Annotated in this window: 102 protein-coding genes and 9 pseudogenes (2 of these 111 cut by a window edge); 61 read left to right on the plus strand and 50 right to left on the minus strand. The window is 70.6% G+C overall.

What is annotated here, in order from left to right; all coding sequences use genetic code 11:
* On the plus strand, window positions 1–847 hold the 3' portion of the coding sequence (gene prcB / locus QQY66_RS46420; RefSeq protein ID WP_301986526.1) for a proteasome subunit beta. The gene continues 8 nt to the left of window position 1, outside the view; only the last 847 of its 855 coding nucleotides appear in the window; its start codon lies beyond the left edge, outside the window; the stop codon is at window positions 845–847.
* 143 nt (window positions 848–990) lie between these two features.
* Complete coding sequence (locus QQY66_RS46425; RefSeq protein WP_301986527.1) at window positions 991–2,148, plus strand: HoxN/HupN/NixA family nickel/cobalt transporter; 1,158 nt, start codon at window positions 991–993, stop codon at window positions 2,146–2,148.
* 55 nt (window positions 2,149–2,203) lie between these two features.
* On the opposite strand, the gene QQY66_RS46430 is transcribed toward QQY66_RS46425, so the two are convergent.
* The 3 genes from QQY66_RS46430 to sthA all read right to left on the minus strand — a co-directional run bounded on the left by QQY66_RS46430 (window position 2,204) and on the right by sthA (window position 6,355).
* On the minus strand, window positions 2,204–3,163 hold the full coding sequence (locus QQY66_RS46430; RefSeq protein WP_301986529.1) for a hypothetical protein: 960 nt from the start codon (window positions 3,161–3,163) through the stop codon (window positions 2,204–2,206).
* 11 nt (window positions 3,164–3,174) lie between these two features.
* A complete protein-coding gene (locus QQY66_RS46435) occupies window positions 3,175–4,647 on the minus strand; it encodes an APC family permease (protein WP_301986531.1) in 1,473 nt (490 codons plus the stop codon).
* Window positions 4,648–4,951: 304 nt separating this feature from the next.
* Complete coding sequence (gene sthA / locus QQY66_RS46440) at window positions 4,952–6,355, minus strand: Si-specific NAD(P)(+) transhydrogenase (RefSeq protein ID WP_301986533.1); 1,404 nt, start codon at window positions 6,353–6,355, stop codon at window positions 4,952–4,954.
* Between the two features lie 146 nt (window positions 6,356–6,501).
* On the opposite strand from sthA, the gene QQY66_RS46445 reads away from it, so the two are divergent.
* Window positions 6,502–7,623 (plus strand): sulfite oxidase, encoded by a 1,122-nt coding sequence (locus QQY66_RS46445; protein WP_301986534.1) that lies wholly within the window; start codon window positions 6,502–6,504, stop codon window positions 7,621–7,623.
* Between the two features lie 110 nt (window positions 7,624–7,733).
* Here the strand turns inward: QQY66_RS46445 and QQY66_RS46450 are convergent, their stop codons facing one another.
* Together QQY66_RS46450 and QQY66_RS46455 are read right to left on the minus strand one after the other, a co-directional pair.
* Entirely contained in the window at window positions 7,734–7,937 is a 204-nt protein-coding gene (locus QQY66_RS46450) for a hypothetical protein (RefSeq protein WP_301986536.1), read from the minus strand.
* 158 nt (window positions 7,938–8,095) lie between these two features.
* Window positions 8,096–9,286: a beta-1,3-glucanase family protein gene (locus QQY66_RS46455; RefSeq protein WP_301986537.1), complete on the minus strand. Its 1,191-nt coding sequence runs from the start codon at window positions 9,284–9,286 to the stop codon at window positions 8,096–8,098.
* Window positions 9,287–9,623: 337 nt separating this feature from the next.
* On the opposite strand from QQY66_RS46455, the gene QQY66_RS46460 reads away from it, so the two are divergent.
* Window positions 9,624–10,511 (plus strand): GNAT family N-acetyltransferase, encoded by an 888-nt coding sequence (locus tag QQY66_RS46460; protein WP_301986538.1) that lies wholly within the window; start codon window positions 9,624–9,626, stop codon window positions 10,509–10,511.
* 114 nt (window positions 10,512–10,625) lie between these two features.
* Here QQY66_RS46460 and QQY66_RS46465 read toward each other — a convergent pair whose 3' ends face one another.
* The gene (locus QQY66_RS46465) at window positions 10,626–11,510 is read right to left on the minus strand and encodes a Gfo/Idh/MocA family protein (RefSeq protein WP_301986540.1); all 885 of its coding nucleotides are present in this window, start codon (window positions 11,508–11,510) and stop codon (window positions 10,626–10,628) included.
* Window positions 11,511–11,724: 214 nt separating this feature from the next.
* On the opposite strand from QQY66_RS46465, the gene QQY66_RS46470 reads away from it, so the two are divergent.
* Window positions 11,725–12,582: an aldo/keto reductase gene (locus tag QQY66_RS46470; RefSeq protein ID WP_301986541.1), complete on the plus strand. Its 858-nt coding sequence runs from the start codon at window positions 11,725–11,727 to the stop codon at window positions 12,580–12,582.
* A gap of 183 nt (window positions 12,583–12,765) precedes the next feature.
* On the plus strand, window positions 12,766–13,584 hold the full coding sequence (locus QQY66_RS46475) for an SAM-dependent methyltransferase (protein ID WP_301986542.1): 819 nt from the start codon (window positions 12,766–12,768) through the stop codon (window positions 13,582–13,584).
* Between the two features lie 21 nt (window positions 13,585–13,605).
* Here the strand turns inward: QQY66_RS46475 and QQY66_RS46480 are convergent, their stop codons facing one another.
* Both QQY66_RS46480 and QQY66_RS46485 read right to left on the minus strand, forming a co-directional pair.
* Window positions 13,606–14,526: a helix-turn-helix transcriptional regulator gene (locus QQY66_RS46480; RefSeq protein WP_301986544.1), complete on the minus strand. Its 921-nt coding sequence runs from the start codon at window positions 14,524–14,526 to the stop codon at window positions 13,606–13,608.
* Window positions 14,527–14,621: 95 nt separating this feature from the next.
* Window positions 14,622–14,852, minus strand: coding sequence for a DUF397 domain-containing protein (locus QQY66_RS46485; protein ID WP_301986545.1), 231 nt, complete (start codon window positions 14,850–14,852; stop codon window positions 14,622–14,624).
* Between the two features lie 280 nt (window positions 14,853–15,132).
* Between QQY66_RS46485 and QQY66_RS46490 the strand changes: the two genes are divergently transcribed.
* Window positions 15,133–15,591 (plus strand): hypothetical protein, encoded by a 459-nt coding sequence (locus tag QQY66_RS46490; RefSeq protein ID WP_301987723.1) that lies wholly within the window; start codon window positions 15,133–15,135, stop codon window positions 15,589–15,591.
* A gap of 30 nt (window positions 15,592–15,621) precedes the next feature.
* A pseudogene (locus tag QQY66_RS46495) lies at window positions 15,622–15,981 on the plus strand (ATP-binding cassette domain-containing protein); the annotation flags it as partial.
* Between the two features lie 12 nt (window positions 15,982–15,993).
* Here QQY66_RS46495 and QQY66_RS46500 read toward each other — a convergent pair.
* Together QQY66_RS46500 and QQY66_RS46505 are read right to left on the minus strand one after the other, a co-directional pair.
* A complete protein-coding gene (locus tag QQY66_RS46500; RefSeq protein ID WP_301986546.1) occupies window positions 15,994–16,350 on the minus strand; it encodes a hypothetical protein in 357 nt (118 codons plus the stop codon).
* A gap of 196 nt (window positions 16,351–16,546) precedes the next feature.
* Entirely contained in the window at window positions 16,547–17,512 is a 966-nt protein-coding gene (locus QQY66_RS46505) for a GlxA family transcriptional regulator (RefSeq protein WP_301986547.1), read from the minus strand.
* Window positions 17,513–17,688: 176 nt separating this feature from the next.
* Here QQY66_RS46505 and QQY66_RS46510 point away from each other — a divergent pair, with 176 nt between their 5' ends.
* Both QQY66_RS46510 and QQY66_RS46515 read left to right on the plus strand, forming a co-directional pair.
* Complete coding sequence (locus tag QQY66_RS46510; protein WP_301986548.1) at window positions 17,689–18,159, plus strand: hypothetical protein; 471 nt, start codon at window positions 17,689–17,691, stop codon at window positions 18,157–18,159.
* A 101-nt stretch (window positions 18,160–18,260) separates the two neighbouring features.
* On the plus strand, window positions 18,261–18,479 hold the full coding sequence (locus tag QQY66_RS46515) for a hypothetical protein (RefSeq protein WP_301986549.1): 219 nt from the start codon (window positions 18,261–18,263) through the stop codon (window positions 18,477–18,479).
* Between the two features lie 19 nt (window positions 18,480–18,498).
* On the opposite strand, the gene tgmB is transcribed toward QQY66_RS46515, so the two are convergent.
* From tgmB to QQY66_RS46530, 3 genes are all read right to left on the minus strand, one after another.
* Window positions 18,499–19,476 (minus strand): ATP-grasp ribosomal peptide maturase, encoded by a 978-nt coding sequence (gene tgmB, locus QQY66_RS46520; RefSeq protein WP_301986550.1) that lies wholly within the window; start codon window positions 19,474–19,476, stop codon window positions 18,499–18,501.
* A 16-nt stretch (window positions 19,477–19,492) separates the two neighbouring features.
* A complete protein-coding gene (gene tgmA / locus QQY66_RS46525) occupies window positions 19,493–19,684 on the minus strand; it encodes a putative ATP-grasp-modified RiPP (RefSeq protein ID WP_301986551.1) in 192 nt (63 codons plus the stop codon).
* 177 nt (window positions 19,685–19,861) lie between these two features.
* Window positions 19,862–20,158 carry a DUF1232 domain-containing protein gene (locus tag QQY66_RS46530; RefSeq protein ID WP_301986552.1) on the minus strand — a complete coding sequence of 99 codons (297 nt, stop codon included), beginning with the start codon at window positions 20,156–20,158 and terminating at the stop codon, window positions 19,862–19,864.
* Window positions 20,159–20,358: 200 nt separating this feature from the next.
* Between QQY66_RS46530 and QQY66_RS46535 the strand changes: the two genes are divergently transcribed.
* Window positions 20,359–21,390: a hypothetical protein gene (locus QQY66_RS46535; protein ID WP_301986553.1), complete on the plus strand. Its 1,032-nt coding sequence runs from the start codon at window positions 20,359–20,361 to the stop codon at window positions 21,388–21,390.
* A 12-nt stretch (window positions 21,391–21,402) separates the two neighbouring features.
* On the opposite strand, the gene QQY66_RS46540 is transcribed toward QQY66_RS46535, so the two are convergent.
* Complete coding sequence (locus tag QQY66_RS46540; protein ID WP_301986554.1) at window positions 21,403–22,509, minus strand: hypothetical protein; 1,107 nt, start codon at window positions 22,507–22,509, stop codon at window positions 21,403–21,405.
* A 410-nt stretch (window positions 22,510–22,919) separates the two neighbouring features.
* On the opposite strand from QQY66_RS46540, the gene QQY66_RS46545 reads away from it, so the two are divergent.
* Both QQY66_RS46545 and QQY66_RS46550 read left to right on the plus strand, forming a co-directional pair.
* On the plus strand, window positions 22,920–23,042 hold the full coding sequence (locus QQY66_RS46545) for a hypothetical protein (RefSeq protein WP_301986555.1): 123 nt from the start codon (window positions 22,920–22,922) through the stop codon (window positions 23,040–23,042).
* A gap of 131 nt (window positions 23,043–23,173) precedes the next feature.
* Window positions 23,174–23,746 (plus strand): DM13 domain-containing protein, encoded by a 573-nt coding sequence (locus QQY66_RS46550; RefSeq protein ID WP_301986556.1) that lies wholly within the window; start codon window positions 23,174–23,176, stop codon window positions 23,744–23,746.
* 454 nt (window positions 23,747–24,200) lie between these two features.
* On the opposite strand, the gene QQY66_RS46555 is transcribed toward QQY66_RS46550, so the two are convergent.
* The 4 genes and pseudogenes from QQY66_RS46555 to QQY66_RS46570 form a co-directional block, all read right to left on the minus strand.
* Window positions 24,201–25,565 carry an FAD-dependent oxidoreductase gene (locus tag QQY66_RS46555; RefSeq protein WP_301986557.1) on the minus strand — a complete coding sequence of 455 codons (1,365 nt, stop codon included), beginning with the start codon at window positions 25,563–25,565 and terminating at the stop codon, window positions 24,201–24,203.
* A gap of 106 nt (window positions 25,566–25,671) precedes the next feature.
* Window positions 25,672–25,940: pseudogene (locus QQY66_RS46560) on the minus strand (chitosanase); the annotation flags it as partial.
* Window positions 25,941–26,175: 235 nt separating this feature from the next.
* Window positions 26,176–28,917: a SpoIIE family protein phosphatase gene (locus QQY66_RS46565; protein WP_301986558.1), complete on the minus strand. Its 2,742-nt coding sequence runs from the start codon at window positions 28,915–28,917 to the stop codon at window positions 26,176–26,178.
* 76 nt (window positions 28,918–28,993) lie between these two features.
* Complete coding sequence (locus QQY66_RS46570; RefSeq protein WP_301986559.1) at window positions 28,994–31,483, minus strand: SpoIIE family protein phosphatase; 2,490 nt, start codon at window positions 31,481–31,483, stop codon at window positions 28,994–28,996.
* 172 nt (window positions 31,484–31,655) lie between these two features.
* Between QQY66_RS46570 and QQY66_RS46575 the strand changes: the two genes are divergently transcribed.
* The 7 genes and pseudogenes from QQY66_RS46575 to QQY66_RS46605 all read left to right on the plus strand — a co-directional run.
* Window positions 31,656–32,900, plus strand: coding sequence for a PP2C family protein-serine/threonine phosphatase (locus QQY66_RS46575; protein ID WP_301986560.1), 1,245 nt, complete (start codon window positions 31,656–31,658; stop codon window positions 32,898–32,900).
* Window positions 32,901–33,041: 141 nt separating this feature from the next.
* A complete protein-coding gene (locus tag QQY66_RS46580; protein ID WP_301986561.1) occupies window positions 33,042–34,430 on the plus strand; it encodes an MBL fold metallo-hydrolase in 1,389 nt (462 codons plus the stop codon).
* On the plus strand, window positions 34,427–34,795 hold the full coding sequence (locus QQY66_RS46585; protein WP_301986562.1) for a rhodanese-like domain-containing protein: 369 nt from the start codon (window positions 34,427–34,429) through the stop codon (window positions 34,793–34,795). The genes QQY66_RS46580 and QQY66_RS46585 overlap by 4 nt, the downstream gene beginning before the upstream one ends.
* Window positions 34,792–35,754 carry a sulfite exporter TauE/SafE family protein gene (locus QQY66_RS46590; protein ID WP_301986563.1) on the plus strand — a complete coding sequence of 321 codons (963 nt, stop codon included), beginning with the start codon at window positions 34,792–34,794 and terminating at the stop codon, window positions 35,752–35,754. Before QQY66_RS46585 ends, QQY66_RS46590 begins: the two co-directional genes overlap by 4 nt.
* A gap of 62 nt (window positions 35,755–35,816) precedes the next feature.
* The gene (locus QQY66_RS46595) at window positions 35,817–36,404 is read left to right on the plus strand and encodes a rhodanese-like domain-containing protein (RefSeq protein ID WP_301986565.1); all 588 of its coding nucleotides are present in this window, start codon (window positions 35,817–35,819) and stop codon (window positions 36,402–36,404) included.
* A 172-nt stretch (window positions 36,405–36,576) separates the two neighbouring features.
* Entirely contained in the window at window positions 36,577–38,055 is a 1,479-nt protein-coding gene (locus QQY66_RS46600) for an MFS transporter (RefSeq protein WP_301987724.1), read from the plus strand.
* Between the two features lie 255 nt (window positions 38,056–38,310).
* Window positions 38,311–38,436, plus strand: a pseudogene (locus QQY66_RS46605) (flavodoxin family protein); the annotation flags it as partial.
* 89 nt (window positions 38,437–38,525) lie between these two features.
* Here the strand turns inward: QQY66_RS46605 and QQY66_RS46610 are convergent.
* From QQY66_RS46610 to QQY66_RS46635, 6 genes are all read right to left on the minus strand, one after another.
* Window positions 38,526–39,275, minus strand: coding sequence for a carbonic anhydrase (locus QQY66_RS46610; RefSeq protein ID WP_301986566.1), 750 nt, complete (start codon window positions 39,273–39,275; stop codon window positions 38,526–38,528).
* 184 nt (window positions 39,276–39,459) lie between these two features.
* Window positions 39,460–39,834: a peptidase M23 gene (locus QQY66_RS46615; protein WP_301986567.1), complete on the minus strand. Its 375-nt coding sequence runs from the start codon at window positions 39,832–39,834 to the stop codon at window positions 39,460–39,462.
* Between the two features lie 50 nt (window positions 39,835–39,884).
* Entirely contained in the window at window positions 39,885–40,271 is a 387-nt protein-coding gene (locus QQY66_RS46620) for a hypothetical protein (protein WP_301986568.1), read from the minus strand.
* Window positions 40,272–40,297: 26 nt separating this feature from the next.
* Entirely contained in the window at window positions 40,298–40,696 is a 399-nt protein-coding gene (locus QQY66_RS46625) for an SH3 domain-containing protein (protein ID WP_301986569.1), read from the minus strand.
* 90 nt (window positions 40,697–40,786) lie between these two features.
* Window positions 40,787–41,239: a hypothetical protein gene (locus tag QQY66_RS46630; RefSeq protein WP_301986570.1), complete on the minus strand. Its 453-nt coding sequence runs from the start codon at window positions 41,237–41,239 to the stop codon at window positions 40,787–40,789.
* A gap of 181 nt (window positions 41,240–41,420) precedes the next feature.
* Window positions 41,421–42,572 (minus strand): S1 family peptidase, encoded by a 1,152-nt coding sequence (locus tag QQY66_RS46635; protein WP_301986571.1) that lies wholly within the window; start codon window positions 42,570–42,572, stop codon window positions 41,421–41,423.
* Between the two features lie 245 nt (window positions 42,573–42,817).
* Here QQY66_RS46635 and QQY66_RS46640 point away from each other — a divergent pair, with 245 nt between their 5' ends.
* Window positions 42,818–43,456: a bifunctional 2-polyprenyl-6-hydroxyphenol methylase/3-demethylubiquinol 3-O-methyltransferase UbiG gene (locus QQY66_RS46640; RefSeq protein WP_301986572.1), complete on the plus strand. Its 639-nt coding sequence runs from the start codon at window positions 42,818–42,820 to the stop codon at window positions 43,454–43,456.
* Between the two features lie 5 nt (window positions 43,457–43,461).
* On the opposite strand, the pseudogene QQY66_RS46645 reads toward QQY66_RS46640, so the two are convergent.
* The 3 genes and pseudogenes from QQY66_RS46645 to mgrA form a co-directional block, all read right to left on the minus strand.
* Window positions 43,462–44,143: pseudogene (locus QQY66_RS46645) on the minus strand (class I SAM-dependent methyltransferase).
* Entirely contained in the window at window positions 44,124–44,516 is a 393-nt protein-coding gene (locus tag QQY66_RS46650) for an SDR family NAD(P)-dependent oxidoreductase (RefSeq protein ID WP_367667047.1), read from the minus strand. Before QQY66_RS46650 ends, QQY66_RS46645 begins: the two are co-directional and overlap by 20 nt.
* 116 nt (window positions 44,517–44,632) lie before the next feature.
* Window positions 44,633–45,676, minus strand: a complete 1,044-nt coding sequence (gene mgrA, locus QQY66_RS46655; protein WP_301987725.1) for an L-glyceraldehyde 3-phosphate reductase — start codon at window positions 45,674–45,676, stop codon at window positions 44,633–44,635.
* A gap of 362 nt (window positions 45,677–46,038) precedes the next feature.
* Here mgrA and QQY66_RS46660 point away from each other — a divergent pair, with 362 nt between their 5' ends.
* On the plus strand, window positions 46,039–48,018 hold the full coding sequence (locus QQY66_RS46660; RefSeq protein WP_301987726.1) for a DUF1996 domain-containing protein: 1,980 nt from the start codon (window positions 46,039–46,041) through the stop codon (window positions 48,016–48,018).
* 100 nt (window positions 48,019–48,118) lie between these two features.
* On the opposite strand, the gene QQY66_RS46665 is transcribed toward QQY66_RS46660, so the two are convergent.
* Window positions 48,119–49,045: a GNAT family N-acetyltransferase gene (locus QQY66_RS46665; RefSeq protein ID WP_301986573.1), complete on the minus strand. Its 927-nt coding sequence runs from the start codon at window positions 49,043–49,045 to the stop codon at window positions 48,119–48,121.
* A gap of 469 nt (window positions 49,046–49,514) precedes the next feature.
* Window positions 49,515–49,796 carry a hypothetical protein gene (locus tag QQY66_RS50705; RefSeq protein WP_367667048.1) on the minus strand — a complete coding sequence of 94 codons (282 nt, stop codon included), beginning with the start codon at window positions 49,794–49,796 and terminating at the stop codon, window positions 49,515–49,517.
* Here QQY66_RS50705 and QQY66_RS46670 point away from each other — a divergent pair.
* Together QQY66_RS46670 and QQY66_RS46675 are read left to right on the plus strand one after the other, a co-directional pair.
* Window positions 49,795–50,895: a hypothetical protein gene (locus QQY66_RS46670; protein WP_367667049.1), complete on the plus strand. Its 1,101-nt coding sequence runs from the start codon at window positions 49,795–49,797 to the stop codon at window positions 50,893–50,895. The genes QQY66_RS50705 and QQY66_RS46670 overlap by 2 nt on opposite strands.
* A 186-nt stretch (window positions 50,896–51,081) precedes the next feature.
* Window positions 51,082–51,225: a hypothetical protein gene (locus tag QQY66_RS46675; protein ID WP_301986574.1), complete on the plus strand. Its 144-nt coding sequence runs from the start codon at window positions 51,082–51,084 to the stop codon at window positions 51,223–51,225.
* Between the two features lie 88 nt (window positions 51,226–51,313).
* Here the strand turns inward: QQY66_RS46675 and QQY66_RS46680 are convergent, their stop codons facing one another.
* Both QQY66_RS46680 and QQY66_RS46685 read right to left on the minus strand, forming a co-directional pair.
* On the minus strand, window positions 51,314–52,591 hold the full coding sequence (locus tag QQY66_RS46680; RefSeq protein WP_301986575.1) for a hypothetical protein: 1,278 nt from the start codon (window positions 52,589–52,591) through the stop codon (window positions 51,314–51,316).
* A gap of 55 nt (window positions 52,592–52,646) precedes the next feature.
* Window positions 52,647–53,990: a family 43 glycosylhydrolase gene (locus QQY66_RS46685; protein WP_301986577.1), complete on the minus strand. Its 1,344-nt coding sequence runs from the start codon at window positions 53,988–53,990 to the stop codon at window positions 52,647–52,649.
* Window positions 53,991–54,284: 294 nt separating this feature from the next.
* Between QQY66_RS46685 and QQY66_RS46690 the strand changes: the two genes are divergently transcribed.
* From QQY66_RS46690 to QQY66_RS46745, 12 genes and pseudogenes are all read left to right on the plus strand, one after another.
* Window positions 54,285–55,526: an ROK family transcriptional regulator gene (locus QQY66_RS46690; protein ID WP_301986579.1), complete on the plus strand. Its 1,242-nt coding sequence runs from the start codon at window positions 54,285–54,287 to the stop codon at window positions 55,524–55,526.
* Between the two features lie 19 nt (window positions 55,527–55,545).
* Window positions 55,546–56,358, plus strand: a complete 813-nt coding sequence (locus tag QQY66_RS46695) for an ABC transporter permease (protein WP_301986580.1) — start codon at window positions 55,546–55,548, stop codon at window positions 56,356–56,358.
* Window positions 56,355–57,134 (plus strand): ABC transporter ATP-binding protein, encoded by a 780-nt coding sequence (locus QQY66_RS46700; protein ID WP_301986581.1) that lies wholly within the window; start codon window positions 56,355–56,357, stop codon window positions 57,132–57,134. Before QQY66_RS46695 ends, QQY66_RS46700 begins: the two co-directional genes overlap by 4 nt.
* A 68-nt stretch (window positions 57,135–57,202) precedes the next feature.
* The gene (locus tag QQY66_RS46705) at window positions 57,203–58,189 is read left to right on the plus strand and encodes an aliphatic sulfonate ABC transporter substrate-binding protein (RefSeq protein ID WP_301986582.1); all 987 of its coding nucleotides are present in this window, start codon (window positions 57,203–57,205) and stop codon (window positions 58,187–58,189) included.
* 87 nt (window positions 58,190–58,276) lie between these two features.
* On the plus strand, window positions 58,277–59,788 hold the full coding sequence (locus tag QQY66_RS46710) for a sulfatase-like hydrolase/transferase (protein ID WP_301987727.1): 1,512 nt from the start codon (window positions 58,277–58,279) through the stop codon (window positions 59,786–59,788).
* Window positions 59,785–60,342: an SUMF1/EgtB/PvdO family nonheme iron enzyme gene (locus QQY66_RS46715; RefSeq protein ID WP_301986583.1), complete on the plus strand. Its 558-nt coding sequence runs from the start codon at window positions 59,785–59,787 to the stop codon at window positions 60,340–60,342. Before QQY66_RS46710 ends, QQY66_RS46715 begins: the two co-directional genes overlap by 4 nt.
* A gap of 6 nt (window positions 60,343–60,348) precedes the next feature.
* Entirely contained in the window at window positions 60,349–63,015 is a 2,667-nt protein-coding gene (locus QQY66_RS46720; RefSeq protein WP_301986584.1) for a LuxR C-terminal-related transcriptional regulator, read from the plus strand.
* A gap of 147 nt (window positions 63,016–63,162) precedes the next feature.
* The gene (locus tag QQY66_RS46725; protein ID WP_301987728.1) at window positions 63,163–63,360 is read left to right on the plus strand and encodes a hypothetical protein; all 198 of its coding nucleotides are present in this window, start codon (window positions 63,163–63,165) and stop codon (window positions 63,358–63,360) included.
* Window positions 63,361–63,575: 215 nt separating this feature from the next.
* Window positions 63,576–64,237, plus strand: a pseudogene (locus QQY66_RS46730) (HdeD family acid-resistance protein).
* 241 nt (window positions 64,238–64,478) lie between these two features.
* The gene (locus QQY66_RS46735) at window positions 64,479–64,931 is read left to right on the plus strand and encodes an SHOCT domain-containing protein (protein WP_301986586.1); all 453 of its coding nucleotides are present in this window, start codon (window positions 64,479–64,481) and stop codon (window positions 64,929–64,931) included.
* 34 nt (window positions 64,932–64,965) lie between these two features.
* Window positions 64,966–65,412, plus strand: a complete 447-nt coding sequence (locus QQY66_RS46740; RefSeq protein ID WP_301986588.1) for a hypothetical protein — start codon at window positions 64,966–64,968, stop codon at window positions 65,410–65,412.
* Window positions 65,413–65,440: 28 nt separating this feature from the next.
* Complete coding sequence (locus QQY66_RS46745; RefSeq protein ID WP_301986589.1) at window positions 65,441–67,273, plus strand: serine/threonine-protein kinase; 1,833 nt, start codon at window positions 65,441–65,443, stop codon at window positions 67,271–67,273.
* A 151-nt stretch (window positions 67,274–67,424) separates the two neighbouring features.
* On the opposite strand, the gene QQY66_RS46750 is transcribed toward QQY66_RS46745, so the two are convergent.
* Complete coding sequence (locus tag QQY66_RS46750) at window positions 67,425–67,775, minus strand: DoxX family protein (protein ID WP_301986590.1); 351 nt, start codon at window positions 67,773–67,775, stop codon at window positions 67,425–67,427.
* 102 nt (window positions 67,776–67,877) lie between these two features.
* On the opposite strand from QQY66_RS46750, the gene QQY66_RS46755 reads away from it, so the two are divergent.
* From QQY66_RS46755 to QQY66_RS46775, 5 genes are all read left to right on the plus strand, one after another.
* Entirely contained in the window at window positions 67,878–68,774 is an 897-nt protein-coding gene (locus QQY66_RS46755) for a LysR family transcriptional regulator (RefSeq protein ID WP_301986592.1), read from the plus strand.
* 227 nt (window positions 68,775–69,001) lie between these two features.
* Window positions 69,002–70,429: an alkaline phosphatase family protein gene (locus QQY66_RS46760; protein ID WP_301986593.1), complete on the plus strand. Its 1,428-nt coding sequence runs from the start codon at window positions 69,002–69,004 to the stop codon at window positions 70,427–70,429.
* Window positions 70,430–70,538: 109 nt separating this feature from the next.
* On the plus strand, window positions 70,539–70,901 hold the full coding sequence (locus QQY66_RS46765; RefSeq protein ID WP_301986594.1) for a helix-turn-helix transcriptional regulator: 363 nt from the start codon (window positions 70,539–70,541) through the stop codon (window positions 70,899–70,901).
* Window positions 70,894–71,526: an SRPBCC family protein gene (locus QQY66_RS46770; RefSeq protein WP_301986596.1), complete on the plus strand. Its 633-nt coding sequence runs from the start codon at window positions 70,894–70,896 to the stop codon at window positions 71,524–71,526. Before QQY66_RS46765 ends, QQY66_RS46770 begins: the two co-directional genes overlap by 8 nt.
* 68 nt (window positions 71,527–71,594) lie before the next feature.
* Window positions 71,595–71,897, plus strand: coding sequence for an endo-1,4-beta-xylanase (locus QQY66_RS46775; RefSeq protein WP_301986598.1), 303 nt, complete (start codon window positions 71,595–71,597; stop codon window positions 71,895–71,897).
* A 49-nt stretch (window positions 71,898–71,946) separates the two neighbouring features.
* On the opposite strand, the gene QQY66_RS46780 is transcribed toward QQY66_RS46775, so the two are convergent.
* Complete coding sequence (locus QQY66_RS46780; RefSeq protein ID WP_301986600.1) at window positions 71,947–72,591, minus strand: lipoprotein; 645 nt, start codon at window positions 72,589–72,591, stop codon at window positions 71,947–71,949.
* Window positions 72,592–72,774: 183 nt separating this feature from the next.
* Window positions 72,775–72,870: pseudogene (locus QQY66_RS46785) on the minus strand (DUF6010 family protein); the annotation flags it as partial.
* Between the two features lie 205 nt (window positions 72,871–73,075).
* Between QQY66_RS46785 and QQY66_RS46790 the strand changes: the two are divergent.
* Both QQY66_RS46790 and QQY66_RS46795 read left to right on the plus strand, forming a co-directional pair.
* Complete coding sequence (locus QQY66_RS46790) at window positions 73,076–73,654, plus strand: TetR/AcrR family transcriptional regulator (protein ID WP_301986602.1); 579 nt, start codon at window positions 73,076–73,078, stop codon at window positions 73,652–73,654.
* Between the two features lie 16 nt (window positions 73,655–73,670).
* Complete coding sequence (locus QQY66_RS46795; protein ID WP_301986603.1) at window positions 73,671–74,855, plus strand: GDSL-type esterase/lipase family protein; 1,185 nt, start codon at window positions 73,671–73,673, stop codon at window positions 74,853–74,855.
* Window positions 74,856–75,185: 330 nt separating this feature from the next.
* Here the strand turns inward: QQY66_RS46795 and QQY66_RS46800 are convergent, their stop codons facing one another.
* The 3 genes from QQY66_RS46800 to QQY66_RS46810 all read right to left on the minus strand — a co-directional run bounded on the left by QQY66_RS46800 (window position 75,186) and on the right by QQY66_RS46810 (window position 80,122).
* Window positions 75,186–76,529, minus strand: coding sequence for a hypothetical protein (locus QQY66_RS46800; RefSeq protein ID WP_301986604.1), 1,344 nt, complete (start codon window positions 76,527–76,529; stop codon window positions 75,186–75,188).
* The gene (locus QQY66_RS46805) at window positions 76,526–77,242 is read right to left on the minus strand and encodes a hypothetical protein (RefSeq protein ID WP_301986606.1); all 717 of its coding nucleotides are present in this window, start codon (window positions 77,240–77,242) and stop codon (window positions 76,526–76,528) included. Before QQY66_RS46805 ends, QQY66_RS46800 begins: the two co-directional genes overlap by 4 nt.
* Before the next feature lie 321 nt (window positions 77,243–77,563).
* Window positions 77,564–80,122, minus strand: a complete 2,559-nt coding sequence (locus QQY66_RS46810; protein WP_301987729.1) for a DUF4157 domain-containing protein — start codon at window positions 80,120–80,122, stop codon at window positions 77,564–77,566.
* Between the two features lie 467 nt (window positions 80,123–80,589).
* Here QQY66_RS46810 and QQY66_RS46815 point away from each other — a divergent pair.
* From QQY66_RS46815 to QQY66_RS46830, 4 genes and pseudogenes are all read left to right on the plus strand, one after another.
* A pseudogene (locus QQY66_RS46815) lies at window positions 80,590–80,796 on the plus strand (hypothetical protein); the annotation flags it as partial.
* A 58-nt stretch (window positions 80,797–80,854) separates the two neighbouring features.
* Window positions 80,855–82,543, plus strand: a complete 1,689-nt coding sequence (locus QQY66_RS46820) for a hypothetical protein (protein ID WP_301986607.1) — start codon at window positions 80,855–80,857, stop codon at window positions 82,541–82,543.
* Window positions 82,544–82,643: 100 nt separating this feature from the next.
* A complete protein-coding gene (locus QQY66_RS46825) occupies window positions 82,644–84,473 on the plus strand; it encodes an NAD(P)/FAD-dependent oxidoreductase (RefSeq protein WP_301986608.1) in 1,830 nt (609 codons plus the stop codon).
* A complete protein-coding gene (locus tag QQY66_RS46830) occupies window positions 84,470–86,098 on the plus strand; it encodes a hypothetical protein (RefSeq protein WP_301986609.1) in 1,629 nt (542 codons plus the stop codon). Before QQY66_RS46825 ends, QQY66_RS46830 begins: the two co-directional genes overlap by 4 nt.
* Window positions 86,099–86,105: 7 nt before the next feature.
* Here QQY66_RS46830 and QQY66_RS46835 read toward each other — a convergent pair whose 3' ends face one another.
* The 5 genes from QQY66_RS46835 to QQY66_RS46855 all read right to left on the minus strand — a co-directional run bounded on the left by QQY66_RS46835 (window position 86,106) and on the right by QQY66_RS46855 (window position 90,502).
* Window positions 86,106–86,321 (minus strand): DUF4177 domain-containing protein, encoded by a 216-nt coding sequence (locus QQY66_RS46835; RefSeq protein ID WP_301986610.1) that lies wholly within the window; start codon window positions 86,319–86,321, stop codon window positions 86,106–86,108.
* Between the two features lie 110 nt (window positions 86,322–86,431).
* Window positions 86,432–87,187 (minus strand): pentapeptide repeat-containing protein, encoded by a 756-nt coding sequence (locus QQY66_RS46840; RefSeq protein WP_301986611.1) that lies wholly within the window; start codon window positions 87,185–87,187, stop codon window positions 86,432–86,434.
* A gap of 101 nt (window positions 87,188–87,288) precedes the next feature.
* Complete coding sequence (locus tag QQY66_RS46845) at window positions 87,289–87,774, minus strand: Fur family transcriptional regulator (protein ID WP_301986613.1); 486 nt, start codon at window positions 87,772–87,774, stop codon at window positions 87,289–87,291.
* A gap of 163 nt (window positions 87,775–87,937) precedes the next feature.
* A complete protein-coding gene (locus tag QQY66_RS46850; protein ID WP_301986614.1) occupies window positions 87,938–90,175 on the minus strand; it encodes a cation-translocating P-type ATPase in 2,238 nt (745 codons plus the stop codon).
* A gap of 12 nt (window positions 90,176–90,187) precedes the next feature.
* A complete protein-coding gene (locus tag QQY66_RS46855) occupies window positions 90,188–90,502 on the minus strand; it encodes a DUF1490 family protein (protein ID WP_301986615.1) in 315 nt (104 codons plus the stop codon).
* A gap of 252 nt (window positions 90,503–90,754) precedes the next feature.
* On the opposite strand from QQY66_RS46855, the gene QQY66_RS46860 reads away from it, so the two are divergent.
* The 3 genes from QQY66_RS46860 to QQY66_RS46870 all read left to right on the plus strand — a co-directional run bounded on the left by QQY66_RS46860 (window position 90,755) and on the right by QQY66_RS46870 (window position 93,452).
* Window positions 90,755–91,696 (plus strand): zinc ABC transporter substrate-binding protein, encoded by a 942-nt coding sequence (locus tag QQY66_RS46860; RefSeq protein ID WP_301986617.1) that lies wholly within the window; start codon window positions 90,755–90,757, stop codon window positions 91,694–91,696.
* A gap of 71 nt (window positions 91,697–91,767) precedes the next feature.
* Window positions 91,768–92,574, plus strand: coding sequence for a metal ABC transporter ATP-binding protein (locus QQY66_RS46865; RefSeq protein WP_301987730.1), 807 nt, complete (start codon window positions 91,768–91,770; stop codon window positions 92,572–92,574).
* A complete protein-coding gene (locus QQY66_RS46870; protein WP_301986618.1) occupies window positions 92,571–93,452 on the plus strand; it encodes a metal ABC transporter permease in 882 nt (293 codons plus the stop codon). Before QQY66_RS46865 ends, QQY66_RS46870 begins: the two co-directional genes overlap by 4 nt.
* A 44-nt stretch (window positions 93,453–93,496) precedes the next feature.
* On the opposite strand, the gene QQY66_RS46875 is transcribed toward QQY66_RS46870, so the two are convergent.
* Complete coding sequence (locus tag QQY66_RS46875; RefSeq protein WP_301986619.1) at window positions 93,497–94,090, minus strand: TetR/AcrR family transcriptional regulator; 594 nt, start codon at window positions 94,088–94,090, stop codon at window positions 93,497–93,499.
* A 113-nt stretch (window positions 94,091–94,203) separates the two neighbouring features.
* Between QQY66_RS46875 and QQY66_RS46880 the strand changes: the two genes are divergently transcribed.
* The 4 genes and pseudogenes from QQY66_RS46880 to QQY66_RS46895 all read left to right on the plus strand — a co-directional run bounded on the left by QQY66_RS46880 (window position 94,204) and on the right by QQY66_RS46895 (window position 100,237).
* Entirely contained in the window at window positions 94,204–95,223 is a 1,020-nt protein-coding gene (locus tag QQY66_RS46880) for an aldo/keto reductase (protein WP_301986620.1), read from the plus strand.
* A gap of 50 nt (window positions 95,224–95,273) precedes the next feature.
* A pseudogene (locus tag QQY66_RS46885) lies at window positions 95,274–95,596 on the plus strand (Tn3 family transposase); the annotation flags it as partial.
* A gap of 474 nt (window positions 95,597–96,070) precedes the next feature.
* On the plus strand, window positions 96,071–97,114 hold the full coding sequence (locus QQY66_RS46890) for a TolB family protein (protein ID WP_367667050.1): 1,044 nt from the start codon (window positions 96,071–96,073) through the stop codon (window positions 97,112–97,114).
* 267 nt (window positions 97,115–97,381) lie between these two features.
* Window positions 97,382–100,237 carry a BTAD domain-containing putative transcriptional regulator gene (locus QQY66_RS46895; RefSeq protein WP_301986624.1) on the plus strand — a complete coding sequence of 952 codons (2,856 nt, stop codon included), beginning with the start codon at window positions 97,382–97,384 and terminating at the stop codon, window positions 100,235–100,237.
* A gap of 11 nt (window positions 100,238–100,248) precedes the next feature.
* Here the strand turns inward: QQY66_RS46895 and QQY66_RS46900 are convergent, their stop codons facing one another.
* Both QQY66_RS46900 and QQY66_RS46905 read right to left on the minus strand, forming a co-directional pair.
* Window positions 100,249–100,749 (minus strand): cysteine dioxygenase family protein, encoded by a 501-nt coding sequence (locus tag QQY66_RS46900; protein ID WP_301986625.1) that lies wholly within the window; start codon window positions 100,747–100,749, stop codon window positions 100,249–100,251.
* Window positions 100,750–100,783: 34 nt separating this feature from the next.
* Complete coding sequence (locus tag QQY66_RS46905) at window positions 100,784–101,674, minus strand: amidohydrolase (RefSeq protein ID WP_301986626.1); 891 nt, start codon at window positions 101,672–101,674, stop codon at window positions 100,784–100,786.
* Window positions 101,675–101,819: 145 nt separating this feature from the next.
* Here QQY66_RS46905 and QQY66_RS46910 point away from each other — a divergent pair, with 145 nt between their 5' ends.
* Complete coding sequence (locus QQY66_RS46910; protein ID WP_301986628.1) at window positions 101,820–102,824, plus strand: LacI family DNA-binding transcriptional regulator; 1,005 nt, start codon at window positions 101,820–101,822, stop codon at window positions 102,822–102,824.
* Between the two features lie 135 nt (window positions 102,825–102,959).
* Window positions 102,960–104,359 (plus strand): annotated as a pseudogene (gene lpdA / locus QQY66_RS46915) (dihydrolipoyl dehydrogenase).
* 243 nt (window positions 104,360–104,602) lie between these two features.
* Here the strand turns inward: lpdA and QQY66_RS46920 are convergent.
* From QQY66_RS46920 to QQY66_RS46935, 4 genes are all read right to left on the minus strand, one after another.
* On the minus strand, window positions 104,603–105,937 hold the full coding sequence (locus tag QQY66_RS46920) for an FG-GAP and VCBS repeat-containing protein (protein WP_301986629.1): 1,335 nt from the start codon (window positions 105,935–105,937) through the stop codon (window positions 104,603–104,605).
* A 112-nt stretch (window positions 105,938–106,049) separates the two neighbouring features.
* A complete protein-coding gene (locus tag QQY66_RS46925) occupies window positions 106,050–107,105 on the minus strand; it encodes a hypothetical protein (protein ID WP_301986630.1) in 1,056 nt (351 codons plus the stop codon).
* A 259-nt stretch (window positions 107,106–107,364) separates the two neighbouring features.
* A complete protein-coding gene (locus QQY66_RS46930; RefSeq protein WP_301986631.1) occupies window positions 107,365–108,003 on the minus strand; it encodes a hypothetical protein in 639 nt (212 codons plus the stop codon).
* Window positions 108,004–108,312: 309 nt separating this feature from the next.
* Complete coding sequence (locus tag QQY66_RS46935) at window positions 108,313–108,720, minus strand: VOC family protein (protein WP_301986632.1); 408 nt, start codon at window positions 108,718–108,720, stop codon at window positions 108,313–108,315.
* 97 nt (window positions 108,721–108,817) lie between these two features.
* Between QQY66_RS46935 and QQY66_RS46940 the strand changes: the two genes are divergently transcribed.
* The 4 genes from QQY66_RS46940 (at window position 108,818) to QQY66_RS46955 (ending at window position 112,169) form a co-directional block, all read left to right on the plus strand.
* Window positions 108,818–109,804, plus strand: coding sequence for a threonine/serine dehydratase (locus QQY66_RS46940; RefSeq protein ID WP_301986633.1), 987 nt, complete (start codon window positions 108,818–108,820; stop codon window positions 109,802–109,804).
* A gap of 123 nt (window positions 109,805–109,927) precedes the next feature.
* Window positions 109,928–110,593, plus strand: a complete 666-nt coding sequence (locus tag QQY66_RS46945) for a maleylpyruvate isomerase family mycothiol-dependent enzyme (RefSeq protein ID WP_301986634.1) — start codon at window positions 109,928–109,930, stop codon at window positions 110,591–110,593.
* Window positions 110,594–110,651: 58 nt separating this feature from the next.
* Window positions 110,652–111,119, plus strand: a complete 468-nt coding sequence (locus QQY66_RS46950; RefSeq protein ID WP_301986635.1) for an SRPBCC family protein — start codon at window positions 110,652–110,654, stop codon at window positions 111,117–111,119.
* A 303-nt stretch (window positions 111,120–111,422) separates the two neighbouring features.
* Complete coding sequence (locus QQY66_RS46955) at window positions 111,423–112,169, plus strand: hypothetical protein (RefSeq protein ID WP_301986637.1); 747 nt, start codon at window positions 111,423–111,425, stop codon at window positions 112,167–112,169.
* Window positions 112,170–112,175: 6 nt separating this feature from the next.
* Here QQY66_RS46955 and QQY66_RS46960 read toward each other — a convergent pair whose 3' ends face one another.
* Window positions 112,176–112,478 (minus strand): hypothetical protein, encoded by a 303-nt coding sequence (locus tag QQY66_RS46960; protein WP_301986639.1) that lies wholly within the window; start codon window positions 112,476–112,478, stop codon window positions 112,176–112,178.
* Between the two features lie 220 nt (window positions 112,479–112,698).
* Between QQY66_RS46960 and arsM the strand changes: the two genes are divergently transcribed.
* Window positions 112,699–113,081: the beginning of an arsenite methyltransferase gene (arsM, locus tag QQY66_RS46965; protein ID WP_301986641.1), read on the plus strand. Its footprint extends 442 nt past the window's final position; 383 of the gene's 825 nt are visible here — the first part of the coding sequence; the start codon lies at window positions 112,699–112,701; its stop codon lies off the right edge, out of view.

The raw sequence follows: 113,081 nt of genomic DNA on the forward strand, positions 1-113,081 counted from the left end.
CGAGGAGACCGTTGGCCGGCTGGGGGAGGAGTTCTTCACTCCGGGAGGCTCGTCCTTCACGGCGTTTGTGGCGGCGCACCGCCCCGAGTTGCTGAGCACCCGCAGCCCGCTCCCGGACGGCCTGCGGGCCGACCCCGACCGCGTTCCGCACGGCACCACGGTCCTCGCCCTCACCTTCCGCGACGGCGTGCTCATCGCGGGAGACCGCAGGGCTACCATGGGCAACCTCATCGCCCAGCGCGACCTGGAGAAGGTGCACCCCGCCGACGACTCCACGGCCGTCGCCTTCGCCGGCACGGTCGGCCTCGCGCTGGACATGGTGAAGCTGTACCAGGTCGAGCTGGCGCACTTCGAGAAGATCGAGGGCACGGCGATGAGCCTCAACGCGAAGGCGCGCCGCCTCGCGAGCATGATCCGCGACAACCTCGGCCAGGCCATGCAGGGCCTCGCCGTCGTCCCGCTCCTCATCGGCTACGACCCGTCCGCCCCCGAGGGAGAGCGGGGCCGCATCTTCGGCTTCGACGTCGCCGGCGGCCTGTACGAGAAGACCGACTTCCACGCCGAGGGGTCCGGATCCCCGTACGCCCGCGGCGCGTTGAAGAAGCTCTTCCACAAGGGCATGTCCCGCCGCGACGCGGCCCTGGCCGCACTCCAGGCGCTGTACGACGCCGCGGACGACGACTCCGCGACCGGCGGCCCCGACATCAACCGCCGGATCTTCCCCATCGTCTCGGTCATCACCGAAGAGGGTTTCGAGCGGCTGCCGGAACCGGAGACGGAGGAACTGAGCCGCGAGATGCTGCAGCAGCGCCGACGGAGCCCGGACGGACCGACCGCGATGGTCTGACGACGGACCGCCGCGGTTGCTGACATCGGCCTTTCCCGGACCATGGTGAAGACCAGCCACGGGCTTTACTGCACATCGATTGCAAGTACCGCAGGATGGCGGAAGGCTGCACAGTGCGGCCGTTCACCGACAGAAAGCCCCTGATGACGGCCGCCCCTGACTCCGCTCCACACCTCCCCGCCACGCCTTCCGCGAACGGCTCGGCCTGGCACCGCGTCCGCACTTCCATGACGCGGCAGGAGTGGATCAGGGTCGGGGGCATGGCGGCCTTCATCCTGGCCCTGCATGTGATCGGCTGGTTCACCCTCGTCGCTTTGGTCGCGCCCGAGCACTACAGCATCGGCGAGAGGTCCTTCGGCATCGGGATCGGCGTGACCGCGTACACGCTCGGCATGCGGCACGCCTTCGACGCCGACCACATCGCGGCCATCGACAACACGACCCGCAAGCTGATGGGCGACGGGCAGCGCCCGCTGTCCGTGGGGTTCTGGTTCTCGCTGGGCCACTCCAGCGTCGTCTTCGCGCTGGCCTTCCTGCTCTCCCTCGGCGTGAAGACCCTCGCCGGACCGGTCCGCGACGACGACTCCCACCTCCATGAGGTGACCGGCCTGATCGGTACGGCCGTCTCCGGGGCGTTCCTCTACGTGATCGCCGCGCTCAACCTGGTCGTGCTGGCCGGCATCTGGAAGGTGTTCCGCCGGATGCGCTCGGGCCACTTCGACGAAGCCGCGCTGGAGGAGCAGCTCGACAACCGCGGTTTCATGAACCGCCTCCTGGGCCGCGTCATGAAGTCCATCACCAAGCCGTGGCAGCTGTACCCGCTGGGCCTGCTCTTCGGCCTGGGCTTCGACACCGCGACGGAGGTCGCCCTGCTCGTCCTGGCCGGTTCGGGCGCCGCGTCCGGGCTGCCCTGGTACGCCATCCTGTGCCTGCCCGTCCTCTTCGCCGCCGGGATGTCCCTGCTCGACACGATCGACGGCACTTTCATGAACTTCGCCTACGGCTGGGCCTTCTCCCAGCCCGTCCGCAAGGTCTACTACAACCTCACCATCACCGGCCTGTCCGTAGCCGTCGCCCTCCTCATCGGCACCGTCGAACTCCTCGGCCTCCTCGCCGACAACCTCCACCTCCACGGCCCCTTCTGGACCTGGATCAGCACCCTCGACCTCAACACCCTCGGCTTCGCCATCGTCGGCCTCTTCATCGCCACCTGGATCATCGCCCTGCTGGTGTGGAGATTCGCCCGCATCGAGGAGAAGTGGACGGCGGACCTGGCCCGGGAAAAGGCAAGTACGCCTTGACAGTTGACGAAGGGGAACGCACTGCTACCGACCGGCGCGGACGCGGGGCTCGATGTCACGCGCGCAGACCCAGCTCTGCCCGCCACTTGAGGATCTGCTGCTCGGGATCCCCGGTGTAGGACCAGGGCGTGCGGGTGGCGCGTCGGCCGAGCAGCCGCAGCAGTGGGGCGGCGAGGTCCTGGAGGCCCGCGAGGCAGGCCGCGTGTGCCAGGTAGTGGAGGTCGCGGAGCTCGCCGGGGGCCACCGCGCGGTCTCCGCGGCCCATGATCCAGCGCTGCCAGGTGCGGCGTACGTCGCTGACGGCGCCGTCGTGGTTCCAGTGCTGGCTGAGCATCACGGCGGCGTGCCGGCCCTTCGCGGCGTCGAGGGCGTAGCGGAACTCCTCGACCCGGGCGTACTGCACCAGCACCGGCAACGCGACACCGTGCGGTGCCGCGCCGGCCGCGTCGCGGGCGAAGTCGTACATGAGGCCGTGCGTGCCGTGCCAGCGGGACGAGTAGTAGTGCAGCACCTGGAGGTGGCCCTCCACGCTGTACGGGTCCCGCCGGTGCAACTCGTCCCACCAGCGGGCCAGTTCCTGCCGCCGTACGCCCGACGGATACAGCCGGGCGACGGAGATCAGGGAGATCCACGGCGTGGGATCCTCCGGGTACGCCTCGGCGGCGTGCAGGCACGCGGTCACCGCGGCGTCGATGCGGCGCCGGTCGATCGGAACGCCCCGGCCCGCCGCGATGGCCGTGTTGAACGCCCGGGTGGTCTCCGTCGCCGCCCGCAGCACCAGCGCGTCGGCGCCGCGCGGCTCGGCGGCCAGCCACGACTCGACCGTGGAACTGCTCGCGCACGCCTGTGCGAGCACCCGCACGCGGTGGCCGCGCGCCAGCCAGTCGGCGCCGGTGGTCCGCAGCAGGTCCCTGACGCCCTGCCAGCGGCCGATGACGATGTCCTGGCGGGCGGCGGTCAGCGGCGCGTCCCCGCAGTCGGGGTCGAAGTCGGGGGTGAAGTGGTCTCGCGCCATCGGGATCTCTCTCAGAAGTCGGTGGGGAGACCCTCGTGGACACGCGCGTGCGCGTCAGCGCGGCTGTCGGGCACGTAGTCCACGGTGACGGTACGGCTGGCGTCGAGTTTCGCGGGGTGGTAGTAGTCGCTGCCCTGCCGCCAGTACCAGAGCATCGGGATCAGCCCGACGGCGAGTCCGCCGATGCCGATCACGATCGCCGGAGTGCTCAGCTCGCCCAGCGACTCGATGAAGATCCAGAACATGAAGAGCGCGCCGAGCAGCGGCCACACTCCGCCGAGGAGGAAGTTCGCCGGGGACTTCAGCAGCATCTTGCGGTAGGCGACGACCACGGCGAGGCCCGCGAGACCGTAGTAGACGGCGATCTGCAGACCGATCGCCGAGATGGCGTGGCCGAGGACCTCACCGACCGTCCCGAGCGCGTTCGAGGCGATGATCATCAGCAGCGCCACCGCGCCCACCACCGCGATCGCCACCCACGGCGTGTTCCAGGTGCGGTGCACCCGGCCCAACGCGGACGGCATCGTACGGTCGCGGCCCATCGCGAACAGCGAACGCGTCACCTGGATCAGCGTCGTCTCCAACGTGGCGATGGTGGACAGCATCACCGCCACGATCAGCAGCTTGCCGCCCCAGCCGGGCCAGATCTCCTCGCCCAGCACGGCCAGCACATTGGCGTCGTTGGCCTGGATCTGCCGTGTGGACAGCAGGACGTTCACCGCGATGGTGAACGCCTCGAAGAGCAGGAAGACGATGCCGACCCCGATGAGCCCGGCGATTCCCGTCGTACGACGGCTGTTGCGGGTCTCCTCGCTGAGGTTGCTGGTGACGTCCCAGCCCCAGTAGTAGAACGCGGCGATCAACGCGCCCGACGCGAACCCGGACACGCCGTCGAAATGGCTGAAGCCGAGCCACGACCAGTCGAAGGCTCGCGCATGGTCGGAGTGAAGGACGGCGAGCACCACGAAGAGCGCCAGGATGACGAGTTCGACGCCGGACATGACCAGCTGCGCGCGGACGGTGAGCCGGGCGCCACCGAGTACCACGAACAGCATGAGCAGGAACCAGGCCGACCCGACCAGCGTGGACAGCAGGGTGTCGTCGGCGAGTTGCTCGTCGAAGAGCGCCAGCGTCAACGACCCGGCGGGCAGCGAACCGGCCACCATGAAGATGGTCGCCGAGATCACCAGCGCCCAGCCGCTGAGGAATCCGAGAAAGGGATGCAGCGTCCGCCCCACCCAGGAGTAGCTGGCGCCCGCGTTCACATCGATCCGGCTGAGATAACTGAACGCCAGCGCGATGCCCAGCATGGGTATCGCGCAGTACAGCAGGGCCGCGGGACTCGCCACCCCCACCGAACCCACCAGGACCGCCGTGGTCGCCGCGATCGAGTACGCCGGCGCGCTTCCCGCGACCGCCATCACCACGGTGTCGAACGTGCTGAGGGCATTGGCCTGGAGCCCTCTGCCCCTGCTGTTGCTCATGCTTGCGCTGCTTTCGGTCGTGCACGCCGCCCCGGGCATGCCGCGGCGCGTAGGGGTGGGGGGTGAACCCGCCGCGCACCGGCGAGGGTTGACCTCACTGGCACGGACGGCAAGGGGGGCGGCGGATACCGGCAGCACTGTGTCGGCAGATGATCACGCCTTGTTTGCACGTGATGATAGCCCCAGCCGACGGCCACTCAAGTCGCGTGTCCGAATCGGTATTCAGGCTCGTTCAGCGGTCCGGTCACAGGATGGGTCCACAAGGTTTCGGGCGCCGCAGGACGAGGAATCCGGGTGATCGGTGTCAGTCCCCGATCCGGTCGATCTGCCGTAGCTTGTTGGTGGCGTCCAGGGCGGCGACCTTGTACGACTCCGCGAGCGTCGGGTAGTTGAACACCGCGTCGACCAGATAGTCCACCGTGCCGCCGCAGCCCATCACGGACTGCCCGATGTGAATCAGCTCGGTGGCCCCGGCGCCGAAGCAGTGCACACCCAGCAGCGAGCGGTCCTCGGGGGACACCAGCAGCTTCAGCATGCCGTGCGAGTCGCCGACGATCTGCCCGCGGGCCAGCTCCCGGTACCGGGCCACACCGACCTCGAACGGCACGGAGTCCTCGGTGAGTTGGTCCTCGGTCCGCCCGACGAAGCTGATCTCCGGGATGGTGTAGATGCCAATAGGCTGCAGGTTGTGCATCCGGCCCACCGGCTCCCCGCACGCGTGATACGCCGCCGCGCGCCCCTGCTCCATCGACGTGGCGGCCAGCGCCGGGAAGCCGATGACGTCGCCGACGGCGTAGATGTGCGGAACCTCCGTGCGGTAGTGCTCGTCGACCTTGATCCGGCCGCGCGGATCGGCGGTCAGGCCCGCCTTGTCGAGGTCGAGTTCATCGGTGAGGCCCTGCCGGCCGGCCGAGTACATCACCGCGTCGGCGGGGATCTTCTTGCCGCTCTCCAGAATGGTCAGCGTGCCGCGCGGATGACGCTCCACGGCGGCGACGGTCTCGCCGAAGCGGAACGTGACCGCGAGGTCCCGCAAGTGGTACTTGAGCGACTCGATGATCTCGACGTCGCACATGTCGAGCATCGCGGCACGCTTCTCGACGACGGTGACCTTGCTGCCGAGCGCGGCGAACATGGAGGCGTACTCCATGCCGATGACTCCGGCGCCCACGATGACCATGGAGCGCGGTACGCGTTCGAGGGTGAGGACATTGTCCGAGTCCATGATCGTCCGGCCGTCGAACTCGACACTGTCCGGCCGCGCGGGCCGGGTGCCGGTCGCGATCACGATGTGCTCCGCGCTGAGCAGCCGCTCGTGGCCGGTGACCTCGCGCAGGGCGACGGTGTGGTCGTCGACGAAGTGGCCGGTGCCGGCGTACAGGGCGATGTGGTTGCGAGAGAGCTGGTTGCGGATGACGTCGACCTCGCGGCTGACCACGTGCTGGGTGCGGGCGGTCAGGTCGGCGACGGTGATGTCCTCCTTCAGCCGGTAGCTCTGCCCGTACAGATCGCGCTGGGTGAGCCCGGTGAGGTAGAGCACCGCCTCGCGCAGCGTCTTGGAGGGGATGGTGCCGGTGTGGATGGAGACCCCGCCGACCATGTCGGGGCGGTCGACGACGGCGACCCGGCGGCCGAGCTTGGCCGCGGCGATGGCGGCCTTCTGGCCGCCCGGACCGGATCCGATGACAAGCATGTCGAAGTCGGGCACCTCCGGAGTTTGTCAGCCGGAAGACCTCTCGCGAAAGAGTGAACCGGCAACCACCTGGTCGGGCGGGGCCACCGCAAGTCCCTGAGGACGGTGGGAAGTTGCGCCCGCCGCTGCGACAACCGACCTCGCGGCGCGATAATGCCCCCATGGGCCATCGACTCGGTGACGCGAGCGCACCCGCCCGGCTGGCCGGCCCCGACGAGGGCATCGGCCGGGACGAGCTGGCCCTCGCCACCCGCAACCACGGCCTGCCGCTCGAGGCGCTGCGCTACGACATCACGCCGCCGGGCCTGCACTACGTACTCACGCACTACGACATCCCGTACGTCCCCCAGGACGAGCCCTGGACCCTGACTCTCGGCGGCCTGGTCAGCCGCCCGCTCCGTCTCGACCTCGCCGACCTCCGGTCGTTTCCCCAGGTCACCACGCGTGTCACGCTGGAGTGCGCGGGCAACGGCCGTGCCCTGCTGACGCCCCGGCCGGTGAGCCAGCCCTGGCTCGTCGAGGCCGTCGGCACCGCCGACTGGACCGGCGTACCGCTGCGACTGCTGCTCGCGGAGGCGGGCCTTGCCTCCGACGCGGTCGACGTGGTCTTCACCGGCGCCGACCACGGCGTGGAGCGCGGTGTCGAGCAGGACTACCGGCGCGCGCTGCCCGTGGACGTGGCGACGGGCGCCGAGCCCGAGGTGCTGGTGGCGTACGCGATGAACGGCGCACCGCTGCCGCCGCAGCACGGCAGCCCGCTGCGCCTCGTCGTGCCCGGCTGGTACGGGATGGCACATGTGAAGTGGCTGCGCGAGATCACCGCCGTCGACACACCGTTCACGGGTTTCCAGCAGGCCGTCGCCTACCGGCTCAGGCAGCGCCCCGGGGACGAGGGCGAGCCGGTCACCCGTATCGCACCACGCGCCCTGCTGGTCCCGCCCGGCTTCCCGGACTTCATGTCCAGGACCCGTATCGTCCGGCCGGGTCCGGTCACCATCGAGGGGCGTGCCTGGTCCGGGCAGGCACCGGTCACCCGCACCGAGGTCAGCACAGACGCCGGACGCACCTGGCACACCGCCGAGCTGACGCCGGACGACGGGCACCGCTGGGCGTGGCGCCGGTGGCACTTCACCTGGACGGCAACGCCCGGTGAGCACGTGCTCAGCGCAAGAGCCACCGACACCGAGGGCCACACCCAGCCGCTCCAGGCACCCTGGAACCGCGGCGGCTTCGCCAACAACCTGATCCAGCGGGTGCCCGTGCTGTGCGTCGCCGCGGTGTAGCGCCCCGAAGGGGCGCGGGGAACTGCGCGACCAGCCACGACGGCGCCGCAGACGGCAGACGGCCCTTAGCGGCACCCCCAGCGGAGCGCTACCGCACCCCCAGCGGAGCGCTACGGCAACATCTTGTCGAGTGCCGCCGGACCCTCCTTCGCCAGCTTGCGCTTCGCCCACTCCATGTTGCGCGGTGTGATGTCCTTGCCGGAGGCAAGCACCAGGTCCTCCGGCGACACATCCGTGCCGGTGCGGGCGTGGAGCAGGGCGTCCGGGGTGGCGCGGTCCTCGGACGGCCCCGACGCTGAGTGTGACGTCGTCATGATCTCTGCTCCTCGGGTCCGGATCGCTGCTACGGCCCCGCTGCGTTCATCGGGTCCACTATCACCATCGATCGCGGCGGCCCGCCCTGCATCCGGAGGCGCCGACGGATGTGACCCGAGGGCCCGGAGAAGCGCGTGTGGCGCCCGGTGCGCGGCCCCTAGAACGGCGTCAGCGTCAGCCGCACACCCGTGGGCGCCGTGTCCTGGATGTACGACGCGAAGTCGGCGACATCGTCGAAGGCGAAGCCGTACGCCTTGCCGTCCTCGGTGGCCGCGTGCATCGCCTTGGCGTAGTGGTTGGTGAGGCCGGTCGGGTAGAAGGCCGAGGGATCGGTGACCGGCTGGGCCGCGCCGTCGACCAGCGTCGAGCGGTTGAAACCGGCGCCGAGGACGGCGGCGACGGGACCGGTCGTGCCGTCGTTGGGCGCGGCGAGGCTGCCGGCGCAGAAGAGCACGTCCCGGGTCGACGGCTTGGCGAAGGAGACCGCCGCGGGCCCCTCGAAGGCGAGCTGGTCGCCGCGGACCCGCCCGGTGAAGGTGCCCGCGTTGGTGGTGACCTTGAGGTCACGCCCGGCGTACGTGCTCCACACCTCGTCGATGTAAGGGGCGAGGTAGTCGTCAGCGAACAGGCCCGCGTCCAGACCATGACCGGGCGCGATGACGCGCGTGTCGTCCACGACGAGGGACCCGAAGCCCTCGGTCTCCCGGACGGCGGCGAAGGCAGCCGCACGGCCTCCGTCGCGCAGTGTGCCGGTCGTCTGGTCCTTGGCGCCGGTCAGCCAGATGCTCAGCGGCACGCTGAACATGTCGACCATGGTCGTGTTGCAGAACATGCCGGCCGCGTTGTACGTGAACTCGGCACAGTCGTGCAGCACCGGGTGGTTGGGGTCGGACTCGACCCAGCCCGCCGGGTACTGCGGCGCGGCGTTGCCGTTGCCGTCCGTGACCGCCTTGAGCTTGAGCTTCTCACCCAGGGACACATAGATGCGGCCCGACATGTACGGCAGGGTCAGCCGGGTCTCGCCGCTGCCGGCCAGGCTGATCGCGTAGTCGGTGAAACCGTCGGCGCCGTTGTCCGAGGCGGCGATCGGTGCGACGGTGCCGTCGGGCGTGACGCGGACCTGCCTGCCGTCCTGGTTGCCGACTATGTAGACGTGGACGGAGGCGTTGTCGAAGGAACCGCTGTTGTTGACGAGCGTCAGCGGAAGGGCGCCGTCCGCCGCCTTCGTGGTGTCGCCGGCGAGGGCGTCGGTGGCGATCGCGGCGACGCCGGGCGCGGCCACCGCCGCTCCCGCGAGGGCGAGAAGGAACCTGCGACGGCCGAGGGTGCGCTGGTGACGGGGTGTCATGTGGGGCTGTCTCCCGTGTAGTTGACGAAGACCTGAGAGCGCTTTCAGTCGCATCCCTTTTACCTCTGGCCACTTGGGCAGGTCGATGGGCGGCACGATCGCTTTATCCACGGATAAGGCGCGCTTAAGCGACCTCCCCGCGGCGGCTGTTGTCGTGGGAAAAGCGATGGACGGGCACGGCGGAGCCCCGTACCGTGTGACGCCACGCCCTGAGATGGCCGGAAGGAGGCGAGTGCCGTGCAGTTCACCACCATCCAGCGCTCCCTTTCCGTTGCCCCGGCGTGCTTCGTGTGACCGACCGGGAGCGCTCCCCGCAGCACGCATCCCGGAGGAATCCGTGACCGACCTGGTCATTCGTACGCTCGACGAGAGCGACGCCCATCTTTTCGACACGGCCCCCGACCCGCTGGGCGCCCGCGAGGCCCACCGGCTCACCCACCACCGCCCCGACTGGAAGCGGGTGGCGCTGTGCGACGGCACGGTCGTCGCCCGCGCGGCCTGGTGGGGCGGCCCCGACGACACCGAGCCCATCAACATCAACTGGTTCGACGTGGCCGACGGCGAGGAGGAAGCCGGAGCCGAACTCCTGCGCACAGCACCCTGGCAGGTCGAGGAACTGGAGTTCAACCTGCCCGGCGGCTGGCGCGACACGCCTCAGCTGCGTGCGGCTGCCGAGGCCCGCTTCACGGCCGTACGAGCCGCCGGTTTCGAGCTGCTGGTGGAGCGCTTCCTGTACCGGTGGACGCCCGAGTGCGGGCTGCCCGAGCGACCCGGACGCCTGCTCTTCGAGCCCGAGCCGGACGACGCGGTCTTCTACGACGCACTGCGCCGCATCCACTCCGTCACCCTCGACGCCCACGCCCGAGCCGTCATCGACTCAGGCGGCGTCGACCAGGCGGCCCAGGAGGAACTCGACTTCTTCCACTGGTGCCCCTCACCCCGGGAATGGTGGCAGGTGGCACGCACGCGTGCGGGCGAGCCGGTCGGCATCCACATCCCGGCCCACAACCCGTCCGGCCCCTGCATCGGCTTCATCGGCGTCCTGCCCGAACAGCGCGGACACGGCTACGCCTACGACCTGCTCGTAGAGTGCACCCGCTTCCTCGTGGACCAGGGCGCTGAGTTCATCTCCGCCGCAACGGACCAGGGCAACTTCCCCATGGCGGCGCACTTCGCCAAGGCCGGGTATCCGGTGGTGAGGGAACGGGTCAACTTCCGGGCGTAGGTCCGGGGGGCAGCGCCCCGAAGGGCGCGGGGCTGTATCGATATGCGGCTCCGCCGCGTGGGCGCGACCAGCCCCCACCGGCCCGCGGCAAACGAACCACATCCAGTGGAGCGCCTAGCCCGCATCGCCGTGCAACATCGCCTCCGCCGCCGCCAGGATCTCCGTGACCCGCAGGGCGAACCCGGCGTCGCACGTATGCGGCTGACCCGTGCGGGCAGCGGTCCGCAGCGCATCGGCGGCCCGTGCCAGCGCGGCCACCGCTCCCTCCGCTCCCTCCGGCAGCAGCGTCGCTCCGGCCTCGCCCCGCAGCTCGACCTCGGCCCCGCCCGCCGCGGGCGGGGCCGTGAGGCTCAGCGTCAGCGTGCTCGACGCGCCGCCGGCGTGCTCGAGGACGAGATGCGCGGTGTCCCCGGGACCCGGCGCCACGGCCGCCACACGTCGTACGTCGCCCAGCACCGGCAGCAGGACGGACAGGGCGTGTGGGCCGACATCCCACAGCGCGCCCTTCTCCCGCCGCCACGGCGTGGCGAACGGGCTGTCACCGGTGAACACCGAACCGAGCCACTGGGCCCGTGCCGTGAACCAGCCCCCTCGCTCCGCCTGTTCGGTGATCCATGCCTCCGTACGGGTCTGGAACCGGGCGGTGAAGAAGACCACCGAGGCGACACCGGCCTCCCGCACGGCCTCGACGACCGCCCGCCCCTCCTCGACCGTCAGCGCGAGTGGCTTGTCCAGCAGCAGATGGCATCCGGCCCGTGCGGCCCGCGCGGCGAGCCCCGCCTGGACGTTCGGGGGCAGGGCGACCGCGACGGCGTCCACATCGGCGAGCAGGGCGTCGACATCGTCGTACGCCCGTGTCCCGTGCCGTTCGGCCAGTTCCTTGGCGGCCTCCGGACGACGGCCCCATACGCCGGCGAAGTCCAGGTCGGGGTGCTCGCTCAGGGCGGGTGCGTGAGCCATCTGTGCCCAGGGGCCGGTGCCGAGCAGTCCTATGCGCATGCCGTCGCCTTTCCGCGATGCCGAGCCGGGTGCCGGGCGAGCCTCGCACACGGACCCGGCCATGGAGCAACCGATTTGACGCAAAGACGCACGCGGGCGCGGATTGAGTCGCTCGCGTGCTGAATGCGTTCTCTTTCTTCTATTGGACTGCTGGCCGCAGGCCAGCAAGGCTAAGCGGTGATCCGCCACGACAGCCGAAAGAGGTCACGACCACATGCACACTCGCCGCATCGGTGACGTCGACGTCAGCGCGATCGGCCTGGGCGGTATGCCCATGTCGATCGAGGGGCGACCGGACGAGGCCCGGTCCCTCGCGACCATCCACGCCGCGCTCGACGCCGGCGTCACGCTGATCGACACGGCGGACGCCTACCACCTGCATGCCGACGAGGTCGGCCACAACGAGACGCTGATCGCCAAGGCCCTCGCCTCCCACGACCGGGGAGCGGACGTCCTGGTCGCCACCAAGGGCGGCCATCTGCGCCCCGGCGACGGCAGCTGGACCCGGGACGGCAGCCCCGAGCACATCAAGGCGGCCTGCGACGCGTCCCTGCGCCGGCTCGGCGTGGACGCCATCGGCCTCTACCAGTTCCACCGCCCCGACCCGCGCGTGCCCTACGCCGAGTCCGTCGGCGCGGTGCGCGACCTGCTGGACGACGGCAAGATCCGCATGGCGGGGATCTCCAACGCCGACCCGGACCAGATCAAGCAGGCGAACGAGATCCTCGGCGGACGCCTGGTCTCGGTGCAGAACCAGTTCTCCCCGGCCTTCCGCTCCAGCGAGCCGGAGCTGCGCCTGTGCGACGAACTCGGCATCGCGTTCCTGCCCTGGAGCCCGCTCGGCGGCATCGCCCGCTCCGGTGAACTCGGCTCCGTCCACGCGCCGTTCGCCCGCATCGCCGAGGCCCACGGCGTGAGCCCGCAGCGCGTCTGCCTGGCCTGGATGCTCGCCAAGTCGCCGGTCGTCGTACCGATCCCGGGCGCAAGCCGGCCAGAGACCATCCGGGACTCCTGCGAGGCCGCGGATCTGGTGCTCACGGCCGAGGAGATCGCCGAGCTGGACGCCACCTGAGCCGACGCCGGCCATCCCGCTCCGGACCGGGGCCGCTTCCGGTCCCGGTCACCGTGGCATTCACCAAGTCCTTCATCAGGAGGGCCGGTTCGCCGCTGGGCTGGTCGCGCGGGTCGCCGGGTCCCTAGGATGTATTCCCAGTCAGGCCAGTCCAGTTGGCGCGGCAACGAGGCCGGGGGAACGATGCACACCGACAAAGAGCTGTCCACGTCGATCGACGCCGATGTGCCGACTGCCGCCCGGATGTACGACCACTACCTGGGCGGCAAGGACAACTACGCCGCCGACCGCGCGGCCTGCGCGGAACTCGACAAGGTCGTGCCCAGCACCCGCCGGCTCGCCGTCAACAACCGGCGCTTCCTCCAGCGCGTCGTTCGAACGCTCGCCGAGGACCACGGAATCCGCCAGTTCCTCGACCACGGATCCGGCCTGCCCACCCAGGACAACGTGCACCAGGTCGCCCAGCGCGTGCACCCCGACTCCCACGTGGTCTACGTCGACAACGACCCCATGGTGCTGGTCCACGGCCGGGCACTGCTGGAGCAGGACGAGCGCACCGCCGTCATCCACGCGGACATGCGCGAGACCAACGCGATCTTCGCGCACCCCGACACCCGGCGCCTGATCGACTTCTCCCAGCCGGTCGCCGTGCTCTTCAACTCGGTGATGCACTGCATCCCGGACAGCGACACGGACGGCCCCCTCGCCCTGGCCCGCCGCGTGGCCGGACGACTGGCGCCCGGCAGCTTCATAGTCATGTGCCAGCTGGTCAGCGAGGACCCCGAAGTGCGCTCCTTCGTCACGGACTTCATGGACAAGGCCACCCAGGGCCACTGGGGCCGTGTGCGGCAGGAGAAGGACGTCGCCGCACTCTTCGAAGGACTGGAGATCCTCGAACCGGGCCTCGTGGAGGTGTCCACGTGGCGGCCCGACTCCGAGGTGGCGCCCCGTCAGCTCACCCACGAATGGATCGAGTTCGGCGGCGTCGGCCGACTCCCCTGACGCCGGACAGGACCCGCACTGTCAGGCCTTGGGATACCGCCGCTCCATCGTCTCGCGCAGCAACTCCAGCGACGCGCGAGGCGTGAGCGCCTCGTCGGCCAGCCGGTCCAGGGCGAGCCGGTACTCCTCCGTCTCGTCCTGGTCCTCCAGGAAGTTGGCGCTCCTGATGTGCTCCAGATAGACGACGTCGGGCAGATCGAGACCGCCGAAGCGCAGATACGTGATCGGTATGGCCGGCGCCGACGCGTTCGTCACGTCCAGCGGCACGATCTGCACGGTCACGTTCGACCGCTGAGCCATCTCGACCAGATGCGCCAGCTGCTCGCGCATGACGTCCACGCTGCCCAGAACCCGCAGCAGGACCGATTCGTCGATCACCGCCCACAGTTGCGGAGCGTCCGCCCGCAGCAACAACTCCGTCCGACGCGTGCGCAGTTCGACCCGGCGCCGGACCTCGGCGGCGGGCGCGGTCGGCAGACCCCGGCGCACCACGGCCCCGGTGTACTCCGGAGTCTGCAGCAGACCCGGGACGTACTGGATCTCGAAGGTACGGATCGCGGCCGCCGCTTCCTGCAACCCCACCAGCCGGTCGAACCACTCGGGCATCAGACGCTTGTCGTAGCGCTGCCACCAGCCCGGCTCACCGGCCCGGTGCAGCAGCTTCAGCAGCACCGACGCCTCGTAGTCGGCCGTGCCGTACAGCTCCAGCAGCGCGCGGACGTCGTTCTCCGCCGGGGGACGGCGGCCCTTGCCCGCCTCGATGCGGGAGAGCTTGGCGGGACTGAAACCCAGGGCGCGTGCCGCTTGGTCCTGGGCGAGTCCGGCGTCCTCACGGAAGCCCGCCAGCTGCACACCGACCAGCATTTTCAGCAGAGTCGGCGCGGGCTCGGGCCGGTCGAGATAGGGTTCGAGCAGGGAGATGCGATGCGACTCTGCTGACATCCTGACTCCCGCGGACCGGCATGAGGGTGACTCACCTTATCGCACCGGACGTGCTACGGGCATGCCCGTAGCGGCAAGGGAGTTGACCTGTCCGGCTACAGCAGATGGTCGAACTCGCCGTCTTTCGCCCCGGCCAGGAAAGCCGCCAACTCGGCCGCCGTGTAGACCAGTGCGGGACCGTCGGGATCGCGGGAGTTGCGCAGCGCGACACCTCCGTCGACCAGAGTGGCGACCTCGACGCAGTTGCCCTCGGCGTTGCTGTGCCGGCTCTTGATCCAGCGGGCGTCCAGCGAACTGGCCCGCACTCCGTTGTGTACAGGTGGCACCGCAGTCTCCTCGCTGTTCACGACCCATGTCCCTGCACATGGGGCATCGCGACGCTCCTACCCGCTCCGGCCCGCTTCTCACGCAATTTCCCGTGCAATTGCACGCGGGCGCGTGCGCTGTGGATAATAGCTGCGGCGTCAACACTGCATCCGGCGCCCAGTTCTGATGTCGCATCGGGGAGATGCCGTGTCATCACCTGCGGACCGACCACGCCATACGTCGAGCGAGGCAGCAGAGCGCGACGTACAGCCGACGGGCGTGGCACGCACCACGCCCCTGATGGCGCTGGGGCGGGTTCCGTGGCGCGAGATCAAGGACTCCACCGGCTCCGCGGAGGCCATTCCGCTGCTGCTCAACAGCGTCGCGTGGGGTGACGCCGACACCGCCCGCTCCGCACTCCACGACCTGCGCACCCGCATCTGTCAGTACGGCTTCGTGGTGGAGCAGGCAACGGCAGCCACCGTGCCGTTCCTGTGGGAACTCGCCCAACTTCCCCATGTGACCTGCCGCGCGCAGATCATCCAGCTGCTCAGGAGCATCGCCGACGCCCGCCAGTGGGAGAGCACCGCGGCCGTCTACCCGAAACTGCTTCACCACCGCGAGAACCACGTGGTGTGGGAGCGCCAGGCGCGCCAGGCCGTGCGTGCCCGGCGCGGCGAACTGCGCCGGCTGATGAACGACGAGGACACCGAGATCGCCCAGGCCACGACAGAACTGGCGCGGGCCATAGGGGCCTGATCTCAGCGGACCTCCACCCGCTGGTGTACGTCCGGTCGGCTGCCGCAGGGACTCGACACGGTGATCGGCGAGCGCGGTGCCCGGCTGTCCGGCGGGCAGCGGCAGCGCCTCGCCATGGCCCGGGCCCTGATCAGGGACCCCAAGGTGCTCGTGCTCGACGAGGCGACCTCGGCACTGGACACCCGGTCGGAGGCGCTGGTGCAGCAGGCGCTCGCCCGGCTGCTGCGCGGGCGCACCACGTTCGTGGTGGCGCACCGGCTGTCCACCGTACGGGGCGCGGACCGGATCGTGGCGATGGGGGACGGCCCGATCCGGGAGATCGGGACACACGAGGAACTTCTGCGCCGGGGCGGTGAGTACACCGCCCTGCACAGCGGGCAGGTCGCCTGACGCCGTGTTCCGTCAGGCGGCGCTGCTGCGTGGGATCCGGTGCGGGCAGGATGCGTCGTGATCGGTGCCGCAACTCGTCCACCAGCGCTCGCAGCAGGCGGCGTACAGCTCCGAGCGGACGATCTCGTCGGCGGCCCCGTCGCCCCGCCCCTGCGCGGCGGCCGCCTGGGCGCGCAGCGCGGCGACGGTACGGCGCTCGTCGTGCAGGACCGTTTCCCGTACGACGGCGATGACCGGGACGAGACTGGCGGCCGTGAACAGCAGCGCGGCCCACACGAGACCGCAGAGGAGTTCGAGGACCGCCGTCCAGGCGAGTCCCGCGCTGGTGAGGACGTACAGCCCGCAGAGCAGGCGATGGGAGACGTGCATGGCGTACACCGTTCGTGCTGAGAGGGATGCCTCCTGCTCAACTGCCCGCGGTGGCGCGGGGAAGCGGGTGTTTTCGGGCGGATCGTCCGTGACCGGGTGTCTGTCGTGACGTTGGTCGGATTCGAGCGGCAATCGTCAGCAATGCGTCAAGTGCGAGCCGGGCAACGGAAGATGGGCGTCCGTGAGCGGGAGGACGTCAGGAGCGCTTCATCGCCCCGGCCTTTCCGTGGAAGGCGGCCCGATACGCCTGCGGACTGGTGCCGACCACCCGGCGGAACCGCTCCCGGAACGCGGTCGCCGAGCCGAACCCCGCAAGCTGCGCGACCCGTTCGACCGGATGGTCGCTGTTCTCCAGCAGATACTGGCTGCGCCGCACCCGCGCCCGGAGCACCCACTGCAGGGGCGTGCTGCCCGTCTGCTCGCGGAAACGACGGCTGAAGGTGCGCTCGCTCATCCCGGAGCGCGCCGCGAGCGCTGACAGGGTGATCTCGTGGGCGAGGTTGTCCTCGATCCACTCCAGCAGCGGCTCCAGTGTCGAGCCGCGCGGTACGGGCGGGTGTTCGTGCACGATGAACTGGGCCTGGCCGCCCTCCCGTTCCAGCGGCATGACGGACAGCCGGGCGGCGTCCGCGGCGACGGCCGACCCCAGGTCCTGGCGGATCATGTGCAGGCACATGTCGAGTCCGGCGGCGACGCCGGCCGAGGTGAGGATCTGGCCGTTGTCGACGTACAGCACGTCCGGCTCCACCTTGATGTCCGGGAAGCGGTGGGCCAGCACATCGGCGGCCACCCAGTGGGTGGTGGCGCGCTGCCCGTCCAGCAGCCCGGTCTCCGCCAGCACGAACGCGCCGACGCACACGGACGCGATCCGGGTGCCGGCCTGCGCCGCCTGCCGCAGCGCCGCGACCACCCGGTCGGACGGGGGAGGCGCGCCCTGAGCGCAGCCCGGCACGATGACGGTGTCGGCCTCCGCCAGCGCCTCCAGCCCCACGTCGACCTTCAGCGCGAAACCGTGGGTGCGCACCTCCGGGGACTCGGCGCAGAGCCGGACCCGGTAGGGATGGCGGCCGTCGGGCAGCCGCGTCAGCCCGAACACCTGCAGGGGTGTCGCCATGTCGAACGGCACCACCTCGTCGAGGACCAGGATCGCCACACTGTGCATGAAGGCCACGGTAGACGGATTCCCGCCGCCCCGGTTCACCGGCGGACTCAGGGAAAGGGCTTGTGTGCGACCTGGCGAGAATCCGTTGAAAGCTGTCATTCCAGCCCCTGTGCGGTCGCTCCGAAGATCCATAACGTGGACCTGGCCCGAGGCCCTTCGACCCTGGACGCTCCTCGATGACCAAGATCCTGCTGTCCCTGCACGTCCTCGCCGCGATCGTCGCCGTCGGCCCCGTCACCGTCGCCGCCAGCATGTTCCCGCCGGCGGCCCGGCGTGCGCACGGCGACGGCGAAGGGCCCGATCCCGCGGCGGTGAGCACCGTCCGGATGCTGCACCGCATCTGCCGCGTGTACTCCGGGATCGGACTGGCGGTGCCGCTGCTGGGGTTCGCCACGGCTGCCGCGATGGGTGTGCTGGGCGACGGCTGGCTGATCACCTCCATCGCCCTGACCGCCGCGGCGGCGGGCGTTCTGGTCGCCTTCGTGCTGCCCCGTCAGGGCGAGCTTCTCGGCGAACTCGGTGCGAGCCGGCCCGTGGAGCGCGCGCACACGGCCCAACTCGCCATGTTCACGGGCATCTTCAATCTGCTGTGGGCCACGGTCACCGTCCTCATGATCGTCCGGCCCGGTTCCACAACCGGCGCCTGAGGTCAAGCCTCCGGCGGAATTCACACCCCCTTGTGCCGCTGCGCCTACACTCGACAGTCGTGCCCATGCGCATGGGCCATGACTGAAAGGCACGTTGACGGGTGTTCCAGGATTCCCCCATCTACGACCGGCTGGTCGCCGAGCGCGGCGACGTACCCTCCCAGGCCCGCACGGAGGCCGAACGCGTCAGCAGGGAACTGGAGTTCGCCATGCGGCCGCTGCAGTCCCACGGGCATGCGCCCGGCCTTGAGCAACGCCCGTCGCATCCGGGCGCGGGGTGGCAGCGCTCGGCCCTGCCACCCGGCCCCCGGCCGCACTGACCGCCTGGCCGTCCGTCTGTCAAGAAACCGCCCTGTTCGTGCCGTTGACCTGCGAGCGCCGTTCCGGACCGGGTTGGGCCAGCCATTCCGCGATGCTCCGGGCGATGGGCTGACCGGTGTCCACCTCGACGAAGCCGAACTGGCCCGACTGGTTGCACTCCAGGAACCACCAGACGCCGTCGGCATCCTCGGCGAAGTCGAAGGCGCCGTAGGCCAGTTCCGCCTCACGGAGGTAGAGGCGGACGGCGGCGGCGACGCGCGGCGGCACCTCGGCGGCCCGCCACGGGGAGTCGGACGGGGCGAAGCGGACGTCCACCTGGTCGGGGTCGGTGTCCGCGGCCTTGCGGGCGGCGAGCATCCGGTCGCCGACGGCCGTGAGGCGGATGTCGGCCCGCTTGGCGATACGCCGTTGCAGCAGGGTGGGACCGAACGCGACGGCGGCGAAGTCCGTGCCGGGTGCCACCCTGCTGGTCGGCACCGCCTGTGGCGGGTCCTGCGGGTGCGCCCCGGAGACCGGCTTGACGACCAGATCGGGGTAGCGCTCGGAGAACTCGCGGGCGGCCTGCGGGAACGTAGTGATCAGGGTGGCCGGCACGGGCAGGCCGCACCGCTGGGCCAGCCGGAGCTGCCACGGCTTGTGGCGGGCGCGGCGGGCCGCGTCCGGGTGGTTCATCCAGCGCGCTTCCGAACCGCGGAGCATGCCGTACAGGGCCTGTGAGGCCTCCTCCGTCAGCCAGGAGGACGGCGCGGGGGCGCGCGTGGCCGCAGCCCCCGGCCTGCGCACCCAGATCGAGCGCACCCCCTCGATGCTCACCAGCCGCCCCCCGGCCGACAGCTGGCCGCGGAACGCACCGTGCACATACTCCCCGGACAGCGCGACATCGCCGGTCAGGTCGGCGGGGTCGAGCCGGACCACCGGTACCCCGGACACGTTGAGGTGCACCACCACCAGATCGGCTGTCACATCCGCTTGAGAGGTCAGGATCAGGACGGTCATCGTCGCCGGCCCGTGTTCAGTCGTCGAAGTGAGTCTTCGAGCCCGCGGTCGACGTCGTGGTCCCCAGTTCCCTCAGCAGAGCGTAGTCACGGGCGGCTATCCGCCCGTCCATGAGCACGTTCAACTGCAGTCCGGAGTCATAGATGTACGGAGTGGTGACTTCCAACTCTGCTGCCGGACGTGCGTAGTTGAGCGTGAACGGTTGCATCGTCTCTCCCTCGTCGGTGCTGTGCCGATCAGCTGCGGTCGGCTGGCGGCAAGGCATGGTCCGCCGACTTCCTTCGCTTTCCAGAGACTTATACGAATCGAACGAGTGAATGGTTTCCTTACGCTGCGTAATCACAGTCAGTTCCCGTTCTTGAGACGCGAAAAGACGTCCTCGGGTTCAGGCGGGACCATTCCGGCGGTCGGCGCGCGAGGCGCCGAGGGGCGCGCGCAGGGAGCGCAGGGCGAGAAGCAGTACGCCGATGTCGTCCAGGTACACCGGGTCCGGCACCAGGTCGGTGGGCAGCACGAAGTAGAGCAGGGCACCCCAGAACACCCAGCGTGGCCCGGTCGGCAGCCCCGCCCGGCGCAGCGCGCGCCGGGCCCGGACCAGCCGCACCAGCAGTCCGACGGCCACGGTCAGCAGGACCGCAGCCAGGACCGCCGCCACGACGATCCATTCAGTGGTCGAGTCCACGGAACCTCCTCGCGCCGGGCTTCCCTCTATGCGGATTGCCCGTTTGCGGTGCTTGTATCGCCTGCCGGAGGCAGGACAGTCATACCTGTGGCCCACCTGAGTGGCAGGGTGCCGCGCGTGCGCCTGGAATGGTCAGCGATACGTCGCGTGTCGCGCGTCGGGGGCGCGAGAGCAACCGCACTCTTCCCAGGGAGCCGACCATGACGACCAGTTCCGCATCGCCGGGTTCGAACGAACCTGTCATACCCGCCACCGGGGCGCGGTACGGCGACCCGCTCGGCGGCCTCGTGCAGGCCGCCGTCGCCGACCGGCCCCTGGAAGAGGTCGCCCACCTCATCACACTGTTGGAGCAGTCACCGCAGTACGCGCAGGCCACGGTGGACGCACTCCGCGCGGTGGGAGTGACCCGGTCCGTGGAGGACGTCACCCGGCTCGTCATCCTGCTGACCCGGCCGCCGCGCGACGCCGGGTGCGCGGACGAGGCGATCCGCGCCGCGGCAGGGGCCCGCCCGGTGGAGGAGGTGACCCGGCTGATGGACCTGATGCACCGGGCACCCCTGGAACCCCACTGCGGGCAGGAGGCGGTACGGGCGGTCGCGACCGGGCGGCCCGTCGAGGAACTCGTGGAGCTGATCGGGCGGCTGGCCGTCGCGCGCAGCGCGGAAACCGTCGACGAGCCGCCCGACTGGCCGCCGTTCGGCCATGGCCCCGAGGGCGAACCGACCCCGGGCGCCGTCCCTCCGCCGCCCCCAGGTCGCCCGCCCTCGGTCAACAGGGCTCCCCGCTGGCCGGGTCGGCTCTCCGTCGCGGCCCTCGCGGTCTGCGGCCTGCTCTGGTTCCCGCCGCAACGCGACGGCACCTCGCCGCAGGTGTACGGCTTCGCGCTCGGCGTGTCGGCCCTGTGCCTGGTCCTGGCCCTGCTGCTGACTGCGCGGGCCGCGCTGCCCGTGCTGGCGGCGGCCGTCGTGGTCCCGGCGGCGCTGGCCGCGACCCAGGTCTTCGAGGCCTGGCTGGACTCGGCGGACCTGTCCCAGGCACTGGATCTCACCCTCGCACCGAGCTGGGCCACCGGCCTGACCGCCGTATGCGCGGCACTGGCCGCGCTGATCGCCCTGCTGGTGAGCCTGGCGGCACAGTCACCCGGCGCGGACTCGGTGGCACGACTGATGGCGGAGGCACAGCGCACGGCCGACGCGCCCCGTACGGCGCAGGCGCACCGTACGGGCGACTGACGCCGACCTCGCTCAGCCGGCGTCGTCCTCCTCACGCCGCCGCGCTTTGGCGGTGCCCTTGAGGCGTCCGAACGTGCGCGTCAGCTGCTGGAGCGGGGAGTTGGCGTGCGCGTCGGGCGCGACCGGTTCCCGGGGTGCGGCGGGGGAGGACTCCCGGTACGCGGCCAGTGCCTCGTTGGCGCGCTCGGCCGCCTCCCGGTACAGATCCCGGGACTTCGTCATGGCGTCGAGTGCTTCGGCATACATGGCCACCAACTTGCGCTCGCGTGCGAGTTCCTCTTCGAGGGTCAGCAGCCGCCAATCCTCCCGGAACGTGCTGATGGCCGTTTCGGCGCCGTCCGGCAGCGGCCGGGCGGAGACGGCGTACCGCGTCAGGATACCGATCAGTTCCGTCGGCTCCGACCCGTCCAGGAAGACGCTGCGTACGGCCATGTCCTGGGCGTCGTCCCCGTCGCGGTGCGGCGCCTTGGACAGCACCACGGCGCCGCCGCGCGGCACCTCCACGCCGAACTCGCGCAGCGCCCAGTTCACCGCGCGCAGTTGGTGCGGGGCGGCCCGGTGCTCGACCACGCAGTGCCGCAGGCTCGGTGGCAGCAGCCGGGCCAGCGGCAGCAGGCCGCGCTCGTCGGGGGTCATGGCCTCGTGGACGACGATGTGGATGCCCCAGCTGCCGCGCACGGAGTCCCTCAGGAGGCGCCGCAGGGCCTTGTCGTCCGCGGGCAGGCGGTTGGCGTCCCGGAAGCGCAGTCCCGTGACCGGCTCGTGATCCCAGGCGGAATCCGGTGCCTCGGGCCAGAACAGGGTGACGGGAGAGGGCCAGCCGGGGTCCCACGGCCGGTCCGCCTCCGCGACCAGGACCCACTCCCGTCCGTCCTCGGAATCGGGGGCGAACGTCAGCCGGGCCCGTACGGTCACGATGTCGGCGACCTGCCATCGGGCCTCGAAGATTCGCTCGGGGGCGTCCTCGGCGACCTCGAGGTGGTCGTCCAGGACCCCGTTCTGCTTGCGACGCCGGAGCGTGAGCCGGACGACGGCGTCCGCGTCGGGTCCGCCGTAGCGGCCACGGGCGAGCCACACGGTGGACGGAATCGTGGAGTGGACGGCGGGGGTGGTCGTCATGAGTCCATCTGTATGCGAGGTGACCGTACAACTGCCAGTATCGTCGCCGCAGGTCGAGCCGGAACAGGCGGGGTGCCGCCCGTGTGGGCACACGGGAGGCGCGGCACGCACACGGGGTGTGATCGTCGCACTTCGGCGAGCGGCCCTTCACTCGTGGCCCGGACCCGGCCCGGCCATGACAATGACTTCCGGCGAACAGGGCGTGCCCACCATCCGCATTGGGGCGGGTCCTGTTCGCCGCCCCGGCCGGTGACGGAGCGGATCATGACGGGCTTGCGTGTACGTCCACTGGACACGGCCACCTGGCCGGACTGCGCGGCTCTGGTCGAACGTCACAACGGCGTGTGGGGCGACTGCTGGTGCATGTCCTTCCACGCCGAGGGCATGGGTGTTACGACGGCCTGGCCTGCGTGGGCTCACTCGAAGGCGCCCTCGACGAGATCGCCCGCCGCGGCGGCGGAACCGTCGAGAGCTATCCCGAGGACACCGCCGACGGCGAGCACCACTGGGTGGTCACCAAGGCCGTGTCCTGAGCGCCGCATTGACCGCCCGCCGGCCGACGCGGACACCGACGTAAGACTTCCGTCATCACCTGCGACATGTGCGAGGGCGCTCCGGTCCGCTGGAATGGAGGCCACAGACAGTTCTCAGGAAGTGAGGCGGGATGGGGCGCGTGCGCAAGGTGCTGGCCAAGCCATGGGTCATCGGGGCGCTGGTGGTGGCATTCGCCGGAGTCGGTGCGGGGCTGTACTGGTTCCAGCCCTGGAAGCTCTGGCAGGACGAGACGGTGGTGGAGGCGCTCCCCGAGGCCGCCCCGTCCCCGTCCCTGTCCCCGTCCTCTTCCGCACCGGCCGAGGCGGTGCCGTCACCGGTATCGCAGGAGCCGCAGACGCTGGCCAGGGGCGAGTTGATCAGCCACGAGCACGCCACCTCGGGCACGGTGAAACTCGTACGACTGGCCGACGGATCCCATGTCGTACGGCTGGAAAGCCTCGAGACCAGTAACGGCCCGGACCTCCGCGTGTGGCTGACCGATGCGCCGGTGAAGGAGGGCGTCGCCGGCTGGCACGTCTTCGACGACGGGGAGTACGTCAGCCTCGGCAAGCTCAAGGGCAACAAGGGCAGCCAGAACTACGCCCTGCCCAAGGAGGTCGACCCCGCCAAGTACAGCAGCGTCAGCATCTGGTGCGACCGGTTCGACGTCTCCTTCGGTGCCGCCGAACTCACGGATCGGTGAACGGGCGGCGGCCGGCTGCTTCTTGATGCGTCGATGACGGTTTCTTGATGGTCACCGGCATCAAGTCCCTGGGGAACGTTGCCGGATGTCGGCAATGCGCCGTCGTGCTCCCGGCGTACAGGATGGGCGTGGGGAGCACGGCGGATCGGCTCCGGTGCCGGGACCCGCAGGTGCCCGCACCGGAGCCCGGAGGGGAGCCGTGCCCCCGCAGCACGGAAACGGGGGTTGGCGGATGCGTTCGCTTCTCATGGCCGCGACCGGCTTTCCGCTTTGACGGGGATGTTGCTCTCGACGCCTGGAGGCGTACGGACCGGACGGCGTCCCCGGCGGCCTGCTGAGCCTGGTGGTGCCGGTCGGCGCGCTGCTCATGGCCTGGTGGCTGACCCCCCGTTCGTACGGCCGTTGCACCAAGGGGCCCGGGAACACAGCCCCCGGACCCCTTGATCACGCTCTCTCAGGCGCCGCTGGCCTTGAGCATGTCCTCACGCTCGACGAGCTTCACCCGCTCGCGGCCCTGCGGCTCGCCCAGCGCCTTCTCCGCGGCGTCCAGCTTGTACCAGCCGTCCCAGGTGGTGAACCGGACGTTCCGCTCGGCGAGGAACGCGTCGACGGCGTCCGGCTCGGGCGAAGCCGGCGTGTGCAGACGGCCGCCTGCGTGGTCGGCCAGCAGGTTGGCCACCGTCTCGTTGGCGTCGCCCTTGGTGTGGCCGATCAGACCCACCGGACCGCGCCGGATCCAGCCGGTGACATACGTCGACTGCAGGTGCTCGCCGCTCTCCTGGATGACCCGGCCGCCCTCGTCCGGGACCGTGCCCGAGTCGAGGTCCCAGGGCAGCTTGGGGAGCTTGTCGGAGAGATAGCCGACGGCGCGGTAGATCGCCGTGACGTCCCAGTCCTTGAACTCGCCCGTGCCCTTGACATTGCCGGTGCCGTCTAGGGCGGTGCGCTCGGTGCGCAGGCCGACGACCTTGCCGTCCTCGCCGAGGATCTCGGTAGGCGACTCGAAGAAGTGCAGGAACAGCTTGTGCGGCCGGTCGCCGACGTCGCGGATGGCCCAGTTCTCCAGGGTCTTGGCGACCATGTCGGCCTGCTTGTTGCCGCGCCGGGTCTCGATCGAGCCCTCGTCGTAGTCGATGTCCTCGGGGTCGACGATGACCTCGATGGTGGGGGAGTGGTCCAGCTCGCGCAGCTCCATCGGGGAGAACTTCGCCTGCGCCGGGCCGCGGCGGCCGAACACGTGGATCTCCACGGCCTCGTTGGCCTTCAGGCCGTCGTAGACGTTCGGCGGTATCTCCGTGGGCAGCAGCTCGTCCGCGGTCTTGGCCAGGATGCGCGCCACATCGAGCGCGACATTGCCGACGCCGAGGACGGCGACCTTCCTGGCCGTGAGCGGCCAGGTGCGCGGCACGTCCGGGTGGCCGTCGTACCAGGAGACGAAGTCCGCGGCGCCGTACGAGCCGTCGAGCTCGACGCCGGGGATCGACAGGTCGCGGTCGGCCGTGGCGCCGGTGGAGAAGATCACCGCGTCGTAGAACGCGCGCAGGTCGTCAAGACTGATGTCGGTCGGGTAGTCCACGTTGCCGAACAGACGGATCTGCGGCTTGTCCAGCACCTGGTGCAGGGCGGTGATGATGCCCTTGATCCTGGGGTGGTCGGGGGCGACGCCGTACCGGATCAGCCCGAACGGGGCCGGCATGCGCTCGAAGAGGTCGATGGACACACCGGGTTCGGCGGCCACGTCGGACTTGAGCAACGCGTCGGCGGCGTAGATCCCGGCGGGGCCGGCTCCGACGATGGCTACCCGCAGGGGGCGGGGCATGATCAGGTTCCCTTCGAGCGGTGACAGACGATCTCGAACGGGAAGCCTAAACTAAGGTAACCCTAAGTCGGTACGCGGGTCCGATCTATGAGCTCATAAGGCTACGTTATGGGGATACGGACCTCGCGGCGCCCCCTGAGGGCTGCCGCACCAGGTGCGGGCCCAGGTTGCCCTCGCGCAGTAAGACGCGCTGGGCCGTGTCGACCCGGCTGGCGTCGCTGTGCGCCTCGTCCTGAGGGCGTCGTAGTGCGCGAACTGACCGAGCACGCGCAGCCCGTCCGCCTTGCCCTGCCGTACGGCCGGGTTGAAGTACACCCGGTCGCGTTCGTCGTTCTGTGCCTGCTGGAAGGGACTGTCCCGTGCGGCCCGGCGCCAGGCTTGCGGTCGGCGTACAGCTCCACCGGCTCGACATGAGCTTCATGGCGATCTCCTTCTTCGCCGGGTCGTCGAGTGGGGTGCCTCACGGGTGCTCCAAGTGATGGTGGGGGTTGGAGGTACGCAATACTGATAGGAAGGTTTCCTGTTAGAGGTTGGAAGCGTTGGACACCCGTCGGGTCGCAACTTCGTGGGGATGAACAAGCGGGCGGGCGTCAGCGCCGCCCGCCCAGAGTCACGGCAGTGGCTGTTCCGCCCAGATGACCTTGCCGTCGGGCGTGTAGCGCGTGCCCCAGCGCTCGGCGAGCTGGGCGACGAGGAACAGGCCCCGCCCGCCCTCGTCCGTCATGGCGGCATATCTGAGATGCGGAGAGGTGCTGCTGCTGTCGAAGACCTCGCAGATCAGGGTGCGGTCGCGCAGCATCCTGACGTGGATGGGCTCGCCGCCGTAACGGATCGCGTTGGTCACCAGCTCGCTCAGGATCAGCTCCGTGGCGAACGCCAGCTCGTCCAGCCCCCAGCGCGCCAACCGGCGCGTGACCTCGGCCCGTACGTCCGCGACGGCCGCCGGGTCGGACGGTACATGCCACTCGGCGACCCGGTCGGCGTCCAGCGCCCGGGTGCGCGCCACGATCAGGGCGATGTCGTCGCTCGACCGGGCCGTGAGCCGGGAGTCGAGGACGACCCGGCAGGTGTCCTCGGGCGAGTCGTCGGCCTGCTCCAGCGCGGCCCGCAGCAGCTCCAGACCGACGTCGATGTCCCGCTCCCGGTCCTCGACGAGCCCGTCCGTGTACAGGACGAGCCGGCTGCCCTCGGCCAGTTCGAGGTCGACCGTCTCGAACGGCAGACCGCCGAGGCCGAGCGGGGGACCGGCGGGGACGTCGGCGAACTCGACGCTGCCGTCGGGGTGGATGAGAGCCGGTGGCGGGTGCCCGGCGCGGGCGACGGTGCAGGTGCGGGAGACCGGGTCGTAGATCGCGTACAGGCAGGTCGCGCCGGTGACCGGAGCGCTGCCGCCCTCCACCGTCTCGTCCTGGTCGATGCGGCCGACCAACTCGTCCAGCAGGGACAGGAGTTCGTCGGGCGGCAGGTCGAGGGCTGAGAAGTTGTGCACGGCCGTGCGCAGCCGTCCCATGGTGGCCGCGGCATGCAGTCCATGGCCGACGACATCGCCCACGACGAGGGCGACCCGGGCGCCGGACAGCGGCAGCACGTCGAACCAGTCACCGCCCACGCCCGCCTGGGCGGGCAGATACCGGTAGGCGATCTCCAGGGCGTTCTGCTCGGGCAGGTTGCGGGGCAGCAGACTGCGCTGCAGTGTCACCGCCATGCTGTGCTCGCGCGTATAGCGGCGCGCGTTGTCGATGGACACGGCCGCCCGCGCCACCAGCTCCTCGGCCAGGGCGAGTTCGTCCGTGTCGAAGGGCTCCGGCTTCTCGGAACGCCAGAAGCTGACCACACCCAGCACCAGGGAGCCCGCGCGCAGCGGCACCGCGATCAGCGAGTGGATGCCGTACTCCACGACCTGCGCGGACCGCTCCAGGTCCTGGGCCCGCCAGCCCGGCGCCTCGCTCAGGTGCGGTTCCAGGACCGCCTGGCCGGAGCGCACGGCACGGGCCTGGGGCGACGAGGCCACGAGCCGGATCTGCTGGCCCAGCGGGTAGAGCGGAGCGTCCTTGCGGATCCCGCTGACCGCCGTACGGCGCACATCGGCGCCCAGGTCCGGCTGCCCGCCGCTCAGCACCGCCTCGAACAGGTCCACGGTGGTGAAGTCCGCGAACCGCGGTACGGCCAGCTCCGCCAGTTCCTCGGCGGTACGGGCCACGTCCAGGCTGGTGCCGATCTCCACCCCGGCGTCGTACAGCATGTTGAGCCGTTCGCGTGCCGTCTCGGCCCGGCCGGACAGGGCCCGCAGCTCGGTCGAGTCCCGGAGTGTGGCCACGCTGCCGGCCGGTGCCCCCTGGAGGTCGGTGGGCCGCTGGTTGACCGCGAGCAGCCGGTCCCCGACCAGGTGCACCTCGTCGGTGGCGATCCGGCCGGAGGCCAGCAGGTCGGCGGTGTCGGGGGCGAGGCCGAGGTCGCGCACCTGGCGCCCCGTGGCGTCCTCGGGCAGGTCGAGGAGCCGGTGCGCCTCGTCGTTGGCGAGCAGCAGCCGCCCCTCGTCGCCGACGATCATCACGCCCTCGCGGACGGCGTGCAGCACCGCGTCGTGATGCTCGTACATACGGGTCATCTCGTTCGGGCCCAGACCGTGCGTCTGCCGCAGCAGCCGTCTGCTGACCAGCGCCGTACCCGCCGTGGCGAGGGCGAGCCCCGCGGCCCCGGCGGCCAGCAGGACCGGCAGTTGCTCGTTCGCGGTCCCGCCCACGTTCTCCGTCGTGATGCCCGCCGACACCAGCCCGACGACCTTCCCGTCGTCGGCCTTGACTGGCACCACGGCCTGGACCAGGGGGCCGATCGTGCCGTGGATCTCCTCGGTCACGATGCCCCCGGCCAGCGCGGGCTGGAGGGTACCGACGAACTTCTTGCCGATGCGGTCGGGGAAGGGATGGGTGTAGCGGGTCCCGTCGGTGTTCATGACGACGATGAAGTCGACCCCGGTCGCCTCGCGGGCCGCCTCGGCCCGCGGTTGCAGCACCTCCGTGGGATCGGGTTCGTCCAGCGCCTCGCTGGTGCCCGGCGCGTTCGCGAACGCCTCGGCGACGGCGACCGAGCGGTTGCGGGCCTCGATCGTGCTGTCGTGCCGCACCTGCAGCACCAGCGCCACCACGGCGGCCACGACCAGCAGCAGCACGATGACGACCTGCAGGACGAACACCTGCCCGGCGACGCTGCGCCCGCTCAGCGCCGACCGCAACGCCGCGGCCGGCCCGCGGCGCTGGTACGCCCCACGGGCATGGCCGGGCGCGCGCTGGGCGCGCGGACCCCTGGGGCGACGGGTCGTCCCCACCTCGGATCGACCCCCATGCCGGACCATGTGCCATGTCTACACTGCGGGACCCCAGGAGGCGAGGGGCGTCACACAGGGTGACAGCGCCGCAGCGCGGTCACGGTCACGGGCTTGCGGACCGGCGCGTGGCCAGCAGCAGCGCGATGTCGTCCGGGCGGTCGCGGGCGTGCCGGGCCCGCGCGGTGAGCCGGTCGGCGATGCCCGTCAGCGGCCGGCCGGCCGGCGCACCCGACTTGGCGAGGGCCACGCGCAGTTCCGTGATGCCGACGTCGATGTCGGCGCCGGGCCGCTCGACCAGGCCGTCCGTGTAGAGCGCGAGGACGGCGCCCGGCTCCAGCCGCAGCTCCGTCACCGGATAGTCGGCGTGCGGGTCGACGCCGAGCACGACACCGCCGGGCAGATGCAGGACGTGCGTGCTGCCGTCCGGGTCACGCAGCAGCGGCGGCGGATGTCCCGCGCGAGCCGCTTGGACGGCACCGGTCGCCGGGTCGAGGCGGATGTAGCAGCAGCTCGCGAACTGTCCCGGATCGAGGTCGATCAGCAGCCGGTTGACGCCGCTCATGACCTCGTCCGGCGGACGCCCGCCGAGCGCGAACGCCCGTACGGCGCTGCGCAGTTGCCCCATCGTGGCCGCCGCCTGCACCCCGTGCCCCTGGACGTCCCCGATGACCAGGGCGAGCCCGTCCCCGGCCTCCACGACGTCGTACCAGTCGCCGCCCACCTCCATGCCCTGCGTACCCGGCAGATAGCGCCCTGCCGTCTCCACTCCTGGATGCGACGACAGGCGCCGGGGGAGGAGGGCCTGCTGCAGTCCGCGGGCGAGGGCCGCCTCGCTCTCGTAACGCTGGGCCTTCTCCATGGCGTGCGCGATCAGCCCGGCGAGCGCGGTGAGCACCGTCCGTTCCTCGGAGCTGAAGCTGCGGGGGCGGTCGAAGCCGAGGATGCAGGAGCCGACCGGGCGGCCGGAGGCGATCAACGGCAGGAAGGCACGGGCCCCTTCCGTGGCGTCGAGCGGAATTCCCGGGTACGTGGCGGACAGATCCTCCATCGAGTCGAAGAACAGCGGCCGGCCCGCGGTCAGCGTCTCCACACCGGGCAGGTGCGCGTCCAGGCCCACCCCTTCGAAGGGGGCGAGGAACCCCGCCGGGAAGCCGGTCTCCCACGCCAGGTACAGGTGCCGGTCCTGGAGCAGGTAGATGGCGAGCCGGCGCCCGCCGAACGCGGGCAGCAGCTCCCGCATCACCACCGCGGACACCTGGCGGGCGGTGACCGCCTCCGTCAGCGCGATGGCGAGGACGATGGGCCGGTACAGCGGAGCCATGGACGGGGCGCCGGACGCCGAGGCGCGCTCGGCCGGCGAGTCCGTGATCCGTCCGGCCGGCTGGAGCGTGCAGGTCAGGTGGTCCGGGCCCGGATACACCGACACGGCGAGCCAGTCGCCCTCGAACTCCCCGCCGTCGTCCGCGGGCCGCCGGACGTGACAGTGCACCGGATCCGGTGCCAGCAGGGCGCTGCGCAGATGGTCCTCGCACGCCGGCTGGTTCATCCAGGGCACGGCCTCCCACAGGGAGCGGCCCAGCAGTTCCTCCCGCGACCGGCGCAGCAACTGCGTGGCCCGCGGATTGGCGTACACCACCAGCCCCAGCCGGTCCAGGCAGAACACGCCGTCCGGCAGGAGGTCGGCGGCCGTGTCCGCCGCCGCGCCGGGACCCGGATCCAGCACGACGCCTCGCACCCGGTACAGGTCCGGGGGCTCGGGCGGTGTGTCGTACGCCGTCCAGAGCTCCATCAGCCGCAGCGCCCCGTCCTCGGCCCGCACGTACAGCGGCAGCGACGGAGGTCTGCCGGAAGCCGTCTCCCGCAGCGCGGCCAGGACGCGGGGCGCGTCGGCCGGTGTGGCCACCGCGTCGGCGAGCTCCCGCACGGACGGGGCGTCGTCCGACCCGCGCAGCAGGGCGCGCAGACGCTCGTCCGCCTCCACGGCCCCGGTCGCCGGATCCCAGGCGAACCGGGCGATGCGCCCCGTGGCAGGGGATGCGCTCGGCGGCCGTACGCACAGCGGTTCACCGTCCCAGACGACCGGCGGGACGGCCCCGGCCTCCAGGCCCCGCAGGTCCGCCCCCAGTTCCTCGGCGATCCGGGTGAGGCGGTCGCGGACGGGCAAGAGTTCGGTGGCGTCCCGGGCGGCGGGGCGCAGGACGGTCAGGACGCCGTACACCCCTGGCGAGCCGGCCGATCCGGCCGCCGCCACGACGGGCACGTACAGCGAGCCGAACGGGAACGGCAGCCCGGCCGCGAACTGGGGGTAGCGGCGCATCGTCTCCGTGGCGTTCGGCAGGATCACCTGCACGCCGAGCCGATAGGCGTCTGCGACGGGGAACGGGCGGTCGACGTGCATCCGCCACCACGGACGGAACAGCTGCCCGGGCAGGCCGGAGAGCACCGCCAGGCGCAGCAGCCCGGGCGTGCTGGAGCGCAGATAGACCCCGCCGGCGCGACCGCCGGCCGCGTCGACCGCCTCCGTCGAGGCGTCGGCCAGCAGCGCGGCGAGCCGTCCGGGCATCCGGTGCGTGTCCTCGGCGCTCCGAGTCATCGGCCCTACCTCGTCCGTGTGCCGCCACTCGGGCGACACAGCAAGAATGCGCCACGACGCGCCCGGTTCGCACCTGGGCGACGCGAACCGGTCGCTCCGGGCCGGGAGCCGTTCACGGTCCGGTCGGCGCGCACCGCGGCGTCACCGCTGGTCCACATCCGCCGATACTGGAATGAACACGTCGGAAAGGGATGCGGTGGAAGACGACCGGGCTGTCCGACCCGCAGCGGCCTCGGCCGACCGGTTCGCCCTCGCGGAACGGGCCGTGGCCGCCATCGGCACGACTCTCGACGAACGCAGGACGGGCGCCGAACTGGCCGCCTTCCTCGCCGAGGTGCTCTGTGACGCCGTGGCCGTCGACCTGTTCCCGCAGGACCGGGAGCCGGACGCCCCGCCGGATTCCCTGCGGCCCGTGGCGGCGGCGGGCCGGCGCGATCTGCTGGACGACCTGCGCCGGACTCCGCGCGGCGAGGTCCTGGTCCGGGCTCTGGACGCGGGCCGCCCCCTCACCGCGTCGTTCACCCGGGCGGGCGGCAACCGGCTGGCCGCGCTGTCCGTGCCGCTCCTGGCCTGGGACCGGGCCTTCGGCGTGGTCCTCGCCGTCCGCACCAACCGTGTCTTCACCGACGACGAGGCGGCCGTGGCCCACTACGCCGCCCGCCTGGCCGCCGCTCACCTCCACCACGCCGCCGAGCACTACGCGGCCCGCAAGACCGTCCTCAACCTGCAGGAGGTCCTGCTCCTCGCACCCAGTCAGCCGCACCCGAACCTGGACATGGCCACCCGCTACCTCCCCCTCGGCAGCGGCGCCCTCGTGGGCGGCGACTGGTACGAGACCGTACGGCTGCACTACGGCCGCACCCTCCTCGTCATCGGCGACGTCATGGGCCACGGCCTGGACGCCGCCGTCGACATGAACGCCTACCGGTCGATGCTGCGCTACGTCGCCTCCACCGATCTGCCCCCGCACCGGATCCTGCGCCAGATGGACACCTCGATGTCCGAGGACAGCAACCGCAGGCCCGCGACCTGTCTGCTCGCCCTCCTGGACCCCGCGCGCGGGACCGTCGCCTTCTCCAGCGCGGGCCATCTGCCACCCGCCGTCTTCCACCGGGACGGCACCGGCGAGCTGATCGAGCTACCCGTCGGCCCGCCCCTCGGCACCGGCTTCTCCGACTACGACTCGGCCACCGTGCCGCTGACCCCCGACGACACCCTGCTGATGTTCACCGACGGTCTCGTCGAACGCCGCGACGAGGACATCGACACCTCCCTCGCCCGGCTGGCCCGCCTTCATGTGAAGCCCGACCTCGACGTCTCCCACCTGCTCGACGAGGTCCTCGACCGCCTGGGCGCCGACGCGGCGGACGACGACGTCGCCGCGCTGGCGGCACGCCTGCGACACCCGGTCGGGTGACGCCGGTCCCGGCCCCTTTCCTGGAAATACCCCCGGGGGTACTCGTGCTAGGCTCCGACGCATACCCCCGGGGGTAATTTTCGTTCCTCGGGGAATCGCGAATCGCGACCGGGAAGTTCGACTGGGAAGGGAGTGCTCGGCGTGTTCTTCGTCGACACCATCGAGGTGACAGGACTCGGCAACCGCGGCTATCTGGCGGGCGGCGAACGGACGGCGGTGGCCGTCGATCCGCCACGGGACGTGGACCGGGTGATCGCGGCGGCGGCCCGGCGCGGCGTGCGGATATCCCACGTCGTCGAGACGCACGTCCACAACGACTACGTCACCGGCGGCCCGGAACTGGCCCGACTCACGGGCGCCGCGTACCTCGTCCCGGCCGCCGCCCGGATCTCCGTCGGCCACATCCCCGTCCACGACGGGGACACCATGGTCGTCGCCGCCGAAGACGCCCTGACCCTGCGTGCACTGGCCACGCCCGGACACACCCCGCACCACACCTCGTACGTCCTCGAAGAACACGGCGCCGTCGTCGCGGTGTTCACCGGTGGTTCGCTGCTCATCGGCACCGTCGGCCGCCCCGACCTGGTCGAACCGCGCCTCACCGCAGACCTGGCCCGCGCCCAGCACGCGTCGGTCCACCGCCTCGCGGCCGAACTCCCGGACGACACGGAGGTGTTGCCCACCCACGGCTTCGGCAGCTTCTGCGCCTCCGGCACGGCCGACGGCACGGCCACGACGATCGGCAAGGAGAAGACGGCCAACGCGGCGCTCACCCGCGACGCCGACACCTTCGTCGCCGACCTGTTGGCCGGTCTCGACGACGTCCCCGCCTACTACGCGCACATGGGCCCCGCCAACGCCGCGGGCCCCGCACCCGTCGACCTCACCCCGCCCGCCGTGGCGGGCGCCGACGAGATCGCCGAGCGCCTGGCCGCGGGGGAGTGGGTGGTCGACCTGCGCAACCGGGTCGCGTTCGCCGACGGGCATGTCGCGGGCTCGCTCAACTTCGAGGCCGAAGGACAGCTCGCCACCTATCTGGCCTGGCTGATCCCGTGGCGCAAGCCGGTGACGCTTCTCGCCGAGTCCTCTGCTCAACTGGCTGCCGCACAGCGTGAGTTGGTCCGCGTCGGCGTGGACCGCCCGGCCGCCGCGGCGACCGGCGATCCATCGGCCTGGGTGCGCCGGGGGAAGACCCCGGCCTCGTTCCCGCGCGCCACCTTCGCCGACCTCGCCGCACAGCGCCGGACGCGGGACATGGTCGTACTGGACGTCCGCCGGTCCTCCGAACGCGCCGCGGGCTTCGTCGAGGGCTCGCTCCACATCCCCCTGCACACCCTCCACCGGCGGCTCGCGGAGGTTCCGGCGGGCGAGGTGTGGGTGCACTGCGCGGGCGGCATGCGCGCCGCCATCGCCGCCTCCCTGCTGGACGCGGCGGGCCGTGACGTCGTCGCGGTGGACGACACGTTCGCCGCCGCCGAGCAGGCCGGACTCACGGTCCGTGGGCGGCTCGGCAGCGAGCAGCGTCGATGAGCAGACTCCGCTACGGCCCCGGCCGGATCACCGCCTCCGAGGCCGCCCACCGCACCCACCCCGCTGCCACCGCAACGTCCGTGCTGCTCGACGTACGGGAAACGGACGAATGGCAGGCGGGCCATGCCCCCTGGGCGATCCACCTGCCCCTTTCCACGCTGAGTTCACAGGTACGACTGCCTCCCGAGGCCCGGGACAGGCATCTGGTCGTCATCTGCCGCTCGGGCAACCGCTCCCGGCAGGCCGCCGAACTGCTCACCGCACAGGGCGCGGGCGCCGTCGACGTGATCGGCGGCATGCGGGACTGGGCGACGGCCGGCCTGCCCGTGGTCGACCAGCACGGCGAGGATGGCACCGTCACGTGAGTGCTCTGATCCTCGCCCTGTGCGCCGGGGCCGTGACCGGTCTGGCGCTCGGGGCGCTCGGAGGCGGCGGCAGCGTACTGACCGTCCCCGCTCTGATCTACCTGCTCCACTTCACCCCGGCCGCGGCCACCACCGCGAGCCTGGCCATCGTCGCCGTCACCTCCGCCACCGCTCTGACCGCGTATGCCCGCGACGGCCACGTCCACTGGCGTACGGGGCTGCTGTTCGCGGCGGCGGGCAGCGGACCGGCGATGGTGGGCAGTGCGGTGGCGGGAGGACTGCCGGGTCCTGTGCTGACGGCCGCCTTCGGCGTGCTGGCGTCCGTGGCGGCGGTACGGATGCTGCGTGGGCCAGGGCCGACGGATGCCGGGCAGGCTGTCCGGGCGGGCCGGCCGACGCGTCCCGGACGGTCTGTCCGGCTGGACCGGCGAACGCGCGCCGGAGAGTCGTTCCGACCGGACGGACAGGCTGACGCGGGACGGTCTGTCCCCCTCGGCCCGTCGGCGGATGCCGAACTGCCCGACCGCCACGACCTGCCGACGGACTACGGACCCCCCGACCGTCCCTCTCGGCAGACGCACACCCGGCAGCCCGTCAGCCCCGGTCGTGCGGCCGCCGCGGGTGCCGGGCTCGGCGCGGTCACCGGGGTTCTCGGAGTCGGCGGCGGCTTTCTCGCCGTGCCCGCGCTGACCGGTCTCCTCGGCCTGCGGATGCGCGCGGCGGTGGGCACCAGCCTCCTGGTGATCACGGTCAACTCGCTGGCCGCGCTGGCCTGGCGGGGCGGCTCGGTGGACGTCCTGGACTGGGCCGCCGTAGGCCCCTTCGCCGGGGCCGCCGTCCTCGGTGCCTGGGACGGCCGGCGGCTGGCCGCGAAGGCCTCCGCCCGCGCCCTGCACCGGACGTTCGCCCTGGCACTGCTGGCCGTGGCAGCCTTCATGCTGATCGATTCCGTATGGTGAGACCACGCTTCCGTGTGGTGAGACCCCCTGCTCATCAGATCGACCCACCGAAAGGTTCACGCATGACCGCCCCCTCCGCGCCCGTCACCCTCGACACCGACGAGGCCCACGCCCGGTTGCACGAGCTGACCGTCATCGACGTACGGACCCCCGGTGAGTACGCCGCGGGGCACCTGCCCGGCGCGCTCAACATCCCCCTGGACCGGATCCGGCCCACACTGCCCGACCTCCGGCACGCCGCGGAACGGTTCGACCTCCTGCTCGTGTGCGCCTCCGGAGCCCGCTCCGAGAACGCCCGCGCAGTCCTGGCCGAACAGGGCATCTCCGCCGCTTCCCTGGCGGGCGGCACCGAGGCCTGGGCCGCCGCGGGCCACGACGTTGACCGGCCCGCGACCCACGCCATCCGTGCCGCCTGGAGCATGGAACGCCAGGTCCGCCTGACCGCCGGCGCCCTGGTCCTGCTCGGCCTGCTGCTCGCCCTGCTGGTGCATCCGGCCTTCCAGCTCCTGTCGGCAGGCATCGCCGGAGGCCTGGTCTTCTCCGCGCTCACCAACACCTGCGGGATGGCCGTGATCCTGTCCAAGCTGCCCCACAACCGTCCCCGTGAGACGGACCTCGCCGCCACGATCGCGGCACTGCGCGACAGGTGATCGAGTGGTAGATCGAGTGGTAGCCCGCCGGGCGGCGGCGTACGGTCGAATGGTGGCCAGAACCGGCCACTGATCCGCCGCACGGCGCACTGTCATGACCAGCCCGCAGCCCGCACCCCAAGCACGGACCACCACTCAGCAGGAGAAGGAGGGCGGTGGCCGGGGCAGCGCGATGGCGCTTCTGGTCATCGCCTCCTGCCAGTTGATGGTGGTCCTCGACATCACCATCGTGAACATCGCCCTGCCGGAGATCCAGCGGGACCTCGACTTCTCCACGACGAGCCTGTCCTGGGTGGTCAACGCCTACACGCTGACCTTCGGCGGACTGCTGCTGCTCGGCGGGCGGGCCGGTGACATCCTCGGCAGACGGCGCGTCTTCATCTTCGGCGTGCTGCTCTTCGTCCTCGCCTCGCTGCTGGGCGGACTGTCGCAGAACTCCGGCCAACTCCTGGCCGCCCGCGCCCTCCAGGGCGTCGGTGGCGCCATCGCGTCCCCGACCTCGCTCGCCCTGATCAGCACGACATTCCGCGAAGGCCCCGAACGCAACCGGGCGTTCGGTGTCTTCGCCGCGGTCTCCGCGGGCGGGGGCGCGATCGGGCTGCTGGCCGGCGGGATACTGGTGGAGTGGCTCAACTGGCGCTGGGTGCTGTTCGTCAACGTGCCGATCGGGCTGCTGATCGTGCTCGCCACTCCGCGCTGGATCCGGGAGTCCGAGCGTCACCCGGGCCACTTCGACCTGACCGGTGCGCTCACCTCGACCGTCGGCATGGTGCTGCTGGTGTACGGGTTCATCCGGGCCGCCCAGGACGGCTGGCGGGACGCACTCACCCTGGCCTCGTTCGGCGCGGCCGTCGTGATCCTGCTGCTGTTCATCCTCGTCGAACGCCGCTCCAAGCAGCCCATCACGCCCCTGCACATGTTCGCCGACCGCAACCGGGCCGGCACCTACGGGATGATGCTGAGCCTCGCCGCCGCGATCTTCGGCATGTTCTTCTTCCTGACGCTCTTCGTGCAGAACGTGCTGGACTTCAGCCCGCTCATGACCGGCCTGGCCTTCCTGCCGGTGAGCGCGGTCATCGCCGTCGGCGCGGGCCTCGCTTCCCAACTCCTGCCGAAATACGGGCCCAAGCCGTTCATGGTGACGGGCGCGATCCTGGCCGCCACGGGGCTTGCCTGGCTGACCCTCACCGACGTCCACTCCACCTACGCGGGCAGCATCCTGGGCCCGATCCTCGTCTTCAGCCTCGGCATGGGCATGGAGTTCGTGTCCCTGACCCTGATGGCCCTGTCCAACGTGCCCACCCACGAGACCGGCGCCGCCTCCGGCCTCCTCAACGCCACCCAGCAGGTCGGCGGCTCCCTCGGACTGTCCATCCTGGTCACCATGTTCGGCACGGCCAGCAACAACGAGGCCGACAAACAGATCCCGGCCTTCCTTTCCCAGGCGACCCCCGCAGAGCGGCTGCGCTTCGAACGCACCGGTCAGCTGCCCGCCCCATGGGCCGACGAGATCCTCGCCTCCGGTGTCTCCGCCGCTTTCATCATGGCCGCGATCTTCACCGGTATCGCCGCGGTGATCGCCCTGCTGGTCATTCAGGTCCGCCCCTCCGACCTGGAGCGCCTCAAGGGCGGGGTGGATCCGGTCCCCTGAGCCACGCCACCGCGGCTTGCGGCTGACGGAACCGGCACGGCAGGGGTCGCTCCGCGAATCCATGTCCGGCGCGCTGAAGCATTCAGGTCGGGCGAAGTCCACTGTGCTTCGGCAGCGCCCTGAAGGGGCGCGGGGCTGTGTCGATACGCGGCTCCGCCGCGCGGGCGCGACCAGCCACGGCGGCTCCGCGGACGGCCGACGACCCGTCACGGCCCCACGGCGGAGCCGCAGATCGACACCTCAGCGGAGCGCTCAGGCGGCAGCGATGTCACCGGAGCGGTCCGCGGCATCGAGTCGGTCACGACGGGCCTGGGCCGGCGGCGTACGGCGGAGACGGTGACCGTCGTCGGCACGCCGGACAAGGCCGACATCGACGCGTGATGGGAACTCGGCGCGACCCTCGCCACCGGACTGATGAGCTGAAGCGGCGTGGCGCGTCGGCCGTCCGGTCCACGCGCCGCGCCGGACCGTCACACGACGTGGTGGACGCGCTGGCTGGTCAGCTCGTAGCGGGCGCCCACGATGGCCAGTTGACCGCCGGTGACCTTCGCGGCGAGGTCGGGTTCCGCGGCGAGCCGGGCACGGACGAGCCGTACGTTGGCGTCGATCGTGGCGTCGATGCGGGCGTCGCCCTCCACGGTGTGATCGATGGCCGGGTTTATCTGGTCGGCCAGGTACTGGATATGGGCGGGCAGTCGCTTCCCGGACTCGTCGGCCTCGACGGCGGCCTTCACGGCACCGCACGACTGGTGCCCGAGCACCATCACGAGCGGGATGCCGAGTTCGAGCACTCCGTACGCGATGCTGCCGAGCACCGCCTCGTCCAGCACCTCACCGGCCGTCCGTACGGTCATCAGGTCGCCCAGACCCTGGTCGAAGACCAGCTCCGGCGGCACGCGGGAGTCGATGCAGCCGAGCACGACCGCGAAGGGATGCTGGCCCGACGTCAGCGCCTGCCGCACGGCGGGCGTCTCGTCGGGGTGTCGTTCGGTGTAGGTGTGCCAGCGCAGATTTCCCGCGGCGAGTTCACGCCGGGCCTGATCGGGGGTACTGGGCCGGGTTCGCGTGCTCGTGGCGGGAGGGGCCGCGGACGCGGTGGAGACGCCGGCGGACACGGCACCGAGGACCGCGGCTCCGGTCAGCCCGGCACGCAGGAGCGCACGTCGGGCGGGCGTCGTGGCGGTCGGCCGGCAGCCGACGGATCTGTGGGGAGTGTTCACGCCGCAGAACGTATGTGCGGCTCGGAGGCCGGTCCCCCGCGTTGCCGAATCATTGCCGGACGTGACGCAATCATGGGCAAGATCGCACCCGCGTTTGGTGAGAGCGAGGGCTGTCCTTGACAGACCGCGGGGCGAGCCGGTCGGCCGGCTCGCCCCGCATGCCGTAGGGCCCGGTCGGCCGGCGTCAGCAGTCCGGGACGCCCTCGATCTTCTCGCCGCCCTGCAGGTACAGGTTGTTGACCCAGGCGATGTCGCTGCCGGCGAACTCCTGGACCGCGGTCCACCAGCTGTTCGTGCCGACAGCGGGGTCGGTCACGGTCTGGCCCTGCTTCTGGCACACGGCGTCCAGCCAGTGCTTCGAGCGGACCGCGAGTACGTTGGACGACGTGTTCGTGTCCTCGCGGAGCTGGACGTCGGTCGCCCAGATGTAGACGTCGGTGAGGGCCGGGTCGCCGTCGTTCGGCGCGGCCGGGGCGGCCTGGGCCGTGCCGGCGAGGGCGCCGGTGGCGAGCGTGGCCACAGCGAGCGCGGTGGCGGTGCGGCGGACGAGCTTGTTCATGTGAGTCTCCCCCGGAGGTGGTGGGTGTGGTGACGGGTGTGGGGCAGCGGTCAGCCGCCGGCCCAGACGCATTCCGTGGGCACCCCGTCGATCCAGTTGGTGGCGTTGTCGATGTAGTAGCTGGGCATCACCCCGTACTTGGTCCAGCCGGGCACCTCGACGACGACCCAGTACGGGTTCCCGCCGATCGTCTGACCCGGGAACTGGCAGCGCACGAAGACCTCGGTCGGTGCGCTCACCTGCCCCAGTACGGACGGGCAGTTGGTCGTGGACGGGTGCTCCCAACAGGCGTCGGGGTAGACCTCGCGAATGTTGACGTCGGTCGCCCAGACGCCGTACATGCCGGGTCCGTGTCCGTCGGCGGCGGCCGTCGGGGCCGTGGCACCGACCAGGGCGAGGGCCCCGGCGGTGGCGAGCAGTCCGATTCTCCTGCGCATGGCGTACGCCTCCTTCTCGGGCAGGGTCAGCAGGTCGCGGAGGCGGGCAGGTCGCCGTACTCGTTGCCCTTGAGGTAGACGGCGCTCACATAGCCCTCCACGAGCTTCACCCAGACGTCGTTGGTGACGCCGTGGTCGCTGACGGTCTCGCCGCGCGTCCAGCAGTAGGCGCCGCGCGGCTGGTCTGCCGCGACGCTGCCGACCTTGGCGGTCGAACTGGCCGGGCCCTGGCGGACGTTGACGTTCTCGTACGGGACGACGGCGTACGGCGCCGCCAGGACACGGACGTCGCCTCGGCCCGTGTCGGACGCGGAGGCGGCGGTCGTGGCGGTCGCGGCGGTGGCGGTCGTGACGGTGAGCGGGCCGAGCAGGGCGAGCGCTCCGGCGCCGACGAGTGCGGCCCTGGTGTAGGTGCGCGTGGTCATGGTGCTCGTTCCCCCTGTGCTGAGGTAGTGCTCTTCGGCGAGGTGGTGCTCTTCAGCGCGGTGCGTACGCGCGCGTGCCGTGCGGGTGGCTCAGTGCCAGCCCGTCTCGGCCAGGACATGGCCGTCGCAGGTGAGCAGCGCGTGCGAGACCCGGCCGTCGAGGTTGTTGCCGATCTTCGTGAATGCGTAGTCGATGCCCGCGTCGACGGTTTCGGAGACCCACCCGTCGGGGCGCGCGGCTCCGGAGTTCGAACGCTCCAGCACGGCGGCGCAGTTGTCCCGGGAGTTCTCGATCCGGGCGAAGGAGCCGCAGCTGTCGGAGTAGAAGTACTTCAGCGCCATGCCCTCGGCGTACTGGGTGGCGCCGACCTGCCGGAACGTGCCCGAGCAGCCGGAGACGGTGGGGTACTGGCCCTCGTGGGCGAAGGCCCCGTAGTTGCCGCCCGAGTGCGGTGCGGCCTGAGCGGTGAACGGCGTGGTCAGTGCCAGCACTGCGGCGGCACCTCCGGAAATGAGCAGGGTCCTGAGCGAACGGCGGCGCATGAGCCCTCTTTCGGGTCGCGGTGTTCATGGCGGTACGGCTGGACGGTGACCGGCCGCATGCCTGGTCATCGCCCTTGTTCGCGACCTTAGGGTCCGTCAGCGTCTCTGCGGCACCTGACAATTGTCAGGATGGAGAAGGCTCCGCCGGGCAGTCCGGCGGAGCCTTGTGCCGTCGTACGGATCAGGCGGTGTGCAGGGTCAGCCCGTAGCGGCCCAGGATCTCGTTCACGGGCTGGAACCAGGTCTCCCCGCCGCCGGAGCAGTTGCCCCAGCCGCCGGAGGTGACGCCCTGTGCCTGGTCACCGCTGATGAAGGAGCCGCCGGAGTCGCCCCCTTCGGCGCAGACGCTGGTCTTGGTCATCTGGTGCACCGCGCCCTGGCTGTAGTTGACGGTCTCGTTCATGGCCAGCACCCGGCCGCAGTGCCAGTGCGTGGTCGAGCCGGAGCGGCAGATGGAGCTGCCGACGGGCGCCACGGCCGAGCCGCGCACCAACTGGTCCGGGACCGTGCCCCAGCCGAGGACCACCGGCACAGTCCACCAGCCGCTGCCGACGTTGACCCAGGCGTAGTCGTTGTCCGGGAACGAGGAGCCCTGGAAATTGCCGATGTACGAGCCGTCCCAGCCGCGCACCCCGGCCCCGGCCCCACCGCAGTGCCCGGCGGTGACGAAGCCGCCGTGGACGGAGAAGCCGATGGAGCAGCGGACGTTGCCGGTGTAGTAGGGGTCGCCGCCGACGGTGCCGGCCGCGAAGGTCTCGGGCGCTTCCGGGACGGTCCGCACGGTGACCGGTCCGGTTTTGCGAGCCTGGGAGACGAACCGCTGGACATCGTTGTCAGCGCGCTCGTCGCCGACCACGTTCACCACGACGGTGTTGGCGGCCGGATCGACGTGCCAACTGCTCACGCCCGAGGGCGCGGACAGCCGGTCGATACGTGCCTTCGCCGCGTCGAGCTGTCGCGCACTGTGCTCGACGGTGCGGACGGTGGCGCCGACCGCCTCGACGGCCCGTACGGTCGTGGGGGAGGCGTCCGAGGTGACGGCCACGGTCAGCCGTCCGCTCTCGGCGTCGAACCATGAACCGCCGTACGCGGCTCCGGCGGCCCGGCGTGCCGTGGGTGCCAGCTCCGTGGCGGTCCGCTCGGCCTTCAGCCGCGCTTCGGCCTGGTCCTTCGACAGCCCGAAGTCCCGCTGCATCGCCTGCAGCAGGCCGGCGGAGACGGGCGGTGTGTCGGGGGAGTCGTTCGCGGAGGCCGGCAGTGTTCCGGCGGCGGCCCAGCTGCCCAGCATCAGGAGGGCGGCCAGGCCGGCGTGCATGAGTCTGGTGCGTCTCATGGATGTTGCCCTTCGTCGTTCCAACTAGGTGGGGTGGAACAACCGCAAACTGAGAGCGCTCTCACGAGGGTTGAGCCGAGCTTAGCCACGCGGCCCTATCAGGTCCATGCCAATGCCGTTGATCGTTCCGCGGGGGTGCGCACGACGCCGCCTCGGATTTGCGGAACCGGCAAAGTGTCTTTGCGGAGGATGTCGTGACGGCGCAGGCTGCACTTCTGGATCGTTCAGCACCTCAGGGAGGCACCATGACCGACATCCCCGCCACGGAACCCGCCGCATTCTGGGAGGCCCGCTACCGCGACAGCATCCGAGTGTGGAGCGGGCGCCCCAACGACCTGCTCGTCCGTGAGGCGGCCGATCTCCGCCCGGGCACCGCCCTCGACCTGGGGTGCGGTGAGGGCGCCGACGCCGTCTGGCTGGCGTCGCGCGGCTGGCGCGTCACCGGCGTCGACATCTCCGCCACAGCCCTCGAACGCGCCGCCGAGCACGCCGTCGAGGCAGGTGTCGGCGACCGGGTCGCCTGGGAACGGCACGAACTGGGCGAGACCTTTCCGCAGGGACGCTTCGACCTGGTGAGCGCGCACTATCTGCAGTCGCCGGTCGGAATCGACCAGGAGGAGGTGCTGCGGCGGGCCGCCGAAGCGGTCGCCGCCGACGGCACCCTGCTGCTCGTCCTGCACGCCGCCTGGCCGTCGTGGCAGACCAAACCGCCCTTCGACGTGGAGTTCCCCACGCTCGACGGTGTGCTCGCCCAACTCGCCCTGCCCGAAGGGAGTTGGACCGTCGCGACCATGGAGACGGTCCGCAGGCCGAGCGTCTCGCCCGACGGCATCGAGGGCCACCGGGACGACAACGTGTGGCGCATCCGGCGCACCGGCCCCTGACCGGATCAGTCGGCCGAGGGCTCCCGCTCGCAGTGCACGAACAGATGCGGCTCGGGCGGGGCATCGGGGAGCGCGGGCGTGAACATCACGGTCTCCTCGGACAGCACCGCCAGGCCCGCAGCGGTGAGCATGGCGGTGAAGTCCTCGGGGCAGAAGCTGGTCGCGCGCACGGACCGCCCCATGAAGACGGTCTCGAAGTCCTCGACGTCGACCGGCACCGTGGCGAGCGCCATATGCCCGGCGGGCCTGAGCGCACGCGCCAGGCGCCGTACGAGGTCGGACTGCTCCCGGCGGGACATCTGCAACAGTGAGAAGTACACGCAGACCGCGTCGAACGCGCCCTCGTCGAGGGGGACTTCGCGGATGTCGGCGCAGCGGAAGGCGGCGTCGGGCACCTGCCGGGTGGCGAGGTCCACCATGACGGGGGAGACGTCGATCCCGAGGACGTCATGTCCCGCCGCCGCGAGCGTCTCGGCAGTGGGCCGCCCCGTTCCGCTGCCCACGTCCAGCACCCCGGCTGCCGGGGGCGAGACGGCCGAGCAGCCGTCGCAGCGAGGCCCGATGCGCCTCGGACTGCGCGAAGGCCTTCTCGTACGTGGCCCTCAACGCGTCGAACACCACCGCGGCCGGCGGACGCCGCTCCTCTGCGGTCACCCTGCCCCCTTCGCTACGCGCGTGCCCGGGCATCGTCGCAACGGGGCTGGGACGGCCCGAGATGGTTGGTGCCGATGTGCCGCTCGAAACCGTCCGCCGTGGTGTCCTGCGGCACCGCCATGACCCCCGCGTTGTTGATCAGTACGTCGACCTCGCCGTCGAGACCGTCGGCGAACGCCCGCACCGACGACAGATCGGCCAGATCGAGACGCCGGACCTCCGTGTCCCCGCCGATCGGCTCCGCCGCCGCCCGCGCCCGGTCCGGGTCCCGGCACGCCATGATCACGCGGGCGCCGGCCTCGGCCAGCGCCCGGGTGAGCACCGCGCCGAGCCCGCTGTTCGCGCCGGTGACGACCACCGTGCGCCCGTGCTGGTCGGGTACGTCCGCCGCCGTCCACTTGGTCATGTGGCATCACTCCCGCCGTGCCCCGGCAGGACGATTCTCGCGGCCGGCGGCAGCGGGAGCCAGCCGTCGTCGTCACCGGCCCGCAGATGCGGGTGCGCGAGAGCACCCGCACCGGTTCAGCGGAGATTCCCGAGCCGGGCGTCCTGCCACAGGTCGACACCGCCGTCACCGGCGTACTTGTCGATCTCGGCCAGCTCCTCGCCGCTGAAGTCGGGGTTCTCCAGCGCGGCGACGTTCTGCTCCAGCTGTTCGGTCCGCGAGGCGCCGATGACGAGAGAGGTGACGCGTTCGTCGCGCAGCGCCCATGCGAGGGCCATCTGGGCCAGGGTCTGCCCGCGGCGGGCGGCGATGTCGTTCAGCGCCCGCAGCCTGTGCAGCATCTCCTCGGACAGCCACGTGGTGTCGAACGACGTGCCCTGCGCGGCCCGCGAGTCGTCGGGAATGCCGTCCAAGTAGCGCCCGGTCAGCAGCCCCTGGGCGAGCGCCGTGAACCCGATGACCCCGAAGCCCTCCTCCTGCGCGGCGTCGAGCAGCCCGTCGGTCTCGATCCAGCGGTTGAGCATGCTGTACGACGGCTGATGGATGAGCAGCGGGGTGCCCAGCTCCCGGAGGATGGCGGCCGCCTGCCGGGTGCGCTCGGCGTCGTACGAGGAGATACCGACGTAGAGCGCCTTGCCCTGGCGCACCGCGGTGTCCAGGGCGCCCATCGTCTCCTCGAGCGGGGTGGTGGCGTCGAGGCGGTGGGAGTAGAAGATGTCCACGTACTCCAGCCCCGTCCGGCGCAGCGACTGGTCCAGTGAGGCGAGGAGGTACTTGCGGGAGCCGCCGCCCTGGCCGTAGGGCCCGGGCCACATGTCCCAGCCTGCCTTGGTGGAGATCACCAGCTCGTCCCGGTACGGGGCGAGGTCCCGCTGCATCAGCCGCCCGAAGTTGATCTCCGCGGCCCCGTACGGCGGGCCGTAGTTGTTCGCGAGGTCGTGGTGCGTGATGCCGAGGTCGAAGGCCCGCAGCGCGATCTCGCGCTGGGTGTCGAAGGGACGGTCGTCGCCGAAGTTGTGCCAGTAGCCCAGGGACAGCACGGGCAGGTCGAGTCCCGAGCGTCCGGTGCGCCGGTAGCGCATGGTGCCGTTGTAGCGCTCGGGATTCGCGATGTGGTTCATCGGGTGGTCTCCGGGTGGTGCGGTGCGGGGTGCCCCGCCGGAATCGCGGGACATGCCCACCCTGCTCCTGCGTGATCGTGAAGTCCAACAGCTCGCCGTCATGCCACTCAGCGGTCGCGTTTCTGAATCGGTTCGGGGGCGCGGGTGCGCGGGTGCCGTGTGCTGGCCGAGGTGCTCGCCGAACAACCTGAGAAATTTCCATGAATCTGTGAGGGGTTTGAACACGCGAGGGCCGAGTTCCGTATGGGGCGTGGGGATTCCATGCCGAGCAGATCCACACGCGTAGGAGTACTTCCTTGACTCGCACCTCGCGAAGACGTCCAACGGGCAAGCGGCGCGCGACCTTTGCAGCCGTCGCGCTGATGTTGGGCGGAGGGGGGCTGATAGCTGCGAACGTCTACGCGTCGGCGACCGAGGACGGCGCCACGCAGAGCGGGACCGATCAGGTCCTCGCCTCCGGAGCCGCCACGATCGACTGCCCGGACGTGGGCAGCCGGCTGACGACGGTGCCGGACACCGCCCGGCCGGACGTCGACCGTGAACTCGCTGACCTGGATCAGCAGATCACCGACGCTTACCAGCGTCTGAGGGAGGCCCAGGCCGCGCAGCAGGACGGTGGCTCCGTCGACGGCGGGATCATGAACCCGCTGAAGGAGGACCGGTCCGCCACGATCGAGCGCATCGCCCAGGCCATCGACGGCGCCGGCGACCGCCCCGACGGACTCGACGCGCTCGCGGCCTGCGAACTGCGCGCCCCCGAGGCCCCGACCGAGAACGGGGACCAGAACGGCCAGGACCAGGCAGAAGGCGACGAGGGCCAGGCGGGCCAGGGCCAGGGCCAGGAGCAGCAGGACGGCCAGGGCGGTGGCGACCAGTCGGCCGGCAACGGCCCCGTGGCCGGCGACTACGCGGACATCACCGCCGTCCAGCCCAATGCCCCGAGCCCCGCGAACGCCTCCCGCGGCACCTTCACCACCAGCTGCGGTGTCAACGAGAACGGCCTGTTCAACTCGGACAACGTGATCGTGGCCCCGGGCGTCACCAACGGCGCCCACCACTTCCACGACTACATCGGCAACCAGGCCAACGACGCCTTCGCGAGCGACGACGACCTGGCCGCCGCCGACACCAGCTGCGAGGACGCGGGCGACAAGTCCACGTACTACTGGCCCGTGGTGCGGCTGCAGAACGGCGTCCAGGAGCAGGACGCCAACTCTCCCGGCGGCGGCATCGAGGGCAACGCCGGTGAGATCGTCACGCCCAAGCAGGTCACGCTGACGTTCGTGGGCAGCCCGCAGGGCGAGGTCACGGCCATGCCGCGGTTCCTGCGCATCATCACCGGCGACGCCAAGGCGTTCGTCAACGGCACCGCCAACGCCAACGCCTCCTGGAGCTGCACCGGCTTCGAGGACCGGCAGTTGAAGGACAAGTACCCGCTCTGCCCGCAGGGCAGCGACGTCGTGCGCACCTTCAAGTTCCAGAGCTGCTGGGACGGCTCGAACATCGACAGCGCCAACCACCGTACGCACGTGGCGTTCGCCGCGGCCGACGGCAGCTGCCCGTCCGGCTTCAAGGCCATCCCGCAACTGGTGCAGCGCATCGTCTACGACGTCGACGCACCGAGCCTCGACGACGGCGGCCGTACGACGCCGCTGTTCGCGGTGGACTCCTTCCCCGAGCAGCTGCACAAGCCGGTCACGGACCACGGCGACTTCATCAACGTCTTCGACGAGGACCTGATGACGGAGATGGTGGACTGCATCAACAGCGGCCGGCAGTGCGGTTCGGGGGCCGGTGACGGTGGGGGCGACGAGCCCGAGCAGCCGTCTCCTCCCGCGGATGAGCCCGAGCAGTCGGCGCCGCCCGCCGACGAACCTGAGCAGTCCGCGCCGCCCGCGGATGAGCCGCAGAAGCCGTCGCCGAGCGCCGACGACCCGTCCGGCGGCGACAACGGCGAGGCCACTCCCGGCGACGCGGGGAACGGGCAGCAGACCGGGGAGCCCCCGGCCGACACGCCGGCCACCGAGCCGGAGAACGGCGCCGCGAACCCTCCGGCCGACGCCGACGAGCCCAAGGTGTACGTCACGCCGTCCCCGGAACAGTCCGACGCCGCCGCCCCCGCACAGGGCGGCGGAGGACAGGACGAGGAGATCGGGGAGGCTGCGGCCCAGCAGCCGGTGGCCAACGACGAGGGGTCCGACCAGCAGGCGGCGGGACAGACCGAACCGCAGACCGTCGGCGGCTCACTCGCCGAAACCGGCGCGAAGTTGTGGCCGGCCGCGGCCGGGGCGGTCCTCCTGATCGCCGGTCTGCTGCTGTTGCGGCGACGCGGCTCGGCATGACACCGACTGCTCCTGCGGGCAACTGAACGGCGGCCGGACCTGCGAGAGGCAGGTCCGGCCGCCGTCGTTCCCGCAGCGGGGGCCTCGCAGCCCCGGCCGGTCACGTCAGGACCGCCTCCCACGTGTCGACGGCGTAGTGGACGGTCATGCCATGGCGGGCGTACAGCCCGGGAGCCCCGGTGGCGTTGTCGGTGTCCACGCCGAGGCCCACAGTGTCCCGTCCCCGTGCGGCGAACGCGGCGAACGCGTGCCGCAGCAACAGGCCGCCCAGGCCCCGGGCGCGGGCTTCGCCCAGGACGCCGATGCTCCGGATCCATCCCATGGCCGCGCGGTCGTCACGGGCGATCAGGAACCCGACGTCGCCCAGGTCCTCGGCGTTCACGATCCACACCAGGGACCAGTCGAGGCTCTCGGCGTCGACGTCGTGCAGCCACTGCCGGTAGGTACGCGGCTGGAAGTCGAAGTGCTCGGCGAACGTGCCCTGGTACAGGGCGTGCACCCGCACTCGGTCCGCCTCGTCGGCGCACGCCCGCAGACGCACTCCCGGCGGCAGTTGCGGCGCACCGTCCCGGGCGGGATCCAGGGGGCGATGCAGCACGTGGTAGCGCCGTACGACGGACCAGCCCCGTGCCCGGATCAGCTCCGTGTCGAGGGTGGGCCCGGTGTTGAGGTGCAGATGCACGACGGCCCTCGCCGCGCCGTTCTCGCGGGCCTTGCGCAGGGCCCTGGCCTCCATCGCCTCCAGCATGCGCAGCCCGGCCCGCTGGTGATCGGGGAGTACGTAGTGGTCGATGTCGATGCGCTCAGCACCCGACTCGTCCCACAACAGGCCGTAGGCCACCGGCCGGTCCCCGTCGACGGCCAGCCAGGAGTCCTGCTCCAGGTCGGTCTCCGGGTGCTTCAGGTCGGCCTGCACGGTGTGCAGGTCGGTCTCGGGCCGACCGATCTCGATCCGGTCGATCTCGTTGAGCAGGTCGGTGATGACGGCCGCGTCGGTCAGCGCGGCGGGGCGCAGGGTGTAGGCCATGGGGTCAGGGTCCGGGGGAGGGGGAACCGACCGCAACGCATTAATGCCGTCCACAAGACATGAGCAGCGCGCCTCGGCCGATCGGCCGAGGTACCGGAGTGGTGCGCGGGACGAGAGTGGCACAGCGGCCGTAACGACACCGGCCGTGACCTGCCTCTTCACGCCACTCCGCCGCCCCCAGGAACAGCGCCATGCCCGTGCAGCTCTCCGTGCTCGCTCCGCCGCAGCCACCGCCGACGGTCCGCCGGCCGGGCAGGCCCCCTCGGCCTGCTCGCCGGTATCGCGTCCCGCTCCTCGCCGTCCTCGTCATCAGCCCGCTGTACGGGGTGTGGGGCCGCGCATCTCGCGACGGTCGGCCGCGATCTCGCCGCGCAGTACGCCTGGGCGGGCTTCTTCACCCGGCACCCCGGACGTGCCGTACGGGCTGTTCTGGTTCGGCGGCCTGCACACCGCCAACTACAGCGTGCTGTCACCCCCCTTGATGGCACTGTTCGGTGTTCGGACCGTCTCCGTGCTGGCCGGGCTGAGCACCACCTGGCTGCTGGCCGCCCTGCTGGTCCGCACCGTTTCGCGGGTGGCGCTGTGGCCCGCGCTGGTCGGCGCGCTCGGTCTCTGGTACGACGTCGCGCTCGGCCGCACCACGTTCGCCCTCGGCCTCGCCTGCGCCCTCGTCGCCGTACTCGTCCTGGCCGGCCGCCCGCCCCGGCCCGCGCGGCTGACCGCGGCCGCCCTCGCCGCACTGTGCCACCATGGGCAGCCCGGTGGCCGGGCTGTTCCTGCTGGTCGCGGGCGCCGGCTATCTGCTCGACCGGCAGTACGCCAAGGCTCTCGTCCTCGCCCTGCCACCCGTGGCCGTCGTCGCCGCGACGACCCTGCTCTTTCCGTATCAGGGCGAGCAGCCCATGGCCGTGAGCCGCATGGTCCTGCCCCTGTTGCTGTCCCTCGGCGCGGCGCTGACAGCGCCGCGCGACCGGCGGGTGGTACGGGCCGGGGCGGTCGTGTACGCCGCCGGAGTCGTCCTGTGCTGGCTGATCCCCTCACCGATAGGCTCCAACGTCGAGCGCCCCGCCGTACACCTCGCCCCCGCCGTACTGCTCGCGGCGCTGCTCAGCACCCGCTCCGGCGCCGCCCGCAACGCCCTGCCGCCGCTCCGCGTCCGCGCCTTGGCCGCCGTAGCGATCTTCTCCGTGGTGCACCTCTGCCTGACGTCGACGAACCCACTGCGAGGCGCGGCGCCCGCTCCGGCCCGGGCCACGCACACCGGCGCAGTCGTCGCCGAGCTGCACCGGCTGGGCGCGGACCGCGGCCGAGTCGAGTTGCCGACCGACCGTGACCATCGCGGGGGCGACCCTCCTCTCCCCGCATGTGCAGCTGATGCGGGCTGGAACCAGCAACTGGACCAGGACAGAGGGCGGATGTTCTACGAAGGCGACCTGGACGGCCCTCGCTATCACGCCTGGCTGCGGCAGTGGGCGGTCGGCTACGTCGTCGTCCACGACGGCCCGCCGGAGACGACCGCGGTGCGCGAAACAGCCCTGATCCCGGACGGGCAGGACTGGCTGGAGCCGGTCTGGCACGACCGCTACTGGAAGATCTACCGGGTCCACGACACCCTTCCGCTCGCCTCGGCCCCGGCCCACGTCCTGAAGGCGGGAGAAGCGGACGTGACGCTGAGCATCCCACGCCCGGGAACGGTCACCGTGCGCATCGTCCACTCCCCGTGGCTGCGGGCGAAAGGAGCGTGCGTCAGCGCCGACGGCCCCCGGACCCGGCTCACCGTGCCCCGGGCCGGCGTGTATCGACTGACCTCCGGCTACGGCGGGGCCGGTGCCGGAGCGACCGGCTGCTGACCTGCGCCCCACCGTCGCGGTTCGCAGCCCGGTCGGATGCCCGTCGGCAGGGCAACCTGTCCGTCGACGCCCTGCACCGGCTGGAGTCGGGGGAGGGGTCCTCCGACGGGCGCTGGTCGACCCGGCCCGACATGGCATGGCCGCCGCCATGAACCAGATGGACGCCGTGTCGGCCGGTATCGCCGTTTGACGGTCTACGCACTGCGTGCCGCCCAGGAACGCAGCACCATGCCGACCGGCATCTTCACCTGGGCCGAGGCCGAGTCGCCGGGCGTGATCCTCGGCACCGACACCGTGGCCGAGCTCGCCTCGATGGCGCCGCCAGGCTGAGCACGCGGCCTGCCGCCACGGCGTGTGCGAGGTCTCCAGAGCTTCGCTCCTGATGTGGCCATCGCCGGCCGCCCCGCGGCCCGTTTGTTCAGGACCCGCTGAAGGAGTCCTGGAGGGCGCGGAACGCGTCGAAGAACGCCGGGTTGTGCGCCATGTCGCCGTTCGCGGAAGGCCGGGCGACGAGGTTGGCGTACAGGCTGTTCAGCAGCCACGGAGTCTTCGTCGGCCCGATGTCACGGACCATCGCGGGTCCCTGGAGCGTGCCGTAAGTCGCCACTGCCAGCCGTCCGGTGGCGCGGAACTGCCGTACCTGGGTGGCCAGATAGTCCTTGCGCGAGGCGAACCACGGGCTGTTCATCAGCAGGTCGTGCCACCGTTGCCGCGCAAACGGGTCCGCGGCTGCGTCTCGCACTTCCTGCCAGAACGGGGTTCCGGTCGGCACCCCGTAGCGGTCGGCGTAGGTGGCGGGGACCGGGTCGCTCCAATGCTGCTTCCACCAGTGCACCAGGGAGAACTCGGTGGCCAGAAAGCGCTGTTCGGGGCGGATCCGGGGCAGCACGTAGTCCGTGAACGCCTTGGCCTGCTCAATCGAGGAGACGTGCGGATGGATGTCGACGCCCTCCAACTCGGGGACGGCCTTGACGTGGTCCAGCCAGCGGTTGACGGCGGGGGTCTGCCAGGCGGGCTCGTGGAGGCGGTTGAGGGCACCCATGTACAGGCGGGTACGGCAGTCGGGCCCGCAACGCCTCTCACGCTCGGCGATCACATGCGCGGCGACGGCCTCGTAGAAGGGGTTGAGCAGGGTGGCACGGTCCTCCTCGCGCGTCTCGATGAACGGCTCGTTGCCGATGACCAGGATGTCGACCTTGCCGAGGACGGCACCCAAAGCCTTGTCGACGCGGGCGAGTTCGATGTCCATCGCGCTGGTGCCCGGCCGCGGGAGAGGCTTGTTCCGGTAGGGGAACTTCAGCGACAGCACGGTGCCGTAGCCGGAGCCGGCGAACGAGAGCAGGATCCTGATCGCGGGTTGCCGGGCCGCCTCCACACTGTCCAGCTCGGGCATCGGGGTGAAGCCGCGCACCCACTTGGTGCGCAGGTCGTCGAGGACCGCGGCGGTCATGCCCCGCGGCTCCTCGTTGAAGTTGGAGCCGAGCACGCCCTCCGGGACCGCGGGACGCTTCCGGTGCCCGGCGTAGCTGCCCGAGCCGCCGGTGCCGCTGGCTCCGGATCCGCCCGCTCCGGCTCCGTCCCATCGGCACCCCGCGAGCAGCAGAGCGCCACCGCCGGCGAGGCCGAGGAGCCTCCGACGGCTGGGGCTCGGGCGATCCGCCCGGCTCCCGGCGTCCGGCACATCTCGTTCCCGCACGTAAGTCACCCCATTTTCATAGATCTTGAGCACCTGTTTGGGTCATGCGAAACCGTCAGCCGTCTGCCGGTTGGTTCTGCCCGCGCCGGACGTAGAGGCGATTGCCCTCCGGGCCCGTCCACTCCATGCGTACGACGCCGGGGACGGTGGCGTCCGCGATGCGGGACGGGTGGGACCAGTAGCCGGCGACCGGGTTGCGGAAGAACGTGGCCCAGAGGCCCCCCGCGTGGTCGGCGAAGAAGTTGTTGTGGCCCGCGCCGACGCCCGCGGTCCACCGCCTGGAGTACGGGCCCTCGACGCGGTCGGCGACGGCGACGACCGCGTCGTACTGGTATTGCGTGCGGCCGGTGCCCGGCGGGTCGTAGGCGTAGCGCGTGCTGCCGTCCGGGGCGACGGACGAGCGGTTCCAGGCGGCGTGCAGGAGGTAGTACTTGCCGCCGTGCTTGAAGACGTACGCGCCTTCGAGGTACGGCTCCGGAGAGTAGGGCGACTGCTGGAACTTCGGGAGGTCCGTGGTGGGGACGATGTCCTCCATGTCGGGACGGAACTTGGCGTACAGGTCGTTGTGGAGCACGAGCCAGGCGTCGCGGCCCTCGGCGTAGATGCTGCCGTCGATGTGGTGGTACGCGCCGGGTTCGATGAACGACGGCCCGCCGATGAACGATTCGCCGAACGGCTTGGCGAGGTTGCCCTTGGCGAGCCGGTACGGGCCCGCGACCCCGCCCTCGCTCACCAGCAGGAACGAGCCGACCTTGCGGGAGTGGTCACCCATGCACGCGACGATGTACCAGCGGCCGCGGACGTAGTGCACCTCCGGTGCCCACACGTTGCCGCGCTTGCCGAACTCGTCGTCGTGCCAGTACTGCTGCCAGGGGGCGACGACCGTGCGCCCGGGCCGGTTCTCGCCCGCGAACTCGGGCGACCACACCTTGCCCTGGGCGGCGCCCGGGCGGATTCGGGTGGTGTCGGCCAGCCGCCACGGTCCGCGCAGCGACCGGGACACCCACACGAAGACGCCGTCGTTCCACGGCGCGGCCGCGTCGAGGCCCAGCGCCCGGGTGGTGCCCGTGGCGACGTAGAGCGGACGGCCCCCGACGACGAAGCAGTTGACGTAGGTGTCCCGCATCCAGACCACGCCGCGCTCCTTGTCCCGGGGGCGCAGTTCGAGGGGGAGGACGAAGGAGTTGTCGTCGCGCGGCCAGAGGTCGGGGCGGGTGTCGGCGAGGCCGTACGGTTCGGGATCGGGCCAGTTCGCCGGGTAGGCCCTGGGTTGTCCACGTCGCGTCGCCGGGTCCGCCTGTGCGGCGGCCGTGGGCAGCGCCGCCGCCACTCCCAGGGTGCCGGCACCCGCCAGCAGGGCTCTCCGGCCGATGGGCGGCCGGTTCATGTTGTTGGTCATCGGCCATGTCCTCCCTCGTCGGGCCGCCCGGGGGACGGCATGACGCCCAGGATGCGAACGGCCGCTGGATTTCGTCAACAGCCCGGAAAATTAATCCGGATCGGGTGTGCCGGGGGTGCGGTTTCGGCCGGGGCGGCCCCAACTGTCGTGCGTTATCGAAGCGTTACGATCCGCGCGGCGATGTCAGCTCTTCAAGTAGCCCCAGGTCACTGGGGTTGAGTTCGGCTGCCTCCGGAGGGCGAGGGCGGCGAAGTGATTTCGTCCGACTCATTGACGAAAATATTCGGCGCTCACATGCTGTCCGGCATGCACCCACACGACGGTCCGCTGACCCGGCTCCGGCGCAGCCATGAGCAAGCCGTACTCGAGCAGCTGCGTAAGTACGGTCCGCTGAGCCGCGCCGAGCTGGGCACCCGCAGCGGGCTCTCCCGCACCACGCTCTACGACATCGTCGCCGGCCTGGTGACCAGCGGTGCGGTGGTCGCCGGCACGCCGTACGTCGAGGCGCGCAAGCGGGGGCGCCCGGTGGAGAAGCTCAGCCTCAATCCGGCCGCCGGGGAGGCGGTGGGCATCGACTTCGCGCGCCGTGCCGTGCATGTCGCCGCGGTCAACCTCGCCCACGAAGTGGTCGGTTCGGCCAGCGAGGGGCATGCCGGGGACCTGTCCTGGCCCGAGCGGGTGGACATCGCCGTACGACTGCTCGACTCGCTGACGACCGGTGCGCCGGGGGAGTCGGGGCCCGGCGGCTCAGGGCGGGCACAGGCCGTCCATCTCGGCGCGCTCCGTGCGATCGGCGTCGGCGTGGTCGGTCCGACCACCGACCCCGGCAGCGAGAGCGCCCACGCGCAGGGCATCGACGGCCTGCCGGACCTGCTGCGCAAGCGGTTCGGGGTGCCGGTGCTGCTCGACAACAACACCCGCCTCGCCGCGCTCGCCGAAGCGGTGTGGGGCGCGGCGGCGGACAGCAGCGACGTGCTCTACCTGCGGATGTCGCACGGCGTGGGCGGCGGCCTGGTCGTGGGCGGCGCGCTGCACCGGGGCAGGCACGGACTGTCCGGCGAGTTCGGGCACATCACCGTGGACCCGGCCGGCGAACGGTGCGAGTGCGGCAAGACCGGCTGCCTGGAAACGCGCGCCTCGCTCGATGCGGTCCTGCGCCGGTACCGGGAGGCGGGCGGCCGGGCGGACAGTCCCGCGGACTTCCTGGCCGCTGCGACGGCAGCCGACCGGTCCGCGCTGGAGGTGCTGGGCCGCGTCGGCGGCGAGGTCGGCGAAGTCCTCGCCGCGATCTGTCACGCCGTCGGCCCCGGCGTGATCGTCGTCGGCGGCGAACTGGCCCAGGCCGGCGACGCCCTGCTCGAACCGGTCGAACGGGCCCTGCGGCAGCACCTGATGCCGCTGGCCCGCCACCACGTGGACGTACGGCGCGCCACGCTCGGCGAGGTCGGCAGCGCCCTGGGCGGCATCGCCCTCGTACTCCATGAAACCCCCCTGCTCACCCACTACCCGCAGCCCGTCTCCGAGGACAACGCATGAGGCCACCAGTGAGGAACCCATGGCTGTGATCACCCCTCTCGACAAGACCGCCGCCCCTGCGCAGCGGCGGCAGCAACCGCGTCGAACCGTCCGCCCCCTGGTCCTGGGCGGCCTGGCGCTCGCGGCGGGTGTCGCCGTGTGGGCCGTCGTGGCCGCCCTTGGACTGGTCGAGAACCTGCCCATGCCGGCGGCGGTGGCGAGCAAGGCGGGCACGATGATCGCCGACGGCACGCTGGCGTCCGATACGCTCGCCAGCCTGCGCCGGGTCTTCATCGGCTACGCCCTCGGCGTGGTCGTGGCCGTCCCGGTCGGTTTCCTCATGGGCTGGTACCCGGCGGTGCGCGCCGTGATCGAGCCGTACATCCAGTTCTTCCGCACCATCCCGCCGCTCGCGCTGATCCCGCTGGCCGTGGTGCTCCTCGGTATCGGCGAGGTGCCGAAGATCGCCGTGATCTACCTGGCCTCGTTCATGGCCTGCGTCGTGGCCTCCTTCCAGGGCGTCGTCGACGTCGACAAGACCCTGATCAACGCCGCCCGGGTGCTGGGCGCCTCGGACCGCGTCATCTTCGCCAAGGTGGTCGTGCCGGCGTCCACACCGTTCATCCTCGTCGGCATGCGGATCGGCCTCGGCGCGTCCTGGGCCACCGTGGTCGCCGCCGAACTCATCGGCGCGCAGGAGGGATTGGGCTACCGGATGCAGAAGGCGGCCACCTGGTTCGACATGGACGCGATCTTCGTATCGCTGATCACCATCGGAGTACTCGGGCTCGTCATGGACCGGCTGTTGCTGCTGGCCGAGCGACGCCTCACCGGCTGGCAGGAGCGACGATGAACAGCAAGATCAGTTTCCGTGGCGTGGTGAAGACCTTCCCGCTGAAGGACACCACGTTCACAGCACTCGGCGGAGTGGACCTGGACATCGCGGACCAGGAGTTCGTCACCGTCGTGGGCCCGTCCGGCTGCGGCAAGTCCACGCTGATGAGCATGGCCGCGGGACTGCAGGAGCCCGACTCGGGCAGCGTCCTGGTCGACGGGAAGCCGGTGTCGGGTCCCGGCCCCGACCGGGGTGTGATCTTCCAGCAGTACGCCCTGTTCCCCTGGCTGACCGTGCGGCAGAACGTGGAGTTCGGGCTCAAACTCGCCTCCGTACCCGGCGAGGAGCGCAGGCGGCGCGCGGACGAGGCCATCGGCCTCGTCGGACTCGGTGAGTTCGCCGACGCCCTGCCCAAGACACTGTCCGGCGGCATGAAGCAGCGCTGCGCCATCGCCCGCGCGTACGCGGTGGACCCTCAAGTGCTCCTGATGGATGAGCCGTTCGGTGCTCTCGACGCACTCACCCGGGTGCACTTGCAGGACCAGCTCCTGGGGACCTGGAGCCAGGAGAAGCGGACCGTGCTGTTCATCACCCATGACGTGGACGAGGCCGTCTACCTGGCCAACCGTGTCGTCGTCATGGCGGCGGGCCCCGGGCGCATCCACCGCGTCATCGACGTGGACCTGCCCTATCCGCGTACGGAGGAGATCCGGCTGTCCGCCGAGTTCCGCCGCGTCCGCAACGAAGTCTGGACGTCCGTCTACCACCAGGACGAAGCCGCCTCGGCCGCATAACCGCCCAACGGGCTCTCCGCCACCCACCCTCGTACTGCCTCGCACTGCACCGAGAGGATCCATCCACCATGTCCCGAAGCACGGTCAGGCACGCCCTCACGGCCTTGCCCGCCGTAATCGTAATGTCACTTTCCGTGAGTGCATGTTCCGGGAGCGGCTCCGGCGACGACTCCACGGTCAAGTTCGGCTACATCGGCGACTACAACGGGGCCAGTCTGCTGGCGATCGCCGAGAAGCAGGGGCTGTGGAAGAAGGCCGGACTGACCGCGGAGGTGAAGGCGTTCAACAACGGTCCGGTGCAGATCCAGGCGCTCGGTGCCGGCGACCTCGACTACGGCTACATCGGCCCGGGCGCTGTGTGGCTGCCCGCCTCCGGCCAGTCCAAGATCATCGCCATCAACACGCTCACGTACGCCGACCGGGTCATAGGCCAGCCCGGGATGGAGTCCATGAAGGACCTGAAGGGCAAGCGGATCGGCGTGCCCGAGGGCACCTCCGGCGACATGATCCTCAACATCGCGCTGGAGGAGGCCGGGATGACCGACAAGGACATCTCCAAGGTCAACATGGATCCGTCCACGATCGTCTCCGCCTTCTCCTCCGGGCAGATCGACGGCGCCGGCTTCTTCTATCCGGCCATCGACACCATCAAGCAGAAGGTGCCGGACCTGGTGGAGGTCGCCAGCACCAAGGACACCGGGGACTCCTTCCCCACCGCGTTCGTCGCCGGCAACAAGGTGCCCGAGGAGAAGAACAGCAAGGTGGTCAAGGTCCTTCAGCAGGCCAACGACTGGCGTCAGGATCACCCCGAGGAGACCATCGCGCTCACCGCGAAGATGCTCGAGGTCTCCGAGGCCCAGACGAAGGCCGACGCCTCGCACGTCCAGACCCTCTCCACCGCAGACCTGGTCGCCAAGTCGAAGAGCGGTGAAGTGGACAAGTGGCTGAAGACACTTGGCGACTTCTTCGTACGCAACAAACAGTTGGAGGAGAACCCCGATCCCGGCGAGTACTACGCGGGCGAGCTCTACGAGGAGGCGCAGGGCGGAAAGTAGGGCGGCCTCCTGCACCGTCCCGACCCGCCTGTGAGGCAACGCGAACACGCCTCGTACGACCCGAAAGGCACAGTCTTGCGCCACAACATGCTCTTCCTCATGACCGACCAGCATCGCGTCGACACCCTCGGTGCCTACGGCAACCCGCACGTGCGCACCGCCCACTTGGACCGGCTCGCCGCGCAGGGCACCCGCTTCGACAGCTGCTACACGCCGACCGCCATCTGCACCCCGGCCCGCGCCAGCCTGCTGACCGGCGCGGCACCCTTCCGGCACAAGTTGCTCGCCAACTACGAGCGCAACGTGGGGTACTTGGAGGACCTGGCCGACGGCCAGTTCACCTTCGCCGAGCAACTGCGCGGCGAGGGTTACAACCTGGGTCTCCTCGGCAAGTGGCACGGCGGCGTCCGGCGCACCGCCGCCGACTACGGCTTCCAGGGCCCCGATCTCGCCGGCTGGCACAACCCTGTCGATCACCCCGACTACCTGGCCTACCTCAAGGAGAACGGCCTGCCCGGCTACGCCATCAGCGACCGGATGCGCGGCACGACCCCCAATGGCAGCCCCGGCAACCTCCTGGCGGCCCGGCTGCACCAGCCCGTCGAGGCCACCTTCGAGTACTACCTGGCCACGCGCACCATCGAGATGCTCCACCGCTTCGCCGGGAACGAGCAGGCGGGCAGGGGCGCCCCGTTCTTCCTCGCCACCCACTTCTTCGGCCCGCACCTGCCGTACATCCTCCCCAACGAGTACTTCGACCTGTACGACCCGGACTTGGTGGAGCTGCCCGCCTCCATCGGTGAGACCTTCGCGGGCAAGCCACCGGTGCAGAGCAACTACAGCAAGCTGTGGGCGTTCGACACCATGCCGATCGAGGACAGCCGCAAACTCATCGCCGTCTACTGGGGCTACGTCACGCTCATCGACGAGCAGATCGGCCGCATCCTCGACGCCGTACGGGAGTTGGGCCTGGACGAGCGCACCGCGGTGTGCTTCACCGCCGACCACGGCGAGTTCACCGGCGCCCACCGTCTGCACGACAAGGGCCCCGCCATGTACGAGGACATCTACCGCATCCCCGGGCTGCTGCGGGTGCCGGGCGCCGTACCCGGCCAGGTGCGCGAGGAGTTCGTCTCCCTCACCGACTACACGGCGACCATCCTGGAACTCGCCGGCAGCGACCCCGCCCCGGCCGTCGACAGCCGCAGCCTGCTGCCCCTTGCCCGCGGCGAACGGCCCGCCTGGGACGAGCACCATCTGGCCGAGTACCACGGCCACCACTTCCCCTACCCGCAGCGCATGCTGCGCACCCGGCGCTACAAGCTGGTCGTCAACCCCGAGTCGCACAACGAGCTGTACGACCTGCAGACCGACCCGGACGAACTCCTCAACCGCTACGACCATCCCGAACTCCGGTCGGTGCGCACACAGTTGATGCACCGCCTGTACCGCCTGCTACGGGATCGCGGCGACAACTTCTTCCACTGGATGACACCCATGTACGACGTGCCGACCGACCACGACACCACCCTGTCGTCGTTCGAGACGGAGAAGGCGGGCGGCGCGGGCTCCTCGACGCCGGTCGGCGGTACGCGATGAGCAGCCCACCGAGAGCAGGCCGGGCCCGTCCCTCCTGCTGCGCCCCCTCCCGCGCCGGCGCCGATGCCGTCGGCGCGGGGAAGGTCGCCCTCGCGCTCACGCCGCCCACCGCACGCACCCGGCCGCCCGGCGGAACCTTCCGTTTGGGCACCGAGGACGCGGACGCGAACCCCGGCGACCGGGAGGGCCCCATCCGTGAGGTGGCCGTGGAAGCGTTCACCATCGACGCCTACGCCGTTACCACCGCCCCGACGGCACCCCGTGGTGGTGCGGCGTGCGGGGAGCCACCTGGCGCGCCCCGGAGGGACCCGGCAGCGATCCCGAAGGGCTGGGATCATCCCGTCACCCACGTCGGCTGGTCCGACGCCAAGGCGTTCGCCGAGTGGGCCGGTGGACGGCTGCCCACCGAAACCGAATGGGAGTACGCCGCCCGCACGGCCAACACCGCCGACAGCACGACGGGCAACCTCGGCTTCCGGGTCGCCTTCTCGGACGGCGCGCACATGCGGAGAAACACTGGGAGCATGAGGAGAAGTGCGCTGCCCATGCCCTGATGGACCGTGGGGGTGAGCGACGTGGCCGGCACCGAGGAGCAGGGGGCGGGACCGACCAGTCCGTGCGTCGATCCCCTGGGAGATCCGTTCCTGCCCGCGAGATTCGCCGTACCCACACGACCTGCCACCTTCTTGCGCAGGGACAGATTGGCCAGGCACCTCGACCAGGCTCTCCGGACGCCGTTGACCGTGGTCAACGGAGCCGCCGGCGCGGGCAAGACGCTGCTGGTCGCCGACTGGGCGGCCGGGCTGGACCGGCCCGTCGCCTGGCTCACCACCGGCGCGGTGGACCAGGGTCCCGGTATGTTCTGGGCGTATCTGGTGCAGGCCCTGCACGCCTCCGGCACACCGGTGTCCGCGTCGGTCGGCCGGCCCTCGGACGCGAACCGCGTGGACCACACACTGCTTGCCCGGCTCGCCGCCGACCTGAGCATCCGCGACCGTCCCGTGATCGTCGTACTCGACGAGTACGACCGTGTGTCCGCCCCCGAGATCGCCGATCAACTGGACTTCGTCCTGCACCATGCCGGGACGGGCCTGCACCTGATCGTTGTCACCCGTACCGAACCGCTGCTCCCGCTGCACCGCTACCGGGCCGCCGGGGCCATGACGGAGATCAGGGGAGCGGAGCTCGCCTTCACCCCCGGCGAAGCGGCAACCCTGCTGGCCCGGCACGGGCTGCGCCTCGGCGCCGCCGCGGTGAGCGCGCTCGTGGCACGCACCCAGGGATGGGCCGCGGGCCTGCGCCTGTGCGCCCTTGCCGCACTGGACAGCCCGGACCCCGAGCTCTACCTCAAGGAGTTCGAAGCGGACCGCAGCACGGTGGCCGACTTCCTGCTGGCGGAGGTGCTCAAGCGGCAGACCGCCGAGACACAGGACCTCCTGCTACGGGTCAGCGCCCTGGAGCGCTTCTGCCCCGATCTGGCGAACGTGCTGACGGGACGCGGCGATGCCGAGCCACTACTGGCCGGGCTGCACCGCGAGAACGCGTTCGTCGAGTACCTCGGGCACGCCTGGTACCGCCTCCACCCGCTGTTCGGGGAGATCCTCCGCGCGCACCTGCGCGTGCGTTCTCCCGGCATCGAGCCCGAACTCCACCGCCGGGCGGCACGGTGGCTGCGCCGGTCCGGGTTCCTCTCGGAGATGCTCGTCCACGGTGCCGCGGCCGGCGACTGGGAGTTCACCGCCGGTGCCCTGGTCGAGGATCTCGCGATCGGCCGGCTCTTCACGGGGCTGCGCTCCGCAGACCTGGCCGAGCTGTTCTCCCGGATGGGCCCCGAGGCCGAGAGCCCCGCGACGAACCTCGTCCGCGCAGCCCGTGACTTGTCCCGGAGCGACCTCGACCGCGGCCTGGCCCATCTGCACCATGCCGAGGAAGGCCTGGCCGAGGATGCGCCCGGAACTGCGGCGGCCCGGCTGAGCTGCGCCCTGCTGGAAGTCCTGGCGGCCCGGCTGACCGGATCGCCGGCCCGTGCGGAGGAGGCCGCGGCAGCGGCAGGGGACCTGCGCCAGGAGGTTCCCGCGCACCTCCTGGACAAGCATCCCGAGCTCATCGCTCTGCTGCAGACTCATCTGGGCTCGGCGCGGTTGTGGGCCGGGCACTTCGAGGACGCACGAGCCGCCCTGACCACGGTGGCCGCGCGATCGGGCGGAGCGGCGACGGCCCTTGCGCGCGAGGAGTCCCTGGGCCACCTGGCGTTGATCGACTACCTCAAAGGCTGGCCCGGCAGAGCCGAGCGCAAGGCCGTGGCAGCGATGAGCGAGACGGACCGGCTCAGCGGGGACCCGCCGTCCGGCTCCGGCATCGACCGAGTGGTCCTGGCAGCCGTCGCCGTCGACCGCGATGACCTGGCGCAGGCCCAGTCCCTCCTCGACGCGGCGGCCGACTCGTCGCCCGCGCTGCTGGACCCGGTGACGGAGGCGGGCCGGGCCATCGCCACGGCGCGGCTGCTGCTGGCCCGCGGCCACACCCGGGCCGCGCTCGCAGCGGCGGAACCGGACGTCTCGGCAGCTGTGGTCTCCCCCTGGGCGCAGGGCCAGGCCTCCCTCGTCGCCTCAGCCGTGCACCTGGCCGAAGGCCGGCCGGAGGCCGCCGTCAGGATCCTGCAGGAGGTGCCCGACGACCAACTGATGTGTGCCGTCGCGGCCGCGCAGGCCCAACTCGCCGCAGGCAGACCCGACGTGGCGATCGACCTGCTCGACGGTGCCCACCCCGAGGGCCGCGCCGGCCCCGCGGTGACCGTCCGCGCCACGCTCGTGCGCGCGCAGGCCGCCGACGCGGCAGGGGACTCCGCCGGCACCCGCAGGCACCTCGGCCACGCCCTCATCGAGGCCCGGCGCGAGCGGCTGCGGCGTCCCTTCCTCGAAGCCGGACCCTGGCTGCGGCCCCTCCTCGACACCGAAGCCGTGCAAGGGCTGGGCGCGGGCTGGCTCACCCCCGGTCCGCCCCTGCCCTTGTCGCAGTCGGCGGTGCCCGTCGTGGAAGAGCTGAGCGGACGCGAGAGCGATGTGCTGCAACGGCTGGCCCAGATGATGTCGACCGAGGACATCGCCGCCGACCTGTACCTGTCGGTGAACACCGTCAAGACGCACCTCAAGAGCGTCTACCGCAAACTCGGGGTGAACCGGCGCAACGACGCGGTACGCCGGGCACGCGCGCTGCGGCTGCTGTGACCCCACGTCCTGGGCCTCGTCGTCGTCTTCTGCTGCTCGACCACTGACTTCACCTGCACCGGGTGAGGGCGGGCGAGGTGCGAAGGCGGAGGATCGCAGGTGAAGACGGACTCCGCCCGTCCCACACCTCCCGCGGGAGGGCAGCTCATGCGCTACGAGATCCGCGTCGAAGGACATGTGTCGGACACGCTGGCCAAGGCCTTTCCGGAGCTGGACCATGTGGTGATGTCCGGTCAGACCGTCCTGTTCGGTCCCGTCGTCGACGAGGCGCAGCTGTACGGTCTGCTGGCCCGCTGCCAGTCGCTGGGGCTGCGGGTCGTGGAGATGCGCCGGCTGCCGGAGTGACCGTCACAGGCTCTGGAGGCAGCTCGCCGGCCGGTCGGCCGGGGCGTAGCGCGCACGTCCGTTCCACCCACCTCACCGCCCCGGTGGTGTGCCCGGATCACCCGCCGCGGGTGACCCGACCGCCCACGGAGGGCGGAACGCTGGCCGGTGAGGTCTCCGTACGCCGCCCCGTCGGCCGTCCGGGAGCGATCCGCCCGATCACGCGAGGAGGAGCCATGACCGTGCCGCGTGGTCCGGCGCCGCGCACCGGACCGGGGTACATGCCGGGCGGGGCGGCCCCCGGACCGACGGGTGATCCCGCGGAAGCGCTCGCGGCGCTCGGACGCTCCTGGACGTGGAGCCTCGGATCGGCGATCGCCACGGTCGTGCCGGGCATTCTGATCCTGGTCTGGCCGGACGAGACCCTGCACGTCCTGGCGGTCCTGATCGGTCTGTATCTGCTCGTGATGGCGGCCTTCCGGTTCGTCGAGGCATTCGCCCGCGAAGAGCCGGGCGAAAGAGTGACCCGGCTGCTCCTCGCCCTGCTGTATGTCCTGGCGGGGGTGCTGTGCCTGAGGAACCCGCTGCAGACCATCGCCGCGCTCTCGCTGATCGTCGGGGTCGTCCGGCTGGTCTCCGGCATCCTCACCCTCCACACGCCATCGCCGCCAGAGACCTGCCCCACCGTGGCTTCGTCGTCGACGTCGCGGTGATCGGCATCGTCGCCGGGGTCGTGGTGCTGGCCCTGCCGTCCGAGTCGGCGCGTGTGCTGACCCGGCTGATCGGTCTCTGGCTCGTCCTGCTCGGCCTGGCCGAGGCGGCGGTCGCCTTCGCCTGGCCAGCCGCGCTGCGCAGGGCGGGCGTCCCGGGGGCCGGTGGCTCCGCCGGAACTCCATAGCCCGGGGGGAGACAGGACCCGGGAGGATCCATGGCCCCGGACAAAACCCCCGTGGTGCTGACCCTCCTGCTCGCGCCGCTGGCCGTCGTCGCTGCCCGGGCCGACGGCGAACCGGGCCGAGCGGAAGCAGGACCATGACGACCCCACGCTCACCCGCCTCGGGTGAGGCCACCTGCTCTTTGCCGCGGGCACGCTGAAAAACGAACGGCTGCCGGGCGAGCGCCCTGGACGGAGGAGAGACATGAGCGCGCAGACGTACCTCGCGTACGACTATCCGCTGTTGAGCGCCTTCTGGACCATCTTCGTGGTCTTCCTGTGGATCCTGTGGTTCGTCCTGCTCTTCCGGGTCATCGTCGACGTCTTCCGTGACGACGACCTGAGCGGCGGGGCCAAGGCCGGCTGGCTGGTGTTCTGCATCGTCCTGCCCTTCCTCGGTGTCTTCGTCTACGTGGTCGCCCGCGGCAAGGACATGGGGCGCCGCGAGGTGGCGCAGGCCCGCGCACAGCAGGAGGCCTTCGACACGTACGTCCGGGAGACCGCCGGCGCCGGCGAGCACCGGCCCACCAGCGCGGACGAACTCGCCAAGCTGTCCGAGATCCGTGCCCGCGGTGACATCACGGACGAGGAGTTCAGCAGGGCGAAGGAACTGGTCCTGAGCAGCTATGGACCCCCGTCACCCCCCTCCGGCCGCTGAGCGTCGCCGGACCACACCGAATCGAGGCAGCAGGATGACCGCCACACACCCCGCACACCCGCGGACGGCCGGCCAGGCATGGGCCGGCGGCCTGACCGTCTTCGCGGCCGTCATGCTCATGATTGGAGGCGTCCTCGACATCCTGCGAGGCATCGCAGCGATCGCCGAGGACGACGTCTTCGTCACCACCCAGAACTACGTCTTCGAGTTCGACCTCACCAGCTGGGGCTGGATCCACTTGGCCCTGGGCGCGGTCGCGGTGCTCGTCGGCTTCGGGCTGTTCCAGGCCGCGATGTGGGCCCGCGTCGCGGGCGTGGCCATCGCCGGGCTGGTCATCATCGCCAACTTCCTTTCCCTGCCGTACTACCCGGTCTGGTCGGTCGTGATGATCGCGATCTCCGGCTTCATCATCTGGGCCCTCTGTGTGTCTCGTGACGGCGAGTCCGCCGCATCGGCCGAGGGGTCGCCCCGGCGGGTCTGACGACTCGGCCTGGTCTAGAGTGCACGGGGTGGACGCGTTGACAACTGAAGATCCGCCCCGCATAGGCCCCTACCGCATGCTCGCGCGACTCGGCGCGGGCGGCATGGGCCGCGTGTATCTCGCGCGCTCCGAGGGCGGGCGTACGGTCGCCGTGAAAGTGGTCAAGGCCGAGTTCGCCCAACACCCGGAATTCCGGCGAAGATTCGCGCTCGAGGTGACCGCCGCCCGGCGCGTCGGCGGAAGTTGGACGGCGCCGGTCCTGGACGCCGACACCGACGCCGCCACTCCCTGGGTCGCCACCGGCTATGTAGCGGGCCCGGATCTGCACAGCGTGGTCGCCAAGGAACACGGTCCGCTGCCCGAGTACTCGGTGCGGGCCCTCGCGAACGGTCTCGCCCACGCCCTCCAGGCCATTCACGGGGCGGCGCTCGTCCACCGCGATCTGAAGCCCTCGAACATCCTGCTCACCATCGACGGGCCGCGCGTCATCGACTTCGGTATCGCCAGAGCCCTGGACATGGTGGCCGACGGCGCGAGGACCCACACCGGGGCCGTCATCGGCTCACCCGGATTCATGTCGCCCGAGCAGGTACGCGGGCAGCGCCTCACCCCCGCCGCCGACGTCTTCTGCGTCGGCTCCGTCCTCGCATACGCCGCCACCGGCCGGATGCCGTTCGGAACGGCGGACAGCGGCGTGCACGCCGTGATGTTCCGGATCGCCGAAGAAGAGCCGGACCTGACCGGCGTACCGCAGGGAATTCTCGAACTCGTACGGGCCTGTCTGGCGAAGGACCCGACCCAGCGGCCCACGGTGGACCACCTGTTGGCGTGGACCGCCGACGCCGCCATCGACAACGGTCACCCCTGGCTGCCCGGTCCGCTGCTCGCCCAGCTCGGGCGGCACGCGGCCCAACTCCTCGACGCGGACGCCCCCGCACAGGAGCCAAGCTCTCCGGCGGTACGCATCGCACCGTCGCCGCCCCCGGCCCCGACCCACGGGTCGAGCGAGGGCCCGACGCGAAAGCCGCGCCGCCGCTCCCGTAGCCGCGCCGCATGGATCGCTGCCGCTACCGGCGTCGCCGTCACGGCCGCCACCGCCGTCGTACTCACTCAACTCCCCGACGGAAAACCGGCCGACGATCAGCAGGCCGGCGCCGATTCCACCTCCGGCTCCACGGGCCAGAAGGCGAAGTTCGACGGCGCCTGGGCGGGACTGGTGCAGCGCACGGACAGCTCGATCTCGGACGAGCACGAGTATCTGCGCGTCGATGTCGACGGGGACGCCGCGCCGGGGGAGAAGGCCGCCGACTTTCTGTACCTGAGCAAGGATACGTACTGCAAGGTCGAGTCGAGGCTGAGGGCGAAGAAGGGGAACACGATGACACTCGCCTCCTTCGACGTGGTGAAGGCCGTTCCCGCCACCGCCGCCCGGCGCGCATGCGATCTGAGGCGGTCCGGCGGCCTCAAGTCCTCGGCGGGCAAGCTCACTTGGACCATGGGCGACATGACGGCCGACCTCAAGCCCATGGCACGGCCCGGCAGCCGCTCGGTCCCCGGCAAGTTCCTCGGCACGTGGAAGTCCGAGATCCAGGGCACGCTGACCATCAAGCAGGGGGCCGTCGGCACGAAGGTCGGCACCTACACCGGCTGGTCGATCGACCGGCGCTGCAACGGGACCTCGCAACTGGTGTCCGCCACCAAGAACATCGTGACCCTGAGCCCACTGGAACTCGACGCCTCCACCCCGCGCACCATCGGCTGCCCGCACGGCGTACCGCAGACCATCACCTGGAAGTCGAAGAACCAACTGGAGCTGCGCTACCCCGAGAGCATCGCGGTGGTTCTCACCCGCGTCGAGTGAGGCAAGCAGGCCGGGCGAAGTCCACTGCGGTTCGGCAGCGCCTCAAGGGGCGCGGGGCTGTATCGATATGCGGCTCCGCCGCGTGGGCGCGACGAGCCACGACGGCGCCGCAGACGATCGACGACACATCGCTGCACTTCCAGCGGAGCGCTCAGCGTGCGACGCCCAGCACAAGCGCTGCGACGGCCAGCGCCAGGAAGCCGCCCGGAAACACGATCGTGGCATACACGCGGGGCCGGACATGCGCGGCCACGGCGCCCACGAAGAACAACACGAGCCCCGTGGCGGCGGCGATCCCGATGCCCGGGACCCCGAGCAGACCGAGGAGCAGACCGGCGGCTCCCGCGGCCTTGAGCGCACCGAGCCACGGAAGCCACGACTGCGGGACCCCCACCGCGGCCGAGTTCGCCAGGACGAATCGGGCCCTCGCGAAGTCGGCGCCCGCGATCGCGGCGTTGGCCAGGATCGTGATGACGGTGATGAACACGTAGGCGGTGACCATGTGTCTCGCCCTCCCTTCGATGGCTTCCCTTCGATCGGCTCGCTGAACAGCCTCGTCGCGCCGTTCGGCGACGTCCAATACCTGCGTCTATAACCTCACGGCATGGATGTGGACACCCGGCTGCTGCGCTCCTTCGTCGCCGTCGCGGAGGAGGGCACCCTCACCCGTGCCGCGGAACGCCTCTATGTCTCCCAACCGGCGCTCACCAAACAGATCAAGCAACTCGAAGCCCAGCTGGGCGTACGGCTGTTCACACGCTCCCGCACCGGCATGACCGTCACCGCATCGGGCCGTGCCCTGGCGGAGCGGGCGCCCGCCCTGCTGGCCGCGTGGGACCAGGTGCTGCGGGAGACCAAGAGCACCGCCGGCCGGGCCGCCCGCGTGCTGCGCGTCGGCTTCCTCGCCAGCGCCGCCAACGAGGCGACCCCCCGTATCGTCGCCGAGTTCTCCCGGCGCCGCCCCGGCTGGCGCGCGGACATGCGCCAGGCTCCCTGGTCCGACCCGAGCGGCGGCCTCGCCGACGGAGAGGTCGACGTGGCACTGCTACGGCTTCCCTTCCCGGGACAGGACACACTGCGCACGGAGCCGCTCTTCACCGAACCGCGCTGGGCAGCCCTGCCCGCGGACCACCCCCTCGCCGCCCACGACGAGGTCCGTTTCCAGGATCTGTGGGACGAGCCGTTCGTCGCCGCGCCGGCCGAGACCGGCCCGTGGCGTGAGTACTGGCTGGCCATGGACGAACGCGAGGGCCACCCCGTCCGCATCGGCGCCGTCACCGACCTGCCCGACGACTGGCTGAACGCGATCGCCAACGGCTACGGCGTCGCCCTCGCCCCCGCATCCGCCGCCCGCTTCTACGCCCGCCCCGGCATCGTCTACCGCCCCGTCAGCGGCATCGGCCCCAGCCAGGTGGCCGTCGCCTGGGCGCCCGCCGGCGACACCCATCCGGCCGTCCAGGACTTCGTCCACTGCTGCCTCGAGTACGGCGTCGCGGACTGACCACTTCATGGCCCTGCCATCCGTGCCCCAAGGCGGGGCAACGCCCCGGCAATGAGCCAATAGTGCAGGTCACGGCTTGGCCAACCCCTTCCCGCACGTTGGCGACAAGTTCATCACCCGCCCCTGACGCCCGGCGCCGACCCTGGCGAAGAGTGATCGGCGGCCCGTCTCCCCACCCGGGCCGACCGTCACCGCGGAGCGCCTCAAGCGCTCAAGAAGGGGCAATCATGGCTGAGTTGACCCGCCGTAGACTTCTGGGTTCCGCCGCCGGCGCACTGGGCGGCGCCGCGGCCCTCTCCCTCCTCCCGCCCAGCCTGCAGAAGGCCGTGGCCGCCGAACCGCCGCGGCACAGCTCACTGCGCGACATCGAGCACGTCGTGCTGCTGATGCAGGAGAACCGGTCCTTCGACCACTACTTCGGCACCCTCTCCGGCGTCCGCGGCTTCGCCGACCCGCACGCACTCAAGCTCGACAACGGACGCTCCGTCTTCTACCAGCCCGACGCCGAGAACCCGAAGGGCTACCTCCTGCCCTTCCACCTGGACACCCACACGTCCAGCGCACAGGCCATCCCCTCCACGAGCCACGCCTGGTCGGTGCAGCACGAGGCGTGGAACGGCGGCAAGATGGACCAGTGGCTACCGGCCCACCGCAAGGCCGACGGCGTCAACGGCCCCTATGTGATGGGCTATTACACGCGCGAGGACATCCCGTTCCAGTTCGCGCTCGCCGAGACCTTCACCATCTGCGACCACTACTTCTGCTCGGTGTTCGGCCCGACCTGGCCGAACCGCCTGTACTGGATGACCGGCACCATCGACCCCGGCGGCACGCAGGGCGGCCCGATCCTGAGCAACGTGGCGCCGACGCCGTACCGCTGGACGACGTACGCGGAACGCCTCCAGGCCGCCGGGATCAGCTGGAAGGTGTACCAGCAGGACGACGACTACGGCTGCAACATGCTGGAGCAGTTCGCGTCCTTCAAGAACGCGCAGCCGGGCTCCGACCTGTACGAGCGGGGCGTACGGCCGCAGCCGGAGGGCACGTTCGAGGACGATGCTCGCAACGACCGCCTTCCGGCGGTGTCGTGGATCATGCCGACGAGCTACCAGTCGGAGCACCCCGACTATCTCCCGGCCGCGGGCGCCGACTTCGTCGCGTCCAAGCTGGAGGCGATCGCGTCCAACCCGAAGGTGTGGCGCAAGACCGCCTTCATCCTCAGCTACGACGAGAACGACGGCCTGTTCGACCATGTGGCCCCGCCGACCCCGCCCGCGGGCACGGTGGACGAGTTCGTCCAGGGGCTGCCGATCGGCGGTGGCTTCCGTGTCCCGGCCATCGTCATCTCGCCCTGGACGGTGGGCGGTTGGGTGGCCTCGGAGACGTTCGACCACACCTCCGCGCTGCGGTTCCTGGAGTGCTTCACGGGAGTGGAGGAGCCGAACATCACCGACTGGCGGCGCGCCACCTTCGGCGACTTCACCTCCGCGTTCCGTTTCTCGGCCGCCCGCCCCCGGCCGCCCCGGCTGCCCGACGACACCGCCGAGCAGCTGGAGAAGGCGAAGGAAGAGGTGGCCACCCTGCCGAAGCCGACGCTGCCGGGAGCGGACCAGACGTTCCCGCATCAGGAGCGGGGGCGCCGGCCGCACGTCTGAGACGGACCGGGGCCGTGGGCACCGCTCACGGCCCCGGCATGCGGCCGGGGCACCGCGGCCTCTATTTAAGCCTTGCCTTATATAAGTCGACGATGGCATAGTCGGTCCTGTGCACGCCTTCGACGTCCTTGGGGATCCGGTCAGGCGCCGGATATTGGAGCTACTCGCATCCGGAGAGCAGGCGTCGGGCGAGATCAGCGCCGTGATCCGGGACGAGTTCGGGATCTCCCAGCCGGCCGTCTCGCAGCACCTGCGGGTGCTGCGGGAGAGCGGCTTCACGTCCGTGCGCGCGGAAGGCACACGGCGGCTGTACGCCGTCGACGCCGCGCCGCTGCGTGAGGTGGACGCCTGGCTGGAGAGGTTCCGGGGGTTCTGGGAGCAGCGGCTCGACGCGCTCGGGACGGAGCTCGCGCGGGGCAAGCGCGAGCGCAGGCTGAGAGAGGAAGAAAGGGGAGCGAGCGGGGATGAGTGACATCGTCGACGAGATCAACCGTCGCCACCGTGAGGTCGGCGTCCGCCAGGTCGAGGCGGGCGAGGCGAAGACGGTGCTCCTGCGGCGGACCTTCGACGCCGGCATTGCCGACGTGTGGGACGCGGTGACCTCGCCCGAGCGGATCAGCCGCTGGTTCCTGCCGGTCAGCGGTGAGCTCAAGCTCGGCGGGCGCTACCAGCTGGAGGGCAACGCCGGCGGCGAGATCCTCGAATGCGCCGAGCCGACCCGGCTGCGCGTGAGCTGGCTGTACGGGCCCGACCCTGGCTTCAGCGAGGTCGAGGTGCGACTCACGCCGGACGGCGAGGACCGCACGGTGCTGGAACTGGAGCATGTGGCCGTGGTGCCGGACGACTTCTGGGACCAGTACGGGCCCGGAGCGGTCGGAGTCGGTTGGGACCTGGGGCTCCTCGGACTCGACAGGCACCTGGCGGGCGGCGAGATCAGCAGGGAGGGGGCGGAGGCCTGGGACAAGTCGCCCGAGGGCAAGGAGTTCGCGACGCGCTCGGGGGAGGCGTGGGGCGTCGCGTACGCCGCCTCCGGTGCCGAGGCGAAGGTCGTGGCGGCCACGACGGCGGCGACGATCGCGTTCTACACGGGAGCGTAGGCGGACCCGATCGTCAACCACGCCCGGAGCAGAGGCATGACGGGGGTGCGGCCGACCTGAGAACGGCGATGAACAGCCACATCACCCAGGTCATGCAGCACGGGAAAGGCACGCGGCGTCCCGATGGACTGCGTGGCTTCCAGTCGCAGTTCAGCAGCGCGTCCCCCGTGCCGCCGGACTACGAGGCCAACCTGCGGCGCTTCGCGCACCTGGGCGCCGACGTACAGATCACCGAACTGGACATCGAGGGCTCGGGCACGCCCAGCGGCAACGGCCCCCTCGCCGCCGGAGCCTCCACGAGCTTCGGCTTCACCGTCATGAAGAACGGCAACACCGCGGCCCCGACGCTCGGTTCCTGCACGGCTTCCTGACACCCGCGCCCGGCGCGGCGGCCCCGGTCGCCGCACCAGGCCTCCGGGCTCAGTTGCCGCGCAGGGTCCGCTTGGCGAGCTGATACGCCGGGAGCATCTCCTCGTGTTCCTCGCTGTCCAGGCCTCCGAGATGCACGACGACCGGTCCGTCGGATGTGACGACGGCGAGGGCACGTTCCTTCTTCGTCTCGTCCAGGAGCTCGCTGGTGTAGAGGTACTCCACCTCGGCGCCGTCGAGGCCGCCCGTCTTGAACGTCCGGTACGTCTCCTCGCTCGCGCCGGCCTCGGCTTCGACGAATGCCTCCAGGGCGGTGCGCGCGTCGTCCTTGGCCGGGTCGCCGGTCCAGACGCGGAGGTAGCCGATGTTCCCCGCGGGCTTCGCGTCGATCTCGCAGGCGAGGGTGACCGGGCCCTGATGGAGGAGCGTGTCGGCGATGTCCGCGGCAGGACCGCCCTCCACGGTCTCGGCCTTCCACTCCTCGGCGATGTCGAAGGTGACCGGGAGTTCGCAGGAGGAGCCCTCGGCTCCGATGGTGCCCCCCTTGGCGGCAACCGCCCCGTCGGCGCTCGCCGGCGCCGAAGCCTGCTTGTCCTCCGGCTCCTTCGGCGCGGCCTGCGAACACCCCGTCAGCACCCCCGCCAGCAACGCCACATGCACCGCACCACGCCCCGCGATCCCCGCCCTGACCTGCATCGAAGCCCCTCCCCAGTGATCCAGGCGGGACACTGTATCGGAGGCACGCCGGCGATGCCCACGGACGTCACGCGGCCCGGTCCTGGACGACAGCGGGCCCTCCCCGGCGGAGGAGCTCGCGCGGTGACAGCCCGCCGGACAGGCACCACAGCGCGCAGCCGCGGCCCGCCCGGCGACCGCGGCGAACTCCCACCCGCCCAGACCTCCGGTACCGAGGTAGGCGGCACCGGCTCCGGCGACCATGACCGCGTTGAAGCGGTGCCGGTGGGGTTCGCGGATGAGGGACTCCTGGGATCTGACGGTACGTCGGCCGCGCGGCGGGACGGCTCACACGCTGAGTCCGTACAGGGTCGCGCCCCACGGGGATTACCGACACCTTCCGACAGGATGCCGCTACCACACGGCGAGGCCGAAAGAGTGAGGGTGATTTGCCTAAAACCTTTAGGCAATTGCATACTCGATTTCGGCGAACGGGAGGACGGTTGTGGCACGAGTGGGCCTGACGACAGAACGCCTGATCCGGGCAGGTGCGGAACTGGCCGACGAGGTCGGCTTCGAGCAGGTGACCGTCTCCGAGCTCGCCCGGCGGTTCGACGTCAAGGTCGCGAGTCTGTACTCGCACGTGAAGAACTCCCAGGACCTCAAGACCCGGATCGCCCTGTTCGCGCTGGAGGAACTGGCCGACCTGTCCGCCGACGCGGTCGCCGGGCGGGCCGGCAAGGACGCCCTGACCGCGTTCGCGAACGTCTACCGCGACTACGCCCACGAGTACCCCGGCCGGGCCGCGGCTGCCCGGATGAGGCTCGACCCCGAGACGGCGGCCGCCAGTGCCGGGGTCCGGCACGCCCGGATGACGCGGGCGATCCTGCGCGGCTACGACCTGGCGGAACCCGACGAGACGCACGCCGTGCGGCTGCTGGGCAGCGTCTTCCACGGCTACGCCAGCCTCGAAGGCGCGGGCGGTTTCAGCCACAGCGCCCCCGACAGCGAGGAGTCCTGGACACGGGTCCTGGACGCCCTCGACACCCTGCTGCGCAACTGGCCCGCCCGCCCCACCCCTTGATCGACAGGCTGAGGACATGAACACCGAGCACGAATGGATCACCACGCCCGTCACCGCCGGGCTCCTGCGCGGCGCCCTCGACGTGGAGCGCACCGAACACGGGGTGCTGCCGCACCGGCTGCCCGCGTGGGCCCGCGCCCAGAGCACCGACGCCCAGCTGGCCATGGCCGAGTCCCAGCCCTCCGGCGTACGGCTGGTCTTCCGCACCCGCGCCAGCGCGGTCCAGCTGGACACGCTGCCCACCAAGCGGGCCTACGTGGGCGTGCCGCCCCGCCCGGACGGCGTGTACGACCTGATCGTCGACGGCCGCCCGGCCGGACACGCAAGTGTCAGGGGCGGAAACACCGTGACCGTCGACATGGTCGCGGGCACCGCCGAGATACAGCCCGGCCCACCCGGAACCCTCCGCTTCACCGGTTTGCCCGAGCGCGACAAGGACGTCGAGATCTGGCTGCCGCACAACGAGACCACCGAAGTCCTGGCCCTGCGCACCGACGCCCCCGTCGAGCCCGCGCGGGACCCGGGCCGCAGGGTCTGGCTCCACCACGGCAGCTCCATCAGCCACGGTTCCGACGCGGCCAGTCCCAGCACGACCTGGCCCGCGCTGGCCGCCGGCCTCGGCGGCGTGGAGCTGATCAACCTGGGCCTGGGGGGCGGCGCCCTGCTCGATCCGTTCACCGCCCGCACCATGCGCGACACCTCCGCCGATCTGATCAGCGTCAAGATCGGTATCAACGTGGTCAACGCCGACCTGATGCGTCTGCGCGCCTTCGGTCCCGCGGTCCACGGCTTCCTCGACACCCTCCGGGAGGGCCACCCGACCGTGCCCCTGCTGGTGGTCTCGCCCATCCTGTGCCCCATCCACGAGGACACGCCGGGCCCCTGCTTTCCCGACTACAGTGAGATCAGCGAGGGCCGACTGCGGTTCGGGGCCCTGGGCGATCCGGCGGAACGCGCGAGCGGGAAGCTGACGTTGCGCGTGATCCGCGAGGAACTGGCCCGGATCGTGGCACAACGGTCGGCGGACGACCCGAACCTGCACTACCTCGACGGCCGCGAACTCTACGGCGAGGCCGACTACGCCGAACTGCCGCTCCCCGACGAGCTCCACCCGGACGCCGCCACCCACCGCCGTATGGGCGAACGCTTCGCCACGCGCGCCTTCACCGCCGCAGGCCCCTTCGCGGACGACGGCTCCTGAGACCGGTAGCTGGCCGGGCGCTCCGACGTGCCGGTGTGATCGGACCGTCGTGTCTCCACAGGTGGGCCAGAACCAGCAGGGCTCGCTTGAAGCACCCCAACTTCCGCCAGCGCGTGTGAAGTTCATGCCTTCGGGCCTGGTTGAGCCACGAGATACGGGACGTCGCGCAAGGCAGGACACGGAACCAACGAAGTCCTCCGGCCGTTGGTGTGCTGAGTGAGATCACCACACCAACAACGAAGGGCTTCGCCATGTCACCCCAGGGCGGTGGCAGGGAGACTGCCGCGGAATCAAGGTGAGCGCATCGGCCGGTGCGAGCCGGTCGCGGCTTCACTCAATGATGATTCTGGCGATTGCCTCCATGACGATCGCGTCGCTCTCACAGCCGTTGGTGTAGGCGATCCGTGCGCCGACGTTCCAGAACTGGGCCTCGCCCGGCATGAGCACGATCGCAGGTATCACCTTGTCCAGGGCTTCCCGGTGGCGTCCTGAATTGTCGTATGCGATGGCCATCAGGGAGTGGAGCGGGGCGGCGTAGGGATAATGCTCTTCCAGCGGTCGCATGATGCTGAGTGCGTTGTCGTACCGATGCTTCGTCAGGAGCCGCTGGGTCGGGGCCAGGGCCGAGGACAGCTTGGGGCGGTCGGCAGTGGGATAGATCGACTCGGCGGCGATGCCGAAGTAGCTGCTGCGCATGGTCATCACTTGCTCGTCGGGCCGGCAGCGAGCCATCCACGCCGAGACGGTGCGCCAGGACAGCTGGAACCATCGTTCGCGCGCGGCTGGGGCCCAGGAGCCGTCCGATCCGAGAAGTCCGGAGTAGACCTCCTCGGGGACTGCGGATCGTTCGGCGAACCGGCGTTCGCGCCACTCCGGCCCTGCAACCTGCTCTCCTGCGGACGCGCCCACTATGACGCTGCCGATCACCGTCAGGATGCCGATCCCCTCGCCGGAGGCGGCAATCCACGGTAGGTCGGCGGCGATCTCCTCCAACTGGGCGCTGGCCGCCCGGACGGCGATTCCGGCGCCCGGCCCCGCTGCATTGATCAGCGCGCACAGTGTGTGCAGCGCTGGTGCAGAGGCGTACATCTGCCCGGTCCACTCGTCGATGTCGGCGCACGCCCGAAGCCTGCCGACTTCGCACCAGGCACGCTGTACGAGCACCTCGGGCGTGGCCCGGCCGAGGGCGAATACCTCCGCGAGCGTGTGCAGGGCGCCGGGGCCCAGATAGCCGGACTGGTTGAGGTCGAACAGGTAGTCGACCGCGGTCGGGAAATCGTGCTCGTCCGCGAATGCGCGGACCGCCGCCAGGGCCTGGATGGGTGGCTTGCCGAGCTCGGCCTGGACGTGCCAGAAGCCCAGCAGAGTCATGGCCACTTCGCTCGGCAGCGGCCCGTGGTCGTCGGTGTAACCGGACAACGCCGTGTCGATACCGGTGACTTGACAGTACGCGACCTTCGACTCTGGAGCGAAACGCAGGCCGATGCTGCGCTCGAGTACTTGCAGGACCTTGATGGTGACCGACGCCCGCGTGCTCAGGAACGGCTCGAGCGCGGCCGACCCGCCAGAGGCCGGCAGCCCGAGCCGACCGAAGAACATCAGGTCGCGGAACAGGTATTCGGCGATGCTCTTCGCCATCAGTGACGGCACTTTCGTGACGAAGAGGTCGGTCATGGTTTGCCCATTCCGAGATTCACCGCGGTGGCGATGTCCCCCCTGTGCCGGGAGACGACCCGGAAGGCACGGATGAGGAATTCCCTCGTGGATGCTCTGTCCGAACGGACGTAGGGGACCTGGGCGCGCAGCAGTGCGACCGAGAGGTCGTCCGCGAACCTTTTCGGCCGCAGTTCCTCGCCAATGGCCTGGTCGGCGACGGAGAATGCCGTCGCGATGCGATGTCGCGCCTCGGAGCTGTCCTGGAGGCCGGCCAGCGGGACGTACACCGATTCCTCGTCGACGTCGAGACTGCTCAGAAAGAGGATGCCGGGAATCGCCGGCGGAGCCTTCGGTGTGAACAGCGACCTGAGGATCGCATACGACGGATGCACGTCCCGGTCGAGCTCCATCCAGGGATCCCGGCTTCCCGCCGGCAGCGCAACAGGCGCACGGGCCGGGACGCCGAGGGTGAATAAGACCATGATCCGTGGGCCGCTGTCCGATGCCAGGGCTCCGCTCCCGTTCACGTACTCCGCGATGGCGGGATCCGCGGTCGGATGGAACAGCAGGAGCGCGTACACCCCTCGGTGTTCGAAATCGAGTCGGGCCAGGGCATCCGGTTGGAACAATCTGTTGAACGATTGAACATGCCCAGCGGCGTTCTTCGCAGTCGGGTCGAGTGAATATTCGAGCAGCGTCCTGATGGAAATCACGAGAAAAGGCCCGGCCATGACGCGGATCTTAGCGAGGGCCGGCCGCTGACGTCCCGCGCATGAAGTTTTGTCCTACACCTCTCCGCCGGCAACTGGCCCCCCCCTTCCGAACCATGGCGTTGTCGGCGGCACCTCACGCCATGCCGCCGATCTACCCCTGCGGCGGGAACGCCGACCCACCCCGGACCCCGGCCCCGGCGTACCTCTTCAACAAGAACGGCTACACCGGCTTCCACCACCCGCAGGCCGGTCTCGAGAGCGCGCTCCGGGACATCAACGACGACGGCCAAGGGGTGGGCGAGTTCACCGACGGGGGAGGCAGCGTGGCTACATCTGGAGCTACTGCTCGCTCCCCGGGAGTCCGAGGAGGTGGTCGACGAAGCTCTTGTAGGCATCGGCCTTCCGGTAGTCCGATTTGAGCTTCTCTTCCCTGCTCTGCAGGTCGGAGGCGAGCTCGGTCTTCATCAGGAAGTCGCGCAGGTGCTGTCCGCCGATCCAGCGGCCGAGGTCCTTGGTGGCGGAGGTCTTGTCGCTGAAGGCCCCCATCTTGTCTTCCTGCTGCATGTTCTGCAGAGCTGCCGCTGCGGCCTTGAACTGAGGCTGGCCGGGGCCGGGTGTGCCCCGCTGGTCGTAGTCTCGGCTGACGGCGGCGATGCTGTCGATATCCGGCTGCTTGACCCCGGCGCCGGCGTACAGCGATTGCCGGAACGCCTTGCTCTGCTCCATGCCGATGCTCTCGTACATGATGGTCTTGCCGGCCGACAGCGCCTCGGAGGTGCTCTGGTTGCCGGTCGTCATCACGATCGGCTCGCTCGCCTTGATCAGCGTCAGCATGTCGTCGTGCGGGACCCGGTCGGTCATGATCCAGTGCATCGTCTTGCCGACGCCGCCGGTTTCGTGGACCCCGATCGTCGGGGCAGGTTTCTGGGAGGACACCTCCACCAGTCGGACCTTGGCCACCCCGAGCCCCGCGAGGTCGTGCTTCACGGTGGCGTCGAGCGCCGGCATCTGCGTGGGCGAGGACTGGACGACGTGCACGTCGTTGTTCTTGCCGTTCTCGACCTCAGCCACAGTGAGCGCGAACCGCATCGCGCTCTTGTTTGAATAGGCGAAGTACAGCCGGGAAGTGGCGGCGGCGGCATAGTCCTTCGCCGCCTGCTCCTGGTCCTCCGGGAAGAGCGCGGTCAGGAGATCTTTGGACTTCAGCGCCTGGAGGTTCTCCAGCCGGGCGGCCCGCTTGTTCTCCTCGCCCGCAATGCTGTCCTGGTTCTGCTTGTAGGCCCGCAGGCCGGCGTCGAAGGTGATGCCGACCTCATCCCCACCGAGTCCGGTGGTATAGCCGGTCCCGGCGGCGCCCGGCGGTAGCGATTCCTTCTTGGAGTACTCGGTCATCGCGGAGACAGTGCTGCCCCATTGGTTGACGCTCATTTGGAATTTCTTGGTAGCGGCCAGCTGCGGGGCGACGATCGCGTGGGTGGGGCCCTCGCCGTGACCGAGTGGCGGAGCGGTGGGGGTGGCGCCGTCGAGCACCGTGAACGGGTGGCCGGAGTCCTCGAAGACGCCGGGCTGCTTCTTGTGCGCTGCCTCGGCGGTCAGCAGTGCGATGTCATTCTGGTTCGCCTCGGTACGCGGGAAGTTCTCGCGCAGCGCGTCGGCGGTCTTGACGCCGAGCATCAGGTCGCCCTTGCCCTGGGCCTCATGGGTGAAGACCGCGATGGGTGCCCGGCCGGTCCACTCCAGGCAGCTGTAGAGCTGGTCGATCAGGTGCGGCATGACCTGGTTCTTGTTGGTGATCTTCACAGATCCGGCCATCTGCTGGAACACCGCGTCGTTCAACTGGCTTGCGGCCCGTCGGCGCAGGTATTTGTGGGGAGCGGCCCGCTCCTTCTCCAGTTCGGCCCGGGCCTGTGCGGAGTTCGCCGCGAAGTCCTCCACCGAGACCTGATCGGCGACCCCCTTCTCCCGCTCCTCGACCGGCGCCGGAGGCGCGGTGGTGCGGGCGTGCGCTGCCAGGGCCGGCGCCGAGGGGACCTGCTGCTGGGTGGCCGCGGAGCTCGACTGTTGCCCGGCCCTGGTGAGCCCGGCCGGATTGGGCCTGGGCACCGGCCGCGGGGGGCGGGCCGGGGTGGTCGCGGCCGAGGTGGTGGACGCCGGAGCAACCCCCGAAGCCGACATGGCCCCGGGCTGCTGCGGCGGCGGGAGACCCAGCGCCGACGCGAGGCCGCCAAGGCTGTCGTAGGCCGTCGCGCCGGTACGTGCCGCATCGACCGCACTCCACTTCGGCGCCGACCCCGGGATCTGCTCCTTCAACTCCCTGATCGCCTGAGCGGTGTTGTAGCCGCTCAGGCCGCCCTGGAAGACCCGCTGCACGGGGAGCGAGGACGCGGAGTCCCCACCGCCCGACGTTGGGGGCGCGTCGGCGCCCGAGAAGCGGCCCTGCGGGGCGGGGCCGCTCATCACCCGACGGGCGTTGGCCTCCGCCTCCCGCTCGAACCGGTCGGAAGGGTCCGACACCCGCAGACCCCCACCGTTGTCAGTGGCAGCGACCGGCCCTTGTCGCTGCTGGATGACATGCGTCAGCTCGTGCGCCAGGGTGTGCTTGTCGGCGCCGCCCTCGCCGACGACCACATGGCTGCCCGAGGTGTAAGCGCGGGCACCGACTTCGGCGGCGGAGGCCTTCGCGGCGCCGTCGGTGTGGATGCGGACGTCGGAGAAGTCCGCCCCGAGGCGGGATTCCATGTCGGTGCGGGTGGCTTCGTCCAGTGGCTGGCCGGGGGCGCGCAGGACGTTGTGGACGGCAGAGCGCTGTACGGCGGGGGGTGCGGTGCTCTGGTGGCTGCAACTGTCGCTGTGCTGGTGCTCCTCGCGGGCCCGATGGTGGCCGGCCTGTCGGAGCATCTGGACCACGGCTGCGTTACCCACCGTGCTCTGAAGCGTGAGCAGTCCCTGCGGCGATGACGCACCCCGTCGCTGCGTGGCGGCCGACGCTCCTGTCGTTGAGGCGGGACCCTGGTCCGGCTTCCTCTGGTCGCCCGATCTGTCGTTGCGCTGCGTCCGCACTGACTACTCATCCCCCACGGTTAACGTCGCGACCTTTCTTGGTACACCCGGGTGACGGTGTGCGACCAGGGCTGCGGGGGCAGACTTTGGCGCCCGATCGGGCAATAACCGGGCGCGCGGGAAGGGGGCAGACGTCATGCCTTAGCCCGAGACGGTCTCGTCTTGCTCGACAAGCCACCGTTGGTGGCTGCGGTCGAGCAGCACCAGGAGAACGGTGACGCCCATGCAGTCAGTGCTTTGGGGATCGCGATCTCCCCTGGCTGCCAACATCGCGGCGACGCCGGCGTTGGAGTGGGGGCGAGCGCTTGGCCGTCAGCGTCCTCATCGACGCCACCATCGTCCGTCTGCTGCTCGTACCGCCCGTGATGATGCTGCGGGCCGCCAGGCCCTGGTGGACTCCGCGCCTGCTGGACCGGGTGCTGCCGCACATCGTCGCCGAGGGCGAGAGCGAACGGAAAGCGCCCCTGAGGCAGCCACCAATGGGCGTATGGTGCGTCTCTCAGGGTGGGTAGGCCGGTGGTGCGGCCGGCAGGTCGTGGCCAGACTGATGGCGGATGTGAGGAGAAGCCCATGGACTACTACGATCTCGGCACCCACTCCCGCCCCGTGACGACCTCGTCCGCCGAGGCCCAGCTGAGGTTCGACCGCGGCCTGGTGTGGACGTACGCCTTCCACCACGAGGAAGCCGTCCGCTGCTTCGAGGCCGCGGCAGCGGCGGACCCCGGCTGCGCCATGGCCCAGTGGGGCATCGCCTACGCGCTCGGCCCCAACTACAACAAGCCGTGGGAGGCCTTCGACGGCGACGAACTGGAACGCACCGTCGACCGGACCCACGCCGCCGTGGAACTCGCCCACGACAGGATGGCCGGCACCACGCCCGTCGAGCAGGCCCTGATCCAAGCCCTGCGCGCCCGCTATCCGCAGGCCGAGGCGGTGGAGGACTGCTCGGTGTGGAACGCGCCCTACGCCGACGGCATGCGCGCCGTCCACGACCTCGCCCCCGACGACCTGGACGTGGCCACGCTGTACGCGGACGCCCTCATGAACCTCACGCCCTGGCAGCTGTGGGACCTGCCCACCGGAGAGCCCGCCGAAGGCGCCCGCACGATGGAGGCCAAGGCCGTCCTGGAACGCGCACTGGCCACCGAGGAGGGGGCACGCCACCCGGGCCTGCTGCACCTCTACATCCACCTGATGGAGATGTCCCCGACCCCGGAGACCGCCCTTCCGGTCGCCGACCGGCTGCGCGACCTGGTGCCGGACGCGGGGCACCTGCAGCACATGCCCTCGCACCTGGACGTGCTGTGCGGCGACTACCGGCGCGTCGTGTCGGACAACACCCGGGCGATCGCCGCCGACGAGAAGTTCCGCGCCCGCTCCGGCGCGATGAACTTCTACACCCTGTACCGATCTCACAACTACCACTTCAAGATCTACGGTGCGATGTTCCTCGGCAGGTCCCGAACCGCACTTCGGACGGCCGCCGAACTCGAGGCCTCCATCCCCGAAGAACTGCTGCGGGTGCAGAGCCCGCCCATGGCCGACTGGCTGGAGGGCTTTCTGGCCATGCGGGTCCACGTCCTGATCCGCTTCGGCCGCTGGGCGGACATCCTCGAGCTGCCCCTGCCTGCCGATCCGGAGCTCTACAGCGTGACCACCGCGATGCTGCACTACGCCCGCGGCGTGGCCCTCTCGGCGACCGGCCGCATCCCGGAGGCCGAGACCGAACGCGAGCTGTTCCACCGCGCGCTCGCCCAAGTCCCGCCCACCCGCATGCTGTTCAACAACACCTGCGCCGACATCCTCGCCGTCGCCTCGGCGATGCTGGACGGGGAGCTCGAGTACCGCAAGGGCAACCACGACACCGCCTTCGCCGCCCTGGAACGGGCCATCGACCTGGACGACAACCTCCCGTACGACGAGCCCTGGGGATGGATGCAGCCCACCCGGCACGCCTACGGCGCCCTCCTCCTGGAACAGGGCCGCGTAGCGGAGGCCGAGGCGGTCTACCGCGCCGACCTGGGCCTGGACGACACCCTCCCGCGCGCCCTGCAGCATCCCGGGAACGTCTGGTCCCTGCACGGCTTCCACGAGTGCCTGCTCCGCCTCGGCAAGGTGGGGGAGGCACGTATCGTCGCCCAGCAGCTGAAGATGGCCGCCGCCATGACGGACGTCCCCGTCGAGGCGTCCTGCTTCTGCCGCCTGGAGCGGGAGTCGGACGGCGATGCCAAGGGTGACTGCTGCGTCCCGGAACACTGACTGCCAGGGGAACGCCCCTCGTCGTCGCGGTGATCCCACCATGGCCAAAATTTAAGGCAGTTGATTGACGTAAATATTGGCGGCCCGATTGACTGCGCCCATGACCTTCCCCCACGCCTCACCCGCCCCCGACGCGCCCGGCCTCGACCTCGAGTCGCTGCGCGCCCGCTACCGAGCCGAGCGGAACCGCAGAATCCGCCCCGACGGCGGCGGCCAGTACCAGCGGCTCGCCGGAGAGTTCGGCTACTACGCCGACGACCCGTACGCCGATCCGCTGCCGGGCCGCGAGCCGTTGACCGACCGGGTCGAAGTCGCCATCGTCGGCGGAGGGTTCGGCGGACTGCTCGCCGGCGCGCGGCTGCGGCAGGCGGGCATCACCTCGATCCGCGTGATCGAGAAGGGCGGCGACTTCGGCGGCACCTGGTACTGGAACCGGTATCCCGGCATCCACTGCGACATCGAGTCGTACATCTACATGCCGCTGCTGGAGGAGGTCGGCTACGTCCCGCAGTGGAAGTACGCCCCCGGCGAGGAGATCCGCCGCCATGCCCAGGCGATCGGGCGGACCTTCGACCTGTACCGCGACGCCTGCTTCCAGACCCAGGTCACCGAACTGCGCTACGACGAGGCCGAGTCGGAGTGGATCGTCACCACCGACCGGGGCGACCGGATGCGGGCACGCTTCGTCGTCACCGCCAGCGGCACCCTCAGCGAGCCCAAGCTGCCCGGCATCCCCGGCATCACCGACTTCAAGGGCCACACCTTCCACACCAGCCGCTGGGACTACGCCTACACCGGAGGCGACGCCGACGGAAACCTCCACCGGCTCGCCGACAAACGCGTCGGACTGATCGGCACGGGCGCGACCGCGATCCAGTGCGTACCGCATCTGGGCGCCGACGCCCGGCGGTTGTACGTGTTCCAGCGGACGCCCTCCTCGGTCGACGTGCGCGGCAACCGCCCCACGGATCCCGACTGGGCCGAGTCGTTGACGCCGGGCTGGCAGCGGCGTCGTATGGAGAACTTCCTCACCCTGGTCACCGGCGGCCCGGCGGACGAGGACCTCGTCGACGACGGCTGGACCCACACCGCCCGGCTGCAGCAGAAGCTGATCCCCAGCGACAGCCACCGTCGGCAGCTGCCGCCCGAGGAGCGGGAACGGGCGTACGAGATCGCCGACTTCCAGAAGATGAACGAGATCCGCGCCCGCGTGGACGCCCTCGTCGAGGACGCGGAGACGGCCGAGCTGCTCAAGCCCTGGTACCGCTACATGTGCAAGCGGCCCACCTTCAGCGACTCCTACCTGCAGACCTTCAACCGGCCGAACGTCACCCTCGTCGACACGGCCGACAGCCACGGCGTGGAGCGGATCATCGAGGGCGGGGTCGTCGTCGGAGGCCGGGAGTACGAGGTCGACTGCATCATCTTCGCCACCGGCTTCGACGTCGGTGTGTCCGGCGTCTTCTCCGGACGGCTCCCCGTCCACGGCAGGGGCGGTGTCACCCTGACCGAGGCCTGGCGGCAGGGCCCCAAGACCCTGCACGGCTTCTACAGCCACGGTTTCCCCAACCTCTTCCAGCTGGGCACGCTGCAGAACGCCGGCTCCGTCAACTTCGTCCACGTCCTCGACGAACAGGCCGCCCACGTGGCCGCCGTGGTCCGTACCGCACGCGACCGGCAGGCGCTGCGGGTGGAGCCGAGTGCCGAGGCCGAGGCCGCATGGGTGGCGACGATCCGTCGGAAGGCGGCCGACCTCTACCGCTTCCAGGCCGAGTGCACCCCCGGCTACTACAACAACGAAGGCCGGCCCAGAGAGCGCAGCGAGTCGTACGGCGACGGACCGATCGCCTTCCACGCCCTGCTGGGCAAGTGGCGTACGAACGGCGGCCTGAGCGAGGTCCTCGTCGACGGCGACGGAGGCACGGAATGACGGCGACGCGGGCCGACCGGTACGGCACCGCAGGTCGTAGCCCCGGCCGCAGCAACCGCTGGAACATCGCCCGGCTCAACCCGCCCAGCCGTCTGTGGGGTTCCAACGGCGTGGCCTTCGGTCCCGACGGGCGGCTGTACGTCGCCCAGTTCCTCGCCGGCCAGATCAGCGCCGTGGATCCGGCGAGCGCCGACATCGAGGTGATCGTCCCGATGGACGGGCCCGTCCAGTCGCCGGACGACCTCGCGTTCGGTGCGGACGGCTCGATGTACATCGCCGACCTCGTTCCCGGGAGGGTGTGGCGCCGCAGCCCGCAGGGCGACTACACGCTCGTGTCCGACCAGGTGCGGGTGCCCAACGGCATCACCTGTGTGGGAGACCGGCTCTTCGTCAACGAGATGAAGATGAACGGCCGGCTCCTGGAGCTCTTCCCCGACGGCCGCGATCCGGTGGTGCTCACCGAGGGACTCGCGCTCGGCAACGCCATGCAACTCGGCCCGGACGGCTGCCTGTACTACCCGCACATGCTGACCGGCGAGGTGTGGCGCATCCCGGCCGACGGCGGAGCGCCCGAACGCGTCGCGCAGGACGTGCACGAACCGGTCGCGGTCCGCTTCGACCGGGGCGGCGTCCTGACGGTTCTCTCCCGGGGCGAGGCCGGCATCGTGACCCGGATCGACCTGCACGGCTCCGGTGCCCGGTCCGTCGTCACCAGCGGCGTCGTAGGTCTGGACAACGCCGCCTTCGACGACGAGAACCGCATGTACGTCTCCAGCTTCGCCAGCGGAGGCGTCACAGAGATGCACCCCGACGGCCGTACCCGCGAGATCGTGCCGACCGGACTCGACGGACCCTTCGGCCTCACGGTCGACCTCGGTGGCACCGTGTACGCGGCGGACCACTACCGCGTCGCCGCCCTGCGGCCCACCGGCGTCCGCGACGTAGGCGAGGTGCGTACGCACGGCCACCTCGAACTGACCCACGCAGTCACCGTGGACGGCGGCCTGCTCCACACGACCTCGCAGTACGGCGAGATCAGAACCCACGACCCGGCACAGGGGACCACTCGGGTACGGGCGCGGGGACTGAACCGGCCGGCGGGCATCACCATGGCGCCGGACGGCCGGACCGTGTTCGCCGAGACGGGTGCCGGACGGATCATGGCCCTGGAGGCGGGCGACACCCTCACTGTCCTCGCCGAAGGACTCGGCCACCCCGTCGACGTCGCGTTCGACGCAGAAGGCCGCTGCTACATCAGCGACGACCAACGCGGCACGGTGCTCGTCATCAATGACCAAGCTCCGCCGGTCACTCTGGCCGACGGACTCGAAGCCCCGCAGGGGCTGGCGGTTCTGGGCGACGATCTGTTCATCGTGGAGGCCGGCCGCCGGACGCTCACGGCCATCTCCCTCACCACGGGGGAGTGCCGGGTCGAGGCCGAGGACCTGCCGGTGGGCCTGCCCGTGGGCACGACCCGCACCGAACCGGCGCTCTTCACCCACGACATGCCCGGCACCCCCCGCTCCTTCGCCGGCCTCACCACCGCCCCGGACGGCACGCTGCTGCTGTCGGCGAACGGCGAGGGCACCGTGCTGCGGCTGCGACGAGGGAGGCCTGCCACGTAGTACTACGTCAGCCGAGCGGCCGCTCCAGCGTCAGCAGCAACCCCTCCACCGCGCCGGGTCCTATGCGGCCCTTGACGTCGGCGGACGTGATGGCCTTGAGCGCCCAACCGTCCTCGGCGTGCTTGTTGAGGACCTTCTCCAGCTTGTCCCCGTCCAGTGCGTCGCCGATCAGCGACTCCCGGAAGGTGACGACCTTGTACTCGTACATATGAGGGCTGCTCATGGCTACGGGGCTCTCCTGCGCGTCGGTCGGCGTGACCGGGCCACCCAATCACCAGGTCGTAAGAACCGTCCAGAGGCGTCTGCTTGGGCCAGCCCTTCCGCAGCCCGAGGTCAGTTCCGCAGAGTCGACGGCAAAAGCGTCCGAGGGTCATCAAGACCTCTCGCGTCCACCAATTGATCGAAGGTAAGGCCCTTTGTATCTCTCAGGTCGGCCCCGTCGAGATGTGATCCTTGCAAACGTGTCCGGATCAGGTCTGCTCCCTGGAGATGGGCCCGGCAGAGAACGGCGCCTTCGAGATTCGCGCCACGAAGGTCTGCCTTATGAAGCCACACGCCGAGCAGGTTGACCGGCCTCAGTTCCCGCTCCGGCCGCTGCGGTCGACGTCCCAGGACTGTCAACGCTGCCTGTACATCCGCTGCCACACGCCGGTCAGCTGCATGCTGGGCAGTGGGCGGTTGCGCGTGCTCCCGCACGAATGCGGCGAGGACTTCCACGATCGTGTAGTGATCGCGAGCTGAGTCAGCCATGACGCGCTCCAGTGCATAGATTCCGCCGATGCGCTCATCTCCTTTGTCTGAGGCAAGCTGCTCGATCGCCTTCGTATAGCGATCGGTGACTTGCCCCTCACGTGAGAGGAGGTAATTGCGGGCGGTGAACACCAATGCGCCCGCGGCTCCGATGCCCGCGACCGACTGGATGACGGACTGTCTGACCGCGCTCACGGCTGCCGCCCGGTCCTTGGCGTCGGCGATGTCCCTCACGGTGTCTCCGGCGATCAGCCATGTCAGGGGCCCGAGTAGCGCCCACCACGACACCATCACTGCGATGACGACGACGGTGATCAATATGAACTGCTTGACTCGCATCCGCCCCCCCCTTGCGCGCAAGCCCCCTATACCCAAAGGACATGCGGCCGACGCGCCCTCGTCCCGGCGCGGCCATCGGGAGGACGGCGACGACTGTTCCTTCAGCTCTCGGAGCCGGGGGCCCGGTAGCTCGGGATTTCAGGGTCCGAATCCCAGAGGCGTGACGGCAGTTCCCCCTCGTCCGTGGTGGGCTGACAGCCGGCGCAGACGCCGGTGAGTTCGACGGTGTGCTCCACCGCCGCGAATCCGGAGTCGGCGGCGATCCGTCCCGCCCACTCCTCGACCACCTCGGAGTCCACCGGCCGGCTGCTGCCGCAGGCGCGGCAGATCAGGTAGTGGCGGTGTCTGCCTGCGGGCCGCCATCGATAGAGCCGTTCACCGGCGCCGGCTTGCACGACATCGACCGCGTCCGCGGCCTCCAGGTCGCGCAGGGCTCGGTACACGGTGGTCAGCCCGATCCGTGCGCCGTCCTCGGTCATACGAGCGTGCAGGTCCTGCGCGGAGACGAAGTCGTGGCAGCTCGCGAGAGCTGAGAGGAGGGCCGACCGCTGCCGGGTGGGCCGCTGTTGCCCCGTCGGGTTGCTCACACCAGGTTCACTCCCAGGGCTGCCTTCGGCAGTGTGATGAAAATGAAAGCCATAGCCATATGAACGATAGCTCATGTGGGATGGGGTGCGTGCCAGGGCGTGAGCGGGTACGGGGCGACGAGGCTCGGACCACGAGGGAACGCCGGACTGCCGGTGTGGGAAGTCAGCGCACTCGCCGCTCCTCCAACGGCGCGGCGCGCAGCCGTGCTGTGGCGTCGCTGGGCAGGTGGGGGGTGTGGCCCACCAGCCGGGCGGAGTTGGCGGCCACGGCGATGCTGCTGGTGTTGTGGAGCAGGGCGGCCAGGACAGGGTTGATGGAGCCGCCGGCGCCCGCGACGAGGCCGGCGAGGTTCACACCGATGGACAGGGTGTAGTTCTGCCGTACGACGCGCAGGGTGTGCCGGCTGAGTTCCACGACGGCGGCGACATTGCGCAGGTCGTTTCCGGCCAGGGCGATGTCGGCCGTCTCCAGCGCGACGTGGGAGGAGTGGGCGCCCATGACGATGCCGACGTCCGCGAGCGCCAGTGCGGGGGCGTCGTTGGTGCCGTCGCCGACCATCGCCACGCTGTGTCCCTCTGCCTGGAGGTCGCGGATCAGCTGGAGTTTGGCCTCGGGCAGCGCGTGGGCGTGGACCTCGGTGATGCCGAGGGTGTCGGCGACGGCCTGGGCGGTCTCGGGTGCGTCGCCGGTCAGCAGCGCGATGCGGGTGACCCCGAGGTCGGTCAGCCGGCGGGCGACGGTGTCGGCTCCGCCGCGTACGGCGTCGGACAGGCCGAGCATGCCGATCAGCCTGTCGTCGTGGGCGAGGCAGATGACGGTCTCGCCGGCGCTGCGCAGTCGGCTCGTCCAGTCCTGGGCGACGTCGGAGAGTTCCAGGCCGTGGCGGCGCAGCAGGGCGGGGCTGCCCACGAGCAGGCGGGTGCCGTCGAGTTCGGCGCGTACGCCCATCCCGAGCACGACCTCGCAGGCCTGGTGGATCGGGATGTGCAGGTGCTGTTCCTCGGTGCGCCGGACGATGGCTTCGGCGAGCGGGTGCCGGGCGTGCAGCTCGCCGGAGGCCGCCAGGCTCAGCACCTCGTCGGCGGTGACCGCCTCGTCGAGTGTGACCACGCTGGTGACCAGGGGGCGGCCGAGCGTGAGGGTGCCGGTCTTGTCGAAGACCACGGCGGTGACGCGGCCGATCCCTTCCAGATGGGTGCCGCCCTTGATGAGGGTGCCTCTGCGGGCGCCGTTGCCGATGGCCGCGCTGATCGCGGTCGGGGTGGCCAGGCCCGCGGCACAGGGGCAGGCGATCAGCAGCATAGTCATGGCCCGCCGGGCGTCGCGGGTGAGCACGTACGTGATCCCGGCGAGCGCGAAAGAGACGGGCACGAAGCGGCGGGTGAAGGCGGCGGCCACGGTCTGGATCGGGGCCCGGTCGGCCTGTGCCTCCTCGACGCGGGTGATGATCCGTCCGACGACCGTGTCCTGCCCGACCGAGGTGGCCCGTACGGTGATCGAACCGGTGGAGACGAGGGTGCCCGCGTACACCTCGCTGCCCGGCTGGACGTACACCGGGAGCGCCTCGCCGGTGATCGCCGCCTGGTCCACCAGTGCCTCGCCGGACTCGGCGGTGCCGTCGACGGGGATGCGGTGGTGCTCGTAGACCGCGACGACGTCCCCGGTCCCGACCTCCGTGAGGTCGACCTCCACCTCCACACCGTCGCGGACCAGCCAGACGCGCTCCTCGCCGATGGAGAGCAGTTCCTCGATGGCGCGTCGGGTTCGCCGCAGGGTGATGGCCTGGAGGAACTCACCGATGTTGAGCAGCCACAGCACCATGAGCGCGACCACGTTCTCGCGCAGGACCAGCGAGATCACGGTCGCTGTCGTCACCAGCAGATCGGTGCCCGCGTGGCGTCTGCCGCCGAGGGTGCGTGCGGCGCCGCGGAAGAACGGCAGTCCGGTGAAGACGGTGACCGCGCCGAGCAGGCCGGCCGAGCCCGCCGGGGTCCACGGGGGCCGGCCGAGCAGTCGCCGCAGGCCCACCACGGCGAGCACCGCACCGCCGACGACCAGCCGCGCGACCTCCCCCGTGGAGGAGTCGGGCACCGACCGGCTGCCCCTGGCCGGCACCCCCGGCGGCGGCGCCTCGGCGAGGGCGGCGACGAGCCGGTCCACGTCGACCAGCTCGGGCTGCACCCAGACGATCACGGCGCCGGTCCGCGGGAAGATGCGCAGCGCCCGGAAACCCGGCAGATCCGTGAACCGCTCATCGACGATCCCGGCACAGCCCGGCCGCGCGCGCAGCCAGGGAACCAGCAGCCGTACGCGGCCGGCGGCGGCGGACCGCACCACCACCCCGGAGCCGGAGACCGGACCGGGCACGGGCACATCACCGGGTGCGGAGGTGCCGGACATGACGATCGCCTCTCAGTGATCGTGGTCGTGGGCGTGCCCCTCGACACCGACCGCCGAGGGCGGCGGCGCCTCCTCACCCAACTGCTCCCTGGCCTCCGCCAGCAGGTCTCCCGCCTTCAGGCGAGCCTCTTCGGCGGCCTCCCCGAGCCGGCGCCCCGTCGTGATGCCACCGGCGATGCCGCTGACCAGCAGCCGGCGGGCCACGGGTTTCGCCTTGGGGGCGGCCTTGGCGGCTCCCCGCAGCACCAGTACGCCGGCGGTTCCGGACAGGGCGTAGTGCGTGATGCGGCCCACGACCACACCCGCGAAAGCGGCGGGATGCATCATGGCCTCCTTCCGCGGAGCCCGCGAAGCGGATCCATCCGCCTTCGGCGCGGTACGTCCATTCTCGTCCCGCAGCGGTTGTCGCGCATCAGCCGTACCGCGCCAGGCCAAGACGACAGAGGGTCATTTCCCGGTAATGATTGTCATATGGAATGGCTGGAAGGCCGTCTTGACATCCGTTTCCATCTAGCGTGGTGCTGACGCCGGGACAGATCGAGCTCGGTGGACATCCCCCTGGTTGCGGAGGAATCATTCATGCCTGCGTCCTCATCCCGGCGCCTGGCGCCGCTCATCACCGGTGCTTCCTTGGTCCTCCTGGCCGGTTGCGGCAGCTCGTCCGATTCCGGCAGCGACACCGCCGCCGGGCAGAGTCCCGTTTCCGCGTCCTCCGTCGCCGTGGTGGCCTCGACGAATGTCTACGGCGACATCGTCAAGCAGATAGGCGGCCAGAAGGTCGACATCACCTCGATCATCAGTGATCCCGACCAGGACCCGCACTCCTACGAGGCCAATACGCAGAACCAGTTGGCGCTGTCCAAGGCGAAGGTCGTCGTCGAGAACGGCGGCGGTTACGACGACTTCATCGACCGCATGCTGAAGAGCAGCGACAACTCGTCCGCCGAAGTGATCAACGCCGTCAAGGTCTCCGGGAAGACCGCCCCGGCGGGCGGGGAGCTCAACGAGCACGTCTGGTACGACTTCCCCACGACCGCCAAGCTCGCCGACCGCATCGCGGCAGCCCTGGCCAAGGCCGACCCGGACGACGCCGCCACCTTCACCAAGAACGCGGGCGCCTTCAAGGCGAAGCTGAAGCCGCTGGAGGCGAAGGAAGCGCAGATCAAGACCGACCACGGCGGCGAGCCGATCGCCATCACCGAGCCCGTGCCGCTGTACCTGACCGAGGCGAGTGGCCTGGTGAACAAGACGCCCGAGGCGTTCAGCGAAGCCATCGAGGAAGGCGACGACGTCTCCCCGAGGACCCTGCAGGAGACGCTGGCGCTCTACACGGACAAGAAGGTCGAGGCGCTGGTCTACAACGAGCAGACCTCCGGTCCGCAGACCGAGAAGGTCGAGCAGGCGGCCAAGTCCGCCGGGATTCCCGTCGTCCCCGTCACCGAGACCCTGCCCGAAGGCAAGGACTACGTCGGCTGGATGACCGCCAACGTCGACGCGCTCGCGAGCGCGCTCGGCAAGTGAGGCGGTTCACCGTGACCTCCTTGCCCCGTGCCCGGGAGGGCAGGACCGAGGACCGTGGCACGGACGCCGCGGTGATCAGCCTGCGCGGTGCGGCCCTGTCCTACGGCGAGCGGGTGCTGTGGCAGGACCTCGATCTCGAGGTACGGGCCGGGGAGTTCCTGGCCGTGCTCGGGCCCAACGGATCGGGCAAGACCAGCTTCGTACGCGCCCTGCTGGGCCAACGACAGCTGTCCGCAGGGAAGTTGACGATTCTGGGCCGCCCGCCGCACAAGGGCAGCAGGCACATCGGCTACGTCCCGCAGCAGGCCACGCTGTCCGAGCAGGCGATGTTGCGCGCCCGGGACCTGGTCCGCTTCGGCATCGACGGGCACGGCTTCGGGCCCCGGCTGCGCTCGGGCGCCGTACGCCGCCGCGTGGACGAGGTCCTCGCCTCGGTCGGGGCCGCCGCGTACGCGGATGTCCCCGTCGGCCTGCTCTCGGGCGGCGAACGCCAGCGCGTCCGCATCGGGCAGGCGCTGGCGACCGACCCGCGCATCCTGCTGTGCGACGAGCCGCTGCTCTCCCTCGACCTGCACCACCAGCGGGCCGTGACGGAACTGGTGGACGCCCGGCGCCGCTCGCACGGCACTGCGGTGGTGTTCGTGACCCACGAGATCAACCCGGTGCTGGGACTGGTGGACCGCGTGCTGTACCTCGCCCGTGGGGGCTTCCGGGTCGGCACGCCCGACGAGGTGCTGACCTCGGAGGCGCTGTCGCAGCTGTACGGCACACAGGTCGACGTCATCCGGGTCCGGGACCGGATCACGGTCGTCGGCGTGCCCGACGAGGTGGCGGAACCACCGCACCACCCTGAACTGCCACACGGAGTACGACCATGACGATCGCCGAGGGGATCTGGCAGCAGATCTTCAACTTCGACAACTACGGCGAACTGCTCGCCCTGGTCCGCAACTCCCTCATCGCAGGCGTCGCACTCGGCCTGGTCGGCGGCCTGGTCGGGGTCTTCGTCATCATGCGGGACCTGCCGTTCGCTGTGCACGGGATCAGCGAGCTGTCGTTCGCCGGGGCCTCGGCCGCGCTGCTGCTGGGCGTGAACATCGTGGGCGGCTCGATCGTCGGCTCGCTCATCGCCGCAGGAGCCATCGGGCTGCTCGGTTCGCGCGCGCGGGACCGCAACTCGGTGATCGGGACCCTCATGCCGTTCGGCCTCGGCCTCGGCGTGCTCTTCCTCGCCCTGTACAAGGGCCGGGCGGCGAACAAGTTCGGCATCCTCACCGGGCAGATCGTCGCCGTCGACACCCCGCAGATGTCCTGGCTTCTCGGCACGTCGGCCGTGGTGCTCGTAGCGCTGATGGTCATGTGGCGCCCGCTCGCCTTCGCCAGCGCGGACCCGGAGGTGGCCGAGGCCCGAGGGGTGCCGGTTCGGGCCCTGTCGTTCGCCTTCATGCTCGTACTGGGGCTCGCCGTCGCGCTGTCCGTGCAGATCGTCGGCGCGCTGCTGGTCCTCACCCTCGTCGTCACACCCGCGGCCGCCGCGGCCCGGATCACAGCGTCTCCCGTGCTGCTGCCCGCGCTGAGCGTGCTCTTCGCGGTGGCCTCCATCGAGGGCGGGATCCTGCTGGCCCTGGGCAGCAGCATCCCCATCAGCCCCTACGTGACCACCATCTCGTTCGCGATCTACCTTGTCTGCCGACTGATCGGCACGTACCGGACCCGGCAGTGGGGAGCGCGGGAAACCGTTCCCGAGTCCGCCTGACCAACCGTCGCCGCGCTGCCCGAAGAGCCCATCCCCCGAGGTCTTCATCGCGGTCGGCGCAGGCCTGCGATGAGGAGTGCGACCAGTTGGCGGGCGTCGTAGCGGGGGTCGCTGTCCGCGCCGATGCAGAGGTTGCCGACGCCGCGCATGAGTGCGTAGGCGTCCACGTCGGCGCGGATCTCCCCGGCGGTGGCCGCGGCTTCGAGCAACTGCGTGCAGACGGGCACGAGGCGGTCGAGGAAGTAGGCGTGCAGCGTGTCGAAGCCGGAGTTGTCGGACTGCAGCACGGCGGCGAGTCCGTGCTTGGTGACCAGGAAGTCGACGAAGAGGTCGATCCACTGTCCCAGTGCGGCATGCGGGGTCGGGGCGGCCGAGAGAAGGGCCGGTCCCGCCTCGGCGCAGGCGTCGACCTGGTGCCGGTAGACGGCGATGATGAGATCCGCTCGGGTGGGGAAGTGGCGGTAGATCGTGCCCATCCCGACGCCGGCCCGGGCCGCGATGTCGCGTACCGGCGCGTCCACGCCCGCGGTGACGAAGACCGCTGCGGCGGCGTCGAGCAGCGTCTCCTTGTTGCGCCGGGCGTCCGCCCGCTTGGGCCGGGCCGGGCGTGTCACGCCCTCCTCGCTGTCGTTCCCCACGCTACTTCCTCCACTGACTCGCCGGCCGCGCTTGCTAAGCGGAACATCGCTCCGTATCGTTAACGGAGCAGGGTTCCGTTTATTCATGATATCCGCCATGGAGGCATACGGTCATGCAGTACCGCACCTTGGGCCGCACCGGTGTGCAGGTCAGCTCCCTAGCGCTCGGCGCGATGAACTTCGGCAGGATCGGACGCACCACCCAGGACGAGGCCACCGCCATCGTCGATGCCGCACTCGAGGGCGGGATCAACGTCATCGACACCGCGGACGTGTACAGCGCGGGCGAGTCGGAAGAGCTGGTCGGCAAAGCCATCGCCGGCCGCCGCGACGACATCGTGCTGGCCACGAAGGCGAACATGCCGATGAGCGACGAACCCAACCACCAAGGCAGCTCGCGCCGTTGGCTGGTCACCGCCCTGGACGACAGTCTGCGCCGCCTCGGCGTGGACCACGTCGACCTCTACCAGATCCACCGGTGGGACCCGAACACCAGCGACGAGGAGACGCTGTCGACGCTGACCGACCTGCAACGCGCGGGGAAGATCCGCTACTTCGGCTCCTCGACGTTCCCCGCCTACCGCATCGTGCAGGCCCAATGGGCCGCCCGCGAGCATCACTTGAGCCGCTACGTCACCGAACAGCCCAGCTACTCGATCCTCCAGCGCGGCATCGAGACCCATGTGCTGCCCGTGACCGAGCAGTACGGGCTCGGTGTGCTGGTGTGGAGCCCGCTGGCCTCGGGCTGGCTGTCGGGCGCGATCCGCGAGGGCCGGGAGGTCACCACCAGCCGCTCCACGTTCATGCCGGACCGCTTCGACCTCTCCATCCCTGCCAACCGGGCCAGGCTGGAGGCCGTCGAGCAGTTGGCCAAGGTCGCCGACGAGGCCGGGCTGACCATGATCCAGCTCGCGCTCGGATTCGTGACCGCGCATCCCGGCGTGACGAGCGCCCTCATCGGCCCCCGCACACCGGACCACCTGCACGCGCAACTCGCCGCCGCGGACACCGTGCTCTCCGCCGATGTGCTCGATGCGATCGATGCCATCGTCGCCCCCGGCACCGACCTCGCCCCGCACGAGAAGCACGACACCCCGCCCGCGCTGCTCGACCCGTCACTGCGGCGCCGCTGATCGCCCGAAGCCGCTCTGCCTCCCTTGCTCACCGAAAGGGGCAAGAGCGGCAGATCTACCAGCGCTACCGGGACGGCATGGAGGACCAGACCGGCGCTCTCGGCCTGGTCCTCAACGCGCTTGTGCTCTTCAACACGGGGTGCATGGACGCGCGTTGAACCAGCTGCGTGCGGACGGCTTCGAGGTCCGCGATGAGGACGTGGCCTGTCTCTCCTCGTCCGTGCGGCACCGCATCAACATGCTCGGCCGGTACTCCTTCCAGCTCCCTGAGCTGCCCGGCGGGCTGCGCCCGCGGCGCGCCCCGGACGCGGCCTCCCCGACCAGGGCCCGGTGGCGGTCCCTGTCGGCGACCGTCACAGATGCGGCCGTTTGATCAGCCGGGACAGCACGATGACGCTCTCCGTGCGCGTTCCAGGGCGCCGCCGACTTCGTCGTCCGCCACGATGGCGAACGGTCGGTCCTAGCCGAGGCGTTCGGCGGTCTTGCCCGCGTGGCGAGGACGGTCGACGCCTTCTCCGCGGATAACGGGGTCTCTTCACGCACGGCCGTGCGGGGGTTGCCGCAGGTCGTGATCAGCAATGCCACGGATAGTAGGGCGTTATGGCTTGGCGCACGATCTGGCACGGATGTTCCGCAAGCCAGGTGTGGGGCCACCGTTGTGACCGAATCCGTGCCTCTCATTACGTCTGCCTGACGCATTGACCGCACAGCGCCATCACGGTTGCATACTTGTGGGCCTCCGGTGGGGAGCTGGAGGAGATATCGTGTCTTTTCTGGGGGGAAAATGAGGAGAAAAGCGAACCGGCGCGCCATAAGACGTGTCCGGACCGCCCTGAGCGCGGCGGTCGTGGTCTGCGCAGTCACGGCGGTGCTGCCCACAGCTGCCTCGGCCGAGCCTGCGGGCGTCGCGGGCGACCTCGGAGCGGGGGTCGAGCGGCTCAGTGTCGCGACCGACGGTACCCAGGGCGACGGCGACTCCGCCGGCGCCTCGATCACGCCCGACGGCCGCAGCATCGTCTTCTCGTCGTCGGCGAAGAACCTCACGTCCGACCCCCCGACGGGAGGCGACAGGGTGTTCCTCCGCGACCAGCAGACGAGTCAGACCAGGCGGCTCGGGGCCCAGTCCCCGATCCAGCCCCCGGTGATCAGCGGTGACGGGGAATACGTCGCCTATCCGATCCAGTGGATGAGGAACACGCGGATCCGCCTGCCTCAGGTGAGCACGGGACGGGAGATCTCCACCAACTGCTGGTACAGCTGCAGCCAGCCGTCGATGAGCACGGACGGCCACTCCGTCGCCTATGCCGTCACCTTCAGCAGCCCGTCACCCGGCCAGCGCGTCGAGGTCGAGAACTGGTACGCCAACACCAAGGAGGTCATCGTTTCCTTCGACCACACCGCCCCGTCGCGGCCGTCCATCAGCGGCGACGGCCGCTATGTCGCCTACCAGAACGGTAAGACGGAGGACGTCTTCGTGCGGGACCGGACCGGCGGCACCACCACCGGCCCGATCGACGGCCTGTCCAAGTGGTCGACACTCGTCCAGCTCAGCGACGACGGCAGCAAGGTCGTCTACCTCTCGGGCTCCGACACCTACGTCCACGACATGGGCTCGGGCACCGCCCAACTGGTGCCGAACGTGCGAGGCGTGGCCATCGATCCCACCGGCCGCTATCTGCTGTACGCCCCGCACGACACGAACGGACCGTCGCTCACACTGCGCGACCTGCTGACCGGCACCGACGAGATCGTCTCGAACCAGCCCGCCTCGGCCCGGACCGACGCGGTCAGCGCCGGCGGGCGCGACGTGGTCTTCCAGTCCACGGCCGACGACATCGTGCCCGGCGACACCAACGGCAAGTCCGACGTCTTCGTCCGCCACTTCTACTGATCGCCCCGGCACGGGCTCAGCGAGGCGCAGAGCAACTCACGGGTGTTGCCCCACGAACGTCACAGCACGACCGGCCCGCTTGGCCCGGCCCGACGAGGTCGAGTGGGCCGGTGACTCCCCTCGTGGTCACCGACCGTTGCCCACACGGTGTGGCGTGAATATGGACAGGAACCTTGCGAGAACCTTGCTTCACTGGTGAGCGTGGGGTCGGCGGACGGGGCGCCACAGCCGGTGAACGGGTCGCCCACCGTGACCTCGGGGGAGCGCATGACGGACTTTCTGCTGTTGGGCACGGTGGAGTTACGGGGCGCGGACGGCACCGTGGTCGACGCCGGTCCGGCCAAGCAGCGCACGGTACTCGCGGCACTGCTGGTGGACACGGGCCGCTGGGTGGCGACGGAAACGCTGATCGACCGGGTCTGGGGAGAGGACCCGCCGGCCCAGGTGCGTCCCTCGCTCTACGCTCACATCGCCCGGATCCGGCGGATGCTGGCGAGCACGGGTGCACCTGTCGACTCGGGCGAGGACAGCGCAGGACCGCAGCTGCGGCGCGGCACGGGTGGCTACCTGCTCGATGTACCGCCCGGCCGGATCGACGTACACCGGTTTCGGCTCCTGGTCGAACAGACCAGGGACGCGGGTCGCACCGATGCCGAGCGGGTGGCGATGCTGCGTGAGGCGGTCGGGTTGTGGCGCGGTGAGCCGCTGGCCGGGCTGGCCGGTGCCTGGGCGGACCGTACCCGGCAGAGCTGGGAGCAGCAGCGGATCGAGGCGGTGCTGGCCTGGGCCGATGCCGAGTTCCGGGTGGGCCGGCACGCCGGGGTGATCGGCACGCTGACCGCCCTGGTCGCCGAGCATCCGCTGGTCGAGCCGCTCACCGTGGCGCTGATGCGGGCGCTGCAGGCCGCCGGACGCGGTCCGGAGGCCCTGTCCCGCTACACCGACCTGCAGAAGCAACTGTCCGAGGAGCTGGGGACGGACCCGGGGGACGGGGCCCAGCGGATGCATCTGGCGATCCTGCGCGGCGAATCCGGCTCGCTGACGGCCCGTGACGAGCAGCCGTCGGCCGAGACGGGGCCCGGTCGCCGGGCAGCAGTCCCGGCGCAATTGCCTTTGGAGGCAAGGGGGTTCACCGGGCGGGGGGAGGAACTGGCGCGGCTGGACGGGATTCTGGCCGCAGCCGCGGAACGGCCGGCCGCGGTCGTCATCTCGGCGATCGCGGGTGCGGGCGGCATCGGCAAGACCTGGCTGGCGTTGCACTGGGCACACCGCCATACGGAACGCTTCCCGGACGGTCAGCTCTTCGTCGACCTGCTGGGCTTCAATCCGTCCGTGCCGCCCATGGAGCCGGCCACCGCCCTGCGCGGCTTCCTGGAAACGCTGGGCGTCGCCCCGCACGCCGTGCCGTCCGCGCTGCAGGGCCAGGCCGGTCTGTACCGGAGCCTGCTGGCGGACAAGCGGATGCTGGTGGTGCTGGACAACGCCGGCACCGCGGATCAGGTCGTCCCCCTGCTGCCGGGCAACCCGGACTGCGTCGTCCTGATCACCAGCCGCCGCAGACTGACCGAACTGATCACCCGTCACGGTGCCCGTCCCGTCGTACTCGACCCCCTGAGCGCGGAGGAATCGCGCCGCGTCCTGGACGTGCGCTTGGGCACCGCACGGGCTGCCGCCGAGCCGGACGCCGTCGAGGAACTCCTCACCTGGTGCGGCGGATACCCTCTCGCACTGGGCATCGTCGCCGGCCGCGCCGGCTGCACCCCACGCCTTCCCTTGGCCCGGATCGCCGCCGAGCTCCGCGAGGCCACGACCAGGCTCGACGCCCTCGACGACGACACGCCCGCGGCGAGCCTGCCGAAGGTGCTGTCATGGTCGTACGACGCCCTGACCGCCGTACAGGCACGGCTGTTCGCCCTGCTGGGACTGGCTCCCGGCCCCGACATCGGGCTGTTCGCGCTCGCCTCCCTCGCCGACCTGCCCATGCCGGAGGCCCGCGCGGCGTTGCGTGCCCTGGAGGACCTGCATCTCGTCGAGCAGTACGAGCCCGGCCGCTGGCGCATGCACGACCTCGTGCGTCTCTACGCCGCCGATCGGGGCCGCCAGGATCTCGCGGCCGATGAACGGAACACGGCGCTGCGGCGACTGGTCGAGTTCTACCTGCACACCGCGTGCGCGACCCGCGGCCTGATGGAGCTGCACGACACACCTCCACAGCTCGGCGCGCCCGGGCCCGGCTGCCGGCCGCAGCAGCTGACCACGCAGGCCGAGGCGGTGCGGTGGCTCGCCGACGAACTGCCCAATCTGCTCGCCGCGCAGGAGCTGGCGGCCGACCGCGGCTGGCGCCGGCTCGTGTGGCAGCTCGCATGGAGCCTGGACCACTTCCAGAGCCTGCTGGGCCATGTTCACGACCGAGTGGCGATGTGGCAGGCCGCACTCGCGGCGCTCGACCACGACGACGCGCTCGACGTGCGCGTGCGGGTCCAGTGGCGGCTCGGGCACGCCGCCGCTTACACCGGAGCACACCAAGAGGCCACCAAGCAGTTGGAGCATGCGCTGAGCCTGGCCGAGCAGGCCGGCGACCATGGCACCCAGGCCCGCATCCACATCGCGCTGGCACAGGGGCACGGGCGACAGGATCACCTTCGTGCGGCGCTGAACCACGCCACCCTCGCCGTGCGGCTGGAGCGGGAAGCGGACCTGCCGGGGGTCAGGGCCGCCGCGCTCAACTCGCTGGGCTGGTACAGCGCCCGGCTCGGGGACTACGACCAGGCTCGCGTCCACTGTGCGGCAGCACTGCCGTTGGCCCGCCGTATCCGGCATGAGGGCATAGAGGCCGACGTCCTGGACAGCCTCGGCTACATCGCCCACCACACCGGCCACCACCACGAAGCGGTGGACCACTACCGCCTCGCCGCGGCCCGGTACCGCGCCATCGGCGGAGACTACTGGGCCGCCGACACGCTCGACCGCCTGGGGCACTCGTACCACGCGCTCGGCAGCCCGGAACTGGCCCGCACCACCTGGGAGGAGGCGGCTGCGATGTACCGGGAGCAGCACCGCCACCAGCCCGCTGAACGCGTCCAGCGCCGACTCGACGACCTCGAACGGACAGAGAACGGCTAGCGCGCGGCGGTTCAGGCGGCCGGGTTGTCCAGGGGCCGTAGTTCGTCCGCGTAGGAGACGGAGATGCGGCGCATCACACCGTCCGCGGTGATGTCGTACTGGCCGAGGCGCCACAACGGGGGCGAGTACGCGTGGATCGAGACCGTGTCGTCGGTGGCACCCGTGAGGCGGTGAATGTGCTCGGGCCCGAAGCAGAACGCTCCGCCGGCACCGACCGTGCTGGACAGATGGCTGCCGCCGATGCGCGGGTTGGACTCGTTGAGCGCTCCCTGGACGACACGGACCGCGCCCGAGGAGAGGTCGTGGTCGTGCCAGCCGGTGTCGTTCTGCCGGGTCCAGCACAGCAGCCATACGTCGACGTACTCGTCCCGGTACAGGGAGGCGTAGTGCCGCTGCTCGTCCGAGAAGGCGACCTGCTCGCGCCAGTGCTCGGGGCGGGCGGCGAGCTCGTCGACGAGTGCCCGGAGTTCGTGCTTGTCGAGCGTGCGGTCCGGCAAGGACTCGTAGGTCACGGGTGGCTCCTTTCTGTCTTTCCGTCGGCGAGGCTCATGTGCGGCCTCGCAGCAGGCGGTCCGGGTTGGTGGTGCGCAGGGCGTGGACGGCGGCGCCCGTGCCGATGTCGGGGATGACGGGGGACGCGTACGGGCGGTCGCTGCCGCTGACGATCACGTCGATGCCGACGGCCCGGACGAGGGCGTCCACGGCGCGCGTCCCGTAGGAGGACGTCTCGTAGAAGACGTCGAAGTCGATCTCGCCGCGTCCGCCGCCCCGGGCCGCCAGCCGCTCGCCGTGCAGCGGGGCCAGGCCGGCGAGGGCGGCGAAGCAGACCCGCAGGCGTGGATGGCGGGCGCGGCCGAAGGCGCGGAACGCGAACCATGACGCGTGCAGCTGGTGCAGGTAGGGGACCAGCGCGGGCCACCAAGGGGGCGTGTCCCGGGTGGCCGGGGTGGCGCCGGGGTGGATGAACAGGGGCTTGTCGAGGCGGGTGAGGACGTCCAGGAGCGGGGCGCACTCCTGCCAGCCCGCGGCGTCGAGCAGTGCCGTGGCGGGGAGTTGGAGGCCCACGCAGCCCCGGCGCAGCTCGCGTTCGACGGCCTCGGGGTCCGGTTCGGACAGACAGGGCGAGGCCCAGACGCCGAAGGGGGCCGGGAGCGCGAGGGCGCCGTCGTGGAACGCGGTCAGCAGCGGGGTGGCCTCGGCGGGCGGCAGGTACTCGATGCCGAGCGGGCTGGAGAGCGAGACCAGGGCCAGGCCGAGACCGTCCGCGGCGGCGAGGCGGGCGCGCGCGGCGACGTCGTGATCGGCGGGGTCGACCACGTACGGCGGCTCGCCCGCGAGGTGCAGGGTCCAGCCGTCCAGACACGGCGGCGTGGTGCGGGCGCGCAGCAACTCGATGAAGGCGGGTGGCCAGATGTGCTGGTGGACGTCGATGAGCACGCTGAAAGTCCTCGGAAGCGCAGGTTGACGGGGGAGACGGCATGGTTGTTAAGCGCTTCAGTGATGCGGTTAACTTAAGCGGTTAACCGCATGTCGTGTCAAGTGTGCGCCCACAGTGCGGACAGGGCCCGGTAGGCTTCCCGCCATGGCCAGGCCCAATAAGCGCACCACCCTCCGTGAGGTGGCCGAGGCCACGGGCCTTTCCACCGCAGCCGTCTCCTATGCCCTGCGCGGCAAGCAGGTCTCGAAGGAGACCGAGGAGCGGGTACGCAAGGCGGCGGCCGAGCTGGGCTACGAGGCCGACCCCATCGCCCGCGCCCTGGCCAGCGGGCGCACCAGCATGGTCGGAGTCCTCGCCGGCGATCTCCAGGACCTCTGGCAGCAGCAGCTGATGGCGGCCATCGGCCGGGAACTGCTGGCCAGCGACCACTACGCACTGATCCTGGACGCGGGCGGCGACCCCGAGCGGGAACTGGCGCTCGCCAAGCAGCTGCGCGACCAGCGCGTCGACGCACTGCTCGTCTCTCCCGTCAACCCCTCGGCGGAGGGCTGGGCCGCGATCGCCGACGCACTGCCGGTCGTGGCCGTCGGGGACTCGCTGAGCCGGGCCCGCACGGCCGGGCAGGTCATCTTCGACAACCGGGCCGGCATTGACGCCGTACTGGAGTATCTGCACGGACTCGGCCACCGCCGCGTGACCGTGCTGACCCCGACCCGGCCCAGCACACCCGGCCGGCCCGCCGACGTGTACGTCCGCGAGGCGGCCGACCGGCTGGGGCTGTGGGTCGAACTGGTGCCGTGTCCGCAGGAGTTGGGCAAGGCGACGGCGGTGGCCCGGCGCGTCCTGGACGGCGACTGGTCCGCGACCGCCGTGTTCTGCTTCTCCGACTCACTGGCGTACGGCGTGTACGGGGCGGCGGCCGAGGCCTCCCTGGAAGTGGGCCGGGACGTGTCCGTGGTCGGCTTCGACGACCACCCGGTGTCGCGGGTGCTCACGCCACCCCTGACCACGGTGGACTGGGGGCTGGCCGAGATCGCCGTGGAGGCGGCCCGGCTGACCGTCGCGGCGATCGAGGGGAAGCGGGTGCGCAGGAAGCGGATCCTGTGCGCGCCGCGGATGAGCGAGCGGGGGTCGGCGGTACGGGTGTGAGCGGCCTCGACCACGCTCACCTTGTTGGCCCAACGGCGGTGGACCACCGGCTTGGCTGGCCCCGGCCCGTTTTCGCCACAGCGTCAGCTGAAACGGCTTGGATGATCCGAACGAAAACGGCCTAGGCTGGCCGGCATGAGCGCACATTTTGACGTGGTGGTCCTGGCGCCGGCCCCGGGGGATATGTGGCAGCGATCAGGGCGGCCCAGCTCGGCCTGAGCGTGGCGATCGTCGAGGAGAAGTACTGGGGCGGCGTGTGCCTCAACGTGGGGTGCATCCCGTCGAAGGCGCTGCTGCGCAACGCGGAGCTGGCCCACATCTTCACGCAGGAGGCCAAGACCTTCGGCATCCAGGTGAACGGCGACGTGACCTTCGACTACGGCGCGGCCTTCACCCGCAGCCGCAAGGTGGCGGACGGACGCGTCAAGGGCGTCCACTACCTGATGAAGAAGAACAAGATCACCCAGTTCACCGGCCGCGGCACCTTCAGCGACGACCGCACCCTCCAGGTCTCCCTCACCGACGGCGGCACGGAAACCGTCACCTTCGGCCACTGCATCATCGCCGCCGGCGCCACCACGAAACTGCTGCCGGGCACCTCGCTCAGCGAGCGCGTGGTGACGTACGAGGAGCAGATCCTGTCCGACACGCTCCCGGAGAGCATCATCATCGCGGGCGCCGGCGCCATCGGCGTCGAATTCGCCTACGTCCTGCACAACTACGGCGTCCAGGTCACCCTCGTCGAGTTCCTCGACCGCATCGTCCCGCTGGAGGACGAGGAGGTCTCCGCGGAACTGACCCGCCGTTACAAGCGGCTCGGCATCAATGTGCTGACCTCCACCCGGGTCGAGGCGATCAACGACTCGGGCGACTCGGTCAAGGTCATGGTGACCACGGGCGGCCAGCGGCAGACACTGCAGGCCGGAAAGGTGCTCCAGGCCATCGGCTTCCAGCCGCGCGTGCAGGGCTACGGCCTGGAGAACACGGGCGTGAAGCTCACCGACCGCGGGGCGATCGACATCGACGCCCGCTGCCGCACGAGCGTCCCGCACATCTTCGCCATCGGCGATGTGACGGCGAAGCTGATGCTCGCCCATGCCGCCGAGTCGATGGGCATCGTGGCCGCGGAGACGATCGCCGACGCCGAGACGATCGAGCTCGACTACGTCATGATTCCGCGGGCGACCTACTGCCAGCCGCAGATCGCCAGCTTCGGCTGGACCGAGGCGCAGGCCCGCGAACAGGGCTACGACGTCAAGGTGGCGAAGTTCCCGTTCACCGCCAACGGCAAGTCGCACGGCCTGGGCGACACCGCGGGCTTCGTGAAGATCCTCAGCGACGCCCGGTACGGCGAACTCCTCGGCGCCCACCTGATCGGCCCCGAAGTCACCGAGCTCCTCCCGGAGTTGACCCTCGCCCAGCAGTGGGACCTGACCGTCCACGAGGTCGCGCGCAATGTCCACGGCCATCCGACACTGGGCGAGGCGGTCAAGGAGGCCATCCACGGGCTGGCCGGCCACATGATCAACATGTGACCGGGGGCGCCGGAAGGGACGGTACGACTCCGTCCCAAGCAGGTCGGATGAAATCCACTGCGGTTTGGCCGCGCCCCTCAGGGGCGCGGGGCTGTGTCGATATGCGGCCCCGCCGCGATGGGGTCCCCCCGCTCGAGCGAAGCCGAGAGTGGGGGAGCGACCAGCCACGACGGTGCCGCAGCCGATCGACGGCACAGCGCGGCCCCGCGGCGGAGCCGCATATCGACACAGCCAGCGGAGCGCTCAGCGGGCGATCCCCCAGCCCATCAGGAGAGACCGCAGGTCCTCCGGATCGCCGAAGGAACCGCCGTGCAGGCGGGTGACGCCCTGGGCGGAGGGGCCGTCGGCGGTGCCGGGCAGCAGCCACGCCGAGCTGGGCGCGGCGTCGTCGCCCGGTGCCGACACGACGAGTCCGGCCCGGTGGTCGCCGTCGAGGTCGGTGAGGCCGACGGCCTGCCCGAAGGCATGGTTCCTGCCCGGGACGCCCTGGACGTCGCTCTCGTCGAGCACGCGGGCGCCGCGGCCCGTCAGTCCGTGCCGTCCGCCCAGGAAGAGCAGCACCTCCTCCGGGCCCGCCTGCGCGTACACCTCGGCCCGGGGTGCCCCGGCCACGACGTCGGCGTAGCCGTCGCCGTTCACGTCGCCGGCGTCCAGGGACGTGAAGACGGCGTCCTCGTTCCGGGGCTCCTTGCCGGGGACGCCCGGAGAGTCCCGGTCGAGGACGGTGGTCCGGGGCCCCGGGCCGTTCTCGGTGCCGTACGTCACGGTCACCGAACTGCGGCTCGCCCGGCCGCCCCGAGGGCTGACGATCAGGTCGCCGTAGCCGTCCGCGTCCACGTCGCCGACCGTGGCCGTCGCCCCGGCAGGGACGTGCGTGTCGTCGGGCCGTGCGAAGCCGTCGCGGCCGCCCCGCAGGTGACTGCCGGACCAGTGCAGGTCGGACCACGCCTCCTCGCCGCCGGTGTCGTCGTCGTGGAAGCTCACCAGGTCGTCTATGCCGTCGCCGTTGAGGTCCCCGGCGACGAGATCCCGGTACGCCGCCACGCGCGGCAGACCGGCGGGCATTCGAGGCGCGGGCAGCGGACCCGTTCCGGCGGGAGTGCCGTCCCGCCGGAACGGGCCCTTCAACAGCCCCTTGTCGGAGCCGAGTCCGAACACGAGGTCGGCGTGCCCGTCACCGTCGACGTCACCGGCGGCGAGCTGCTCCTCGAGGATGGCCTCCCGCATCCCGGGGACGCGGCTGCCGTCCGTCCCCGGAACCCGGGCGGCGTGTGTCAGCCCTCGCGGTGAGCCCCACATGACGATCACGCGGGCGCCGTCCCGCTCGAACACGGAGGCCGCGAGGTCGGTGCAGCCGCCGCCGTCGAAGTCGGGGGTGGGGGAGGCGACGGTGGGCGGCTTGACGCGGGCGGTTCCGTCGAGCGGTGCGGTGCCGCGGACGGTGGTCCGGCAGGCGTGCGGCGCGGCGATGTCCGGCGGCTCGTCGTCCGCGAGCACGGACTCCACGACGAGGACAATCGCGAGACCTGCCGCACCGCCCCCGAACGCCAACTGCCGTTTGCCGATACGTCCCCGCACGCACCCCTCCTGTTCGTCTCGCACGTATCCCGTACGCGCAAGAGCGCCTCAGCCACGGCCGCGGTTCCACCGGAGTCGCACCACGACGCGATCGCCGTACGGCGCTGGGTGGTTACTGCACGAAGGAGACGTCAGGGAGCCGTGGCGACGGGCCGTCGAGGAGGTGGTCGTCGCGGCCTCGGAGCCAGCGGTCGAAGAACGAGGTGACACAGGCCCGGACCGTCGCGACCGCGCGGGCTGGTTCGATCGTGCCGATGGCCTCCTCGACGACATCCTGGCCGAGCCCGGTCTGCGGCATCACCGCGGCGAGGTCGGTGTACGTCTGGTGCCGGGAGCCGCGCAGAGTCAGATCGCGGCGCCAACCGGTGCTGTGCGACCAGAACGCCGCCCAGGACGGCTCGGTCCCCGCGTGGTCGCTGCCTTCTCGGCCCATCAGGAGGAAGGGCCGGTCCAAGCCGTGCCGGGCGACCGGTGAGAGGTTGGTTCCGTTCGGCTCCTGGTTGAACTCCAGCGTGCCGTCCAGGTCGATTCCGACGTGGATCCGCCTGTCCTCGTACATGCTCTGCGCGGCGGTGAACCCACCCCCCGACTGGCCGGCCATACCGACCCGACGCAGATCGAGTACGTCGGACATCCCGTGCGGCAGTGCACCCAGCTGGTCCACGACGAACCGCGCGTCGGCGACCCGGACGCGCAGCGTCTTCTCCAGCAGCGCGGGCACAGTGCCCTCGCGCTGCGCCCGCGCGAACTCCTCGAACAGCACCTCGTTGGTCCTGACCGAGCCGTCGGGAAACTGCACCCCCGGGGACTCGTAGGTGTGGTCGACGGTGACGACGACGAACCCCTGGCTGGCCAGTTCCTCCACCAGCACGGTGCCCCAGCTGCGCGGATCCCCGGCGCCCGGCGAGTACAGCACGACCGGCCGCCGCCCGCCCCGTGGATCCGCGGGCGCCTCCCGGGAGGCGTGTGTGCGTGTGCCCGTCCAGTCCACCGTGCCCGCGGGGATCCGGTGGGGCGACTGCGCGTCGAAGGCCTGGGCCGCCCCGCGTTCCATGTACGGCGCGAGGTCATGGCCACGGCCCGGCGCGAGGGCCGGATACCAGACGCTGATCATCAACTCGCGGTACGGCAGCGACGGGATCCATGGGTCGGGTCGGGTACGGTCCACCAGCCGCCGCGAAACCGTACCGATCGTGCATGGTCCTGTCGGCTCGGGCAGACGCAAGCGCCGCCTCGCCGGGCGCCGGGCCGGCTGGGCGCGTGCGACGGACGTACCCACAAGAGGCGACATGGCCAGGGCAGTTGCAGCTACGAACTCCCGCCGGGGGAGGGAAGAGGAAGCCATACCGCCATCCTGGCCAGGCCCCGTCACGGCGTCATTCGTGACATCCCCAGCAGTCGTGGTTCGGGTTCCCCCAGGACCGGGGTCAGTCGCTCCTCGCAGGCACAAATGGACGATCTGCGCGAAGAGTGGAACGTCGGCGGGGCGCAACCGCCGGACTCTGATCGCCGGTGAGCCTCCGTGCAACGGACACGTGCGGACCATCGCCCCAGTGTGTGTCCGACGTCGTCGTCTGGCTGTGCGCGGTGGGTGCCGGGAGACCCGGGAGTCCCTGGAGGCGGGACAACTCGCTCGTGACCCGCTGCAGTGCCACTTCCAGGACCTCTGGCATGGTCAGGGTGCCGGTGCCGTCCGGCGGAACGATCCAGCGCAGCGCGCCCCAGCGGCAGTGCGGCGCGGGAGCGGCGATCCAAGTCCCCCTGCCGAGCAGGCGCAGTCCGGTGCCGATCCAGACCGCATACGGCTCCGGGGGCAGGAGGAAGCCCACATGACGGCGACGGGTATCCAGCAGGCAGGGGCCGGGGTTGAGCAGCGGCAGCTCCTCCAGGAGCTCGGCGACCCGCAGCCCGAGTTCTTCCGGCACGACCAGTACGTCCCAGAACCGTCCGGCGGCGAGCAGTGTGACCCCGGTACTGCCGTTCTGCCACTCCTCCTTGCAGGCACGGGGATCCTCCGACGCCGCCGCCAGCCACTCCATTGACCTCGTCCACTGCGTGAGTGCCATCAAAGCCTCCTAGTAGTGCGCCGAATTGCTGCACTGCCCGCCCGGGGCTGTTCGGGGTGACCTGACGTGTTCGTGGGTTGTTGGGCTGGAATTACAGATGTGGATGATCGGTTGATGCCCCAGTGCATCGGGTGCCGGGTGCCGCGAACAGACGGCCGGGGCTCAATTCCCCGTATGGGGTGAGCGCCCGCGCATCAAACCGGCAGGTATATGCACGGGTGCGCTCCGGCGCCGCCGTAGGGGGCGCGAGCCGACCCGGAAGGTGTGGTCGGCGCCGTACGGCGCCGACCACACACGGCCTACGGGCGGTCAGTTGTCGCTACCGCTCGACCGGTTGCGTTGGCGCAGCGAGATCCGGTTGCCGTCCGGGTCCACCGCCTCGATGCGGACCCCGAACGCGTAGTCCTCCGGTTCGGGCTGGTCGAATGCCACACCGCGGTCGCGCAGCACCTTGAAGTCCTTCCTCAGGTCGTCCGATTCGAGGAAGACCGGACCGGGCGCGGTAACCGGGTCCGCCTCGGCCGGCTGCCCCGAGGCCGCGGCGTGCGGCCAGAGGAGGATCTCGACCGGACTGCCGGGGACGCCTACGGTGAGGAAGCGCCCCAGCGGACTGGAAACGTCGACGCGCTCCTCCAGACCGAGCTGTTCCGTGTAGAACCGCAGCGCGCGGTCTTGGTCGGTGACGTAGAGCGTCACGTACATGATGTTGGTCAGCATCGTGGTGTCCGTTCCTTTGCCTTTGCGGGTCCGACCCGAGTGGGGGTCGTGTTGCTTCGTCACGTCACTGACGGACCCCGACGGAAGAATGTGACGCATGGACGCCAAGACGACGCGCCTCGACACTGCTCGGATCCGGGCGGCTCGCCGGGTGATCGACCCGACCTTTCTCGACACTCCGCTGTACCCCTGTGAGCCGCTGGAGCCCCACCTCGGGTGCACGGTGAGCATCAAGCTCGAAACGGCGAACCCGGTCCGCAGCTTCAAGGCCCGCGGCACCGAGGTGGTCGCGAGCCTGCTCGCCGACGGTGGCTCGCGGGCCGCGGTGTGCGCCAGCGCGGGCAACCTGGGCCAGGCTCTGGCTTGGTCCGGTCGTGGCCGGGGGCTCGATGTGACCGTCGTGGCATCCCGCTTCGCGACTCTGGCCAAGCTTGACCGCATCCGTGACCTGGGCGCCGGGCTGGAACTGGTGGACGGCGACCACGAGATGGCTCGCGAGCGGGCGGCGGCCATCGCACGGTACGAGGGGATCCGGCTGGTCGAAGACAGCCTGGACATCGAGACCTGCGAGGGCGCCGCGACCATCGGCCTGGAACTGGTGGAGGCGGCGCCGTCGTTCGACGCCGTGCTGATCGCTCTGGGCGGCGGGGCGCTGGCCACCGGTGTGGGGCATGTGCTGAAGGCCTTGGCTCCCGACGTCGAGGTGATCTGCGTCCAGCCGCTGGGCGCACCGGCGATGACACAGTCGTGGCGCGGGCGGCGCGTGGTCACCACCGACTCGACGAACACCATCGCCGACGGTGTCGCCGGCCGGCGTCCCATCCCGGCCGTCCTGGACGACCTCCTCCTGCTCGCCGACGACGCCGTCCTGGTCCAGGAGGCGTCGATCATCGCCGGTATGCGGATGCTCCTCGACCATGCCGGCCTCGTCGTCGAACCGTCGGCGGCGCTCGGCATCGCCGCGATCCTCGAAGACCGTGACCGCTTCGCCGGCCGGCACGTCGTCACCATCGTCTGCGGCAGCAACGTCGACGTGGATACGTATCACCGCTGGGTCGGTGCGGCTCCCAGCCACAGGCCGTGACATGTGCGGGCGATGAGTTCGCCCCGGCACAACGGTCTTCTCTTCGGCAAGCCGCCGGCCCGGACGCCACCTGTCCCGGCCCGGTGCGACGTAGAGCAGGCCCCTGACAGGAGACGCTCCCGCATGACCGAACCGGAATTGACAGCAGACGGCTCCCGGAAGACCGGCGTTTGGCGCTTGATCCGTACTGAGCGAGCGGCGCTGGCGGCTGATCTCGCGGGTCTGACGGACGAGCAGTGGGAAACGCCGTCGCTGTGCACCGAGTTGACGGTGCGTGAGGTACTGGCACATCTCACTGCCGCGGCGAGTCTCAACTCCGTGCGGTGGCTGGCGGGTGTGCTCCGCTGCCGGTTCGACTTCGACCGGCAGGTGGCGATGCGGCTGGCCGAGCACCTGGGTGCGACGCCGGCCGAGACGCTGGCGAGATTCCAGCGTGTGGTCTCCAGTACGACCAAGCCTCCCCTCCCCGTCATCGCGATGCTCGGCGAGACGATCGTGCACGCGGAGGACATCCGCCGCCCGCTGGGCATCGGCCGTGACTACCCGATCGACGTGGTCACGCTGGTGGCGGAGTACTACCGGGGCTCCGACCTCGTGGTCGTGGCCAAGGGGCGCCTCGGTGGGCTGAAACTCGTCGCGAAGGACGGCCCCTTCACCACCGGATCCGGGCCGCTCGTCTCGGGTACGACCTTGGCGCTGGTCATGGCGATGACCGGGCGCGCGACGTACTGCGACGACCTCGAAGGCGACGGTGTCGAGCTCTTGCGCGGTCGCTGCGGGACGCAATGACCGCGACTGACTCCACGCGCGCCTCCACGAGAGAGATCTTCGGTCCTAGACTCTGCTCATGGACAGGACCGACCGTGCCAGCCGGGTGATCGCGGCACCGCCCGCGGCTGTCTACGGAGCCCTCCTCGACCGGGAGTCCCTGGAGGCATGGTTGCCGCCGGACGGCATGCGCGGGCGGGTCGAGCGGTGGGATCCCCGGCCCGGCGGCGGGTTCCGGATGGTCCTCACCTACCTCGACCCCACCGACAGCCCCGGCAAGACGTCGGACGCGACGGACGTCGTCGACGTCGAATTCGCCGACCTGGTGCCGCCGGAGCGCGTGGTGCAGCGGGCGGTGTTCGAGGCCGACGACCCGTCCTACGCGGGCACCATGACGATGACCTGGCACCTCGCTGCCGCCGGTGACGGGACCGAGGTGACCGTCACCGCCACGGGCGTGCCACCCGGCATCGACCAGGCGGCCCACGAGGACGGGATCGCCTCCTCGCTGGCCAACCTGGCGTCGTATGTCGAAAGGGCCGACTGACTCAGGCTGGACGCCAGCAGCGGCAGTCATCGGATGTCCTCTGAACTCTGGCCCGCCAGCTACTTGATGTCACGAACGAGGTCAGGTTCGGCGTCCAGCACAGCGAGGTACAGGACCACCGCACGGACGAGAACCACCCGAAGTGGGGCGTCTACGGCGCCGACTCCAACTCGGTGGACCACTACGTGGACGCTCTGAAAGTCGGTACGTCCTACGGGGACGTGGACTGAGCCTTCGGTGGCGAACGGCAGCGTCCGGCGGCGCACTTCAGCTGCCGGCCGTGCGGTCGGTTACTGTGCGCGAATGTCAAACGCACGTACGTATGGCGGCTACCGGACGGGCGGCTTATGGGCCGCGGCAGGAATCTCCTTCGGCGCTGTGGTGGTTGGCTCGGCCATCGCCCTGTTCGGCATGCTCGAGTTCGACGAGCGGTGCATGCACGGGCTGACGCAGGGGCCGGGCCGACTCCTGCGGGTGCGGGATCAGGCGTTTCCGCCCGCCACCATCTGCGAGTTCCAGTACGGAGAGGTCTCCTCGATCGGAGGCGGGGGAGTGCTCAGCGTGCTGCTCTGGGGCAGCCTGCTGGTCCTGGTCGCCTGTCTGCTCGTGGCCCTGATCGCCGAGTGTCTCGATCCGCCACTCGGCAGCGACCTGGTCATGCCGATGTCCAGGTCCGCGAAGCTACGCCGTACGGGAGCGGCGTTCTTCGTGACCGGCTCCGTCTTCCTCATGGTCTACGCGTTCGCCGGATGGCGGCTGGTCGCGGGGCCGTCGTCGGCCTGCGCGGCAGGGGCGGACTGGGGGACCCAAGTGCCGAAGACGCTGGAGTACAGCTTCTTCCCGCCTCAGGCGACCTGCCAGTACACCAGCGGCTTGACGCGGCAGATGAACCCCGACTGGGTGGCATCGCTGGCGACCGAGTTGGCCGTGCCCGCGCTGATAGCCGGAGTGGGCTTTGCGCTTGCCTGGCGGCGCTGGGCCGTGGAACGGCGCCGATCCAGGTCCGGCGATGAGGAGTTGAGGTCGGTCGCGTCCGGCCTCGACGGCTGAGGCCGGTCAGTCCGCGTCCCGCTCCGGCAGCGGCGAGTAGCGGGTGGGCCCCGGTGTCTGGCCCTCCGGCGGGTAGTCGCAGTCGAGGCTGGAGATCTCGTAGTCGTCGCCCTCGTTCTGCTCCTGGTCGACCACCACCGCCGCGGTACAGACACGGCCGTGCTCGTCCGTGAACGTGACGATCTCGCTGTAATCCGTCGGGGTGCCGCACCCCGTGAGCAGCAGCGCCATCGCCCCCGCGGCCACCGCCACGCCGAGCCCCCACAGCCGTTTCATCCCGCGCGCCCCCATGTCCGCTGCGTCATCCAACTCGCTCCCGCTGCACAACGTAGCCGTCGACGACGGTGGTCACCAGGTCACGTAGGCGCCGTCGGTCGAGCCGGAACCGGTCGAGCGTCGATCACCTCTAGCGCTTGTTTCGATATGCCTCTATGTTGACGTTTTTCGATTCAAGGAGCAAAGTTGCATCAATAGACATCAATACAGGCCGTTCCGAGATGCACCACGCCCCACCACCCGGGAGTGAGTCATGAGCGAGCAGTCCACCGACCTGCGCGAAACCGTCCGTCAGCGGTACGCGGCGGCGGCCGTGCAGGTCACCGAAGGCGGCACCGCCTGTTGCGGACCGCAGCCGGTCGAGGCCGACGAGAAATTCGGCTCCACCCTGTACGCCCCGGATGAGCGCGACACGCTGCCCGCCGAGGCCGTCGCCGCCTCCCTCGGCTGCGGCAACCCCACAGCCGTCGCCGAGCTGCGCGAGGGCGAACGCGTCCTGGACCTCGGCTCCGGCGGCGGCATCGACGTCCTGCTCTCCGGCCGCCGCGTCGGACCGACGGGCAAGGCGTACGGGCTGGACATGACCGAGGAGATGCTCGCCCTCGCCCTGGCCAACGCGGAGAAGGCGGGCGCGAC

The sequence above is a fragment of the Streptomyces sp. DG2A-72 genome (assembly GCF_030499575.1).
Classification (GTDB): Bacteria; Actinomycetota; Actinomycetes; order Streptomycetales; family Streptomycetaceae; genus Streptomyces.

Coding starts and splice junctions, on each gene's coding strand:
- QQY66_RS46715 (WP_301986583.1), top strand. CDS start 59,785: ATGAGCAGCCCACCGAGAGCAGGCCGGGCCCGTCCCTCCTGCTGCGCC.
- QQY66_RS46445 (WP_301986534.1), top strand. CDS start 6,502: ATGGGCCATCGACTCGGTGACGCGAGCGCACCCGCCCGGCTGGCCGGC.
- QQY66_RS46625 (WP_301986569.1), bottom strand. CDS start 40,696: ATGACCACGCGCACCTACACCAGGGCCGCACTCGTCGGCGCCGGAGCG.
- QQY66_RS46630 (WP_301986570.1), bottom strand. CDS start 41,239: ATGCGCCGCCGTTCGCTCAGGACCCTGCTCATTTCCGGAGGTGCCGCC.
- QQY66_RS46950 (WP_301986635.1), top strand. CDS start 110,652: ATGGACAGGACCGACCGTGCCAGCCGGGTGATCGCGGCACCGCCCGCG.
- QQY66_RS46795 (WP_301986603.1), top strand. CDS start 73,671: ATGAACACCGAGCACGAATGGATCACCACGCCCGTCACCGCCGGGCTC.
- tgmA (WP_301986551.1), bottom strand. CDS start 19,684: ATGCAACCGTTCACGCTCAACTACGCACGTCCGGCAGCAGAGTTGGAA.
- QQY66_RS46800 (WP_301986604.1), bottom strand. CDS start 76,529: ATGACCGACCTCTTCGTCACGAAAGTGCCGTCACTGATGGCGAAGAGC.
- QQY66_RS46835 (WP_301986610.1), bottom strand. CDS start 86,321: ATGAGCAGCCCTCATATGTACGAGTACAAGGTCGTCACCTTCCGGGAG.
- QQY66_RS46620 (WP_301986568.1), bottom strand. CDS start 40,271: ATGCGCAGGAGAATCGGACTGCTCGCCACCGCCGGGGCCCTCGCCCTG.
- QQY66_RS46880 (WP_301986620.1), top strand. CDS start 94,204: ATGCAGTACCGCACCTTGGGCCGCACCGGTGTGCAGGTCAGCTCCCTA.
- QQY66_RS46820 (WP_301986607.1), top strand. CDS start 80,855: ATGGACTACTACGATCTCGGCACCCACTCCCGCCCCGTGACGACCTCG.
- QQY66_RS46670 (WP_367667049.1), top strand. CDS start 49,795: ATGGGCAGCCCGGTGGCCGGGCTGTTCCTGCTGGTCGCGGGCGCCGGC.
- QQY66_RS46635 (WP_301986571.1), bottom strand. CDS start 42,572: ATGAGACGCACCAGACTCATGCACGCCGGCCTGGCCGCCCTCCTGATG.
- QQY66_RS46500 (WP_301986546.1), bottom strand. CDS start 16,350: ATGCACGTCTCCCATCGCCTGCTCTGCGGGCTGTACGTCCTCACCAGC.
- QQY66_RS46600 (WP_301987724.1), top strand. CDS start 36,577: ATGGCGCTTCTGGTCATCGCCTCCTGCCAGTTGATGGTGGTCCTCGAC.
- mgrA (WP_301987725.1), bottom strand. CDS start 45,676: ATGAACCACATCGCGAATCCCGAGCGCTACAACGGCACCATGCGCTAC.
- QQY66_RS46700 (WP_301986581.1), top strand. CDS start 56,355: ATGAACAGCAAGATCAGTTTCCGTGGCGTGGTGAAGACCTTCCCGCTG.
- QQY66_RS46435 (WP_301986531.1), bottom strand. CDS start 4,647: ATGAGCAACAGCAGGGGCAGAGGGCTCCAGGCCAATGCCCTCAGCACG.
- QQY66_RS46930 (WP_301986631.1), bottom strand. CDS start 108,003: ATGGCACTCACGCAGTGGACGAGGTCAATGGAGTGGCTGGCGGCGGCG.
- tgmB (WP_301986550.1), bottom strand. CDS start 19,476: ATGACCGTCCTGATCCTGACCTCTCAAGCGGATGTGACAGCCGATCTG.
- QQY66_RS46735 (WP_301986586.1), top strand. CDS start 64,479: ATGAGCGCGCAGACGTACCTCGCGTACGACTATCCGCTGTTGAGCGCC.
- QQY66_RS46575 (WP_301986560.1), top strand. CDS start 31,656: ATGAACACGTCGGAAAGGGATGCGGTGGAAGACGACCGGGCTGTCCGA.
- QQY66_RS46740 (WP_301986588.1), top strand. CDS start 64,966: ATGACCGCCACACACCCCGCACACCCGCGGACGGCCGGCCAGGCATGG.
- QQY66_RS46450 (WP_301986536.1), bottom strand. CDS start 7,937: ATGACGACGTCACACTCAGCGTCGGGGCCGTCCGAGGACCGCGCCACC.
- QQY66_RS46840 (WP_301986611.1), bottom strand. CDS start 87,187: ATGCGAGTCAAGCAGTTCATATTGATCACCGTCGTCGTCATCGCAGTG.
- QQY66_RS46710 (WP_301987727.1), top strand. CDS start 58,277: ATGCTCTTCCTCATGACCGACCAGCATCGCGTCGACACCCTCGGTGCC.
- QQY66_RS46850 (WP_301986614.1), bottom strand. CDS start 90,175: ATGTCCGGCACCTCCGCACCCGGTGATGTGCCCGTGCCCGGTCCGGTC.
- QQY66_RS46935 (WP_301986632.1), bottom strand. CDS start 108,720: ATGCTGACCAACATCATGTACGTGACGCTCTACGTCACCGACCAAGAC.
- QQY66_RS46585 (WP_301986562.1), top strand. CDS start 34,427: ATGAGCAGACTCCGCTACGGCCCCGGCCGGATCACCGCCTCCGAGGCC.
- QQY66_RS46705 (WP_301986582.1), top strand. CDS start 57,203: ATGTCCCGAAGCACGGTCAGGCACGCCCTCACGGCCTTGCCCGCCGTA.
- QQY66_RS46870 (WP_301986618.1), top strand. CDS start 92,571: ATGACGATCGCCGAGGGGATCTGGCAGCAGATCTTCAACTTCGACAAC.
- QQY66_RS46465 (WP_301986540.1), bottom strand. CDS start 11,510: ATGCGCATAGGACTGCTCGGCACCGGCCCCTGGGCACAGATGGCTCAC.
- QQY66_RS46475 (WP_301986542.1), top strand. CDS start 12,766: ATGCACACCGACAAAGAGCTGTCCACGTCGATCGACGCCGATGTGCCG.
- QQY66_RS46910 (WP_301986628.1), top strand. CDS start 101,820: ATGGCCAGGCCCAATAAGCGCACCACCCTCCGTGAGGTGGCCGAGGCC.
- QQY66_RS46695 (WP_301986580.1), top strand. CDS start 55,546: ATGGCTGTGATCACCCCTCTCGACAAGACCGCCGCCCCTGCGCAGCGG.
- QQY66_RS46725 (WP_301987728.1), top strand. CDS start 63,163: ATGCGCTACGAGATCCGCGTCGAAGGACATGTGTCGGACACGCTGGCC.
- QQY66_RS46825 (WP_301986608.1), top strand. CDS start 82,644: ATGACCTTCCCCCACGCCTCACCCGCCCCCGACGCGCCCGGCCTCGAC.
- QQY66_RS46750 (WP_301986590.1), bottom strand. CDS start 67,775: ATGGTCACCGCCTACGTGTTCATCACCGTCATCACGATCCTGGCCAAC.
- QQY66_RS46570 (WP_301986559.1), bottom strand. CDS start 31,483: ATGACTCGGAGCGCCGAGGACACGCACCGGATGCCCGGACGGCTCGCC.
- QQY66_RS46665 (WP_301986573.1), bottom strand. CDS start 49,045: ATGGCCTACACCCTGCGCCCCGCCGCGCTGACCGACGCGGCCGTCATC.
- QQY66_RS46470 (WP_301986541.1), top strand. CDS start 11,725: ATGCACACTCGCCGCATCGGTGACGTCGACGTCAGCGCGATCGGCCTG.
- QQY66_RS46780 (WP_301986600.1), bottom strand. CDS start 72,591: ATGCAGGTCAGGGCGGGGATCGCGGGGCGTGGTGCGGTGCATGTGGCG.
- QQY66_RS46455 (WP_301986537.1), bottom strand. CDS start 9,286: ATGACACCCCGTCACCAGCGCACCCTCGGCCGTCGCAGGTTCCTTCTC.
- QQY66_RS46565 (WP_301986558.1), bottom strand. CDS start 28,917: ATGGTCCGGCATGGGGGTCGATCCGAGGTGGGGACGACCCGTCGCCCC.
- QQY66_RS46690 (WP_301986579.1), top strand. CDS start 54,285: ATGCTGTCCGGCATGCACCCACACGACGGTCCGCTGACCCGGCTCCGG.
- QQY66_RS46480 (WP_301986544.1), bottom strand. CDS start 14,526: ATGTCAGCAGAGTCGCATCGCATCTCCCTGCTCGAACCCTATCTCGAC.
- QQY66_RS46430 (WP_301986529.1), bottom strand. CDS start 3,163: ATGGCGCGAGACCACTTCACCCCCGACTTCGACCCCGACTGCGGGGAC.
- QQY66_RS46615 (WP_301986567.1), bottom strand. CDS start 39,834: ATGAACAAGCTCGTCCGCCGCACCGCCACCGCGCTCGCTGTGGCCACG.
- QQY66_RS46775 (WP_301986598.1), top strand. CDS start 71,595: ATGAACAGCCACATCACCCAGGTCATGCAGCACGGGAAAGGCACGCGG.
- QQY66_RS46760 (WP_301986593.1), top strand. CDS start 69,002: ATGGCTGAGTTGACCCGCCGTAGACTTCTGGGTTCCGCCGCCGGCGCA.
- QQY66_RS46860 (WP_301986617.1), top strand. CDS start 90,755: ATGCCTGCGTCCTCATCCCGGCGCCTGGCGCCGCTCATCACCGGTGCT.
- QQY66_RS46535 (WP_301986553.1), top strand. CDS start 20,359: ATGACGACCAGTTCCGCATCGCCGGGTTCGAACGAACCTGTCATACCC.
- QQY66_RS46855 (WP_301986615.1), bottom strand. CDS start 90,502: ATGATGCATCCCGCCGCTTTCGCGGGTGTGGTCGTGGGCCGCATCACG.
- QQY66_RS46810 (WP_301987729.1), bottom strand. CDS start 80,122: ATGCTCCGACAGGCCGGCCACCATCGGGCCCGCGAGGAGCACCAGCAC.
- QQY66_RS46510 (WP_301986548.1), top strand. CDS start 17,689: ATGACCAAGATCCTGCTGTCCCTGCACGTCCTCGCCGCGATCGTCGCC.
- QQY66_RS46685 (WP_301986577.1), bottom strand. CDS start 53,990: ATGACCAACAACATGAACCGGCCGCCCATCGGCCGGAGAGCCCTGCTG.
- QQY66_RS46955 (WP_301986637.1), top strand. CDS start 111,423: ATGTCAAACGCACGTACGTATGGCGGCTACCGGACGGGCGGCTTATGG.
- QQY66_RS46550 (WP_301986556.1), top strand. CDS start 23,174: ATGGGGCGCGTGCGCAAGGTGCTGGCCAAGCCATGGGTCATCGGGGCG.
- QQY66_RS46555 (WP_301986557.1), bottom strand. CDS start 25,565: ATGCCCCGCCCCCTGCGGGTAGCCATCGTCGGAGCCGGCCCCGCCGGG.
- QQY66_RS46660 (WP_301987726.1), top strand. CDS start 46,039: ATGTTGGGCGGAGGGGGGCTGATAGCTGCGAACGTCTACGCGTCGGCG.
- QQY66_RS46895 (WP_301986624.1), top strand. CDS start 97,382: ATGACGGACTTTCTGCTGTTGGGCACGGTGGAGTTACGGGGCGCGGAC.
- QQY66_RS46830 (WP_301986609.1), top strand. CDS start 84,470: ATGACGGCGACGCGGGCCGACCGGTACGGCACCGCAGGTCGTAGCCCC.
- QQY66_RS46595 (WP_301986565.1), top strand. CDS start 35,817: ATGACCGCCCCCTCCGCGCCCGTCACCCTCGACACCGACGAGGCCCAC.
- QQY66_RS46650 (WP_367667047.1), bottom strand. CDS start 44,516: ATGACCAAGTGGACGGCGGCGGACGTACCCGACCAGCACGGGCGCACG.
- QQY66_RS46505 (WP_301986547.1), bottom strand. CDS start 17,512: ATGCACAGTGTGGCGATCCTGGTCCTCGACGAGGTGGTGCCGTTCGAC.
- QQY66_RS46490 (WP_301987723.1), top strand. CDS start 15,133: ATGGCGCTGGGGCGGGTTCCGTGGCGCGAGATCAAGGACTCCACCGGC.
- QQY66_RS46640 (WP_301986572.1), top strand. CDS start 42,818: ATGACCGACATCCCCGCCACGGAACCCGCCGCATTCTGGGAGGCCCGC.
- QQY66_RS46540 (WP_301986554.1), bottom strand. CDS start 22,509: ATGACGACCACCCCCGCCGTCCACTCCACGATTCCGTCCACCGTGTGG.
- QQY66_RS46805 (WP_301986606.1), bottom strand. CDS start 77,242: ATGGCCGGGCCTTTTCTCGTGATTTCCATCAGGACGCTGCTCGAATAT.
- QQY66_RS46940 (WP_301986633.1), top strand. CDS start 108,818: ATGGACGCCAAGACGACGCGCCTCGACACTGCTCGGATCCGGGCGGCT.
- QQY66_RS46755 (WP_301986592.1), top strand. CDS start 67,878: ATGGATGTGGACACCCGGCTGCTGCGCTCCTTCGTCGCCGTCGCGGAG.
- QQY66_RS46945 (WP_301986634.1), top strand. CDS start 109,928: ATGACCGAACCGGAATTGACAGCAGACGGCTCCCGGAAGACCGGCGTT.
- QQY66_RS46770 (WP_301986596.1), top strand. CDS start 70,894: ATGAGTGACATCGTCGACGAGATCAACCGTCGCCACCGTGAGGTCGGC.
- QQY66_RS46425 (WP_301986527.1), top strand. CDS start 991: ATGACGGCCGCCCCTGACTCCGCTCCACACCTCCCCGCCACGCCTTCC.
- QQY66_RS50705 (WP_367667048.1), bottom strand. CDS start 49,796: ATGGTGGCACAGTGCGGCGAGGGCGGCCGCGGTCAGCCGCGCGGGCCG.